The 114944-nt window shown below is 54.4% G+C and carries 109 protein-coding genes, 10 pseudogenes, 1 riboswitch and 1 other annotated feature (1 of these 121 cut by a window edge); of the genes and pseudogenes, 89 read left to right on the top strand and 30 right to left on the bottom strand.

From position 1 onward, the window contains the following. Window positions 1–72: 72 nt before the first annotated feature. Entirely contained in the window at window positions 73–669 is a 597-nt protein-coding gene (locus BA6348_RS21175) for a substrate-binding domain-containing protein (protein WP_026557721.1), read from the bottom strand. A gap of 185 nt (window positions 670–854) precedes the next feature. Beyond that, complete coding sequence (locus BA6348_RS21170; RefSeq protein WP_007786219.1) at window positions 855–1625, bottom strand: YheC/YheD family protein; 771 nt, start codon at window positions 1623–1625, stop codon at window positions 855–857. Window positions 1626–1770: 145 nt separating this feature from the next. Between BA6348_RS21170 and BA6348_RS21165 the strand changes: the two genes are divergently transcribed. The 8 genes and pseudogenes from BA6348_RS21165 (at window position 1771) to BA6348_RS21130 (ending at window position 10941) form a co-directional block, all read left to right on the top strand. Continuing rightward, the gene (locus BA6348_RS21165; RefSeq protein ID WP_242507396.1) at window positions 1771–2667 is read left to right on the top strand and encodes a helix-turn-helix transcriptional regulator; all 897 of its coding nucleotides are present in this window, start codon (window positions 1771–1773) and stop codon (window positions 2665–2667) included. Between the two features lie 150 nt (window positions 2668–2817). Next, window positions 2818–3100 (top strand): annotated as a pseudogene (gene tnpA, locus BA6348_RS21160) (IS200/IS605 family transposase). A 5-nt stretch (window positions 3101–3105) separates the two neighbouring features. Beyond that, entirely contained in the window at window positions 3106–4182 is a 1077-nt protein-coding gene (locus tag BA6348_RS21155) for an RNA-guided endonuclease InsQ/TnpB family protein (RefSeq protein ID WP_007784978.1), read from the top strand. A gap of 254 nt (window positions 4183–4436) precedes the next feature. Beyond that, window positions 4437–4814, top strand: coding sequence for a VOC family protein (locus BA6348_RS21150; protein ID WP_007783671.1), 378 nt, complete (start codon window positions 4437–4439; stop codon window positions 4812–4814). Window positions 4815–5005: 191 nt separating this feature from the next. Then, a complete protein-coding gene (locus BA6348_RS21145) occupies window positions 5006–6946 on the top strand; it encodes a transporter substrate-binding domain-containing protein (protein ID WP_242507507.1) in 1941 nt (646 codons plus the stop codon). Further along, a complete protein-coding gene (locus BA6348_RS21140; RefSeq protein ID WP_007783674.1) occupies window positions 6927–8294 on the top strand; it encodes a sigma-54-dependent transcriptional regulator in 1368 nt (455 codons plus the stop codon). The genes BA6348_RS21145 and BA6348_RS21140 overlap by 20 nt, the downstream gene beginning before the upstream one ends. Continuing rightward, window positions 8291–9295 (top strand): TAXI family TRAP transporter solute-binding subunit, encoded by a 1005-nt coding sequence (locus BA6348_RS21135; protein ID WP_026557723.1) that lies wholly within the window; start codon window positions 8291–8293, stop codon window positions 9293–9295. The genes BA6348_RS21140 and BA6348_RS21135 overlap by 4 nt, the downstream gene beginning before the upstream one ends. Window positions 9296–9621: 326 nt before the next feature. After that, window positions 9622–10941, top strand: a complete 1320-nt coding sequence (locus tag BA6348_RS21130; RefSeq protein WP_026557724.1) for an MFS transporter — start codon at window positions 9622–9624, stop codon at window positions 10939–10941. 78 nt (window positions 10942–11019) lie between these two features. On the opposite strand, the pseudogene BA6348_RS21125 reads toward BA6348_RS21130, so the two are convergent. Together BA6348_RS21125 and ytvI are read right to left on the bottom strand one after the other, a co-directional pair. Next, window positions 11020–11244: pseudogene (locus BA6348_RS21125) on the bottom strand (purine catabolism protein); the annotation flags it as partial. Window positions 11245–11454: 210 nt separating this feature from the next. Continuing rightward, window positions 11455–12486: a sporulation integral membrane protein YtvI gene (gene ytvI / locus BA6348_RS21120; RefSeq protein WP_122953259.1), complete on the bottom strand. Its 1032-nt coding sequence runs from the start codon at window positions 12484–12486 to the stop codon at window positions 11455–11457. A gap of 260 nt (window positions 12487–12746) precedes the next feature. Between ytvI and BA6348_RS21115 the strand changes: the two genes are divergently transcribed. From BA6348_RS21115 to BA6348_RS21065, 12 genes and pseudogenes are all read left to right on the top strand, one after another. Then, on the top strand, window positions 12747–14021 hold the full coding sequence (locus BA6348_RS21115) for a cation:dicarboxylate symporter family transporter (RefSeq protein WP_007783688.1): 1275 nt from the start codon (window positions 12747–12749) through the stop codon (window positions 14019–14021). Window positions 14022–14271: 250 nt separating this feature from the next. Beyond that, on the top strand, window positions 14272–15180 hold the full coding sequence (locus tag BA6348_RS21110; RefSeq protein ID WP_122953260.1) for an NUDIX hydrolase: 909 nt from the start codon (window positions 14272–14274) through the stop codon (window positions 15178–15180). A 22-nt stretch (window positions 15181–15202) separates the two neighbouring features. After that, window positions 15203–15898 (top strand): annotated as a pseudogene (locus BA6348_RS27870) (TIGR02452 family protein); the annotation flags it as partial. Further along, entirely contained in the window at window positions 15893–16696 is an 804-nt protein-coding gene (locus tag BA6348_RS27865) for an AAA family ATPase (protein ID WP_307723512.1), read from the top strand. The pseudogene BA6348_RS27870 and the gene BA6348_RS27865, both read left to right, overlap by 6 nt. 77 nt (window positions 16697–16773) lie before the next feature. Beyond that, the gene (locus tag BA6348_RS21100) at window positions 16774–17361 is read left to right on the top strand and encodes a DUF1802 family protein (protein ID WP_025844003.1); all 588 of its coding nucleotides are present in this window, start codon (window positions 16774–16776) and stop codon (window positions 17359–17361) included. A 330-nt stretch (window positions 17362–17691) separates the two neighbouring features. Then, window positions 17692–18672: a quinone oxidoreductase family protein gene (locus tag BA6348_RS21095; protein WP_025844004.1), complete on the top strand. Its 981-nt coding sequence runs from the start codon at window positions 17692–17694 to the stop codon at window positions 18670–18672. An 87-nt stretch (window positions 18673–18759) separates the two neighbouring features. Next, window positions 18760–19236, top strand: a complete 477-nt coding sequence (locus tag BA6348_RS21090) for a GNAT family N-acetyltransferase (RefSeq protein ID WP_005832297.1) — start codon at window positions 18760–18762, stop codon at window positions 19234–19236. Between the two features lie 299 nt (window positions 19237–19535). Then, window positions 19536–19982, top strand: a complete 447-nt coding sequence (locus BA6348_RS21085) for an Rrf2 family transcriptional regulator (protein ID WP_039971419.1) — start codon at window positions 19536–19538, stop codon at window positions 19980–19982. A 64-nt stretch (window positions 19983–20046) separates the two neighbouring features. Continuing rightward, a complete protein-coding gene (locus BA6348_RS21080) occupies window positions 20047–20439 on the top strand; it encodes an IDEAL domain-containing protein (protein WP_007783704.1) in 393 nt (130 codons plus the stop codon). Window positions 20440–20470: 31 nt separating this feature from the next. Continuing rightward, window positions 20471–21034, top strand: a complete 564-nt coding sequence (locus BA6348_RS21075) for a thioredoxin family protein (RefSeq protein WP_005832303.1) — start codon at window positions 20471–20473, stop codon at window positions 21032–21034. Between the two features lie 34 nt (window positions 21035–21068). Then, on the top strand, window positions 21069–22274 hold the full coding sequence (locus BA6348_RS21070) for an MFS transporter (protein ID WP_007783707.1): 1206 nt from the start codon (window positions 21069–21071) through the stop codon (window positions 22272–22274). A 221-nt stretch (window positions 22275–22495) separates the two neighbouring features. Then, on the top strand, window positions 22496–23062 hold the full coding sequence (locus BA6348_RS21065) for an SLOG family protein (protein WP_122953261.1): 567 nt from the start codon (window positions 22496–22498) through the stop codon (window positions 23060–23062). Here BA6348_RS21065 and BA6348_RS27735 read toward each other — a convergent pair. From BA6348_RS27735 to BA6348_RS21055, 3 genes are all read right to left on the bottom strand, one after another. Further along, window positions 23059–23190, bottom strand: coding sequence for a hypothetical protein (locus tag BA6348_RS27735; RefSeq protein WP_255320481.1), 132 nt, complete (start codon window positions 23188–23190; stop codon window positions 23059–23061). The two genes, BA6348_RS21065 and BA6348_RS27735, sit on opposite strands and share 4 nt — an antisense overlap. 181 nt (window positions 23191–23371) lie before the next feature. After that, window positions 23372–23752, bottom strand: coding sequence for an ArsR/SmtB family transcription factor (locus BA6348_RS21060; protein ID WP_005832308.1), 381 nt, complete (start codon window positions 23750–23752; stop codon window positions 23372–23374). Further along, the gene (locus BA6348_RS21055) at window positions 23753–24166 is read right to left on the bottom strand and encodes an SRPBCC family protein (RefSeq protein WP_007783715.1); all 414 of its coding nucleotides are present in this window, start codon (window positions 24164–24166) and stop codon (window positions 23753–23755) included. It lies immediately after the preceding gene. Between the two features lie 458 nt (window positions 24167–24624). On the opposite strand from BA6348_RS21055, the gene BA6348_RS21050 reads away from it, so the two are divergent. After that, window positions 24625–25581: a Gfo/Idh/MocA family protein gene (locus BA6348_RS21050; protein ID WP_007783718.1), complete on the top strand. Its 957-nt coding sequence runs from the start codon at window positions 24625–24627 to the stop codon at window positions 25579–25581. Between the two features lie 114 nt (window positions 25582–25695). Here the strand turns inward: BA6348_RS21050 and BA6348_RS21045 are convergent, their stop codons facing one another. Together BA6348_RS21045 and BA6348_RS21040 are read right to left on the bottom strand one after the other, a co-directional pair. After that, window positions 25696–26655: a DHH family phosphoesterase gene (locus BA6348_RS21045; protein ID WP_122953262.1), complete on the bottom strand. Its 960-nt coding sequence runs from the start codon at window positions 26653–26655 to the stop codon at window positions 25696–25698. Between the two features lie 128 nt (window positions 26656–26783). Continuing rightward, the gene (locus BA6348_RS21040) at window positions 26784–27674 is read right to left on the bottom strand and encodes a LysR family transcriptional regulator (RefSeq protein ID WP_122953263.1); all 891 of its coding nucleotides are present in this window, start codon (window positions 27672–27674) and stop codon (window positions 26784–26786) included. 116 nt (window positions 27675–27790) lie between these two features. Here BA6348_RS21040 and BA6348_RS21035 point away from each other — a divergent pair, with 116 nt between their 5' ends. Continuing rightward, window positions 27791–28978: an MFS transporter gene (locus tag BA6348_RS21035; protein WP_007783728.1), complete on the top strand. Its 1188-nt coding sequence runs from the start codon at window positions 27791–27793 to the stop codon at window positions 28976–28978. A 24-nt stretch (window positions 28979–29002) separates the two neighbouring features. Here BA6348_RS21035 and BA6348_RS21030 read toward each other — a convergent pair whose 3' ends face one another. Further along, window positions 29003–29893, bottom strand: coding sequence for a LysR family transcriptional regulator (locus BA6348_RS21030; RefSeq protein WP_005832321.1), 891 nt, complete (start codon window positions 29891–29893; stop codon window positions 29003–29005). Between the two features lie 142 nt (window positions 29894–30035). On the opposite strand from BA6348_RS21030, the gene BA6348_RS21025 reads away from it, so the two are divergent. The 3 genes from BA6348_RS21025 to BA6348_RS21015 are packed head-to-tail and all read left to right on the top strand — an operon-like array spanning window position 30036 to window position 33452. Further along, window positions 30036–30971: a dipeptidase gene (locus BA6348_RS21025; protein ID WP_122953269.1), complete on the top strand. Its 936-nt coding sequence runs from the start codon at window positions 30036–30038 to the stop codon at window positions 30969–30971. 30 nt (window positions 30972–31001) lie between these two features. Further along, window positions 31002–32075 (top strand): DmpA family aminopeptidase, encoded by a 1074-nt coding sequence (locus BA6348_RS21020; RefSeq protein ID WP_122953264.1) that lies wholly within the window; start codon window positions 31002–31004, stop codon window positions 32073–32075. 60 nt (window positions 32076–32135) lie between these two features. After that, window positions 32136–33452 (top strand): serine hydrolase domain-containing protein, encoded by a 1317-nt coding sequence (locus tag BA6348_RS21015; protein WP_007783740.1) that lies wholly within the window; start codon window positions 32136–32138, stop codon window positions 33450–33452. 139 nt (window positions 33453–33591) lie between these two features. Here the strand turns inward: BA6348_RS21015 and BA6348_RS21010 are convergent, their stop codons facing one another. Both BA6348_RS21010 and BA6348_RS21005 read right to left on the bottom strand, forming a co-directional pair. Beyond that, on the bottom strand, window positions 33592–34038 hold the full coding sequence (locus BA6348_RS21010) for a hypothetical protein (RefSeq protein ID WP_005832329.1): 447 nt from the start codon (window positions 34036–34038) through the stop codon (window positions 33592–33594). A gap of 133 nt (window positions 34039–34171) precedes the next feature. Next, the gene (locus BA6348_RS21005) at window positions 34172–34597 is read right to left on the bottom strand and encodes a DMT family transporter (RefSeq protein ID WP_005832330.1); all 426 of its coding nucleotides are present in this window, start codon (window positions 34595–34597) and stop codon (window positions 34172–34174) included. 104 nt (window positions 34598–34701) lie between these two features. On the opposite strand from BA6348_RS21005, the gene BA6348_RS21000 reads away from it, so the two are divergent. Continuing rightward, the gene (locus BA6348_RS21000; RefSeq protein ID WP_122953265.1) at window positions 34702–35493 is read left to right on the top strand and encodes an amidohydrolase family protein; all 792 of its coding nucleotides are present in this window, start codon (window positions 34702–34704) and stop codon (window positions 35491–35493) included. Between the two features lie 99 nt (window positions 35494–35592). On the opposite strand, the gene BA6348_RS20995 is transcribed toward BA6348_RS21000, so the two are convergent. The 3 genes from BA6348_RS20995 to BA6348_RS20985 all read right to left on the bottom strand — a co-directional run bounded on the left by BA6348_RS20995 (window position 35593) and on the right by BA6348_RS20985 (window position 37701). Further along, on the bottom strand, window positions 35593–36381 hold the full coding sequence (locus BA6348_RS20995) for an SDR family oxidoreductase (protein WP_122953266.1): 789 nt from the start codon (window positions 36379–36381) through the stop codon (window positions 35593–35595). A 51-nt stretch (window positions 36382–36432) separates the two neighbouring features. Continuing rightward, the gene (locus BA6348_RS20990) at window positions 36433–36636 is read right to left on the bottom strand and encodes a hypothetical protein (RefSeq protein WP_005828271.1); all 204 of its coding nucleotides are present in this window, start codon (window positions 36634–36636) and stop codon (window positions 36433–36435) included. 126 nt (window positions 36637–36762) lie between these two features. Beyond that, entirely contained in the window at window positions 36763–37701 is a 939-nt protein-coding gene (locus BA6348_RS20985) for an aminotransferase-like domain-containing protein (RefSeq protein WP_122953267.1), read from the bottom strand. Window positions 37702–37915: 214 nt separating this feature from the next. Here BA6348_RS20985 and BA6348_RS27730 point away from each other — a divergent pair, with 214 nt between their 5' ends. From BA6348_RS27730 to BA6348_RS20965, 4 genes are all read left to right on the top strand, one after another. After that, entirely contained in the window at window positions 37916–38311 is a 396-nt protein-coding gene (locus BA6348_RS27730; RefSeq protein ID WP_026557738.1) for an aminotransferase class I/II-fold pyridoxal phosphate-dependent enzyme, read from the top strand. Then, the gene (locus BA6348_RS27725) at window positions 38311–38619 is read left to right on the top strand and encodes an aminotransferase class I/II-fold pyridoxal phosphate-dependent enzyme (RefSeq protein ID WP_122953268.1); all 309 of its coding nucleotides are present in this window, start codon (window positions 38311–38313) and stop codon (window positions 38617–38619) included. The genes BA6348_RS27730 and BA6348_RS27725 overlap by 1 nt, the downstream gene beginning before the upstream one ends. A 136-nt stretch (window positions 38620–38755) precedes the next feature. Then, window positions 38756–39829, top strand: coding sequence for a branched-chain amino acid aminotransferase (locus tag BA6348_RS20970; RefSeq protein ID WP_005828278.1), 1074 nt, complete (start codon window positions 38756–38758; stop codon window positions 39827–39829). Window positions 39830–40014: 185 nt separating this feature from the next. Next, window positions 40015–40790 (top strand): IS5 family transposase gene (locus BA6348_RS20965; protein WP_170206163.1). Its coding sequence is split into 2 segments (ribosomal slippage): window positions 40015–40342 and window positions 40342–40790, totalling 777 coding nucleotides; the frame shifts between segments, so codons are not numbered across the junction. A gap of 316 nt (window positions 40791–41106) precedes the next feature. Here the strand turns inward: BA6348_RS20965 and BA6348_RS20960 are convergent. Next, complete coding sequence (locus BA6348_RS20960; RefSeq protein ID WP_129552229.1) at window positions 41107–42252, bottom strand: IS4 family transposase; 1146 nt, start codon at window positions 42250–42252, stop codon at window positions 41107–41109. 457 nt (window positions 42253–42709) lie between these two features. Here BA6348_RS20960 and BA6348_RS20955 point away from each other — a divergent pair, with 457 nt between their 5' ends. From BA6348_RS20955 to BA6348_RS20945, 3 genes are all read left to right on the top strand, one after another. Beyond that, on the top strand, window positions 42710–43960 hold the full coding sequence (locus BA6348_RS20955; protein ID WP_005836153.1) for a GNAT family N-acetyltransferase: 1251 nt from the start codon (window positions 42710–42712) through the stop codon (window positions 43958–43960). Window positions 43961–44379: 419 nt separating this feature from the next. Beyond that, window positions 44380–44865 carry a PilZ domain-containing protein gene (locus tag BA6348_RS20950; RefSeq protein ID WP_307723507.1) on the top strand — a complete coding sequence of 162 codons (486 nt, stop codon included), beginning with the start codon at window positions 44380–44382 and terminating at the stop codon, window positions 44863–44865. Window positions 44866–44994: 129 nt separating this feature from the next. Further along, window positions 44995–46143 (top strand): DUF2087 domain-containing protein, encoded by a 1149-nt coding sequence (locus BA6348_RS20945; protein ID WP_122953453.1) that lies wholly within the window; start codon window positions 44995–44997, stop codon window positions 46141–46143. 50 nt (window positions 46144–46193) lie between these two features. Here BA6348_RS20945 and BA6348_RS20940 read toward each other — a convergent pair whose 3' ends face one another. The 3 genes from BA6348_RS20940 to BA6348_RS20930 form a co-directional block, all read right to left on the bottom strand. Beyond that, entirely contained in the window at window positions 46194–46502 is a 309-nt protein-coding gene (locus BA6348_RS20940; RefSeq protein ID WP_122953454.1) for a hypothetical protein, read from the bottom strand. 133 nt (window positions 46503–46635) lie between these two features. After that, window positions 46636–47055: a spore coat protein GerQ gene (gerQ, locus tag BA6348_RS20935; RefSeq protein WP_025844166.1), complete on the bottom strand. Its 420-nt coding sequence runs from the start codon at window positions 47053–47055 to the stop codon at window positions 46636–46638. A 26-nt stretch (window positions 47056–47081) separates the two neighbouring features. Continuing rightward, entirely contained in the window at window positions 47082–47504 is a 423-nt protein-coding gene (locus BA6348_RS20930; RefSeq protein ID WP_122953455.1) for a cell wall hydrolase, read from the bottom strand. Window positions 47505–47686: 182 nt separating this feature from the next. Here BA6348_RS20930 and BA6348_RS20925 point away from each other — a divergent pair, with 182 nt between their 5' ends. Genes BA6348_RS20925 through BA6348_RS20915 form a run of 3 tightly spaced genes read left to right on the top strand, consistent with a single transcriptional unit; the run spans window position 47687 to window position 51479 of the window. Further along, window positions 47687–48103 (top strand): MerR family transcriptional regulator, encoded by a 417-nt coding sequence (locus tag BA6348_RS20925; RefSeq protein ID WP_005836143.1) that lies wholly within the window; start codon window positions 47687–47689, stop codon window positions 48101–48103. Beyond that, window positions 48100–49671 carry a class I adenylate-forming enzyme family protein gene (locus BA6348_RS20920; RefSeq protein ID WP_005836141.1) on the top strand — a complete coding sequence of 524 codons (1572 nt, stop codon included), beginning with the start codon at window positions 48100–48102 and terminating at the stop codon, window positions 49669–49671. Before BA6348_RS20925 ends, BA6348_RS20920 begins: the two co-directional genes overlap by 4 nt. After that, window positions 49668–51479: an acyl-CoA dehydrogenase family protein gene (locus tag BA6348_RS20915; protein WP_122953456.1), complete on the top strand. Its 1812-nt coding sequence runs from the start codon at window positions 49668–49670 to the stop codon at window positions 51477–51479. The genes BA6348_RS20920 and BA6348_RS20915 overlap by 4 nt, the downstream gene beginning before the upstream one ends. A gap of 74 nt (window positions 51480–51553) precedes the next feature. Here BA6348_RS20915 and BA6348_RS20910 read toward each other — a convergent pair whose 3' ends face one another. After that, on the bottom strand, window positions 51554–52120 hold the full coding sequence (locus tag BA6348_RS20910; RefSeq protein WP_005836138.1) for a YqaA family protein: 567 nt from the start codon (window positions 52118–52120) through the stop codon (window positions 51554–51556). A gap of 311 nt (window positions 52121–52431) precedes the next feature. Between BA6348_RS20910 and BA6348_RS20905 the strand changes: the two genes are divergently transcribed. From BA6348_RS20905 to thrS, 4 genes are all read left to right on the top strand, one after another. After that, window positions 52432–52650, top strand: coding sequence for a hypothetical protein (locus BA6348_RS20905; protein WP_005836136.1), 219 nt, complete (start codon window positions 52432–52434; stop codon window positions 52648–52650). Window positions 52651–52813: 163 nt separating this feature from the next. After that, window positions 52814–53920 carry a cyclic dehypoxanthinyl futalosine synthase gene (gene mqnC, locus BA6348_RS20900; RefSeq protein ID WP_005836134.1) on the top strand — a complete coding sequence of 369 codons (1107 nt, stop codon included), beginning with the start codon at window positions 52814–52816 and terminating at the stop codon, window positions 53918–53920. A gap of 182 nt (window positions 53921–54102) precedes the next feature. Next, complete coding sequence (gene ytxC, locus BA6348_RS20895; RefSeq protein ID WP_007776531.1) at window positions 54103–55023, top strand: putative sporulation protein YtxC; 921 nt, start codon at window positions 54103–54105, stop codon at window positions 55021–55023. Window positions 55024–55051: 28 nt separating this feature from the next. Further along, window positions 55052–55315, top strand: a binding site (T-box leader). 55 nt (window positions 55316–55370) lie between these two features. Further along, window positions 55371–57284, top strand: coding sequence for a threonine--tRNA ligase (gene thrS, locus BA6348_RS20890; protein WP_007776535.1), 1914 nt, complete (start codon window positions 55371–55373; stop codon window positions 57282–57284). A gap of 74 nt (window positions 57285–57358) precedes the next feature. Here the strand turns inward: thrS and BA6348_RS20885 are convergent, their stop codons facing one another. After that, window positions 57359–59089, bottom strand: a complete 1731-nt coding sequence (locus tag BA6348_RS20885) for a methyl-accepting chemotaxis protein (protein WP_122953457.1) — start codon at window positions 59087–59089, stop codon at window positions 57359–57361. A 136-nt stretch (window positions 59090–59225) separates the two neighbouring features. Next, window positions 59226–59309, bottom strand: a riboswitch (cyclic di-GMP riboswitch). 297 nt (window positions 59310–59606) lie between these two features. On the opposite strand from BA6348_RS20885, the gene moaA reads away from it, so the two are divergent. From moaA to leuB, 12 genes are all read left to right on the top strand, one after another. Then, window positions 59607–60620 (top strand): GTP 3',8-cyclase MoaA, encoded by a 1014-nt coding sequence (moaA, locus tag BA6348_RS20880; RefSeq protein ID WP_165329027.1) that lies wholly within the window; start codon window positions 59607–59609, stop codon window positions 60618–60620. 262 nt (window positions 60621–60882) lie between these two features. After that, a complete protein-coding gene (gene infC, locus BA6348_RS20875; RefSeq protein WP_005829338.1) occupies window positions 60883–61386 on the top strand; it encodes a translation initiation factor IF-3 in 504 nt (167 codons plus the stop codon). Window positions 61387–61416: 30 nt separating this feature from the next. After that, window positions 61417–61614 carry a 50S ribosomal protein L35 gene (gene rpmI, locus BA6348_RS20870; RefSeq protein WP_005829336.1) on the top strand — a complete coding sequence of 66 codons (198 nt, stop codon included), beginning with the start codon at window positions 61417–61419 and terminating at the stop codon, window positions 61612–61614. A 91-nt stretch (window positions 61615–61705) separates the two neighbouring features. Beyond that, window positions 61706–62065, top strand: coding sequence for a 50S ribosomal protein L20 (rplT, locus tag BA6348_RS20865; protein ID WP_005829335.1), 360 nt, complete (start codon window positions 61706–61708; stop codon window positions 62063–62065). Between the two features lie 272 nt (window positions 62066–62337). After that, window positions 62338–62568, top strand: a complete 231-nt coding sequence (locus BA6348_RS20860; RefSeq protein ID WP_005829333.1) for a hypothetical protein — start codon at window positions 62338–62340, stop codon at window positions 62566–62568. A 159-nt stretch (window positions 62569–62727) separates the two neighbouring features. Then, the gene (locus tag BA6348_RS20855) at window positions 62728–63429 is read left to right on the top strand and encodes a phosphoadenylyl-sulfate reductase (protein WP_005829332.1); all 702 of its coding nucleotides are present in this window, start codon (window positions 62728–62730) and stop codon (window positions 63427–63429) included. A gap of 23 nt (window positions 63430–63452) precedes the next feature. Next, a complete protein-coding gene (gene sat, locus BA6348_RS20850; protein WP_007776549.1) occupies window positions 63453–64604 on the top strand; it encodes a sulfate adenylyltransferase in 1152 nt (383 codons plus the stop codon). 605 nt (window positions 64605–65209) lie between these two features. Beyond that, entirely contained in the window at window positions 65210–66946 is a 1737-nt protein-coding gene (gene ilvB / locus BA6348_RS20845; protein WP_005829328.1) for a biosynthetic-type acetolactate synthase large subunit, read from the top strand. Window position 66947: 1 nt separating this feature from the next. Then, window positions 66948–67454, top strand: coding sequence for an acetolactate synthase small subunit (ilvN, locus tag BA6348_RS20840; RefSeq protein WP_005829326.1), 507 nt, complete (start codon window positions 66948–66950; stop codon window positions 67452–67454). Between the two features lie 57 nt (window positions 67455–67511). Beyond that, window positions 67512–68534, top strand: a complete 1023-nt coding sequence (gene ilvC, locus BA6348_RS20835) for a ketol-acid reductoisomerase (RefSeq protein ID WP_005829324.1) — start codon at window positions 67512–67514, stop codon at window positions 68532–68534. Between the two features lie 56 nt (window positions 68535–68590). Next, window positions 68591–70126: a 2-isopropylmalate synthase gene (locus BA6348_RS20830; RefSeq protein WP_005829322.1), complete on the top strand. Its 1536-nt coding sequence runs from the start codon at window positions 68591–68593 to the stop codon at window positions 70124–70126. Window positions 70127–70204: 78 nt separating this feature from the next. Then, window positions 70205–71299 (top strand): 3-isopropylmalate dehydrogenase, encoded by a 1095-nt coding sequence (gene leuB / locus BA6348_RS20825; RefSeq protein WP_122953458.1) that lies wholly within the window; start codon window positions 70205–70207, stop codon window positions 71297–71299. 155 nt (window positions 71300–71454) lie between these two features. On the opposite strand, the gene BA6348_RS20820 is transcribed toward leuB, so the two are convergent. Continuing rightward, window positions 71455–72897, bottom strand: coding sequence for an aminotransferase-like domain-containing protein (locus tag BA6348_RS20820; protein WP_005829318.1), 1443 nt, complete (start codon window positions 72895–72897; stop codon window positions 71455–71457). Window positions 72898–73075: 178 nt separating this feature from the next. On the opposite strand from BA6348_RS20820, the gene BA6348_RS20815 reads away from it, so the two are divergent. From BA6348_RS20815 to BA6348_RS20745, 14 genes and pseudogenes are all read left to right on the top strand, one after another. After that, window positions 73076–73582 carry a MogA/MoaB family molybdenum cofactor biosynthesis protein gene (locus tag BA6348_RS20815; RefSeq protein ID WP_005829317.1) on the top strand — a complete coding sequence of 169 codons (507 nt, stop codon included), beginning with the start codon at window positions 73076–73078 and terminating at the stop codon, window positions 73580–73582. Between the two features lie 140 nt (window positions 73583–73722). Beyond that, complete coding sequence (locus tag BA6348_RS20810) at window positions 73723–75501, top strand: B12-binding domain-containing radical SAM protein (RefSeq protein WP_026557748.1); 1779 nt, start codon at window positions 73723–73725, stop codon at window positions 75499–75501. Window positions 75502–75552: 51 nt separating this feature from the next. Continuing rightward, on the top strand, window positions 75553–76218 hold the full coding sequence (locus BA6348_RS20805; RefSeq protein WP_035423007.1) for a DNA alkylation repair protein: 666 nt from the start codon (window positions 75553–75555) through the stop codon (window positions 76216–76218). Between the two features lie 181 nt (window positions 76219–76399). Continuing rightward, window positions 76400–77017: a DedA family protein gene (locus BA6348_RS20800; RefSeq protein WP_025844155.1), complete on the top strand. Its 618-nt coding sequence runs from the start codon at window positions 76400–76402 to the stop codon at window positions 77015–77017. 3 nt (window positions 77018–77020) lie between these two features. Continuing rightward, a complete protein-coding gene (locus tag BA6348_RS20795; protein ID WP_026557750.1) occupies window positions 77021–77380 on the top strand; it encodes a DUF1294 domain-containing protein in 360 nt (119 codons plus the stop codon). 181 nt (window positions 77381–77561) lie between these two features. Beyond that, window positions 77562–78326 carry an IclR family transcriptional regulator gene (locus BA6348_RS20790; RefSeq protein WP_026557751.1) on the top strand — a complete coding sequence of 255 codons (765 nt, stop codon included), beginning with the start codon at window positions 77562–77564 and terminating at the stop codon, window positions 78324–78326. Window positions 78327–78559: 233 nt separating this feature from the next. Continuing rightward, a pseudogene (locus tag BA6348_RS20785) lies at window positions 78560–79098 on the top strand (3-hydroxyanthranilate 3,4-dioxygenase). A 21-nt stretch (window positions 79099–79119) separates the two neighbouring features. Continuing rightward, window positions 79120–79845: pseudogene (locus BA6348_RS20780) on the top strand (amidohydrolase family protein); the annotation flags it as partial. Continuing rightward, a pseudogene (locus BA6348_RS20775) lies at window positions 79832–80541 on the top strand (hypothetical protein). The pseudogenes BA6348_RS20780 and BA6348_RS20775, both read left to right, overlap by 14 nt. 3 nt (window positions 80542–80544) lie before the next feature. Then, a pseudogene (locus BA6348_RS20770) lies at window positions 80545–81269 on the top strand (2-keto-4-pentenoate hydratase). A gap of 56 nt (window positions 81270–81325) precedes the next feature. Continuing rightward, the gene (locus BA6348_RS20765; protein ID WP_007776590.1) at window positions 81326–81520 is read left to right on the top strand and encodes a 4-oxalocrotonate tautomerase; all 195 of its coding nucleotides are present in this window, start codon (window positions 81326–81328) and stop codon (window positions 81518–81520) included. Window positions 81521–81542: 22 nt separating this feature from the next. Next, complete coding sequence (gene kynU, locus BA6348_RS20760) at window positions 81543–82826, top strand: kynureninase (RefSeq protein ID WP_122953460.1); 1284 nt, start codon at window positions 81543–81545, stop codon at window positions 82824–82826. A gap of 812 nt (window positions 82827–83638) precedes the next feature. Then, on the top strand, window positions 83639–84034 hold the full coding sequence (locus BA6348_RS28080) for a hypothetical protein (protein WP_005829306.1): 396 nt from the start codon (window positions 83639–83641) through the stop codon (window positions 84032–84034). Then, window positions 83965–84114: pseudogene (locus BA6348_RS20745) on the top strand (transposase); the annotation flags it as partial. The gene BA6348_RS28080 and the pseudogene BA6348_RS20745, both read left to right, overlap by 70 nt. Window positions 84115–84277: 163 nt before the next feature. On the opposite strand, the pseudogene BA6348_RS20740 reads toward BA6348_RS20745, so the two are convergent. Both BA6348_RS20740 and istA read right to left on the bottom strand, forming a co-directional pair. After that, window positions 84278–84804, bottom strand: a pseudogene (locus tag BA6348_RS20740) (ATP-binding protein). Then, a complete protein-coding gene (istA, locus tag BA6348_RS20735; RefSeq protein WP_005829301.1) occupies window positions 84801–86024 on the bottom strand; it encodes an IS21 family transposase in 1224 nt (407 codons plus the stop codon). Before istA ends, BA6348_RS20740 begins: the two are co-directional and overlap by 4 nt. A 270-nt stretch (window positions 86025–86294) precedes the next feature. On the opposite strand from istA, the gene BA6348_RS20730 reads away from it, so the two are divergent. From BA6348_RS20730 to BA6348_RS20695, 8 genes are all read left to right on the top strand, one after another. Beyond that, entirely contained in the window at window positions 86295–86834 is a 540-nt protein-coding gene (locus tag BA6348_RS20730; protein WP_122953461.1) for a hypothetical protein, read from the top strand. Between the two features lie 66 nt (window positions 86835–86900). Next, window positions 86901–88091 carry an ISL3 family transposase gene (locus tag BA6348_RS20725; protein ID WP_129552197.1) on the top strand — a complete coding sequence of 397 codons (1191 nt, stop codon included), beginning with the start codon at window positions 86901–86903 and terminating at the stop codon, window positions 88089–88091. Next, window positions 88027–88710, top strand: a complete 684-nt coding sequence (locus tag BA6348_RS20720) for a hypothetical protein (RefSeq protein ID WP_129552228.1) — start codon at window positions 88027–88029, stop codon at window positions 88708–88710. Before BA6348_RS20725 ends, BA6348_RS20720 begins: the two co-directional genes overlap by 65 nt. Before the next feature lie 142 nt (window positions 88711–88852). Next, window positions 88853–89353: a hypothetical protein gene (locus BA6348_RS20715; RefSeq protein WP_005829297.1), complete on the top strand. Its 501-nt coding sequence runs from the start codon at window positions 88853–88855 to the stop codon at window positions 89351–89353. Between the two features lie 215 nt (window positions 89354–89568). Continuing rightward, a complete protein-coding gene (locus BA6348_RS20710; protein ID WP_122952557.1) occupies window positions 89569–91104 on the top strand; it encodes a spore germination protein in 1536 nt (511 codons plus the stop codon). A gap of 11 nt (window positions 91105–91115) precedes the next feature. After that, window positions 91116–92261 carry a GerAB/ArcD/ProY family transporter gene (locus BA6348_RS20705; RefSeq protein ID WP_242507395.1) on the top strand — a complete coding sequence of 382 codons (1146 nt, stop codon included), beginning with the start codon at window positions 91116–91118 and terminating at the stop codon, window positions 92259–92261. After that, a complete protein-coding gene (locus BA6348_RS20700) occupies window positions 92254–93399 on the top strand; it encodes a Ger(x)C family spore germination protein (RefSeq protein ID WP_026557756.1) in 1146 nt (381 codons plus the stop codon). Before BA6348_RS20705 ends, BA6348_RS20700 begins: the two co-directional genes overlap by 8 nt. A gap of 12 nt (window positions 93400–93411) precedes the next feature. After that, entirely contained in the window at window positions 93412–94563 is a 1152-nt protein-coding gene (locus BA6348_RS20695; protein ID WP_005829292.1) for a GerAB/ArcD/ProY family transporter, read from the top strand. 41 nt (window positions 94564–94604) lie between these two features. Here BA6348_RS20695 and sspI read toward each other — a convergent pair whose 3' ends face one another. Then, a complete protein-coding gene (gene sspI, locus BA6348_RS20690; protein WP_005829290.1) occupies window positions 94605–94841 on the bottom strand; it encodes a small acid-soluble spore protein SspI in 237 nt (78 codons plus the stop codon). Between the two features lie 191 nt (window positions 94842–95032). On the opposite strand from sspI, the gene BA6348_RS20685 reads away from it, so the two are divergent. Further along, window positions 95033–95686 (top strand): potassium channel family protein, encoded by a 654-nt coding sequence (locus BA6348_RS20685; RefSeq protein ID WP_005829288.1) that lies wholly within the window; start codon window positions 95033–95035, stop codon window positions 95684–95686. 2 nt (window positions 95687–95688) lie between these two features. Beyond that, on the top strand, window positions 95689–96504 hold the full coding sequence (gene rlmB / locus BA6348_RS20680; protein ID WP_005829286.1) for a 23S rRNA (guanosine(2251)-2'-O)-methyltransferase RlmB: 816 nt from the start codon (window positions 95689–95691) through the stop codon (window positions 96502–96504). Between the two features lie 230 nt (window positions 96505–96734). Here the strand turns inward: rlmB and BA6348_RS20675 are convergent, their stop codons facing one another. Beyond that, a complete protein-coding gene (locus BA6348_RS20675; protein ID WP_005829284.1) occupies window positions 96735–97619 on the bottom strand; it encodes a LysR family transcriptional regulator in 885 nt (294 codons plus the stop codon). Window positions 97620–98047: 428 nt separating this feature from the next. Between BA6348_RS20675 and BA6348_RS20670 the strand changes: the two genes are divergently transcribed. Beyond that, window positions 98048–98590 carry an NADPH-dependent FMN reductase gene (locus BA6348_RS20670; RefSeq protein ID WP_025844146.1) on the top strand — a complete coding sequence of 181 codons (543 nt, stop codon included), beginning with the start codon at window positions 98048–98050 and terminating at the stop codon, window positions 98588–98590. A 41-nt stretch (window positions 98591–98631) separates the two neighbouring features. After that, a pseudogene (locus BA6348_RS20665) lies at window positions 98632–98865 on the top strand (alcohol dehydrogenase catalytic domain-containing protein); the annotation flags it as partial. Window positions 98866–99079: 214 nt separating this feature from the next. Here BA6348_RS20665 and BA6348_RS20660 read toward each other — a convergent pair. Beyond that, window positions 99080–99799, bottom strand: a complete 720-nt coding sequence (locus BA6348_RS20660; protein ID WP_025844144.1) for a DUF2225 domain-containing protein — start codon at window positions 99797–99799, stop codon at window positions 99080–99082. Between the two features lie 455 nt (window positions 99800–100254). Between BA6348_RS20660 and pheS the strand changes: the two genes are divergently transcribed. From pheS to larB, 5 genes are all read left to right on the top strand, one after another. Further along, the gene (gene pheS, locus BA6348_RS20655; protein WP_007776621.1) at window positions 100255–101289 is read left to right on the top strand and encodes a phenylalanine--tRNA ligase subunit alpha; all 1035 of its coding nucleotides are present in this window, start codon (window positions 100255–100257) and stop codon (window positions 101287–101289) included. Window positions 101290–101304: 15 nt separating this feature from the next. Continuing rightward, entirely contained in the window at window positions 101305–103728 is a 2424-nt protein-coding gene (gene pheT, locus BA6348_RS20650) for a phenylalanine--tRNA ligase subunit beta (protein WP_122952555.1), read from the top strand. 81 nt (window positions 103729–103809) lie between these two features. Continuing rightward, entirely contained in the window at window positions 103810–104085 is a 276-nt protein-coding gene (zapA, locus tag BA6348_RS20645) for a cell division protein ZapA (RefSeq protein WP_005829271.1), read from the top strand. A gap of 73 nt (window positions 104086–104158) precedes the next feature. Continuing rightward, on the top strand, window positions 104159–105025 hold the full coding sequence (gene larE / locus BA6348_RS20640) for an ATP-dependent sacrificial sulfur transferase LarE (RefSeq protein WP_122952554.1): 867 nt from the start codon (window positions 104159–104161) through the stop codon (window positions 105023–105025). Next, window positions 105018–105770, top strand: coding sequence for a nickel pincer cofactor biosynthesis protein LarB (gene larB / locus BA6348_RS20635; RefSeq protein ID WP_007776633.1), 753 nt, complete (start codon window positions 105018–105020; stop codon window positions 105768–105770). Before larE ends, larB begins: the two co-directional genes overlap by 8 nt. A gap of 69 nt (window positions 105771–105839) precedes the next feature. Here larB and BA6348_RS20630 read toward each other — a convergent pair whose 3' ends face one another. Next, window positions 105840–106214 (bottom strand): phage holin family protein, encoded by a 375-nt coding sequence (locus BA6348_RS20630; protein WP_005829266.1) that lies wholly within the window; start codon window positions 106212–106214, stop codon window positions 105840–105842. A 198-nt stretch (window positions 106215–106412) separates the two neighbouring features. Between BA6348_RS20630 and BA6348_RS20625 the strand changes: the two genes are divergently transcribed. The 5 genes from BA6348_RS20625 (at window position 106413) to BA6348_RS20600 (ending at window position 111707) form a co-directional block, all read left to right on the top strand. Then, a complete protein-coding gene (locus BA6348_RS20625; protein WP_005829265.1) occupies window positions 106413–108770 on the top strand; it encodes an endonuclease MutS2 in 2358 nt (785 codons plus the stop codon). Between the two features lie 20 nt (window positions 108771–108790). Next, window positions 108791–109201 (top strand): DUF350 domain-containing protein, encoded by a 411-nt coding sequence (locus BA6348_RS20620; protein WP_005829263.1) that lies wholly within the window; start codon window positions 108791–108793, stop codon window positions 109199–109201. A 46-nt stretch (window positions 109202–109247) separates the two neighbouring features. Continuing rightward, window positions 109248–109565, top strand: a complete 318-nt coding sequence (locus BA6348_RS20615) for a 2Fe-2S iron-sulfur cluster-binding protein (protein ID WP_005829262.1) — start codon at window positions 109248–109250, stop codon at window positions 109563–109565. A 299-nt stretch (window positions 109566–109864) separates the two neighbouring features. Then, window positions 109865–111163: a nucleotide sugar dehydrogenase gene (locus BA6348_RS20605; protein ID WP_005829260.1), complete on the top strand. Its 1299-nt coding sequence runs from the start codon at window positions 109865–109867 to the stop codon at window positions 111161–111163. A gap of 343 nt (window positions 111164–111506) precedes the next feature. Continuing rightward, window positions 111507–111707: a cold-shock protein gene (locus tag BA6348_RS20600; protein ID WP_005829259.1), complete on the top strand. Its 201-nt coding sequence runs from the start codon at window positions 111507–111509 to the stop codon at window positions 111705–111707. A 268-nt stretch (window positions 111708–111975) separates the two neighbouring features. On the opposite strand, the gene BA6348_RS20590 is transcribed toward BA6348_RS20600, so the two are convergent. Then, complete coding sequence (locus tag BA6348_RS20590; protein WP_007776642.1) at window positions 111976–112803, bottom strand: M55 family metallopeptidase; 828 nt, start codon at window positions 112801–112803, stop codon at window positions 111976–111978. A gap of 167 nt (window positions 112804–112970) precedes the next feature. Beyond that, a complete protein-coding gene (locus tag BA6348_RS20585) occupies window positions 112971–114104 on the bottom strand; it encodes a glycosyltransferase (RefSeq protein WP_122952552.1) in 1134 nt (377 codons plus the stop codon). A gap of 233 nt (window positions 114105–114337) precedes the next feature. Between BA6348_RS20585 and BA6348_RS20580 the strand changes: the two genes are divergently transcribed. Next, window positions 114338–114944 carry the start of a glycosyltransferase family 4 protein gene (locus BA6348_RS20580; protein WP_122952551.1) on the top strand. The gene runs 749 nt beyond the window's last position, so 607 of the gene's 1356 nt are visible here — the first part of the coding sequence; the start codon lies at window positions 114338–114340; its stop codon lies beyond the right edge, outside the window.

The raw sequence follows: 114944 nt of genomic DNA, 5'->3' as shown, positions 1-114944 counted from the left end.
AGGGCAACCAAGGCTGAGCCAAGCCCGTGGCGCAGCCAGGTTTTCGAACGGCCGGCTATTCTTTTGAAAAAGTCAGGCGGAGTTGCGCACGACGATGAACGGCTCCAGTATGGTGACGGGTTCGAACTCTTCTTTGCGAATCTGGCTTAAAATGATCTCGGCGCTTTTGACCCCGAGCTCGCGGTTGTGCAAGTCCACGCAAGTCAGCTCGGGCGTAGAGATTTCCGACATCAAGGAGTTGCCCAGACTCAGCACCGCCATGTCTTCGGGAATCCGGATGTTTGCCTGCACCAATGCTTTTGTCAGACAGACGGCACTTAGCTCGTTCAGGACGAAGACGCCGTCAATGTTGTGTTGCAACAGGGCCGGGATGCAGTCTTTTGCCAGGTCCATGCTATCGGCCATTTCCAGCAGCAACGGTTTTTCCGCGCTTCCGGTCGCCTGGCGGTACCCGTCGAGAAAATAAGGGAGCAGATGGTCGGGCAATTGCTTGTGGACGAAGGCGAGCCGCCGCTTTCCGCTGGAGCGCAAATACTCGGTGCCTAGACGGCTGGCCTTGACCAAGTCCGGGTACAGCAGCGGAAATCCGGCGAACGGAATGCAGCGATTGGCGTAGACGACGGGAATATTCCAGTCGAGGACGCTCTGGATACTTTGCTGGAAGGACATGTCCGAAAACAGGCCGATGAAGATGATTTTGCCAACGCTTGGTTAAACGTATCAGTTAATCAATTAACTTCTGTTGAGAGAATCGTAGCATTCTGCTCATTTTTTGCCCGCAACCCGCAAAAAGAAAAGATAGAGAATCAGAGGCGATCTGAAAGCCCTATCCGCAGCGTTTTCTGCCGTATTCGTCAAACGTTTTTCTTTTTGCGCTTCCCCCGGTTTTTGTACTGAAAATGCAGCCGCTTGATGGTGCGGAAGTATGTTTTGTCCTTGAGCTTCGCAAACAGGGCGTGAGAAGGGAAGTCGTAGTTGACCTCGATGATCGAGAGCTGGCCCGCTTTGTCGATGGCGAAATCAACCCCGATTTGCGCGCTGTGGCGGTATTTGTTGAAATGGGCGCAGACGCGGTGGCTGACGCGGATCAACCGGGAGACGACCTCCTTGATTTTTTCCGGCGCGACCGCTTGCGACTTGGACAAGGCGTGAGGGACTGTGACGGCGTAGCCGCCTCCGCGGGCGACGTTCGTGATGACGCTGTCAGCTCCGGCTACTTTTGCCAGCATCCCGGCATATTGCCATTTCCCGAGGCCGTTGCGCATCATCATGACGCGAATGTCGTACGGGCGGCCGTTCAGCTCAGCCAAATCCAGCCCTTTTTGGATGATGTAGTTTTTTTCGGTACACTGGCGGGCAAGCTGCTGCTTCAGCTCCGCCAGCGAGGCAACCCGGACAGGCTCGCCACGCTCTTTTACAAACTGGTAGCCGTCCGCCGTTTGCAAGACGCGCATGATGCCTTTGCCCATGTGGGTTCGCGTCGGCTTGATGTAGACGGTCGTGTACTTCGCAAGATAAGGTTCCAACAGAGCGGGCTGGTACAAGTCTGTAGGGGGCAAATACGGACGAATGTGCGGGCTTTTGGAAAAAAACTGATGAAGGCTCCATTTGGAGGAGGAGATCAAGTTAGACACCTCGCCTTTTTGCAAAGATCAAAGTTCCATTCTTGCTAACATATACAGCAAAATGGAAAAAAGTGAGCAGGAGTTGGGCAATTGCGGGGAAAATATGTTCTAGGAAAAGCAAATGCGAACGGAAACGGAGAACGAGATGAGACGATACCAACCAGTCCAGCCGCCGATCTTGCAAGGGACGGGCTCCGACGACCAGTACAGCTATCGCGAATACTTGCCCAGCAAAAGCCTGGCGAATTACGTGGCCTGCTATTGGACTTCGCAGTTCCACGGCCACGGGCAGAGCACGCCGCTTTTGCACAGAGTCATCCCGGACGGCTGCGTCGACATCATTTTCGATCTGGGAGCGAGATCGTTCGGGCGCGGCGCGTTTGTCACCGGACTGATGACCGCCTATGAACTCATGCCGCTGGTAGAGCCGCAGGCGATGTTCGGCATCCGTTTTTTCGTGGAGGAGGCCGACCGTTTTTTCCGCTTTCCGGTGGCGGAGGTCAGCGCTGCGCACGTTTTGCTGGAGGACCTCTGGGGGAGCGAGGCGCTGTGGGCGATGGAAGGAATGCTGGACGCGGCGGACACGGCCAAGCGGATTGCCTGGGCGGAGCGGCTGCTGATGCAGAGCCTGAACCGCGACGGGATGCGGCAAAATGCGCTCTTGTTGACCAGCATGCAGCATCTGTACGAGCATCAGGGGAATCTGTCGGTTGCGGCGCTGGCGGAAAAAGTGTGCTACAGCGAACGAAATGTGCGCCGGATGTTCCAGCAGGCGCTCGGCATCGGGCCGAAGGAGCTGTCCCGCATCATCCAGTTTCAGAGCTTGCTGCAACTGCTCGCCAAAGGGCAGGCTGCTTCCTTTGCAGACGCGGCCGTACAATGCGGCTACTACGACCAGTCGCACGTCATCAAAAGCTTTCGCGCCTACTACGGCGAGACGACGGGCGGAATTTTCGCCGTGCGCGGAGCGCGGGCGCAGCCGGGTGAAGTTGTCCGTTTTTTACAGATTTTCCGAACGAGAAAGCCCGCTACGGTGCGATAGCACCCCCTTTAGGGGCGGGATGAGAGTGAGGTCAAATACGGAGTACCACGAATAAACCGAAGGTTTGTGGTACTTCAAGTATTTGAAAATTCCACTCTTTTTTGTTGTTCATTTGTTGTAGTATATAAAACAAACTGATACGATAGGTGTATGAACGAATACAGAAGAACAAGCACAACCCTTTCATTATTAAACTACCATTTTGTGTTCTGCCCTCGGTACAGAAGAAAGATTTTTCTGCAAGCAGATGTAGAACAACGCTTCAAAGAGTTGGTACATGAAGGGTGTGAGGAACTGCAAATTGTGATTGTTGCTCTTGAATGCGACAAAGACCATACGCATATGTTTCTCAACGCACTCCCATTCTACCGCAGGAAATGTATCAAGTGAAACGATAAAGCGATATGTCGAACAACAGAAAACAAGGGGGTGAAAATCATGTCGCAGACCATCACAGTCAAAGTGAAATTGCTTCCAACAAAAGAACAGGCTTCTATTTTGCGTGAGATGAGTCAAACGTACCTCTCCACTATCAATACTCTCGTTTCCGAAATGGTTGCTGAAAAGAAAAGCACAAAGAAGTCGAGTAAGGATATTTCTGCTTCTTTGCCAAGTGCCGTTAAAAATCAAGCTATCAAGGACGCGAAAAGTGTGTTTAAGAAAGCGAAGAAAAGCAAATTCACTACTGTTCCTGTTTTGAAGAAACCTGTCTGCATTTGGAACAATCAAAACTACTCGTTTGATTTCACGCACATTTCCATGCCGATTATGATTGACGGCAAGGTAACTAAAACACCTATCCGTGCTTTGTTAGTTGATAAAGACAACCGTAACTTTGCTTTGCTAAAACACAAATTAGGTACGCTTCGAATCACACAGAAAGCAAATAAATGGATTGCCCAAATTTCTGTCACCATACCTACTATGGAAGGAACAGGAGTAAAAGTCATGGGGGTTGATTTGGGGTTAAAAGTTCCTGCCGTTGCTGTAACAGATGATGAAAAGGTACGTTTCTTTGGGAATGGCAGACAAAATAAGTACATGAAGCGTAAGTTCCGTTCTGAACGCAAAGCATTAGGCAAAAAGAAAAAGGTAAATGCGATTCGTAGTTCAAAAGATAAAGAACAACGTTGGATGAAAGACCAAGACCATAAGGTTAGTCGTGCTATCGTAAATTTTGCAAAAGACAATAAAATTTCTGTCATTCGCTTGGAACAACTGGCGAATATTAGACAGACGGCAAGAACAAGCCGTAAAAACGAAAAGAATCTGCATACTTGGTCATTTTATCGCCTGTCTCAGTTCATTGAATATAAAGCGAATTTAGTTGGTATTAGAGTTGAGCATGTGAATCCTGCATACACAAGTCAGACATGCCCTAAATGCTCTGAGAAGAATAAGGCACAAGACCGTAAGTATAAATGCAAATGTGGATTCGAAAAACATCGTGATTTAGTCGGTGCTATGAACATTCGATATGCACCTGTGATTGATGGTAACAGTCAATCAGCCTAAGATGCTATATGCACTGTCTTAGGAGGGGCAATGAGATGCCCTCATCTTGAAGGCTGTTCAAAACAGAAATGGACTGCGAACGCTTAGTCATTCAAGAATCCCACCCGTACACCGCAAGGTGGAAGGCTTGCGGCTTTAGCCGTGGGAGTCTCAAAAGCAAGTGAATAGGCTTGTCTGCTATTGTTGGGAAAGAACCTCGCTCGCGCATGCAGCGGCATGGCGGGAACTACTTGGAAAACGCAGGAGGAAAGCAAATGGGAATCAAGCTGGATATGGTAGGACTGGTCGTGCAGGACATGAAAAAGGCGCTAGACTTTTACCGCGTGCTCGGGTTTGCGATCCCGGAGCAGGCGAACGAAGAGCAGCACGTGGAAGTCGCACAGGATGGCGTGCGCCTGGCTTTTGACACGGTGGAGATCGCCAAAAGCGTGTACGGCGGATGGGAGCCGGCGAGCGGACACAGAATCGAGCTGGCCTTTTTATGCGACGATGCCGCAGCCCTGGATGCGTTGTATGCCAAAATCGTCGAGCATGGCTACGAAAGCCACCGCGAGCCGTGGGATGCCGTCTGGGGCCAGCGCTATGCGATTGTCAAAGACCCGGATGGAAACCTGATTAGCCTGTTTGCCTAAAGGCACGGTGGCAAAAAAACGAATGCAAGCCGACTCTCTTCGGACAAGAGGATCGGCTTGTTTTCGTTTTCGCGGGCATGATTCTTTTCAAGCCTGGTTGGTTCGTCCATAATAAGCTTGTTAACCGATCGGCAAAACAGGACAGGCAACAGCGATAGCGCGAGGAAGGAGGCGGGCGTTTTTTGCAAAAGATGGCTGTACTTTTGGCTTTATTCACACTGATTCTTTGTTGGCCACAGGCTGCGCCCGCAGAAGCGCAGGCCCAGGAGGAGCGCATCCTGCGCGTCGGCTTCGACAAAAGGCTGCCGCCCTTGTCTTACGTGGACAAAAACGGGGAAGCGGCAGGCTTTGACATCGAGCTGATCCGCAGCATGGACTCTCTACGCGGCTATCAGATCGAGTATGTTCCGCTGGAGTGGGAGGAGACGGTCACCTGGCTTACAGAAGGCAAGCTGGACCTGGTGGTCGGGATGAAATATACGAGCACGCGCGACACGTTGTTTGACTTCAGCGATTCGTATTTGACGGCGGCGGACGCGCTGGTCGTGCCAGCAGCCATCCGGGACATTTCCGCGATTAACGATTTGCGCGGAAAAGTCGTGGCGATTCAGCGGGATGACGCGGGCATAGCGCAGTTGGAGAACATTCGCGGCGGCAAACGGCTGGTCGCCTTCAGCCAGCCGGACGCTTTGGAGATGCTCTTTTTGGGCCGGGCGGACGTGTTTTTGGGCAACCGCTGGACGGCCGAATACGTGCTTGCGGGAACGGGCAGGCAGCAAGACTACCGGATTCGCACCGGGCTGATTCCGCCGTCCGACTATGCGTTTGCCGTCCGCGAAGGCAACTACGAACTGGTCAACAAGCTCAACGAGGGCTTGGCCCAACTGCACCACAACGGGATGTACGAGCAGCTTTACTCGCGGCATCTGGAGCCGTACAGCGCGCTTGCGATCGACTGGTGGCGCAAGCTCGTGTACGGGCTCTTGATCGTGATGGGGATTGTCGTCATCGTCTTGGCCGGAAGCTTTTTCTGGAACAACCGTCTGCAAAAAGCGGTCCGGAGGCAAACAGCCGCGTTGGCGGACAGCTTCGCTTTTCAGACGACCGTGTTAAACAGCGTCGACAACGGGATCTTGTCGTTTGATCGGGAAGGCAGGATTACGCTCATCAATCACGCGGCACAAAAATTGCTTGGACAAATGGAAAAGGCTGCCCAGCCATCCGTATGGGATTGTCTGCCTCAACTGCCGATCCGCCAGGCGCTGCACATGGGGGACGGGCACATGCTCGAAGGTGAGTTGCACCTGGGCGATGGCTCGGGCCGGATTGTGCATTACTACCTCGCCGCCTTGACCAACGGAGCGGGCCAGCAGGTGGGCGGGATTCTTTGCTTGCAGGACAGGACCGAGCAAAAGCATTTGCAGGCGCGGCTGATCGCGCAGGAAAAAATGCGGGCGCTGGGCGAGCTGGTCGCAGGCATCGCCCACGAAATCCGCAATCCGCTCACGGCGATCAAGACGTTTGCCGAGCTTTTGCCGAAGAAGCTGAACGACGAGCGCTTTCGCAGAGAGCTTGTGGAGCACGTGCCGGAAGAAGTGGCGAGGATGAACCGGATCATTGAAGATTTGCTCGACTACTCGCGGGAAAAGCCGATGCAGCGAAAACGGGAAAACTTGCAGGAGCTGGTGCAGTCCGTGCTGGGGCTTTTTGCCAAACGAATCGAAAGCGAACGGATACGGGTCACAGTCGAGCCTGGCCTCGCTGTGGACGTGTTCGTCGACCGCGACCGCATCAGGCAGGTGCTGATAAACTTGCTGCTCAACGCCATTGAGGCGATGGCCTATTCGGAGCACAAGCGCCTGACTTTTTCCGTGCTGCCGACAGAAGCGCACACGGTATGCCTGGCGATTGCCGATTCCGGGCCGGGCATCGGCGAGCAGGAGCAGCTTCATCTGTTCCAGCCTTTTTACACAACGAAAAGCCAAGGGATCGGGCTTGGCCTGTACCTCAGCCAAAAAATCATGCGCGAGCACGGGGGAGAGATTGACGTGCGCAGCGCGCCTGGGACGGGCACCACGTTTTTCCTGACATTTGCCAAAGGAGGGATATGCGATGAACATTTTAATCATTGACGATGAACGGGCGATCTGTTCGTCGCTTTCCTTTGCCCTGGAAGACGAATACCGCGTGTTTACCGCTTCCGGGCCGGAGGAAAGCTTGCAAGTGCTGGATCAGGAGCCGATCGACGGCATTTTGCTCGATCTGAATTTGCGCGGAGCGAGCGGCATGGAGCTGTTGCGTCAGATCAAGGAAAAAAAGCCGGATGTGGTCATCATCATGATGACGGCCTACGGCTCCATCGAATCGTCCGTCGAGGCCATGAAGGCAGGAGCTTACCATTACTTGACGAAGCCGCTCAATCTGGAGGAAGTGAAGCTTCTGCTCGGCAAGGCGCTGGCCTTCCAGCAGCTTCATCAGCAGGTTCAGGTGCTGAGCCAGGCGGTGCGCCAGCAGGAAACGTATGCGGGCATCATCGGCAAGAGCAGTGCCATGCAAAAAGTTTTCCAATTGATCCAGAAGGTCAAGGACATCAACTCGAATGTGCTGATAACAGGCGAGAGCGGCACCGGAAAAGAGCTGGTCGCCCGCGCGATCCACTACCAGGGCGAGCGGCAAAAGGGCGCGTTTTCCGTCATCAATTGTGCGGCGATCCCGGAGCCGCTCTTGGAGAGCGAATTGTTCGGGCATGAAAAAGGGGCGTTTACTGGGGCCTACGCCAAGCAGCAAGGGCTGTTTGAGCGGTCGGACGGGGGCACGATTTTTCTCGATGAAATCGGCGAAATGCCGCTCGCCTTGCAAGCGAAAATATTGCGGGTCATCCAGGAGAAGGTGGTGACCCCGATCGGCTCGCAGCAGCCGAAGGAAGTGGATGTGCGAATCATTTCCGCCACGAACCGCAATTTGCAGGAGGAAGTCGCCAAAGGGAATTTTCGCGAGGATTTGTACTACCGCCTGAACGTCATCCCGATCCATCTGCCGCCTTTGCGTGAGCGCAGGGAGGATGTGCCGTTGCTCGTGGAGCATTTTCTGGCGCTGTATTCGGCCAACATGGGCGTGCGCAAGAAAACGTTCAGCCCGGATGCCAAGCGTATGCTGTATCACTACGCCTACCCTGGCAATGTGCGAGAGCTGTCCAACATGCTCGAATACGCAGTAGCCCTCTCGGAAAATGAGGTCATTGAACCGCGCGACCTGCCGGAAGCGGTGCGCGAAAACCGCAGCGGGGGCACAGTCAGAGAGGCGGCAGAGCGCGGCCTGTTGCTTCCGGAAGGCTTGACGCTCGCCGAAGCGGAGCGCATGTACATCCTCTATACGCTGGAGAAAAACGGCGGGCATCGGCTGAATACGGCCAGACAGCTCGCGATCAGCGAGCGGGGATTGCGCGACAAACTGAAGCAATATTTGCGGGGTGCAGAATGAGAGCAGTCAACGCATGGCTCACTGTCGCTGTCGCTGCAATCGGCCTGGCCCTTTTGGCAGCAGGCTGCACGCCAAAGCCGGAGTCAGCCCAACCCGATTCGGGCGACGAGCAGCCGTTTTTGACGATTGCGACAGGGGGAGCTTCCGGCCCCTACGACCTCATCGGGGGAGCATTGGCGAAGGTGTATCATAACCAGCTCGGCTACAAGACGGCGGTGCGCTCCTCGGACGGCTCCGTGGAAAACGTCCACCTGCTGGAGAGCGACAAGGCGGATGTGGCTTTTGCGATGTCGGACGTCGCTTCGTTTGCGCTGGGCGGCCTGGAAAGCTTTCAGGCGAGCGGGCCTGCTGTGCATGTGAAGTCGATTGCCGGGCTGTACTTGAACTATGTGCAAATCGTCACGCTCAAGGACCGGGACATTCGTTCGGTCTACGATCTAAAAGGGAAGCGGGTAGGCGTCGGCGCGCCGAACAGCGGGGTAGAAGTCAACGCGCGGATGATCTTAAACGAGCACGGCATCGCGTACAAAGATATCCGGCCCGAGTACCTTTCGTACGCAGAGGCGATTGAGCAATTGAAAAACAACGCGATTGACGCCGCCTTTGTCACCTCCGGCCTGCCCAATTCGGCGGTTTTGGACCTGCAAGCCACCCATGACGTGGCGATCGTGCCGATTTTGCCCGAAGACATCGAGAAGCTGACGAAGCGCTTTGCCTTTTTTGAAAAAGCACAGCTTCCCCCGGGCATCTACCAAAACGACAAGGCCGTCCCGACGGTCGCGATTCGCAACATCTTGCTCGTCCGCTCTGGCATGGGCGACGAGCAGGTGTACCGGCTGACGAAAACGTTTTTTGAAAACCTCGACGCCCTGCAAGCCGCGCACGAAGCCGCCAAGCAAATTGACAGGCAAACGGCGGGCAAGGAACTGGTCGTGCCGCTCCATCCGGGCGCTGCCAAATACTACGCCGAGCTGGCGCGGCCTCAGGGACAAACGCCATAGAGGAAAAAAAGTACGCGACAAACGATCGACCCGGCAATAAATTCCGCATCGAACGGAGTTTTTTGCCGGGTTTTTGCGTGGGGAAGGCTGGGCGAGCGTGCGCTTGCTTGAGAGACTTTCTTCGCAAAACATTCTGGCACGTCGAAAAATTCTACAGAAACCTGGGCGTCATCCGCATCTGCGCCGTTACGAGTGGGCCGCGCGGAAGAAGCTTGGCACGAAACTTGCTTTACTATGATTGCGATTGCGTTTTGAAACCGATTACATTCCGCTTTCGGGGAAGCAGGACGGTTTCTGGCTAGAATCAACAACAAGGAGGAAGAACAGTGAATCAAGCAAACGATCGCGCCAATTCGCGACGCATCACGGGAAACATCTTCAAAGGTTCGATCGGCAATCTGATCGAATGGTATGACTGGTATGTCTACTCTGCGTTTGCCGTGTACTTTTCATCCGAGTTTTTTCCAAAAGGAGACCCGACCAGCCAGTTGCTCAACACAGCGGCCATCTTCGCCATCGGCTTTTTGATGCGCCCGATCGGAAGCTTGCTGATGGGTCGCTACGCCGACCGTCACGGCAGACGGGCAGCGCTGACGCTTTCGATTACGGTCATGGCCAGCGGTTCCCTGATTATCGCCTTGACGCCAGGCTATAGCACTATTGGCATTTATGCGCCTATTATTCTCGTTCTCGCTCGCCTGCTGCAAGGTTTGTCCCTGGGGGGAGAATATGGCACCTCCGCGACGTATTTGTCCGAGATGGCAAGCAGCGGCCGCCGCGGCTTCTACTCCAGCTTCCAGTACGTCACTTTGATTGCCGGACAGCTTTTGGCTCTTGGGGTACAGATCGTGCTCCAGCAAATTCTCAGCGAAGCCGACATGCACGCATGGGGCTGGCGCATTCCGTTCGTCATCGGAGCATTGGGCGCTTTGGCTGTACTGTGGCTGCGCCGTTCGATGGACGAATCCGAGCAATTTTCGAAAATGGAGAAAAAGAGCCGCGAGAGCGCAGGAACCTTGCGCGCCTTGATGAAGCATCCAAAAGCGGTGCTGACGGTTGTCGGTCTTACGCTCGGTGGAACGATTGCTTTTAACACGTACACGACGTATTTGCAAAAATTCATGGTCAACACAGTGGGACTCCCGAAAGAGACCGTGAGCTGGATCAACTTTACGGCCCTGTTGGTCTTCGTAGTGCTGCAACCGATTGCGGGCATGCTGTCTGACCGGATCGGCCGCCGTCCGCTCTTGATGACCTTCGGGATTGTAGGGACGCTGTTTACCGTACCGATGTTCCTGATGATGGAGCAGACGAAAAGCCCGATGGTAGCCTTCCTGCTGATGCTGACAGGTCTTATCATCGTCACCGGCTACACCTCGATCAACGCGATTGTCAAAGCGGAGCTGTTCCCGACGGAAATTCGCGCGCTCGGCGTAGGCTTCCCGTATGCGATCACCGTTGCCGTGTTCGGGGGAACCGCAGAGTTCATCGCGCTCGGACTGAAAAACATCGGCTCCGAATCGCTGTTCTACTACTACGTCGCCGGCTGTATTGCGATCAGCCTGATTACGTACTGGCGCATGGGCGAGACGTCCAAAGAGTCTCGCATTGAAGCCGAGCTGGACACGAACAAGAACGTAAGCTAAACACGAAGCAGGAGCTTTTGAAACAGCAAAGCCGCCCGGACGATCCCGGCGGCTTTTTGCTGTTTTTCTGCTTTGTCGCTACGACAGGTAGACGTTCAGTGCCGCCTGAACGACGCGTCCCGCGTGCACTCTCGCTCCGTGGCGAATGAGCACCGCCTCCAGCGCTCCGAGCAGGTGCAGGATGTTTTGCTTGCGGCAACTGTAGCCTATCGTTTCGATGCGCCAGATTTTCCCTTTCAGCGGGCCAAAGGAGCTGGCGATCTCGATCTGAAATTCTTGCAGCAGCATCGCCCGGACCGACTCGCTGTAAAGCTGCCAGCTCATCGCCCGCAAAACGCTCGGCTCGGCTTCGACGGGGTCAGGTGTCATAATCGTCCGCTGGGAAACCGCCAATGGTTTGTTCGTGCCCAAATCCCTCTCTCCCGGTTTTCTTTTCTATAGAGAAAAACCGTTCCCCCCGAAACGTTCCGGAAGAAACGGTTGCTTGCGTTCTTGGCTGTCCAAGCGTCTTTGTCAAAAGTCGATCTTGAAGTTCAAGAAGCCTGCCTTGCGCAGCGCTTCGTAGATGATGACGAGGGCAGGGCCGAGAATCAGTCCGAAAAAGCCCATCACCTGAAAGCCGAGAAACAGGCTGACCAGCGCAGCAAGGGCGCTGATCCCCAGATTGGAGGCGAGCACTTTCGGCTCCACGATCCGCCGCACGACCGTAATCACGAGGAACAAAATAATCAGCCCGATCGCGAGGCGTGTATTGCCAGTCAAAAAGTTGTAAACCGCCCACGGCACGAGAAACGAGCCTGTGCCCAAAATCGGCAAAATATCTACGAGCACGATCAGCAGGGCGACGACTGCCGCATACTTGACCTGCAAAATCAGCAGCCCCATAAAGGAGAGCAAAAACGTCATCAGGCTGAGGATGATCTGGGCCCGCAAAAAGCCGACGGTCGCGCGGTTCAACTGGAAGAGCACCACGTTGACCTTTTCCCTGGCAGATACTGTGAACATCCGCATGAAGCCTGCGCGCAGCCGCGGCAAGTCGAGGCTGATGAGAAACAGGGCAACGAGGTAAATGATCGTGCTGATGAGAAAGCCCGGGATGATGGCCGCTACGCCCAGGATGGCTCGTGCGACACTGGAGGCGCTCGTGATCGCCCAGTTTTTCAATCCGGCAAAAACGCTCTGGATCTGGACGACAGTCTCGGCGGGCAAAGTGGCGTAGTAGCTTTCCCAGCTCAGCAAGTACGACTCCACCAGTTCAAACAGATGCTGGGAAAAGGCGGGCAGCCGCTGGGCCAGGTCGATGCCCTGGATGACGATCTGCGTAGCGATCCAGTACAGCAGGATGCCGAACGTGACGAGAAAGAGCAAAAACGAAGCGATGACGGCGCTCATCCGGTTCATTTTGACCTTGCCGATCAGGAACTGGACGAGCGGCTCCAGCAAAATCGCGGTCAAAAGCGCGAGCAAAAACGGGACGGAGTAAGGCAAGAGAAACAGGGCAATGGCGGCCAGCAAGCCCAGGAGCAGCATTTTCCGAATTGTCATGAAAGTACTCCATTCTGATTAATGAGTCCGCAAATAACGTTAGGCTTATTTTATCATTTTTCCAGAATGCAACACAATGCGCCCGCTAATTTCGGGTAAAAAGCGGTGATTGTCAAAAAATAAAGAGAACTAAAAAGAATAGAAAAAAGGGGAGTAGCCAAAAAATCATGATATGATTTTCATCTATATAGCACTTCATTTTGGTGAGTGTGTATAGTGTGTCAAAACCAGATTCCATACTTTACTAGCGAGGTGTCAGAATGAAGCGGTTTGGGTTAGCGATTCAAATTGTCATCGGACTCATTCTGGGTATCCTGGTGGGTGCTATTTTTTATGGCAATCCAGCAGTGGCTACCTATTTACAGCCTATTGGCGATGTATTTCTCCGCTTGATTAAGATGATTGTCGTTCCGATCGTAGTTGCCACCCTGATTGTCGGGGTAGCGGGCGTAGGCGACATGAAAAAGCTCGGAAAAATCGGCGGAAAAACCATCCTCTATTTTGAAATCGTTACCACGATTGCCATCGTCGTCGGTCTTTTGGCCGCGAACCTGTTCAAGCCAGGTGTGGGCGTCGACATGTCCCATCTGACGAAAACGGATATTCATACGTATGTAGAGACTGCGGAAACGACGCAAAGTCACAGTATGATTGACACATTCGTGAATATTGTTCCGAAAAACGTGTTTGATGCCATCGTCCGCGGGGACATGCTGGCGATTATTTTCTTCTCCGTCCTGTTCGGCCTCGGTGTCGCAGCCGCCGGAGAAAAAGGAAAGCCCGTCCTTGCCTTCTTCCAGGGTGTGGCAGACGCGATGTTCTGGGTCGTGAACACGATCATGCGCTTTGCGCCGTTCGGCGTTTTCGCCCTGATCGGGGTGACCGTCTCCAAGTTTGGCCTGTCCTCCCTCGTTCCGCTGGGCAAGCTGGTCATTTTGGTGCACGTGGCGATGCTGTTCTTCATTCTCGTCGTGCTGGGAACGATCGCGCGCATCAGCGGCGTCAAAATTACGGCCATTCTGCGCATTTTGAAGGACGAGCTGCTCCTGGCCTACTCCACTTCCAGCTCTGAGACGGTACTGCCGAAGATCATGGAAAAAATGGAGAAAATGGGCTGTCCAAAGGCGATTACTTCCTTTGTCATCCCGACAGGGTATTCGTTCAACCTGGATGGTTCAACGCTGTACCAGGCTCTGGCGGCCATGTTCATCGCGCAAATGTACGGGATCGACATGCCGATCAGCGCCCAGATTACCTTGATGCTCGTGCTCATGGTAACGTCCAAAGGGATCGCTGGCGTGCCGGGCGTATCGTTTGTCGTATTGCTCGCGACACTCGGCTCCGTAAATATCCCGTTGGAAGGACTCGCCTTTATCGCTGGTGTAGACCGTCTGCTCGATATGGCCCGCACGGTAGTCAACGTAGTTGGCAACGCGTTGGCAGCAATTGTCATCTCCCGCTGGGAAGGACAGTTTGACCAAAAGAAAGCCGATCAGTACGTTCGTGAAGTGAAAGCGCAAGCGAGCGCAGCTTAACTTTTCCTGTCACGATCAATAAACAGAAGAGCCTCTTGCCAGGTGTTCATCCGGCAAGAGGCTTTTTTTGCGTTGGCGTGCCCAAAAGCGATAGGTGGCTTTTGTCCGCGCGTAAAAAAACAAGCTCCGGCATTTTGTTGCTTGACACCAAAAACAAAGAAGCAGTGCTATGATATAAACAAAATGATAATAACAATTTGTTAATAACAAAACATCTGTAACATTGCGCAGACGCAAAAGAGGTGGTTCCATGACACAAAAATCGCTTGTCAATAAACAGGGGCAAACCGAAGAGGAGTTTTTGCGGACGTATGACGCGAGCCAGTTTGAGCGGCCTTCCGTGACTGTCGACATGCTCGTTTTTACCGTGATGGACGAACAGGAGGAAAATTACCGCAAGCTCTCGCCCAAGTCTTTGAAAATATTGCTCGTGAAGCGCGGCGAGCATCCGTATTTGGGTCAGTGGGCGCTGCCGGGCGGGTTTGTCTCGCCGCACGAGAGCCTGGAGGAAGCGGCCACGCGCGAGCTGTTTACGGAAACGAATCTCGACAATATTTACCTGGAACAGTTGTACACATGGGGAGATGTCGGCCGGGACCCGCGGACGCGCGTCATCAGCACCTCGTACATGGCGCTGGTGGACAGCTCGGCGCTGCGTTTGCAGGCGGGGGACGATGCGGACGAGGCCGAGTGGTTTCGTCTCGAAGACAAATGGCTCAAGGAGACGAAAACAGCGACACCGGACGGTACCGTGACCGAAAAATGGGTCGAGCTGCGCCTCGCAAACGAGCGGGAGGAGCTGTCGGCCACGATCAAGGTGACGAAAACCGTCTCGGGCCGGATCGTGCGAGAGACGCGGGAGATCGTGGAGACGAACAAGATCGCGTTCGATCATGCCAAGATGATTCAGTACGCGCTGGAGCGGCTGCGCGGCAAGATCGAATACACGGATATCGCCTTTGCGCTCATGCCGGAGCTGTTTACGCTCGGCGAGCTGCAGCAGGTGTACGAAGTCATTTTGGGCAAGGAGCTGCTCGCCGCGGCGTTTCGCCGGAAGGTGGCAGACAAGGTGCTGGAAACGAATCAATACAGAAAGCATGCAGGGCATCGGCCATCCAAATACTACCGCTTCAACCCGGCGTGGATGGATCAGACATAGTCCCTGCAAGGGGGAAAAAATCATGAATCCAGGAAACAATCGCGACCGTCGCTCCAAAACGGCGCATGAGACGCTTGGCCTATTGGATCAAGGCTTCTACGTGAATCGCAGAGGGGAAAAAGTCAGCTTCGCCGCGGAGCAATCTGCCGCCATCCGCCATTCGCGTCTGTACCGGCCGGACGATCTCGGCGCCGAGTCGCTGCCGATGCCGGCGCGTGCAGGGCGTGCCAAGATCCAGGTGACAGCCGAATCGAGCCTGGGCGCAGCCGAACGGCTCATCGTGCGCGAACAGCGCGAGAACACTGTATGCTTGAACTTCGCTTCGGCCAAACATCCCGGCGGCGGGTTTCCGGGCGGAAGCCAGGCACAGGAAGAGAGCCTGGCGCGCGCTTCCGGGCTGTTGGATCAGCCGTACCTGCTGTCGTTCGTCACCGCTCCGGCCGTGAATGCGGGAGTCGTCCGCGAGCGCGAGCCGGAAAACGCAGGGCAGATCGGACCTGTCATGAAGGAGCGCATTCGAAAGGTGCTGCGCGCCTCCGCGATCCACGGGAACCGGACGGTCATCCTGGGCGCGTACGGCTGTGGCGTTTTCCGCAACCAGGCAAAAGACGTGGCCGACTACTTTGCGCAAGTGCTGCTCGACGAAGAGTACGCGAAGCTGTTTGACGACATCGTGTTTGCCATCTACGACCATTCGGCGCGGCAGGAAAACGTGCGGGTGGTAGCGGTCGAGGATCGGGCCGACAGCGACGAGACGTACGATTGGGAGGCGGGGGCCGCCGACATCAAGCGCAAGATCGGCAGGCCGATTGATCTCGTCTTCAGCTCGGAGCCGTCGTACGACCCGATTTTTCGCCGCCTGTATCCCGGAGCCAAACATGTCGTGCTCGACGGGGCGCGCAGCCAGGTGCCGATCTCGGCGACGCAGATCAGAAGCGAAGGCGTTTTTGCCCATTGGCAGCACATCCCGGCGGTAGTCCGGCCGTCTTTTGTGAAAAAGGTCGTCGTAGTCGGGACGGAAAGCTGCGGCAAGTCGACCTTGCCCCGCTACCTGGCGAAAATGTACAACACGGTGTTTGTCGAGGAGTACGGCCGCACGATCTGCGAGGAAGTAGGCGGCTGCGACACGATCTTGACGAAGGAGTATTTCCCGCACATCGCCTACGCCCACAAAATGAAGGAGTACGAGGCGGGCAAGCAAGCCAACAAGCTGCTGTTCATTGACACGGAGGCGGTTGTCACCCAGTTTTACTCCGAGTTGTACACCGGGCACAGCTTCCCGGTGCTCGACGAGATCGCCCGCGAGCAACAGTACGATCTGTGGCTGCTCCTGGAACCGGATGTTGCCTGGGTCGATGACGGTCTGCGGGTGCACGGAGCAGAGCAGGTGCGCTGGGACAATCACGAAAAGCTGTGCCGGATGCTGGACGAACGGGGCATCTCCTACGTGACGATCACGGGAGATTACGCGCAGCGGCTGACGGCTGCCATGCAGCATGTGAATCAACTGTTGTAAATGTCTTCTCAACAGGTCGGAATTAAGCTAGACTAAAGTCACTAAACGATTCTGACAAAAGAAGGGAGCCGTACTGCATGCAGACGATCGCACAGCCGCTGTCCCCCTTGAGCCTGAAGGAATGGGCGGTCGCCGTCAAAGCGCTCGGGGAAGGCGAGCAGATCATTACGATCCGCAAGGGCGGGCTATACGAAGAAACAAGAGAATTCCGATTGGAAAATAATTTGTTTTACCTGTATCCGACTTACGAGCACCAAAAACGCGACATGGTAAAGCCAGCGTATCATCACCTGCTGGACGCGACGCTTGCAGGCTGGTCGAGCGAGCAAACGACGGTCGCCATCGAGTATTTTGCGGAAGTGACAGACGATGTGGAGCTGATGGACGAAGCCAAGCTGCGCGCGCTGTCGCCGCATCACATCTGGACGGACAATTTTGCCGACGTGCGCTTACACTGGAAGAAAAAGCAGCCGCTGCACATTTTGTTCGTGCGCACGTATCGGCTGGCGCAGCCGGCGGTCATTCCGATTGAAGCCGCGTACCAAGGCTGCAAATCGTGGCACGACCTGCTTGTGGAGCTGCCGAGAAGCGAGTTTGCGCCTGTGCTGACCGACGAGGAATACGCGCAGAAAAAAGCGGCCGTCATGGCGATTTTGCAAGCATAAGCGTTCAAGAAAAAACCGTTCATTGGATGAGCGGTTTTTTTGTACGGAGAGGATATCAGTATACGTGCAACTAAGGCTGCGTCAAGTTTTCTAATGAAGTTTTCACCACTGGCCTGGCGCCGCCAAGTTTGCTAGTGCCTGGTCCGCTGTCACAGCGGCGATGAAATAGCCGATGGGAAGGGAATCCGCAAAAGATAGGGAAATAATTGGGGTGGCCCCACGTTTCTCAAGTGGGAGGAATGGCTCGAAAACGGCCTGCGAGCAGCAAGGACGCCCGGGCAACAGAAGCCGACTGCCTCCGGTCACAAACCATGCTGGGAGGGATTTTTCATGAAAGCGGTTTTGGTAACAGAGTTGGGTGGTCCAGAAAAGATGATATATACGGATGTCGAGCTGCCAGCCATTTCGCCTACGCAGGTGCTCATTCGCGTAGACATGGCGAGCGTCAATTTTGCCGACATCAAATCGCGCTACGGCAAAAAAGGGGCAGCCAAGCTGCCGTTTATTCCCGGACTGGATGCGACAGGGGTGATTGAAGCGATCGGTTCCGAAGTAAAAGGCTTGCAAGTAGGACAGCGCGTCATCGCTTTTCCGGCGAACGGCTCGTACGCCGAATACGTGGCTGCGGAAGAGGCGCTGACATTCGCGATTCCCGAGCAGATCAGCACGGAAACAGCGGCTGCCTGCCCGGTTGTGTCGTTTACGTCCTATCAACTGCTGGCAAAAGTCGGCCGTCTCGCCAAAGGCGAAACGGTCCTGATTCACGCTGCGGCAGGAGGGATCGGGACAACTGCGATTCAACTGGCGAAGCTTTTGGGAGCGGGGCGCGTCATCGGGGCGGTCGGCAGTTCGGCCAAGGCAGAGGTCGCTTTGCAGGCGGGGGCGGATTACGTCATCTGCCACGACAAGGAAGATTTCGTGGAAAAAGTGCGGGAGCTGACGGATGGAGCGGGCGCCGACGTCATTTTGGACTCGATCTCCGGACAGGTGAGCGAACGCAGCATGGAGTGCCTCGCCTGGTACGGCCGGCTCGTGCATTTCGGCAATGCGAGCGGGGAAATCGGACAGATTCGCACGCTCGATTTGCACGCGAGTTGCCGCTCGGTGCTCGGCTTCAGCTTCGGCACGACGCGCAAGCTGCGCCCGCAGCTTTTGCAAGATACGGCCCGACAGGTCATTGGCTATTTGGCGGAAGGCAAGCTCGACATCAAGATCGGCAAACTGTTTTCACTGGAAGAGGCAGCGAGCGCCCACGCCTGGGTGGAGAGCAGGCAGAGCACGGGAAAAGTGCTGCTGAAGGTGCGCCCGTAAGCGGCAAAGCGGATGGAAGTTCTCCCTGCGGTTCAGCCAGCGGGGGGCTTTTTTCCAAACTACAGTTCAGCCCACGAGGTGACAGCGATGAAAATCGTAGCAGCAAGCGAGCTGCCGAAAAGCGTTATTGCGGATTTTTTTACAGTGAACTGGGGCAGCCCGCAAATGGTTATATCGAGCGGCGTCTTTCGCTGTGACGAGCTGGACGGGTATGCCGTCCTCGGCGAAGACGGCGCGATCCAGGGGTACGTCAGCTACGTGCTGGAGGCCAAGGAGTGCGAGATTATTTCTTTGGACAGCCTGGCGGAGAACAAAGGGATCGGCTCCAAGCTGCTGGCAAAAGCGGAGCAGACAGCGCGGGAACACGGCTGCCTGCGCATGAAGCTGGTGACGACCAACGACAACCTGCACGCGATGGGCTTTTACCAGCGCCGGGGGTATCAGTTGTCCGCGCTGTACGTGAATGCCGTACAAAAAGCGCGGGCGATCAAGCCGGAAATCCCGCTCGTCGCAGACAACGGGATTCCGATTCGCGACGAGATTTTGCTGGTGAAGCCGCTATAGAACAAAGGAAGATACCGCGAAGCTGGCACGAAAAGCAAGCAGCGCTCGTATGCGCGGGGAGACGCGATAGACAGGAGGCAATTTTTCCGCCTCCTTTTCTTTTTGGCGCTGCGCACCCCAGGCAAAGGCATGGCCAGGGATAACAGCAGCAAAAGACAGCCGAGAGTGCAGTTGCGCCTACAGCCGCGGGAGCAGTTATCCATACATTTGCGAAAACAGTTACGCCTCCAACAGTTATTGACATTCAGAACTGTAAGAATTAAGATTACAGTACTCTTGCGAAAGGGGCCGTCTCAGACGTGAATAGTGAGTTTACGATTGCTGTTCACAGCTTGGCTTTGTTGGCTCATCTACCGGGACATATGGCAAGCAGTGAGCTTATTGCACAAAATGTATGCACCAATCCCGCGAGGATTCGCAAAATCATGGGGATTCTGCGTAAAAACGGATTCGTGAAGACAAAAGAGGGCGTAGGGGGCGGCTATATGCTGGCGTGCGACCCCGGCGACGTGACCTTGGCCGCGATTTACCGTTCGATGTGGACAGGGACGCTGAAGCCGCACTGGTGCTCGGGCGACCCGAAGGAAGCGTGCCTCGTGTCTGCCAACATGCATGGCGTCATGGATCAGATTTTTACGGAAGCGGAGTTGTACTACACCAAATATTTGGAGCAGCTTACGATCCAGACGGTTCTGGATAAAGTTCGTCAGGGACAGGGCCAGTGTCAAGGGCAGAATCGCCAGTAGGCAGGCAACATTTTCAACTGGAAACTGTAACTTTTTTAACTACAATTTAAGGTGGTGCGTTCGAATGAATCGGGAAAAGATGCTGGCAAGTAGCGAGTGGGTAATGGGCAAGTCCAAGCATGGCGAGTTGGTGCAAGGCTTCGTGGAAACCGTCGATTCATCGCGGGGCATTGCGCACGTTTTTGTAGTCAAGAGTGACAACGAAGAGGCGATCGGCAGGCTCGCGGCCATTCCGCTGCAACGGCTGGAGCGCATGTCGACAGGCACCTTTGACGACCTGGAACAACTGCATGACCTGATCGAGCTGGCGCTCGTGACAAAAGACAAAGCGTGGTTCATGGAGCTGACCGCGAAGCTGCAGGAAAAACAACAAACGGCGTCAGAAAGACAAAGCCGCAAGACGAGAAGCTTTTCCGCGCGAAACCGCCTGGGAACTTCTGCAATCTGGGAGCAATAACTTTTTTTCATACAGGGGAGGAGTACCGACGATGTCTACCGTGAATCAGAGCATCTGGTTTGAAAAAGGAATGAGCTTTGCCGAGTATCGCGCGAGCATGAACGTCAACCAGCAGGAGCTGGGACGCGTCTACGAGCAGCTTGCGTTTACCGAGGAAGACCTGGCGTTTTGGAAGGAGCTGTCCGCTCGCAACTGGAAAGGCGTCGTGCTGACTGCCGACTGGTGCGGGGATGCTGCTCTGTGCGTTCCGGTCATCCAGCGCATCGCCGAGGAAAGCAATATCGAGCTGCGCTTCCTCATCCGCGACGAAAACCTGGAGCTGATGGACCAATATCTCACCAACGGCACGGCGCGGGCGATCCCGATGTTCATTTTTCTCGACCAGGACGGAAACGAAGCCTGTGTATGGGGACCTCGCTCGCCGGAGGTGCAGGAGATGATTACGACGGCTCGCGCAACGCTCCCTGCGGCCGATGCGCCTGATTTTGAAGAAAAGCAAAAGCAGTTGTACCGCACGTTCAAGGAGCAGATTACGACTGACCCGGCCGTGTGGCGCACTGTGATCGAAAGCGTGAAGGCGAAGCTTACAGCCTGAAAAAACAAAAATACAAATGGATAGGACTGGATAAATGAATACGAGTAACGCGGAGAGTAACGGGCGACCGATTCTCTTTCTCATGATAAACATGTTTATTGCCATGCTGGGAATTGGCTTGATTATTCCGATCTTGCCCGAGTTTTTGAAGGAATTTGGGGCAGGCGGGAAGACCGCTGGTTACCTGGTGGCGGCATTTGGTTTGACGCAGTTTCTGTTCTCGCCGATCGCGGGAGAATGGTCGGATAAATACGGCCGCAAAATCATGATCGTATCCGGCCTGGTGCTGTTTACGATCTCCAACCTTGTGTTTGCCCTCGCCGAGCATACGTGGGTGCTCTACCTCTCCCGCCTGATCGGGGGAATCGGGGCAGCTTCGATGATTCCTTCCATGCTCGCCTACGTGGCGGACATCACGACGGAAGACAAGCGGGGAAAAGGGCTGGGCCTGCTCGGCGCCGCGATGTCGCTCGGATTCGTGATCGGGCCGGGCATCGGCGGTTTTCTCGCCGAGCTTGGACTGCGGATGCCGTTTTATATTTCGGCGGCGGTCGGTGCCGTGGCGACGATCGGCTCCTTGCTGTTTCTGTCTGAGTCGTTGCCAAAAGAAAAGCAACTGGCAGCTCGCCAGTCGGAGGCGAAGAAAGAAAACATTTTCCTGCAGCTCGGCAAGTCGTTTCAGTCGTCGTATTTCATCATGCTGGTGCTGATTTTTACGATGACCTTTGGACTGGCGAACTTTGAAGTGATCTTCCCGCTCTTCGTAGACGCGAAGTTCGGCTACACGCCGCGCGACATCTCCATCATCATCACCGTGGGCGCCCTGGCTGGAACGATTGTGCAGGCGATGCTGATCGGGAAGCTGATTACCCGCTTCGGGGAAAAGAAGCTTATCAACTGGACGTTTTTCAGCTCGGCCGTGACGATGGTGCTGATGTTGTTATCAGGAAATTTCTGGTATATGCTCGTCCTGACGGTGCTGTTCTTCACGCTGACGTCGATCATGCGCCCGGCGATCAATACGCTGATCTCCAAGCGGGCCGGGGATGAACAAGGGTTTGTGGCAGGGATGAACAACGCCTACATGAGCCTGGGCAACATTTTCGGCCCGGCAGTGGCGGGTACGCTGTACGGCATGCATGTGAACGCGCCGTATTTGTTCGGGGCAATCGTTCTCGTGCTCAGCCTGTTCCTGTCGCGCATGGAGAGCCGACGCAGCATGAAGCGGGTGGCGGCGTAAAAAAGGTTGTTCCGTCTTCTCGTGGCGATGGTTTTCCGCACAAGGATGGCAACGCGAGATGAAATCTCGTCCCTGCGGGGGCGGGATTTTTGCGTTTTTCAGACGGGGGATCTCCCGATAAAAGACGAGCAGAAACGCAAATGCATCAGCTATAATCTAACTATCGTCGAGTGAAAAAAACTATTTTCTGCTAGAGCTTCTTTGAAACCAGAGGTGGCATGATGTTAAAACGTTTATTGGTTTCCGGATACAAGGCTCACGAGCTTGGCATATTCCATGAAAAAAATCCGGGGCTGGCGATTATCAAGACAGCACTGAGGCGGGAACTCGCAAGACTCCTGGAGGAAGAGCTGGAATGGGTCATCATATCCGGCCAACTCGGGGTAGAAATGTGGGCAGCCGAAACGGTTCTCGAATTAAAAAAGGAGTATCCCCAGCTAAAGCTGGCGGTCATTACTCCGTTTTTGAACCAAGAGGAAAAGTGGAAAGAAGAAACACAGGATTACTACCGAAATATTGTAAGGCAAGCCGACTATATCAACAGCGTCTATCAAACGCCTTACCAGGGTGTTTGGCAACTTCAGGAGAAAGACAAATTTTTGCTCTCCCATTCAGACGGTCTTTTGTTAGTTTACGATGAAGAAAACGAAGGCTCCCCGAAGTTTTTAAGCAAGCTCGCCGCGAAAAAAGCGGATCAAGGCGACTATCAGTTTTTTCGCATTAACGCCTACGACTTGCAGAGCATCGCAGAGGAACAGCAGCGACAATTATACAATGACTATTTCTAAGCGGCCGCGTGCTGGGGCGGGGCATCCACGACTGCCGCAAGCGGCTGGAGCTGCCGATTGACAAACGGGTTGTCGTCACGCTCGATCTTGGCGGCGAACTGCGGGCGGCGCCAAGCCGTTTGGCGCATTTGTTGCGAGAGAGCGTGCTGCTGTCGGTTGTGCTGTACACGTCAGGGCCGACGCTTGCGATCGTTTCGTTTGGAGAAAAAGCGTTCGGCTTGCAAGCTCGAATCAGCAAAAAGGATAGGGAGGCGCGGCACGAATGCTACGCTCCCTATCCTTTTTTTCGCTTCCAGAAGGGCAGGTTTTCTACTGCTCGTCCTGCTTTCGTTCAACCAGCCGCGGCCCGGAAGGCTGAAGCTCCTCGGAATGCTCCGCTTCTACCAACCGCTTCAAGGCGTTCAGCTTGTTGTCCCAGAAGCGCTCGTAGTAGGACAGCCAGCTTTTCAGCTCTTCCAGCGGCTCGGGCTGCATCCGATACCTCGTCTCGCGACCTACGCGCTGTTCCTTGACCAGTCCGGCCTCGGACAATATGCGCAAATGCTTGGAAACGGCTGTGCGGCTGATCGGAAAGTGCCGGCTGATGGCCGTCACGGGCATCTCCTGATCGGTCAGCAATTGCAGCAGCTTGCGGCGCGTCGGATCGGCGATGGCTTGAAAAACGTCGTGCTTGGCAGTAGAGCTGCTCATTTACGCTTCCACATACTCTTTCAGTTTAGGCAGCACGGAAGAATCCCAGCCCTGGTTCATTCGGTCGCGCACGACTGCATGGCTTTCGCCGAACTCGGTCACAGTATCTGGCGACCAACCGGAATGGATCAGCGTAAATTCAGTCGTTTCGCCCAAATCTTTCAAGGCGAAAGTGATGACCCAGTCTTTTCCCCACTTGAACACCAGGCGGTTTGGCGGATCAATCTCCTGCACGACGCAAGGCGAATCGCCATAAGGGGAATGGATGGTAAAGGCATGTCCGGCTACAGGCTGAAAATCGTTGGGCATGAACCAAGCGGCAATCCCGTCTGCTGTAGCGACCGCGTCCCAAACTTTTTGCAAGGGAGCGTTGAAAACTTGTGTCTGAACGATATCAGGAATAGTGTTGGACATGAATACGCCTCCGTATCAGTAAAGTAGTTTCCTAGTTTGCGCATGGAAATGAAACCAAAACGTTTCGCTTTTTGTAGTATAGGAAACCGAATGGTTGCATGTCAATGGATAATTAGGGAAAGAAAGATTTGACAGCCTGCAGCCGACCTACCGGAAGAGGCGGAGCAGCCGATTTTCAACGATGACAAGAGTCGCACTTTCATCCAGTCGTTTCAAATTACAGCAGAAATCAGCGTACAGGCGCAAAAGTTCCAGCATTGCGGCATTTCCTGGGCACAACAAGCCATGAACGCGATTCAAAGAAAACGAGACGGTTCCACTCGGGTATCGCTTCCGTGTAGCGATTTTCGCAAACATTTTTTCGCAATCTAGTTTTTTTACAAGGAATTTTCAGATAAATAGAGAAAAGGGGGAGGTGCAAAAAAGACGAGCATTCATCAGGAAGCGAGGAAAGACAGATGAACGAGAGCAAACGGAAGGTGGGCGTCATCGGCGCAGGCGTCATGGGCGAGCGGATGATGAACGCCCTTCGCACCCACGAAAAATTCAGCGTCGCGGCAGTGAGCGACGTGTCTGCCGAACGGGCGCAGGAGGCCGCGCAAAAATCCGGCAATGTGCCGTGGTACACCGATTACAAGGAGCTGTTGGCAAAAGAAGAGCTGGACGCCGTCTACCTGGCCGTCCCGCCGAAGTTCCATCATGCGATCGCTCTGGACGTATTGGCGCACAAAAAGCATTTGCTGTGCGAAAAGCCGCTCGCTAATTCGCTCGCAGAAGCCGAGGACATGCTGGCGGCAGCCAAAGACGCAGGCGTCGTGCACGCGATGAACTTTCCGCTCTACTATCAGGGCATTTTCCCCGCGCTGCGCAGCAGGCTGGAGGAGATCGGCGAGATTCGCCGGATTGATATTTTGACCCATTTCCATACGTGGCCGCGCCCGTGGCAGCAGACGCCGTGGCTGTCCGGCCGGGAGCAGGGCGGCTTCATCCGCGAGGTTTTGCCGCATTTTACCCATTTGACCTACGCCTTGTTCGGAGATTTGCAGGTCATCCGCTCGGACGTAGACTATCCGCAAGACCCGGAAGCGTGTGAAACGGGCGTCTCGGCCTTCCTGCGCCTTGCTTGCGGCACTCCGGTCACGATCAACGGACTGGCGGGCATCGCGCACCAGGAGCATCTGGACTACCGTATTTACGGCACCAAAGGCACCTTGAGCGTAGTCAACTGGAGCAAGCTGTTTGTCGGGGGAGAGGGAGAAGCGCCTGTGGCCGCAGACGTGCCAGAACTGGACCGCCTCTCGCTGTTGCTCGACGAGCTGGCGCTTGCCATCGACGGGCAGGAAGCCAGACTGGTGACGTTTGAGACAGGGGTAAAAGTCCAGAAAGTGTTGGAAGGTTTGCTCGGTCACGCGTAACCACGCGTAACGGATACACATGAGAATCCCCTCGCGAAAAAAGCAGCGCCCATCGGCTCATCTCATCATCGGATGAGCCGATGGGGACGCCTGCTTGCGGCCGGAGGGGATTTTTCAATGCACACGCAGGGCAGGGTACACAAAAGTTTTTAGGGTCACGCCTGTAAACGAGCAGCCCGCCGCCTTGGGATGCCCGCCACCTCCGTAGTGGGCCGCGATCACCGACAGGTCCACGTCGTCGCGAATCGTGCGAAAGCTGATTCTGCCTTTTCCGGGATCGAGCATCGCGACAAAATCGAGCGTCTCATCGCTTTTGCACAAAAAGTTTCCCGTCGTCGATTGGTACTGCTCCAAAAAGACGACGCCGACGTTGTACGTTCTCGGCTCGTCCAGATCAATTTCGACGTTCAGGCGCTTCATCTGCTTTGCCTTTTTCTGCTCAAACTCCGCGATTCTTCTCTCCTCTGTGTAGATCAGGAGAGCTTCCCAGTCCTCGAACGCGAACTGCTCCACGTCCTCGCTGCGCAGCCGCCCGATCACCTGGTCGGCAAAAGTGCCGCGCTCCGCCAAATAAAACAAGAGGTTCAACTGGTTCGCCTGCACATTTCCGGTCGCTTCCCAGTCCCACGTATCAAACGCCCGCACCAGCTCCACGTAGTCGGTAAGCACGTCTGTGGGCGCCAAAAGCCCTTTGCTTCGCAAGTAATCGTAATAAAGGCTGGTCGCCGCAGTCTTCTGTCCCACTGCTTCGACGATGACGTTCGCCCAGTCGTACTTCGCGGACAGGGGTAGCGACGTCGGGTGATGGTCGATCAGGACAAACGAATGCCCTTGCTCGACTTTTTTCTGAATCAAGGACGCCACTTCTTCGTTGACGCCCACATCTGTAATGACGACGGACATCTCCGGCGAAAACTCTTCGGCAAGAAACGTCTGGACTTCCTGGTTGACGGTATAGGGCGATACGCCGCGGGTGAAGACTTCCCGGTCGCCATAGGCGATCCGGCTCAAGATCGCACACGATTCGCCGTCCAGGTCCTGATCGGTGAAATGTACCAGTTTGCGCTGCGTCATAAATGCCTCCTTGCCATGACAGGATGACAGCCATACGGATTAGGATTTCCCTCCAGTGGATACTTTTAGTTGCAAGAGCGAGGTTTTTTCCCGCGGGAAAAACGGCAAGCAGCAAGCTGCGCGGCACGCTAGCACGAGGTTTGAAACGACGTCTCCAGCTTGTTGATGAACGCTTTGGCAGCGACGCTGATGTATTTGTCATTGCGGTACATGATGACCATTTCCCGGATCGGCGAGTCGTCGATGGCAACGGCGCGAATCCCCAGCGACTGAAAGCTTTCGATCAGGCGGCTCGGCTGAATCGTGGCGCCGATGCCTGCGCCAACGAGCTGGAGCAGGGACGTGGCTGAGCCTGTTTCCATGATCGTTTCGATGACGAGCCCGCGCTCTTTGCTCAACCTGTCGATCAAATCGCGGCCGTAGAAGCCTTGCGGATACATGACGAACGCAAGCCCGCGCAGATCGTCGCAAGAGACGCTTTCCCGCCCGGACAGAGGATGATCTCGATGGACGTACAAACTGTACGTTTCCGTGTAAAACGAAATCCGCGTCAAACGCTCATCGGCGGGCATGGCAGGCATCGCCAGGCCGACACCGAGGTCGACCTCGATGTTCAGCACCTGGTTCACGATGTCAATGGAAGGAAACACTTGCACTTTTGTTTGCGGAAACTGCTTGTGGAAGTCGATCAAAAGCGAAGTGAGGCGGTAGTCGAGGTCGGACGGCAGCACCGCTACGCGCAAATGCCCCGCGTGCATATGGGTCAGGTCGGCAATCGCTGTCCGGGCATTTTCCAGATGCTGAACGATTTGCAAGGCGTGGTGCTCCAGGATCGCGCCAGCCTCGGTCTTCACCGTTTTTTTTTCGATCCGGTCGAACAGCGGCACGCCGACTTCATCCTCCAGCACGCGGATTTGCTGGCTCAACGTCGGTTGGCTAATGCCCAGCTTATAGGCGGCCTCGGAAAAATGCAGCTCGTTGCACAGCATGAGAAAATATTGCAACTGACGAAATTCCATGGCGCCTCCCTTCTTTACCATAGTCTGTAACTATTATTTGTATAGAAAAAATAGAATTGATCTATTGTACGCACGGCTTTACACTTCATTCAAGGATAGAGGAAGGAAGTGTTTGCGTGCGGTTATTTTATTTGATTGCCGTTATTTTTTTGCTCTCATTGAACTTGCGGCCGTCCATTACGTCTGTCGGGCCGCTGCTCGATATCATCCAAACCGATTTGGGGATGAGCGGAGTAACGGCAAGCCTGATTACGACGCTCCCGGTATTTTGCATGGGGCTGTTTGCGCTTTTCTCCATCACGCTCAGCCAGCGCTTTGGCCTGGAGCGCTCGCTGCTTGTGGCGATCGTGATGATTTTTGCGGCGACAGCGTACCGGGTGCTCGTCTTGGACAGCGTGAGCCTGCTTGTGACCGCCCTGATTTCCGGGATTGGCATTGGCATCGCCGGGCCGCTTTTGTCCGGCTTTATCAAAAAGTACTTTCCTGGAAAGCCGGGTGCCGCCAGCATTTATTCCGTGTCGCTCGTCATCGGGGCTGCGATTGCGTCCAGCTTGTCGATCCCGCTGTTTACGGCGCTGGGCCAGTCGTGGCAGTACTCGCTGTGCGTCTGGGCGCTCTTGGCCGTGCTCGCCGCAGCCGCGCTGCTCCCGTTGGCAAAACAAAAAGCGGGTAAGTCCGCCGCCCCCGTGCCCAAGCTGCGCATCAAAAGCGGGCGGATGATCGCAAGCATGCTGTTTTTCGGGTGCATGTCCTCGATGTTTTACATGATAACCGCCTGGCTGGCTCCGCTCGTGCAAGCGGCAGGGATGAGCCATGCGCAGTCGGGATTGGTGCTGACGCTGTTTACGATCATTCAAATCCCGGTCAGCTTTCTCATCCCGGTGATTGTCAGCCGCACTGGCAACCGCAATCGCTGGCTGTTCACCTGTGCCCTGGCTGAGCTGGTCGGCATCGCCCTGTTGCTCGTTCACGCTTCGCCGTGGCTTGCGACCGTGTTTCTCGGGATCGGGGCAGGCGGCTTGTTCCCTTTGGCGCTGTTGATCCCGATTGAAGAGGCGGACAGCGCGCAGGAAGCTACGTCGTGGTCGGCCGTCATGCAGTTTGGCGGGTACATGCTCGGCTCGCTCGGGCCTGTGCTGATCGGGCTGGCTGTCGATCTGTTCGGCGACTTTACGTTTGCCCTGGTCGCGATGCTCGTTATCATCGGCTGTCTGCTGCTTGCAATCAGCAAGCTGGGTCCGCGCCAAAAGGAAAAGCACCAGGCAGCGCCACACGCCGCCGGAAGAGAAGAGGCCGTCCGCTAGAGGCGGTCTTTTTCTTGCGGCCGCTCACTGCAACGCCTTGTTTTGCATCAAAAAGTCGATAAACGTGCGCATGATCCCGTTCACGGGTGTATCCTTCAAGTAAATCAGCTCGAAGTTGCGGTTGATTTGCGGCAGGTTGAGGACGTCTACCTCTTTCAGCTCGCCGTCGCTCAAATCTTTGCTGATCGCAAAGCGGGGCAAAAAGGCGATGCCGAGCTTCTGCTTGACCATCCGTTTGACGACCTCGATGTTGTCCGCCTCCATGACGACGTTGTTTTGCAGTTGAAAATGACTGAACGCGTTGTTAATCAGCTTCCAGTCCAGCGAGCCGCGGTTGAACAAGATGAGCCGTTCGCGGGCGACTTCCTCGATCGACACCTGATGGCGATAGGCAAACGGATGCTCGGGATAAATCGCCAGCACCATATCGTCGGACATGAGCTGAATCCGGTTGATCTGCGGATGGTTGACCGCCCTCGCGATACCGAACGACACCTCGTGGTTGAGCACCATATCGAGCACCTGATGCGAATGTCCGGTGAGGATCGTCAGCTTGATTTTCGGATAAAGCTGCTGAAACTGCTCCACGAGATCCGGCAAGATGTAAAAGGCCGAAACGAATACGGTCGAAATGGTCAGCTCGCCTTCCACGTCGCCCTGTGAGCGCTGGATCGCCTGCTGGCCCTCCTGCAGCATGTTCATGATGTTTTTCGCGTAGGGCAAAAACAGGTCGCCCTCCTTGGTCAGCGAAATCGTATGGCCTGTGCGCTGAAACAGCTTGCAGCCCATCGAGGTTTCCAGCGCCTTGATCCGCATGCTGACGGTTGGCTGGGAGAGGTACAAGAGATCGGCTGTCTTGCTAAAGCTCCCTGTCAAAGCTACAAAAATAAACGCTTCCAGTTGTTCCATATTCATAGGGGTGGGCTCCATTATGCAAATTTTTGAAGATGCCTATTGCAAAAATTAATTGGAATCGCTTTTAAAAATACATTACCGTAAAGTGAGGGAATTAGGTAGAGTTCGTCAAGAGAAAAAAGAGCGAGGACTGATGAAGCAAATGGCGGGAATGCCGATTATTGATTTGCATTGCGATGCGCTTTTGAAAATATGGGAGCAAAAGGGGAATCTCTCCTTTGCCGATTCGGAAAAGCTCGACGTGAACCGGAATCGGCTGCACGACGGGGGAGTGAAGGTGCAATGCTACGCGATTTACACGCCGGTCGACCTGCCTTCGGAAAGCCGGTTTCAATGCGCGCTGGATCAGATTCACTACTTTTATACAGAGGTGCTCGGCAAGCATCCGGAGATGAAGCAGATTCGCGACTGGAGCGACCTGGACAGGCTGCAGGACGGCGAGATCGGGGCGCTTTTGACGCTCGAAGGGGTAGAGCCGATCGGCAACGACCTGAAAAAGCTGCACATTCTCTATCAGCTCGGCGTGCGCTCTGTCGGCCTGACCTGGAATTTGGCGAATCTGGCGGCAGACGGGGCGCTGGAAGAAAGAAACGGCGGGCTGACCGCGTTTGGCAAAGAGATTATTCAGTTCCATAATGAACGAAAAATTTTGACAGATGTCTCCCACCTGTGCGAGCGCAGCTTCTGGGAGACGCTGGAGCTGGCGAAGTACCCGATCGCGAGCCATTCCAACGCCCGCGCTGTTTGCGACAATCCCCGCAACCTGACGGACGAGCAGGCGAAGGCGATGTTCGCCAAAGGGGCCAATGTCCACGTCGTGTACTGCACGATGTTTATTAACGACTCGGCGCCGACGACGATTGACGACCTGATCCGGCATATCGATCACTTCTGCTCGCTCGGCGGCGTACGCCATATCGGGCTTGGCTCGGATTTTGACGGGATCACGAAAAAAGTCGTGGGGCTTGAGCATGCAGGGATGAGCCAAAACCTGATAAACGAGCTGCTCAAGCGCTACACGGAAGACGAGGTGCGCGGATTTGCCTACGAAAACTTTTTGCGCAATCGCCCGGTGTAGGCGAGCCGAACGGGAAAGGAGGAAGCTGTCATGAAGCGTGCCGGAAAAGGGAAAATCCGCGAGCTGGGAGTAGTGGTCGGCAAGCTGCCCACAGGAGCGAAAAACGATCTGACCGATGTGCCTGGGGTGCGCGTCGGCCATGTGACGATTCAGCATGAGCTGGAAGACGGGGAGTGTGCGTGTACGGGCGTGACCGCCATTTTGCCGCACGGAGGCAGCCTGTTTCGCGAAAAGGTGACGGCAGCCAGCTACGTCATCAACGGCTTCGGCAAGACGACAGGACTCGTCCAGGTAAACGAGCTGGGCGTGCTGGAGTCGCCGATCATGCTGACGAATACGTTTTCCGTCCCGGCGGTGACACAGGGCGCGCTGCAATACATGCTGGCGACGAATGAAGAGATTGGCGATACGACAGGGACGGTCAACATCGTGGTCGGGGAGTGTAACGACGGCCACCTCAATTCGATCCGCCGCTGCGTCGTGCGGCCGGAAGACGCGGTGGCGGCGATTGAAAACGCAACGGAGCACGGCGTAGAAGAAGGCGCGGTCGGAGCGGGGACAGGGATGGTCGCATTCGGCTACAAGGGCGGAATCGGCTCGTCCTCGCGCGTCGTGTCCGCCTCCGGGCATACGTACACGCTCGGCGCATTGGTGTTGTCCAACTTTGGCAGCAAGGACGACTTTTTGGGCGACAGGTTGTTTGCCTGTGCCCCTCGCGAGCCGGCGGCCGCAGAGGCAGTCGAGAAGGAAGAGGACGGCTCGATTATGATCGTGCTTGCGACAGACGCGCCGCTTTCCGACCGCCAGCTTCTGCGTGTCGCCAAGCGCGCAGGAATCGGCCTCGGCCGCACCGGGAGCCACTTCGGGCACGGCAGCGGCGACATCGCGATCGCCTTTTCCACCGCGCACAAGATCCCGCACCGGACGGAGTCGGTTACGGAGACGCGCGTGCAGCTTCGCGAGGACCATCCGGTGATGAACGAGCTGTTTGCCGCAGCCGCAGAGGCGACCGAGGAAGCGATCTACAACTCTCTCTCCCAGGCGGTGACGACGACAGGCCGAAAAGGGCGGACGGTTCACGCCATGCCGCTTCCGCTGCGATAAGCGGGCAGCAAGTCTGGTTTTTCATCCATTCGCTAGGCGAAAAAAAGGACGGAGGCGACTATGGATCGGCTGCAAATGACAGAGCTGGAGACGTACATTCAACGCTTCATGGAGGAACAGGGCGTGCCAGGGCTTGCGGTCGCCCTGTCGCACCGCGGGGAAACGATTTACGCAAAAGGGTTCGGCGTGCGCAACCTGGTGACGAAAGAGCCAGCCACGCCATCTACGGTGTTTGGCATCGCTTCCGTCACAAAATCGTTTACGGCAGCGGCGATCATGCAACTGGCGCACGAAGGAAAGCTGTCGCTGGACGATCCGGTCGGCAAATACATCCCGGCGTTTCGGCTGAGAGGCTGCGATGCCAGCAAGGTGCAAATTCGCCATCTCCTGTCGCATACGTCGGGCGTGCCGCCGCTTTTGCGCAGGGAAGAGCTGGTCCGGTTTTCCGAGCATCTGGACTACCTGGCTGAAGTCGAGTTCGCGGCCCTCGGGGAGCCGGGGCAGTATTTCAGCTATGCCAACGACATGTTCCTGCTGCTTGGCGCGATCATCGAGCAGGTCAGCGGACGGCTGTACCGCCGCTATATGACGGAGCGGCTGCTTGCGCCGCTGCGGATGCATCGCTCTACGTTCAGCCTGGAGGAGCTTGCCCGCCTGGACAATGTCTCCACCCCGTATGCGAAGCGGGGGGAACAGCAGCAAGTCACCGCGGTCCCTTGGCCGACGCTTGGCAACTACGAGGTGGGCGGAGGGATTCGTTCAAGCGTGGACGATTTGCTTGTGTACGGTAGCCTGTATGTGGCAAAAGGCCGCTACCAGGGACAGGAGATCGTGCCTGCCGCCTGGCTGGAAACGATGTGGCAGCCCGTCCATCGGCTGACGAAGGACGCCTGGTACGGCTACGCGCTCAAGACGACGAGGGACTACGCGGGAGTCACGCTGGTCGAGCACGGGGGCGGGCAGCCGGGCGTATCGTCCAACTTCGGCTTTGTCCCGGAAAAAGAACTCGTCTGCGTCGTCCTGTCCAATCTCGAAAACGTGCCGATCCGCAACGTCTGGCTGGCAGCGGTCAACGCCGCGCTGGGACTGCCGCTTGCGTACAAGGAGAGCGCAGCCCCGACGTATCAGCTCGACCGCGAGGAGCTGGAAAAGCTCGTCGGGACATATACTTCCGCAGAAGGAGGCAACGTGCGCCTGTTCATCCGCGACGGAGCGCCTGTAGCGGAAGTCGCCGGCAGCGAATTTTCGCTCCGCGCTGCCGCAAGCGACACGCTGATCTTTGTGGACAGCGACATGCCGCTGCGCTTTTTCTTCAAGGCGGACAGCCGCGCCTGGGCGGTTTTGCTCGGGATGAGGATGCTTTGCCGGAGCGAATAGGCTCGGTAGCGGCAGAGCCGCACGCTTTTGCTCACGTTTTGCCCAGGTCCCGCATGCCAGGCATGCTTTTTTCACGAAATCGCGAAATCACGTATAAAGAAAGAGCACTCTCCCGTGCGGAAAAGTGCTCTTTTTGCATTCAAGAGGCAGCCAGTTCGAAGCGGACGACCGTTTCCTTGCTGTCGGCGAGCTTTGCCTGCTCCACGATCCGCCAGTTTTTCGAGACCGTCTGGCGCATCCATTGCAGCGCCTCGTCTGACAGCCGAACCTGGTCCAGCGCCGTCTCCTCTACCTGGTAGTCCTGCTCGGCGAGAAGGCGGTAGCGTTTGTTCAATAAAAATTTGATCCCGTTCATCGTCGTGAACTTGATTTGGTAGCCGTCGCGAATCGCCTGCTCAAGCGCGGCGGAATCGCTCTGGTACAGCTCAAAGAGGGGAGTGTAATCGTACTTCCCGCCTTCCACATCGGCAAAAGGCCCTCGGTCGCCCGTTCTCAGCTTATGGATGATTTCTTCATCGACGAGCCCGTGGGCGCGTGCCGCCTCAAGCAGCATCGTTTCCCATTGGGACAGCTTAACCGTAGACATGAACAGCCCTCCTTGGTCTTTTTCGGGTGGTTTCACGCAAAAAGTCGTGATGGCACGTTACCGTCTAGTATAATCATTGCGGCTGTAAATCTCAACCACAATTCCGACTGTTTTTGTATGAAATAAACCCCGACTATTTGACCCCCGTAGGAAACGAAGACAGCTCGTGCTGATCGCGCGGCTCCTTGGAGGTCGTGGTCAAGGTGACTCCCGCGATAATCAGGACCGCTCCGAACAACTGGACGGCGGTGATGGGCTTCGCCAGCAAAAAGAAGCCGAACAGCATGGCGATAAACGGCTCCAGGTTGGAAAACATCGCCGCCTTGGCCGCCCCGACCTTTTGCAGTTGGCTGTTCCAGATCAGCGTGACGATGCCGTGCATGACCACAGCCGTGACGAACAGCAGCAGCCACGAAGCAAGACGAGGGCTGTACGCGACTTGCGGCAGGCTGGCAACGAGGAACGGCAGGAGCGCCCCGAAGCCGATCAGGTTGGAGAAAAGCGTCGTGACGAGCGGGGGCAGCCGGCAAAGGAGTAAAGATTGTGCAAATAGATGCAAAGCAATTGCAACAAACTTGACAGAATATTTCTTATACTGACAAAGGACACGCAGATAGACAGTGGAGAGAAAGAGTATGGATGCGAAGGCGAGGGAGAAGCAGTATGAAAACGAAAATAACAGCCAAATACGTGATCGGCTTTGACGGGGAAGACCACGTCATCATCAGGGACGGGGAGGTTGTCTACGAAAACGACACGATTTTGTTTGTGGGCCATGATTATGCCGGGGAAGTCGACGAAGTGATCGACGCCGGAAACGCTGTCATAAGCCCTGGCTTTATCGACTTGAACGCGCTGGGCGATATCGACCACGACATCGTGCATCTGGAAGTATCGGCGGAAAAAAACAAAAACTTGCTCTGGTCGGAAGCGTACTACCGCAAAGGCTACCGCGAAGTCATGACGCCGGAAGAAGAGTCGTTCAAGTCGCTCTACGCCTACAGCCAACTGATCCTGAACGGGGTGACGACCGCGATGCCGATCACCTCTGTGTTTTACAAGCGCTGGTCGGAGACGTACGAGGAGCTGGCAGCAGCGGCCGAGCATGCAAGACGTCTTGGACTGCGCATGTACATGGGGCCGAGCTACCAGTCCGGCATGCGCGTGGTCAAGGCAAACGGCGAGATCGAAGTCGTGTGGAACGAAGCGGAAGGGCGGGCAGGGCTTGAGCGGGCCGTCCAGTTTGTCAAAGATTTTGACGGCGCGCACAACGGGCTGATTCGCGGGATGCTCGCGCCTGAGCGGATCGAGACGCAGACGGTCGAGAATTTGGTCGTCACGAAGCGCTACAGCGACGAGCTGGGTTGTCCCGTTCGCCTGCACGCGGCACAGGGCAGCTACGAGTACATGGAAATCCACCGCCGTCACGGCAAGTCGCCGATCAAGTCGCAATAGCCTCGCTGCCAAATGAAAAAGCACAATCTGCCAGACTTGAGCGGATTGTGCTTTTTCTATAGGTTTCTGTACTCGGCCAGGCTGGCAACCTTTGGCGGTTCAACGCAGAAAGCCTCCCTCCGAATGGATGACTTGCCCCGTGATCCAGCCCGCTTCCTCGCTCGCCAAAAACGCAACCAAACGGGCGGCATCCTCCGGTTGGCCGATTCTGCCCAGCGGACTGCGCGCAAGAATGTGTTGCGCAAGCTCCGCCGACATCCAGCCGGTGTCAGTCGGCCCCGGATTGACGGCATTGACGGTAATCCCAAGCGGGGCCACTTCCGCAGCGAACGTCACCGTGAATGCATCCAAGGCTCCTTTTGTGGCGGTGTAGGCAATTTCGCCCGGCATCGGGCCTTTGGACTGTCCAGAAGTCATATGAATAATCCGGCCGTGGGCGCCTTGCGAGAATCGGCGGGCAAATTCCACACTGAGCATGATCGGCGCCCGGACATTGAGGGCGTAATGGGCGTCCAGGCTGGCCGCATCGAGCGCCTGGTAACCATCTGTAGTCGAATGACAGGCGTTGTTGACGAGAATACAGGGCGCACCGAGCTGTGCGTTCGCTTCGTCGAGGACACGCAGCCAGGAATCCGGCTGGGACAGGTCAATCTCCATGCTCGCACATCTCACCCCGGAGCGTGAAAGCTCCTCGCGCAACTGGTGCGGCTCATGGTCTTCCACTCCCCAGTTCATCGTTTTGTCGTACGCCGTCCAGTAGGTGAAAAACAGATCGACCCCCTGGGAAGCCAATTTTCGGCAAATGGCAGCGCCGATGCCGCGCAATCGACTTGCCCCCGTTACGATGGCGATTTTTTTTGGCAACGCTTTTTCAGCGCGAATGTTCATGGGCGTAAAACCTCCTTGTGACAATGCTGGAACGTGCATCGGCAGGCAACTTCAAAGCAAAAACGCGGAAGCAGCCTGATTCGTGTAAAAATAACCGATGATAAGATACGCGAACAACAGGAAAAAGCAGATGCCGGAAATGGTGAGATTGATGCGAATCCGTTTCGGGTGGTATCCAAACAAGCCAAGGAGCAGACAAACAAAACCGACAATTCCTAACAACAGTGGAATCGCGATGACCAAAAACTCACTCATGACAATTCACTCCGCTCTGTTTCATCATATACGCTTCCCGCGCAGATCAGGACTAATCGAAGTGATCCGGGCATAGTAGCTGTTTTTGCAAAAGAGGGGGCGCTCCTTTTGCCTTTTGCCGCCTGCTCACCCGTAAACCGCTTGGGCAAAGCGTCTGACCCCCTCCTGGATTTCCGCCTCGGACAATCCGCCGAAGCCGAACAGGATCGTGGGCGGCCACGAGCGCGCGGGCACAAGCGAGTAGGCGAAGGTAGGATATACTTTCACGCCGTTGCCGAGCGCCTGCTCCACGATTTCCGCTTCGCTTCTCTCCGCGGAAAGCTGCAGCAGCATGTGCAGGCCGGCCCCTGTCCCGATGATGTTGCCCGCAGGAAAATGCTCCTCGAGCGAATGAAGCAGCACATCGTGCTTGCGCTTGTAGAGCGCGCGCATGTTTCGCACGTGCCGATGAAAGTCTCCGGATTGCATGAACAACTCCAATGTGTGCTGGAAAATCGGCGAGGCGTACTGGTCGTAGCTGTTGCGCTTTGTCCGGAAGCGGGCGAGCAGCGAGCGGGGCAAGAGTAAATAGCTGAGCCGAAAAGAGGGACACAGCACTCGGGAAAGCGTGCCCACATAGATGACGCGTTCGCTGTCGTCCTGGCTTTGCAGCGAGGGAATGGGCCTTGCCCCGTAGCGAAATTCTCCGTCGTAGTCGTTTTCGATCAGGTAGCCGCCCGTCTTTTTGGCCCAATCCAACAGCCATGCTCGTTTGCGGTCAGAGACCGTCGTCCCGTACGGAAACTGGTGGGAAGGCGTCAAATAGATCGCCTGGGCACGACTGGCCGCAACATCTTCGAGACAAATACCGTCTTCTTCCAGGCGCAGCGGCCGACAGGAAAACGGGTATTGGCCCAGTAGCGCTTTCACCCCATCGTTGACGGCTTCCTCCAAGGCGAGGGTCTTCACGTCTTCTTTTAGCAATTGAAACAGCAGGTCGAGCGAGTGATACGTACCCGCGCCGACGACGATCTGATCGGGTGAGCAGCGGATTTGATGCAAATAGCTGGCGATCCGGGAGCGCAAGCCGGGTCCATCTCCATTCCTTTCGTACCTGGCACTTGAAAAAGCGGGAAACTGGATCTTTCTTCTTTGTAAAATTAAGGATATGGTAGGTACATCATACCATCTTTGCAGAGAGAACCGGAAGCAGGGATGAGAAAGTATGTACGAGGAGGAGACAGGAAAATGACCATCGTTTTGCCGCATATCGAGCAGATGCCGGGCTACGCAGAAGGGGGTGCAGCCGCTTCCCGAAGCGGGAGCGATTCGCCTGAATCTGAACGAAAGCCCGCATCCCCCTTCGCCACAGGTGCTAAAAGCTTTGCGCGAGATCACAGAAGAGCAACTGCGCCGCTACCCGGATTCCAGGTGCGAGGAATTGCGTGCCGAGCTGGCCGCCCAGTATGGCGTCAAGGTAGAGCAAACGTTTTGCTCCAACGGTTCCAGCGAGCTGATTTCGCTGCTGATGAAGGTGTTCGTCGGTCCCGAAGGAAAAGTCGCGATCCCCGCCCCTTCCTTTCCGCTCTATCATTCGGTGGCGGCTGGCTACCAGGCCACATGCATCAAAGTTGCGACCAGGGACGATTTTTCCATTGATGGGGAGGCGCTGCGTAAAAGCGGGCGCAAGCCGTAGTGCTAGTCAACCCGAACGCGCCGACGGGACTGCTGCTTTCGCAAGCCGAGGTGATCCACTTGGTGGAAGGCATGGACGGGTTGGTTGTCGTCGACGAAGCCTACATGGATTTTGCCGACTCGGATGAGAGTGTCATCTCGCTTATAGACCGCTATCCGAATTTGCTCGTTTTGCGCACGTTTTCCAAATCGTACGGGCTGTGCGGCGTTCGGGCAAGGTATGGCTTTGGCCATGAACGGCTGATTGCGGCTTTGGAAAAAGGCAAGGACGTGTACAATGTCGACGCCATCGCGCGCTTTGCCAGTTGACAGGGCAAGCAATCGGGTAGCCGCTTCCTGGCAAACAGAAAGTTACGCTGGCAATCGTTCGAAATAGTTGCTATTTTAAATATATAAGCTCAGTTTCAAAAAGGTAGAATTTCATAAACTAAGGGAGATGTAGAGGATGGAGTGTCAGTTAACCATTACCCGGACAGCACACAAAAAAGAGAAGCCAGCGCTCGATAAGCTGGGGTTCGGCGTACATTTTACCGATCACATGTTCACCATGGATTACACGGAAGGCAAAGGATGGCACGATCCACAAATCGTTCCGTATGCTCCCTTGTCACTCGATCCGGCGGCAATGGTCTTCCACTATGGACAAGCGATTTTTGAAGGACTGAAGGCATACCGCAACAAAGAAGGCAAAGTGCTTCTGTTCCGCCCGGATCAAAACTTCAAACGGATGAATCGCTCCCTGGAGCGGATGAGCATGCCACAAGTCGATGAGGAGTTCATGGTCGCCGCCCTGAAGCAGTTGGTGGCGCTGGAAAAAGAGTGGATTCCGGCAGAAAGCGGCATGTCGCTCTATATTCGTCCGTTCGTGATTGCGACAGAGCCATGTTTCGGCGTGCGTGCCTCGCACACGTACAAGCTGATTATCGTCCTGTCTCCCGTCGGTGCTTACTATGCCAATGGCATGGAGCCGGTCAAAATTTACGTGGAAAACAAATACGTCCGCGCAGTCAGAGGCGGTACGGGCAACGCAAAAGTAGCAGGGAACTACGCAGGCGCCTTGAAAGCACAGGCAGAAGCCAAGGAAAAAGGCTACGAGCAAGTGCTTTGGCTGGATGGCGTTGAAAATAAATACATCGAAGAAGTCGGCAGCATGAACGTGTTTTTCAAAGTAGGGGACGAAGTGTGGACCCCGGCGTTGAACGGCAGCATTTTGGAGGGGATCACCCGCGATTCGACCATCCAGTTGCTCCAAGACTGGGGCATTCCGGTTGTAGAAAAGCGCATTTCCGTCGAAGACTTGTATGAGGCGCACAAGAACGGACAACTGGAAGAAGCGTTCGGCACAGGGACGGCGGCGGTCATCTCTCCGGTTGGCGATCTGAACTGGAACGGCCATCAAATGATTATCAACGGGGAGAAAACAGGTCCGTTGACGACCAGACTGTACGAAACGATGACTGGCATCCAGTACGGAGAGCGGGAAGACAAGTTTGGCTGGTCTGTAGAAGTAACGGAATAACAACAGGCAACACACGAAGAGGCACGGCTCTCTCGCTTGGGCGAAGAGGGGCGATGCCTCTTTTGCTTTGTGTTGAAAGTACTTCTCAATTCAGCGATTAAAAAATTGTGAATGAATAACTAGGACGTGTCTGAAAACTAAAGAAAATGTGGTATGATTTAGGAAAAACGAATGGAGCAACGAGCATGATTCAAAGACGGTACGAAATAAACGATGAACAGTGGGAACAAATTCAGGACATGTTCCCCCCCTATCGAACAGGACGTCCGTCCAAATTAAGTAATCGTACCATGTTTAATGCCATTCTTTGGATTGCCCGAAGTGGTGCGGCTTGGCGAGATTTGCCGGAAGAACGTTATGGTTCATGGAAAACGGTCTACAGTCGCTTCTGCAAGTGGAGAGATACCGGATTACTTGTCGCCATCTTCCAAGCTCTTCACGTAGAACCTGACTTTGAAAACTTGAGCATCGATTCTACATCGGTCAAAGCTCATCAACACAGTGCGGGTGCTAAAAAAACGCAGAAGGACACGAAGTAAATCAGCACATAGGCGTCAGCCGTGGCGGAAAGACAACCAAACTTCATACCGTCGTCGATGGATTAGGGAATCCCCTCGCTTTTCTTCTCACGGGGGGGCACGTCTATGATTCCGTTCCAGCGATCAATTTGCTTCAAGGGTTTGATCTTACGGGAAGCCATATTGTTGGTGACAAAGCCTACGGCTCAGAAGGCATTCGGCATTGGATTACGGCTAAGCAGGCAGCGTACACCATCCCGCCTAAAGCGAATAATAAAAATCCTTGGAAAGTGGATTGGTACCGCTATAAAGAACGGCACTTGGTGGAGTGCTTCTTCAATAAAATCAAACATTTTCGACGAATCGCTACTCGTTACGACAAGCTGGCCAAATCATTCCTAGCGTTTGTATATGTCGCGTCCATCTTTAAACTAACTCAATAATGAGTTTTCAGACACATCCTAGATTTGGTTGAACTATTTTCTTTCCTTCGTCAGCGGCAAATGTCGGAGAAATTGAAGTAGCTAAAGACAGCGTAAGAGAAAGTGCAGCAACAAACCCCTCCTGCATATTTTTGGATGATATAGAATATATTTTATCACTAGCGTTGCATAAAAAATGCGTTCGTAATTTGTCGAAGTATTCTGAATGACATTTTCAGCTACACAACCAAAAACGGCAGCAACCAAGCAAAAGGTAGCCACTGTCCATTTGGTAGTTTTATACATTTATTACAATCGTGATAACAGCAACCAATACCTAATTCCTTTTCTGTCGCCCTCTGGATGTTCGTTTGGACTGGTAATTCATTCTACCTATCCATTGTTCGAACGTTTGCCAAAGAAACACTTTTAGCCATCTCCTGATCTGCAACAAGCTGTGCTGACTGTTTTGTTCCAGTTTGACAAGGAGCAACAGGCAGTAGGCAATGAGTGCGAGTAATACTTGGTTTCGTACCGCATTTTCACTCGTTCCATAGAAGTTCTTGATCTTTACATGCTGCTTTATCCACTTGAAAAACAGCTCAATTTGCCAACGCCAACGATAGATGTCGCTGAGTTCTTCTGCTTCCAGGTCGAACCGATTCGTAATGATTCGAATGAGATTTCCCTTCGAATCAAGCGTTTCAATGAGTCGCAGCACGTTATCTACCCGCTTTTGAGGCGTTCCAAGAAGGATCATGGAATCCGATAAAACGGAGCTTTCCAAGGGGATTTTGAATTCATAAAGATGACGGATTTCGGCGTTATCTTTTAGACGAGAAGCGAAAAAGATGCCTTTGTCCGTGTATTCATCAAATTTTTCATAATCCACATACCCTCGATCAAAGACGTACATCATACCGATCTCATCAATCAACGATTCCATTTGAGTGCGGTCATTGGACTTGGCACCCGTGATGGTTATTTTTTCAGGATACACATCCCCCTGGTCGGCAAAGACGAGACGAAGATGAAGTTTGATGCCAGCCTTGGTTTTACGGAAAGTTGCCCATTTGTACTTCTGCAAACACAGCCCAATCGTTGTAGAATCAATGATTTTCATGTCTTTTCGAAGGGAATACGTGTTGCCCGAGTGTCTCTGAATTTGCCCTACAAGGTCAACAAATATTTCTTCAAGCAAAGCTGGATCTACTCGATTGTTTTTGCGACTAAGCTGAGCGGGACTAATCGACGACAGTCCTAACTCTTGCTGGAATTTCTTTGATAAAACATCATCTGCAATGGCTCGGAGTCCTTCTCGTTGCTGAAGTTGAGCATGCAAAAACAGGAGTAGATATGCTTTGGTCGTTAACTTTTTCACGTACTTGTCCTGATCCGTTTCGTCTATCCGTTGTTGAAATTTCACAATATTAATGGGTGAAATGTATTTACCAAATGAAGAAAATAGGGTATTCTTGTCCATGGTCTATCCTTTGCGTTGGATTTGGACAGGAACTACCTGACCTTTCCAGTGTAAAGGATTTTTTTATGCCTGAGAACACTTGAACGCTGAAAGTTATGATGATTTTGAATGGTATGAAAAGATTAATGCAACGCTAGTGATATTTTATATATTAAAGGAGATTTGATGGAAAAAACGTAGAAATATGTAAAATTATGAAGTTTTTATATTCTGAACATTATTTCTTTAATTGATTTAATGGATGAATTCATTTAATTAATGAATGCGTTACTCTCTTTAGCTGCATAATCTAGGCGTCGGCCGCCCGGTCGGCGCTTTTTGCGGTAGACAGACAAAGGTGGCTGAATAGGGAGTTTTCCAAAATATCCAAAAATATGTTGCCATGCCCCACTATGATTCTATAAAATTTTTTTAGACGGAAGTTCATTCGAGCGTGTACAGACAGGAGTGTGTGACGATGGACGAGATTCGCCCTGTTTCTCGAAACGATATTGACGAGGTAGTCAGAATAGCCGCCATGGCCTATCCGGGAAGCAACCTCCTGGGGACGGAAAGCAGACAGCAGTTCGCAGAACGCGTCAAAAGCACGCTGGAAAATGACCCGAATGTCAGCTATCACGGGTGCTATCGGGATGGTCGGCTCGTAGGGATCATGAAGTGGTACGACCTTTCCATGTATGTGTACGGCATCCCGCTGCTGACGGGGGGAATCGGTACGGTGGCCGTGGACCTGCTGCACAAAAAGGAAAAGGTCGCAAAAGCGATGCTGCATGGATTCCTCTCGGCTTATCGGGAGCGGGGGATTCCGCTCGTCTCGCTCTATCCGTTTCGTGTCGATTTTTACAAGCAGATGGGCTTTGGCGCAGGCAGCAAAATCTATCAATACAAATTCAAGCCGGCGAGCCTGCCCTATACAGGCAAGGAACAGATCGTGTACTTAAAAAAAGAAGACAAGGAGCAGGTGCTGGCCTGCTACCAGCGCGTTGCCCGGCAGACGCACGGGATGATCCGGCGGACGGAGCGGGATATCGACAGCCTCTTGAACGTGCCGGAAAAAGTCGTGGTCGGCGTCCAGAAAGAAGGCAAGCTGACAGGCTATATCGCCTTCCAATTTGAAAGCGCTCACGCGGAAAACAAGATTTACAACAACCTCGTGGTCAAGGAGCTTTTGTACGAGTCGCGCGAATCGCTGGCCCAGCTCCTTTCGTTCCTGCACAGTCAGGCAGACCAAATCCAGCGGATCGTCTTGACGACGCCTGACGAAGATTTTCACCTGCTCTTGTCTGACCCGGGAAATGGCACCGACAGGCTTTTGCCCGGCGTCTACCATGAGAGCCATGTCTCGGGAGTCGGGCTGATGTACCGGGTGATTGACGTGCCGGGCTTTTTCCGCCAGCTCGCCGAGCATCGCTTTGGCGCAGAGACAATAAGCTTGCGCCTGACCGTGCGCGATTCGTTCCTGCCGGAAAACGAAGGGACGTGGCTGGTGCAGTTCCAGCACGGACAGGCTCATGTCGCCCGCGATGGACAAGCCGACGTGTCGGTCGAACTGGACATTTCCGATTTCTCCTCGCTCGTGATGGGGGTTGTCCGTTTCAGCAAGTTGTACGAGTACGGAATGGTCGAGCTGGACGATACAGCTTTCTTGCCGCAGTTGGATCGGCTCTTTTCCTCCGCGCAGAAGCCGCAGAGTATGACCGCTTTTTAATTTTGGAATTGTCATTATTTTGCCACGAATGGTAATCTTATTTTGCTCCTCCCCATATCTTGGTAACAAATGGGGAGGGGGCGGAACTTATGATTTATTTTACCATGGTCATCTTTTTTGCTTTTTTGCTGGTTGTCTGGTTTGTGATAAAGCTCCTCTTTCGATTGGAAAAGCGCGACTCGATCGAGTATGACCAAAGAGAGCTGTGGGAACAATTTGGCACAAAGTTGCAGGAAATACGGCACAAGAAGCAGAAAAAATAAGCGAGGCGTCAGCTATAACGACGCTTGTTTTTCTTTTGCGGCATAAGCGCTTCCAGTCGATGGCGACGCTTGCGAATAAGCGGCAGAGGCAAGCTGGTGCCGGACGCGTAAAAGCGCTTCACTTGACTGTTTGGCCGAAGTACAATGTAAAGGAAGATGGGGACAATGGCAGGTAGACCAGAGGGCAATCGACGCGAACATTTCAGACTGAAGCTGGAGTATCCCCTCTGTGCGGACATGACTATTGTCCTGGTAAAAGGAAGAACCATGGAAATTGGTAGTTCGAAGGTATTGGTTCAGGATATCGGGGCAAGAGGATTGTGTTTTTTGTCTCACCTCAAAATGCCTGCCAGCGATCAGCTCGTCCTGCAGTTTGAGATGAAGCTGTGCGCAGTCCCGCTGAAAATATACGGACATGTGGTGCGCTCCCGCTTGTGGGAGCAGGCGTTTTATGAATATGGGGTTTTTTTCACGATGGACGAAATCCGGCATCTGGAGGTCAGTCGATTGGTGAACCGGCTGGCGATTCGCTATCGGCAAAATCGGGGAATAACAGAGGGAAACTATTGGAAGGGTGATCGGCAAGCCTTCCTGCGAGAGCTTGCCCTCGTCAGCCAGACTTTGGAGACGATAAAAGCATAGCGGAGGCGATAGACAAAAAGCTCCCTTGTTTGCGCAGTTGCGCGGCATGGAGCTTTTTTCTTTTGACATAAAACAAACATAGTGTTAAATTGCCTATAATAAAACAAACGAATTGAGGATGTGTTTGATTTGAACGTGATGGAACAGTTTTGGAACGCATCTTTGCAGGAAGCCAAGCAAGGGTTTGTGGAGCGGACGCACGATTACTTGTGCCTGCTGTGTGGGGAGCAAGTGGAAAAAGGCATCATTTACCCGGTCGACGGCGCCCTGTTCGAAGCGTCTCGCTATATGCGCCACCATATCGAGCAAGAGCATGAATCGGTGTTTGCCCATCTGAGCGGGCTGGACAAACGGCTGAGCGGGCTTTCCGACCATCAGGCAAGCCTGCTGCGTCTGTTTTTTGCCGGCAAGTCAGACGCCGAGGTGCAGGCGGAGCTGGGCATTGGCAGCGCTTCTACGATCCGCAACCATCGCTTTGCGCTAAAGGAAAAGGAGCGGCAGGCAAAAGTGTTTTTGACGCTGATGGAGCTGCTGCGCGAAGCGGATCAGGACGGCCCGCCTGCTGCCGCGAAAAAGGGGAAGCCGCAAAAGCAGGAGGAAGTCCAGGTGGAGTCCGGCTCTGCCGAGTATGAAGCGATTTTGCAAAAATATTTTCCGCAGGGGCGAAGCCATGCTCTGGACCGGATTCCGCGCAAGCACAAGCACAGGCTCGTCGTTTGCCGCGAAGTCGCCAAGCACTTTGCGCCGGACAAAATTTACAGCGAGCAGGAAGTCAATGACATTTTGCAAGCTGTCTGCGCCGATTACGTCACGCTGCGGCGGTATTTGATCGATTACGGCTTTTTGACCAGAGAGGCAGATGGCAGTGCCTACTGGCGCACGGATCAGGACAGCGGCGAAGAGGCGCAGGAGGAGAAGTCTGCGAATCGCAAGCAAGCGCTCAAGCAGATGTACAAAGAAGTCAAAAGCGAAGCGGGAGTCTACCAGATTCGCAACAAGGTGAACGGCAAAATTTTGGTGGCGAGCAGCGCGAACTTAAAAACGATCAACGGGAAAAAATTCATGCTGCAGCACGGCTCGCATCCGAACCGCGAACTGCAAAAGGAATGGAACGAGCTGGGGGCGGACGCGTTCGAGTTCGAGGTGCTGGAAGTGCTGAAGCAACAGGACGACCCGAATGTAGATGTCAAGGATGCTTTGGAAAAACTGGAAGAAAAATGGGTGGAGAAGCTCGCTCCGTACAACGAGCGCGGCTACCATCAGGAAAAGCGGATGTAGTGGGGCCGATCAGCAGCAGGCTGCCTTTTTGCGGGCGGCCTGTTTGCCGTTTAGTCGTCCAGCAGGCGAAAGCGCTCCAGATGGTCGCCAAGCCCTGTCCGCTGCAAAATCTCTTTTTGTCTGGGCCCGATCAGGTCAAAGTGGGGAAACGGCTGGCGATGGTGGATATAGGCGGGGTTCAGCCCGTTCGCTGTGCACCAGTCCGCCAGCTTTTGCGTGTCGGCACAGCCTACCTTCGTCACCGTCTTTATCCCGGGAAAACGCGGGTCCAGCCAGTAATGGGTCAAAAAAGCGATTTCCCCGCGCTGTACGGCCTGTTTCCACTGGTTCAGCTCTAATCGCGAAATGCCAAATGCCACGAAGTCTCATCCTCTTCCTTTTCAAGCTGGCTCGCATCGCTTGCGAGCTTGGTCGTTCTCCTTATTATAACAAAAAGACAGCCTCCGTCCGGCGTGCAGACGGAAGCTATCCTTTTGGGCTTGAGGCCAAAGCTTAGCGAACCCCTTGAGGAAGAGAAGGAGGAATGTAGTTCAGTTCTTCATCTGCCGTGATGTAGTCAGTATTGACCATGAGCAGCAAGTAGCGCTTGCCTGTTTGCGGGTCGCTGAGGATGATGTGGTCGCGCCCGGCTGTCTCCAGCACGCCGCGGAAAATTTTGGCGTTCCATTGGCTGTTGTTTTCAAACGTTTGGTAAACCGTAATCACTTTGCCGCGATTCATGCGCAAAATGTTTTCGATGTACGATTCTTCCATGACTTGCCCAGGCGTGTAAGGCGTGCCGGGGATCAGCGCGCCGCTTGGCTGCATAGGAACCAATTGCGGCTGCTGTTGCTGCATCCCGTAGGGAAACTGGGTGGAAGGATACATGTCATACCCGTATGGATAAGGTTGGTAGGGGATTTGCTGACTCATGATGAACTCGCTCCTTTATCTATCTGCTAGTAAACGCGCGGACAATCCTCTCGTGAGGGAACGTAGAAGCAGTGCGCCTTGTAACGCCCGGAATTCGCCTGATTCCACCAGGTAGGGGGGCAGTTTCCGGTCGGGCGGTAAAACCAAAGCGCATTGGTGGCGGGACGGGTTCGCTCCCCGTTAATTGTGCGCTTGGCCAACCGTCTTTCCCGATCGCGGGCGCGCTGGTAAAAGTACGGCTTTTGGACGGCTTCATACCCGCCCGGAGATTGGTACACCATATCCCGCATCGTCCGAATGTTTTTAAAATCGAGGCAGTTGGCGAGAATGCGGTTCACGCCGACGTTGCCGACCATGAGCATGCCCAGCTCGCCTTCTCCTTCCGCTTCAGCGCGGATCAATCGGGCAAGCATATCGACGTCATTACTGTTCGCTTTGATGACGGCCATTGCTTCACCTCCTCCTAAAACTCACAATGACAATATATGGGCGTATAACAGATCGGTGAATGCTCCTGCGAATTTTTTCGCAGCAAGGAAGCTTCCGTTGACGTTAACGTAAACGGGAGGTAAAATATGGTTAGTCAATCATTTCTGAATATTTAAAAAGTGTCGTGAAGGAGCAGGCGTACATGAACAGAGAAGCCGACGAAAAGCGAACATCATGGTCGATCTCTGATCTTGCCCAAGAATTGGATGTCAGCACGAGAACGATCCGCTACTACGAGGAAGTCGGCTTGATTTTGCCGGCGCGAACGGAGCGGGGAATCAGGTACTACAGCCGCCAGGACCGGGCCAGGCTGCGCTTGATTTTGCGGGGAAAGCGCTTCGGGTTCTCCCTGGAGCAAATTCGCGAGATGATCGAGCTGTTTGGCGAGGACCGCAGCGGACGCGCCCAGCTTTTGCGCGCGATTGAGTACGGCAACCAGAAGCTCGCGGAGATTGATGAAAAAATCAGGGAGCTGGGTCAACTTAGGGAAGACATTCTCGCCTACAAGCAAGGATTCGAACAAAAACTGCTGGAAGAACATGGGGAGGGAAAACGATGAACGTATCAGCTTTGCTTGCTGCCAACGGACGCAAATATCCCGACAAGCCTGCGCTTGTTGCGGGAGAGGTGGAAGTTACTTTTTCCGAGTGGAACGAGATCGCAAGCAGGTGGGCTTACCGCTTGAGACAGCAAGGGGTCGAGCCGGGCGATCGCGTCGTGCTGATGCTGCCGAACTGCCCGGAGTTTGCTTTCTTTTACATAGCCGTCATTCGCTGCCACGCGCTTGTCGTGCCGATCAATGCGCGGTCGACGAAGGAAGAGGTGCGCTATATTTGCGAGCACGCACAGGCAAAAGCGCTGATCGTTCACGAAGCTCTCGTCCATGCCGTCAATGAGTGGATCGAAGAGGAGCCAGGGCTGATCGCGATCAAGACGGGGAACAGCCAGGGAGCGTGGGTAGGGACCGCGGCCTGGGAGACGGAAGAAGACGTCCTGACGCGGCTGGATGAATTTGCGATCAACCCGGACGCTCCCGACCTGACGGAAGACAGCGAAGTCAGCATTTTGTACACGTCAGGCACGACCGGGCGGCCAAAAGGTGTGCTCTATACGCACAGAAGCTTGCTGACCGTCGCCAAGATGATGGCGATCGAGCTGTCGATCCAGCATCGTTCGCGGATTCTCCAGCTCATGCCGCTCAGCCATTCCGCACCGCTGCATCTGTTCTTCATCTCGGGGCTGATGGTGGGAGCGACGCAGGTGATGGCGCTCACCTTTTCTCCGGAGCTGCTTTTGTCGCTCGTGCAAAAACACCGGATTACGCATTTCTTCGGGGCGCCAGTTGCGTACTTGCTGACGATGAAGCATCCCGAGTTTGCCAAGTACGATTTGTCGTCGATCGAATATTGGATGTACGGCGGCGCTCCTTTGTCCAAGGAAATGGCTACGCAGATGGAGCAGGCATACGGGCGGGACAAACTGGCGTGCGTCTACGGCCTGACCGAAGCCGGGCCTACTGGCACGCGCTTGCTGCATCGCGAGCACCCGGACAAGGTGGGCAGTGTCGGGAACCGCGGCGTTTTGTTTGCCGAAGTGGAAGTCGTGGATGAAAACGGCCTTCCCGTCCCGGCGGGTACCCCCGGCGAAGTGCGCGTGCGCGGCGAAGGCTCGATGAAGGGCTACTATAACACCCCCGAAGCGACCATAGAGACGCTGCGCGACGGCTGGATTTACACGGGGGACATCGGGCGCTTCGACGAGGACGGCTTCCTGTGGATCATCGACCGGAAAAAAGACGTCATGATTACGGGCGGGATCAATGTTTACCCGAAGGAAATTGAACAACTGCTGGAGCGCCATCCGGCGATTGCCGAAGTGGCCGTCGTAGGCTTGCCGCATCCGGAGTGGGGCGAGACGGTGACCGCCTATCTGGTGCTGCGCCCGGACGTGGACGCGAACCGCGATTGGCTGGCGGAGGTGCGCGGCTTTTTGAGCGGCCATCTCGCCGATTACAAGCTGCCGCGGCAGGTGGCAGTCATTCCTCAGTTGCCGAGAAATACGAGCGGAAAAGTGCTCAAGCACGTCTTGCGCGATTCGACCTCGGAAAAGGAAGTGGAGCTGACATGAGCGAGCTGCAAGCGAAAATCGACCAGCGCCGGTACAGTGACAACATCCCTCATCCGCGCCCGGGCAGCGAGCAAAACTTTTTCGCCGCCGATCCAAATCTTCATTATTTGCTCCAACGCTATTTGCCTGCCGCCATGCACGAGTGGGCGACACAGCAACTGCATTGGCTGGGAGCACAAGCGGCGGGGCCATTGGAAGAGCGGGCCGCCTATACGGATCGGGAAGGCAAGCCGCGCCTGCGCAAATACAACCGGCTGGGCGAGGACGTCTCGGAGATCATCACGAACGAAGGCTACAAGGAAACGGTGGCGGACGTGTACGGAGCGGGGATTGTCAGCTATTTGTACCACGACATTCCGGAGCTTGGACGCAAGGCGCCCTACAGCTATTCGTTCTTGATGGGCTATCTCGTCAGCCAGACCGAGCCGGGCTTTTATTGCCCTGTCACGCTCACGATGTCGGCGGCGTACTTGATCGACCGCTACGGAAGCGACGCGCAGAAAAAGCAGTATCTCAGCGGACTGACCTCGCGGGATCGCACCCGGTTGTACGAGGGCGCGACCTGGCTGACGGAGCGCCAGGGCGGCTCGGATGTGGGAGCGAATCTCACGGTGGCGAAGCCCGTGGAGGGGCAGTCTGGCGTCTATCGGCTGACAGGCGAAAAGTTTTTCGCGAGCAATGCAGGGGCGATGGTCGCCACCGTGCTGGCGCGAATCGACGAGAGCAAGCCGGGCACAAAAGGGCTGGGACTGTTTCTCGTCCCGTGGCTCAAGCCGGATGGGACGCGCAATCAGATCGAGGTGCGGCGCCTGAAGGATAAGCTCGGCGTGAACGCGGTGCCGTCTGCCGAGATCCTGCTCCATGGAGCGGAAGGCTACTTGATCGGCCAGCCGGAAAACGGCTTCAAATACATGGCGGAGGCGCTTAACCTGTCGCGCATTTGCAACGCGGTGGCATCCATCGGCATTATGCGCCGGGCGCTGTACGAAGCGAAATATTACGCGAGCCAGCGCCGGGCATTCCAAAACCCGATCGACCAATATCCGATGGTCAGAGAGATGCTGGTCAGCCTGCTGCTCGATACGGAAGTGAGCACTGGCGCGGTGTTTGACATGATTGCCGTGTACGACCGCCTGCAGGATGGCTCGGGAAGCCGCGAAGACATGGCGCTCGCCCGGCTGCTGATTCCGCTGCTGAAATACCGGACCGGAGAGGAAGCTGTCGAGGCCGCCCATGCGGCGATCGAGATTCACGGCGGCAACGGTTTTATCGAAGAGTACGTTACGCCGCGCCTGCTGCGTGACGCCCAGGTTTTGACGGTCTGGGAGGGCACGTCCAACATCCTCGCCCTGGACATTTTGCGCGTCATGCAAAAAGAAAACAGCCATGTCGTGTTCGCCCGGCTGCTGCGCTCCCGTATCGAAGGCTGGCGTCACGCCTTTTCACAGCCGTTTGCCGAGCTATTGCAAGCAGAGCTTGCGGTTTTGGAGGAAAATATCGCCTATCTTTTCCGGCAGTCGCCTGATTATGTGACATATAAATTGAAGGCGCTCGCCGACCACATGATCGACCTGTACGCGCTCTCCTGCATCGTCAGCGAGGCCGAGGACCAGGTGGCCAAAGACAACAACGCGCGCAAATACGTGCTGGCAAAGCTGTATGCGCAAAAGCATTTGACGCCAAAAGCAAAGCGCGGCATTCAAGGCGACGAACTGCTGGACGTCCAGTTTTTCCGCGAACTGCTGGACTGCGAGCCGATCCCGGTGGAAGCGCTCCAGCAGCAGACGGCCTTTGCTTCCGCTACCTGAAAAAAACAAGCGAAAAAACGCCCGGGCAGTTGCACATGGCACGCCCGGGCGTTTTTGGTTGTCACGACAGCTTTTCAGGCATAGCGTTTTCGGCGCTTGTTCCAGATGAACCAGCCGATCGCCACAAGCGCGGCGGCGCCCAGCAGAGTGACCTCCAAGTATTCATCCAGCAGCACTTTGGCATGCTTGCCGTACAGGTGAAACAAGGTTCCGATCAGAAAAAATTTCAAGCCCCGGCCGACGATGGCAAAGAGCATGAGCTTTGTCAGCGAGTAGTTGAACACGCCGCTCAGCACGGTAAACACCTTGAACGGAATCGGAGTAAAAGCGCCGATCAGCACGGCAGCGTCCCCGTTTTTGGCGAATTTCTCGGTGGCGACCACGACCCATTTTTCCGGAAGCAGCTTTTGCAAAATCGGTTTGCCGAGCCATTTGCCGAGCAAAAAGCCGATCGGCGCGCCGAGAATCGAGGCGGTAAAGGCCACGGTCGCAAAGCGGAGCGCTGAACCGGGGTCGAGCAGACTCATCGCAATTTGCATAAAAAAGGGAGGAATCGGACTGATGAACGAATCCAAAAATGCCATGCCAAAGAGTCCCCATATTCCATATTGCATGAACAGTTGTGTGATTTGATCGAGCATGAGCATCTCCTTAGGACGTTTCCTCTCGGGTTTCCATTATACAGGAAAAAATCGCATTTCAGTAGTTAGGATATGCCGCTTTGTCCAAACACAGACCGCCAATTGGCTGATCCAACAGTAGGGAATACGTTTTTCTACGCCGGGGGGTTACGTTTTCCTGGCGTCTTCTCGCTTTGGGGAGATTCGTCCTGCGCGATTCGGCCCGGAAGAAGAGGAGGCGGGTGGTAAAGAAGTCCCTCGCTTTTTCATTGACGATAGGAAATAATATCCATTAGTATAGAAAAGAAGGACATACAGTATTGGAGGAACCCATGAAGACATTGGGATCGGGGAAAGTCGTTTTTTATGCGCCGGATGGAACCAGCTTGCAGTTGACGGGAGAAATTGACGTGCGCGGAGATCGGGTAGCCGTGACGGAAATCATTTACTTTAACGGCCAGCCGAATGGCGCGCGCGAAACCAATCTGCCGCTTTCGCAAACCGTCATTTATTGGGAACCGGAAGTGTATGAGCAGATCGGATATGAATGATACCTATAGCAACAGAAACGGACAGCCCTGCTTTTGGCGGGGCTGTTTTTCGTCGTACCATCGTCGCGCCCTGTTTGTGCCAGCACCCCGAACTATAGCCGTTATGTCCCGATTGTGATATCATGTGGAATGGAATTTACGTAAGGTACGAGGAGTGATCCTTATGATCGATGCTATATTGGAACGTGCCCTTGCCGGAGAACGACTTGGCCTGGAAGACGGCCTCGCGCTGTTTGCCAGCAATGAAATTGAGAAGATCGGACACTACGCCAATCTGGTGATGCAAAAGCACCACCCAGAGCCCATTGCCACGTTTGTCATCAGCCGAAATGTGAACTACACGAACATTTGCGATACGTATTGCCGCTTTTGCGCCTTTTACCGTCGTCCCGGTTCAAGCGAAGGCTATGTATTGCCCAGAGAGACTATTTTCCAAAAGATTCAGGAGACAATTGACGTCGGCGGCACGGAAATCTTGATGCAGGGCGGGACCAACCCGGATCTGAAGATCGACTATTTCACCGACCTGCTGCGCGCGATCAAGCAGCGCTTCCCGCAAATTACGATGCACTCCTTGTCGGTAGCGGAAGTGATTAAAATCGCGGAAGTTTCCAACATGACGGTCGAAGACGTGCTCAAGGAACTGAAGGCCGCAGGGCTGGATTCGTTGCCGGGAGCGGGCGGCGAAATTCTCGACGACCGTACCCGCCGCAAAATTTCCCGCCTGAAAGGCTCGTGGAAAGAGTGGATCGACACGCAAAAAGCTGCTCACCGCATCGGCTTGCCAGGTACGGCGACGATGGTTATCGGCTTCGGCGAGGAAATGGAGGAGCGCGTGCTGTCCCTGATGCGCATTCGCGAAGCACAGGACGAGACGCACGGCTTCAAGGCGTTTATCGTCTGGACGTTCCAGCCGGACAACACGAACATGAAAGCCGTGAACAATACGCCGGAGGAATACCTCAAGACGCTGGCGATCAGCCGACTGATGCTGGACAACTTCGAAAATCTCCAGGCTTCCTGGGTGACGATGGGTCCAGAGTACGGCCAGCTTTCCCTTTCCTACGGGGCAAACGATTTCGGTCAGACGATGATGGAAGAAAACGTCGTCTCGGCAGCCGCATGTACCTACAAGGTGAACACCAACCAGATTCTCGAACTGATCCGCGGTGCAGGCAAAATCCCGGCGCAGCGCAACACCCAGTACGACATCTTGCGCGTGTTCAAGGACGGCGAGATGGCGGAAAGAGATTTTGTGATGCAAAACTAAATGAAAAAACGTTCAGCAACACGCTGCCAGATCGTCTTTTCGCAAGAGCGGAACAGACGATCTGGCAGCGTGTTTTTCTATCCCCACGGACAACTTCCAATCCCCGGTTTCCAATCGTTTAAAAGTATATCGCCCATAAAGGGACATATACTGTAACTACAATTGCGGTTGGGGGGATGAAAATGCAAACGTTTCGCGTCTTGCTGGAGAATGTCCCTGAGCATAGTGGCACGTATCGCGTTATCGTAAATGAGATGATGGAGCGGGTCAATACTGCCCCGGTGCGCATTACATACAAGGAGCAGGAACAGGACGACTACTGCACGTTCCTTTTTCAAAGCTGGTGCGAAGAGGAATACGATGCGCAGACGATAGAGTGGGCGAGAGCTTTTGTGGCATTGACATTGGCGGAGTGGGTGACGCAGGTCAAAGAGCCGGCGATCATGCAGGAAATGGCTGCCGATCTGTTGGCGGCGGAGCAGATGGAAGAAGAATGGCCGGAAATTTTTCCCTACATTGAGCGCATGTGCCGAGAGATCGAGCTGGACGGACGCGAACTGCTGGCCGCCACGACTCGAAAGGCAAACGTCTACCGCAAAGCCTTTTTATACTTGGAGCAGGAGCGAACTATCAACGTATTGGGGTTCGTCAGGTTCCGGCTGCAGGAGCATTGGAATGAACTGTTCGAGCTGGTCGAATCGGGAATCGACGAATATTTGGAAGACAAGCAATACCAGGAATTTGTCGAGCTTCTGCGCTATTTTATCGCCGTACAGGAAGTGAAACAGGAAGTGGTCCATGTTGTTCCTAGTGTGGACAAACCTTTCCATCTTTATGACAAAAAGGGAGACCGCCTTTGGCTGGAACAGCTCGATTCCGTGCTGAGCATGGACGAACAAAAATGCCGCGATGAAGATTACTTGGTCAGCGCGCTGGTTACACTGGCACCGGAGAGCATCGTTCTGCACATGGCCGGGGAGAAGCCGGGGCTTGTGCAAACGATCCGCAGCATTTTTGACAGCAGGCTCATCACCTGCCATTCCTGTTCGTTATGCCTTGGGCAAAGACGTGTACTTGACGGGAACAATCCGACTAAACTATAATTAGCAGCAACAAGAGTGAATATCGCTTACAAATACGATGAGAAGGACATGGACGATATCGAGATCGCTCTAGAGAGGCGGGCCTTGGCTGGAAGCTTGCTGCGAGACGATATGGATCTACCCCCTTCGAGTAGCAGCCGGGAACGAAGCGTACGCTTTTACTAACGGCTTGCCGGTTCCATACCGTTACCATGTCAATGAGGAGTTTGTTTGGGCATCCGTTTTGCACGGCCCGTTTTGTAAAAACAGACTTGAATTAGGGTGGTACCGCGAGAATACACTCGTCCCTTCTGGGATGGGTGTTTTTTATTTTCTCAAAAACAACAAACAGGAAGGAAGAATCCAAGGTGGCACAAATTAACGTAACGTTCCCGGATGGAGCAGTCCGTCAGTACGAAGCTGGGATCACCATCGAAGAGATCGCAGGCTCCATCAGCGCGAGCCTGAAGAAAAAAGCAGTAGCCGGCAAAAAAGACGGCAAAGTCGTGGATCTGTACACGCCGCTTGAGGATGACGCAGCAATTGAAATCGTGACCCTCGATTCGCCGGAAGGCTTGGAAGTTTACCGTCACAGTACCGCTCACTTGCTCGCCCAGGCAGTAAGACGCCTGTACGGCAGCGAAGTCAAATTCGGGATCGGTCCTGTGATCGAAGACGGCTTCTACTACGACATGGACATTCCGGTCTCGCTCTCGCCAGAAGACTTGGGCAAGATTGAGGCGGAAATGGAAAAAATCGTGAAGGAAGACTTGCCGATCCGCCGCAGAGTCGTCAGCCGCGACGAGGCGACAAGAATTTTCCAAAACCTCAACGACCATCTGAAGCTGGAACTCATCCGCGACTTGCCGGCGGATGCGACGATCACCCTGTACGAGCAGGGCGAATTTTTCGACCTCTGTCGCGGCCCGCACTTGCCGTCCACTGGCTACATCAAAGCGTTCAAGCTGATGAGCGTGGCAGGTGCATACTGGCGCGGAAAAGCGGAAAACCAGGTGCTGCAGCGCGTCTACGGTACCGCTTGGCCGAAAAAAGCGGATATGGACGAATATCTGCACTTCATCGAAGAGGCGAAAAAGCGCGACCACCGCAAACTGGGCAAAGAGCTGGAGCTGTTCATGTTCTCCGAGGAAGCGCCTGGCATGCCGTTCTACCTGCCAAACGGCTTCACTGTCCGCAACGAGCTGGAGCAGTTCTCCCGCCGCCTGCAACAGCTTGCCCAATACACAGAGGTGCGCTCGCCGTTCCTCATGAACGAGCGCCTCTGGAAAGAATCCGGTCACTGGGATCACTACAAGGAAAACATGTACTTCTCTGAAGTCGACAACGCGACTTACGCCTTGAAGCCGATGAACTGCCCAGGACACATGCTCATTTACAAAAACGCAATGCATTCCTACCGCGACTTGCCGATTCGCTATGCCGAGTTCGGCCAGGTTCACCGCCACGAATATTCCGGCGCGCTGAACGGCATGCTGCGGGTTCGCACCTTCTGCCAGGATGACGCACACGTATTCGTCCGCCCTGACCAGATCGAGAGCGAAATCAAAAACATGATTAAGCTGATCGACAAAATCTACAAAGTGTTCGGCTTTGAATACAGCGTAGCACTTTCGACTCGCCCGGAAGATTCCATGGGCTCCGACGAGCTGTGGGAAACAGCGGAAAGCTCCTTGAAAAAGGTGCTGGAGCAACTGGAAATGCCGTATGAAATCAAGGAAGGCGACGGTGCGTTCTACGGACCGAAGATCGACTTCCAAATTACCGACGCGCTGAAACGCCGTCACCAATGTGGAACCATCCAGCTCGACTTCCAAATGCCGGAGAAGTTCGACCTGACTTACGTGGGCCAAGACAACGAAAAGCATCGTCCGGTTGTCTTGCACCGTGCGATGTACGGCTCCATGGAGCGTTTCATCGGCATCCTGATCGAGCACTACGCAGGCGCATTCCCTGTCTGGCTGACTCCAATCCAGGCGCGCTTGATGAACATCAGCGAGGTGCACATTCCGTACGCCGAGCAAGTCAAAGAAAAGCTGCAACAAGCTGGCATCCGCGTAGAGCTGGATGCGCGCAACGAAAAAATCGGCTACAAAATCCGTGAAGCGCAAGTGCAAAAAATCCCGTACATGCTGGTTATCGGGGAAAAAGAAGTGACAGACGGCACTCTGTCTGTACGCAGACGGGGAGTAGGCGATGAAGGCGCCATGACCGTTGATGAGTTCGTGGAAAAAATCCGCGCCGAAATCAACGAAATGAAGTAAAGCAAAAAGGGCAGTTCTCACCCGAACGGTGGGAACGGCCCTTTTGTTTTTGGCGAAAACGGTGGCGACAACTGCTACAGCTCATTTTCCAGACGGGTAAGCAGTGTTACGACTTCATGGGACGCCCGTTGAAGCTGCTCGTACGCTTCCTGGGCGCCGGCGAGATCCTCGGCCTGGTATTTTTCCACTGCCTGCTTGGCGTAAAAATGTACTAATTTGTGCGGCTCCTCCAGCTTTTTGAAGGTCGGGTTGTTGCGCACAAGCGGCGGCAAGTCGCTGTAGTACCACGTCCCCAGTCGGCAGTGATGGTGCGAGGCCATTTCTGCGGCGACCAGGTTTTCCAAACCAAGGAACATGTTGTAAATTTTCCATTTCCACAGCAAATGATCCGTTTTGGCCACGCGCACGATGTCTTTGTAGCTCAATTTGACATTGATCGTAAAGAACGTCTTGCGGTACTCATCCATTTTCCGGCTCAGTTCGAGAATGATTTGCGCGGTGTCTTTGGCGATTTGCTGCGAATGTGTGCTCAGGTCAAAAATCGTGGAGTTGCGGTGGGCGATATCCGTGACAGAAGAAGCCTGTTCCTCGGTCATGGCGGCAATTTGCGAGGTGGATTGGCTGATTTCCTGCATGGTGGACACAATCTTGTTCAGGGCGACATCGGCGAACTGGGCTTCCCCGACGCTGCGCTCCACCAGCTTGCTCGTGCTGTCCATCTGCTCCGTCACTCGCTTCGAAACTTGTTGCAGCGACTCCATGTTGTCTGTGATCCGGCTGATCTGTTCTTTTGTATGCTCGGCCAGCTTGCGCACCTCAGTGGCTACGACTGCAAAGCCGCGCCCTTGCTCTCCGGCCCGGGCGGCCTCGATACTGGCGTTCAGCGCGAGCAGGTTGGTCTGCTCGGCGATTTCCCGAATGATGCGGATGACGTCCTGTGTCTGATGAATCTCCTGATTGAGCTGGTTTACCCTGCTCATGACCTCGACAAAGACGTGGCCCACCTGGCGGATGTCGCCGAGAGCGGCATTGATGATCTGTTTGCTCTGTTCAGCGGATTGCACCGCTTCGTCTGTCCCTTCCGCGACTTTGAGCGCGTGGTTGGCGACTTCCTGAATCGAGGCGCTCATTTCTTCCGTTGCGGCGGTGACGCTGTGGCTTTCCTCGATCTGCTCGTCCATTCCCGAGATAAGCTGCTTCGTCGTGTCGAGCTGGGTCATATGGTTGAGCATGCCGGAGATGCCGAACAAAAACGATTTGAACGTCTCTTCCATATACACTTCCACAATCAGTTGCTGATCGAATGCTGCCAATTTTTGCACAGCGGTGACCATTTTCATCATCTGATGCGGCTGATTGCTCCATTTTTCCATCAAAATCGTGGTCATGATCTGAATCAGCAGATGGTGTGCAGAAATAAAATGATCGGCTGTCAGATGAATGCGGCTGTGAACTTGCCCGATGACAATTCTCGTTTTCACGTACTCATGGTTGACTTCTGCTGTGAGAAACTGCTCCAGGTGGACCTCCAAAGTTTTTTTCAACCGCTCCAGGCTGGAGTTGTCGAGGATGATCTTCTGGAGGTGGGGAACGTTAGTGATCGACTGGTAAAACTTGGATACGATCTCTGCTTTAAAGGGGTAAAGCGTGGTAGCAGCCTCTTTGACGTGCGCCAATGTATCCTGATCCACGCCCAAAAAAGACAGGCGCTCTTTCACGCGTTCGCCCACTTCGGTAATGTCAGTTGCGTGGGAAGCTTTCACATACTCATTCCATGGCTTTGCTTTCTTTGCAAAAAATTGCATGCAGACCTCCGAATTTTACATTTTATTGATTTACTCAAAAATTGAGAAAGAGGGGGCGATTGCCATTGCTGCAGCTTGCCGTTTCTGAGCAGTGGACAAGGCCTTTGTTCTGGGATAAAATAAACCGACTCTACAACGAAAATAGGGTCGGTTGCACTACTCGCTCCCAGCCATTCAAGTGCCCACATACAAACGGCTGATCTTCGCTTTCCTTATTGAAGAGGAATATATAGAGCATAATATATAGTCATATTATCCTATGTTTATACAAAAGGGAATAGTCAAAAAAACGGTTTGCACATTGGCGTGCACCGGGTCATTTTTCCGATTTTCATCGGCTTGCGACCGCTTTTGCAACAGCGAAAAGTGCAGGAACAGGAGCCGTTCGCAGGCGGAATATGGTACGCTAATAAAAAGCCGGAATCGCATGTTGGACATCAATACGAGACAAACTGGAGATAGAGTGGCATGCCAGGCTCAGCCAGGAAAAGGAGGGTGACCACCAGTGCTAGAGCAGATGCAAGTACGTGACACACGAAAGCGTCCTCTCCGTGATCTGCGCATTTCCGTGACAGACAAATGCAATTTTCGTTGCCGGTACTGTATGCCGGCTGAAATTTTCGGGCCGGAGTTTGAATTTTTGCCGCAGCACAAGCTGCTGTCGTTTGAAGAAATTACCCGCTTGACCCAAATATTCACAGCGCTCGGCGTGCGGAAAATCCGGATTACGGGCGGAGAACCGCTCGTGCGCAGGGATTTGCCTGAATTAATACGAATGATTCGAAAAATAGAGGACGTTCACGATATCGCCATGACGACCAATGGCTCGCTGCTCGCCCGCCATGCCCAGGCTTTGAAGGAAGCCGGGCTTGATCGCGTCACCGTCAGCCTCGACAGCCTGGACAACGAGCGGTTTGGCATGTTAAACGGCAGAGGCTATCCGGTGGATGCTGTGCTCGACGGGATTCGCGCGGCGGCGGAAGCGGGACTCGGGGTGAAAATCAACATGGTCGTCCAGCGCGGTGTCAACGACCAGGACATTTTGCCGATGGCCCGTTATTTCCGCGAGCAAGGCCATACGCTGCGCTTCATTGAGTTCATGGACGTAGGCAACAGCAACGGCTGGAAGCTCGATCAGGTCGTGCCTTCCAGCGAAATCGTCCGGATGATCGGCGCAGAAATGCCGCTCGTCCCGGTCGAGGCGAACTACTTCGGCGAGGTCGCTTCGCGCTACCGCTACGAGGGGAGCGATCAGGAGATTGGGCTGATCTCGTCGGTGACACAAGCCTTTTGCTCTACCTGTACGCGGGCGCGGCTGTCGGCAGAGGGGAAAATGTACAACTGCCTGTTCGCCTCCGCCGGCTATGACTTGCGCGAGCCGCTGCGCAGCGGGCGAAGCGACGAAGAAATCCAGGAGCAGATTCGCGCGATCTGGGAAAAGCGCGACGAGCGCTATTCGGAAGAACGGCTGGACGAAACGCCGGGGCTGCAAAAGCGTCCGAAGGTGGAAATGTCCCACATCGGAGGATAAAAAGCGATAAGCCTTGACAAAGACAACTCTACCTTGTATTATAAGTTGCGTGTATAAACACTTCATACTTCGAGAACAAGCAGAGGCGCCCAGCTTCTCACCTGGGTCGACGTCCGACACGACTGTTGACAGGTAACTCTTATGCAAAGATCCTTGGATCTGATGAAATTGCTTAGGTGAGATATGTGCGGGCGCAGATGCGTTCGCACATTTTTGTTCCTTCTCGAAATTGACGGAGGTGGCAAGTATTAGCAAGGATCAAATGTTAATCAACGAAGCGATCCGTGCCCGTGAAGTCCGTTTGATCGGCGCTGACGGGAGCCAATTGGGAGTCGTACCCTTCAGGGAAGCGTTGCGCATTGCCCAGGAAGCCGAACTGGATCTGGTAAACGTTGCTCCGACAGCCAAACCGCCTGTATGCCGTATCATGGACTACGGAAAGTTCAAGTACGAGCAGGCGAAAAAGGAGAAAGAAGCACGGAAAAACCAGAAGATCATCGAGCTGAAAGAAGTGCGTTTTTCTTCTAACATCGAAGAACACGATTTTCAAACCAAGCTTCGCAACGTCCGCAAGTTCTTGGAGGATCACCACAAGGTGAAGTGTACGATCCGTTTCCGTGGACGTGAAATCACCCACTCCGAAATCGGGCTTGGCGTTATGGAGCGTGTAGCTGCTCAGTGTGAAGATCTCGCTACGCCTGAGCGTAAACCGAAGATCGAGGGCCGCAGCATGATTATGATTCTGGCTCCGAAAGCGGAAAAGTAAGATAGTAGTTTAGACAGGAGGACTTTTCAGATGCCTAAAATGAAAACCAACAAGGCTGCTGCAAAACGTTTCAAAAAGACTGGAAGCGGCCAATTGAAGCGCGACCGCGCATTTGGTAACCACATGTTCGCCAACAAAACGACTAAGCAAAAGCGCCACCTGCGCAAAGCTGCACTCGTTTCCAAAGGCGATCAAAAACGCATGGAGCAAATGCTCACTTACCTGTAAGTTTTCGCATCATTACACACATTACGCAGCATGAGCTCCCTAAGCGCCTAGCAGTAGGCCGCCATGCTGGAAAGACCAGGAGGAGTTTAGTATGCCAAGAGTAAAAGGTGGCATTGTTACACGCCGTCGTCATAAGAAAATCCTGAAGCTGGCGAAAGGATACTTCGGTTCCAAACATCGCCTGTTTAAATCCGCTAATGCGCAAGTAATGAAATCCCTGCTTTATGCATACCGCGACCGTCGTCAAAAGAAACGCGACTTCCGCAAACTGTGGATCACCCGTATCAACGCGCAAGCTCGCCTGAACGGTCTGTCCTACAGCCGTCTGATGCACGGCCTGAAAGTGGCTGGCATCGAAGTGAACCGCAAAATGCTGGCTGACCTGGCTGTGAACGACAAAGCTGCGTTCAACGAACTGGCAGCAGTTGCAAAAGGCAAACTGAACGCGTAAGCACATACGCAAAAAGCAAAGCCGATCTTTCCTGGTGGGGAAGGTCGGCTTTTTTTGCTTGTCGGAGAGGCTCTCCCCTATGAATGAACATCCGAAAAGCGCAAGGGCAGCAACGAAACGCCATCGTTTTTTTAAGAAAATGGACAACGGGCGTAGAGGCGGCTCCGTCTCAGGTTGGAGCAAAAAACAATCTCCCGTCCGTGTCGAGAGGATGGCTCCCTGCCGTACAATAAAAAGCGTCAAAGGAAAACATTGGATAGGAGAGAGTAGAGATGAAAAAACAAAAGTGGATGGTAATGATGGGTGCAACTGCGGTGGTCTGTTCGGCGCTGTTCGTTCCGGGAGCGTTCGCCAAAGAAAAGGATGATGCCTACGTAGCACCCGTCGTCTTCATCACAGGAGCACCGGCGACACAAAATGTAGACCAGGCGAATCTCAACACGATTCCGACAGGCAGTTCGTTTATTTTCCCGGCAGCAAACAGTGACTCTGACAAAAAATAAGAGGGAGCAATCCGCGAGGAGCGATCGGGCTACAGGTCTGGTCGCTCTTTTCGTTTCTTTCGGTGCCGTCGCGGCAGTTTTGTCAGCAGGACGAATCGCCACTTCCTGCCTCCCGACATATGATGGTGGGGGAATCCTAGCAGGAAAGGAGTTTCGCTGATGAGCAATCGCCAGAGGATGGCGGACGAAGAGCTGCAAGTGTGGGCGTACCGGATGGAAGCCAAATCCCCGCAGGATGTGCTTGTTCTGGCGGTGGAACACTTCGCAGGCAACCTCGTCCTCGCCTCAAGCTTCGGTGCCGAGGATGTCGTGCTGATCGACATGCTGCACAAACTGGCCCCGACGATACCTGTTTTTTATCTCGATACGAACAAACATTTTCCCGAGACGTACGAGACGCGCGACAAGCTGGAGGAGCGGTACCAGACGAAATTTATCCAGGTGCTGCCCCAGATGACTCTGGCTGAGCAGGAGAAGAGCCACGGAGACAAATTGTGGGAGACAGACCCGAATCTGTGCTGCCAAATCCGCAAAGTAGAGCCTTTGACACGGGTGCTGTCCGGCTACGACGCCTGGATTACCGGCATTCGCCGCGATCAGGCGCCTACCCGCGCCAATGCGAAAAAAGTGGAATGGGACGATAAATTCAAGCTGGTGAAGTTCAACCCGCTCGCGGACTGGACGATGGACCAGGTGTGGGCATATATACACGCGAACGATGTCCCCTACAACCCTTTGCATGACCGCAATTATCCAAGTATTGGCTGCAGTGTTTGCACCCGGCCTGTCCAGTCAGGGCAGGACCCGCGCGCGGGCCGCTGGGCCGGCTTTGACAAGACCGAATGCGGCCTGCACAAGTAAGGGAACAAAAGGGAGGACACGCTATGCATACGATCTCGCCACACGGTGGGACGCTGATTGAACGGCTGGAAAGTCAGCCGGAAGCGATAACCAGAGCCGCTGGCAAAAAAGCAATCGTGGTCGATCAATGGACGTTGTCTGACATAGACTGCCTCGCCATTGGCGCCTTTTCCCCGCTGACAGGCTTTCTTTGCGAGGACGACTACCATTCCGTCGTGGAGCGGATGCGGCTCGCAGACGGGACGGTTTGGCCGCTGCCCGTGACGCTGGCAGTCGATGCGGCCGAGCACGCGGACATCGAGCCGGGGGATGCGGTATGGCTGCGCGGCGAAGATGGCGAAGACTACGCCATACTCCAGGTGCAAAGCCTCTACCAGCCCGATAAAGCCCGGGAGGCAAGACAAGTGTTTCGGACAGCGGACCGGGCGCATCCGGGAGTGAAAAAGCTGATGGAAAAACCGGGGCTGTACGTGGGCGGTCCGGTGCATGTGCTCAAGCGGCCGCAGCCCGAGCGGTTTGCCGAATATTATTTGACGCCGCGCGAGACGAGAGAGCTTTTTTCCCAAAACGGCTGGAAGAGCGTCGTCGGCTTCCAGACGCGCAATCCCGTCCACCGGGCGCACGAATACATTCAAAAGGCGGCAATGGAAATCGTCGACGGGCTTTTTCTCAACCCGCTGATGGGGGAAACCAAGTCAGATGACATCCCCGCGCAAGTGCGGATGAAAAGCTACCTCGCCCTGCTGGAAAACTACTACCCGAAAGAGCGCGTGCTGCTCGCGGCCTTCCCGGCGGCGATGCGCTACGCAGGTCCGAGAGAAGCGGTATTCCACGCGCTCGTCCGCAAAAACTACGGCTGCACGCACTTCATCGTAGGCCGCGATCACGCGGGCGTGGGCGATTACTACGGGACATACGACGCGCAGCACATCTTCTCTGCATTTGCGCCAGAGGAGCTGGGCATCCAGTTGCTGTTTTATGAGCACAGCTTTTATTGCACAGCCTGCCAAGGAATGGCGACGGCCAAGACGTGCCCACACGCTGCAAGCGAGCATCTGACGCTGTCCGGGACAAAAGTGCGCGCGCTTTTGCGCAGCGGCCAGACCCCGCCGCCGGAATTTACCCGTCCCGAGGTGGCGCAAATTTTGATCGAGGGACTTCGCGACAATCTGTAAAACAAGTTTGCGAACAAAAGGGAAGGGCGGGCATTGCCGGTCCGTTTCCTTGCCCGAGAAAGGGGACAAGCCGAAAGAAAATGTATCCGCTTTCACGCAAAAACCGCGCCGTTCCGGCATTTTCTACTGAGCATCCGTTCGGACGAAAGTATAGTAAAATCTTTTTGTTTTCGTTGACACCCCCAAAGTGCCTAGCTATAATCAGACGTAACACTTTATTTTCTGACAACAACAATATTAGAAATATTGTTATAATAGCAGGCTATGACGAGGATGGTGCGCGTCTCCCCTTTTACAGAGAGCCCTGGTTGCTGAGAACGGGCATAGGGTACGCTGCATTGCTCACCTCTGAGCTGTTTTGCTGAAATTTGCCTCGTGCAAAAAGTAGGGAAAACCGATTGACACCCGTTAGCGTGTTACAGTCCGCATTTGCTGTGACTGGCTGAGATCGGCTGACCGCGAGGCGCCGATAAAGTTGGGTGGTACCGCGAACCCTTTCGCCCCAAAAGACATGGAAACCGAACCGTGTCGGGGCGAAAGGGTTTTTCTATGTGTCCATAGGTATTTTTTATAGCTGCTTTAAGAAGTGGGAGGAGGAGAGGAAAATGAGTGTTGAAATGGCCGAATTGCAGAAAAAGAACGGCATTCCACCGATTCAGTTCGGGGAGGAAGTGACAGGAGCAGAAACGCTTCTGCGCTGTCTGATCCTGGAGGAAGTCGAATACATTTTCGGCTACCCAGGCGGAGCGGTGCTCCCGATCTACGATTCCTTGTACGGGAGCTACTTCAAGCACATCCTGACTCGCCATGAGCAGGGCGCGATCCACGCAGCAGACGGATACGCCCGCGCTACTGGCAAACCGGGCGTATGCATCGCCACTTCCGGTCCGGGGGCGACCAACCTCGTAACCGGAATTGCGACAGCCCAGATGGACTCGGTTCCGCTGGTGTGCATCACCGGAAACGTAGCCCAGTCGCTGATCGGAACCGACGCGTTCCAGGAAGCGAACATTACCGGAATCACCATCCCGATTACGAAGCACAGCTACTTCGTCCGCGATGTCCGCGAGCTTCCGCGCATCGTGAAGGAAGCGTTCCACATCGCTTCTACAGGTCGTCCGGGCCCGGTCCTCATCGACATTCCAAAAGATGTGGCCAACGCGAAGGCGCCGTTCACTTATCCCGACAAGGTCGAGATTCGCGGCTACCGCGACACGCTCGTGCCGACAGACGAAGAGGTGCAGACATTTGTTGACGCGATTGGCGAAGCGAAGCGCCCGGTCATTTTGGCAGGCGGCGGCATCATCGCCGCAAAAGCCGAAGCAGAGCTGCTCGCTTTTGCGGAGAAGACGCGCATCCCGGTTATCAACACGTTCATGGGGCTGGGCGGTTTCCCGGGCACGCACGAATTGGCGCTCGCCATGCCGGGCATGCACGGCAGCTACACAGCCAACCAGGCGCTGCTCAATGCGGACTGTGTCATCGGCCTCGGCGCTCGCTTCGATGACCGGATCACGATGGGACGCACCAAGGAGTTTGCTCCGAAAGCCCGCATCGTCCACGTCGACATCGACCCTGCCGAGCTGGGGAAAAACGTCGAGACAGCCGTCACTGTGGCAGGCGATGTGAAAAGCACCCTGGCCAAAGCGATTCCGGTTGCCCGCAAATGCGATTCCGAGGCGTGGATCAGCCAGTTGAGGGAATGGCAGGCACAGTATCCGTACAAGTACAAAAAAGACGGCGACGTACTGAAGCCGCAAGCGGTCATTGAGCTTCTGTACAGCTCCACAGATGGGGAAGCGATCGTCACGACAGACGTTGGACAGCACCAGATGTGGACAGCACAATACTACAAGTTCAAGCACCCGCGCTCCTTTATCTCTTCCGGCGGCCTCGGCACGATGGGCTTTGGCTTCCCGGCAGCGATTGGCGCACAGATCGCGCACCCGGATCGCACGGTAATCGCCGTAGTGGGCGACGGCGGCTTCCAGATGACCAACCAGGAGCTGGCGATCGTCTCCCAGTACAACATTCCGGTGAAGGTCGCGATTGTGAACAACCAGTGCCTGGGGATGGTTCGCCAATGGCAGGAGCTGTTCTACGACAATCGCTACAGCCAGATCGACCTGACGTGCAGCCCGGATTTCGTCAAGCTGGCGGAAGCGTACGGCGTCAAAGGCTTGCGGGCCACCACTCCGCAAGAGGCAGAAGCCGTTTGGGCCGAAGCGCTGCGCCATGATGGGCCAGTCGTCGTGGACTTCCGCGTCGCGCAGGAAGAAAACGTGTATCCGATGGTAGCGTCGGGCGACACATTAGATCAGATGGAATTGGGGGACGACTAGGATGCAAACACATACGATCGCCGTACTCGTCAACGATCACCCCGGCGTATTGACCCGAGTCGCGACCTTGTTCGGGCAACGCGGCTTCAACATCGACAGCATCACGGTGGGAGGAACAGAGGAGCAAGGGCTGTCCCGGATGATTATTACCACCGGAGCGGATGACCGCCAGATTCAACAACTGATGAAGCAATTGCAAAAGCTGATCGACGTCATCTCGGTGACGAACCTCAGCGAAAACCCGTACGTTTCCCGGGAGCTGGCGCTTATCAAGGTGAGCGCATCACCGAGCCAGTTGGCCGAGTTGAACGGGATTGTCGAGCCGTTCCGCGCCGCGATCGTCGATGTGGGACCTACCTCGCTGATCGTGCAAGTAACGGGTGACACCGAAAAAATCGACGCGCTGCTTGTGCTTTTGCAAAGCTACGGGGTGCTCGAACTGACGAGAACAGGATCAGTAGCGATGGCGCGCAGTATTGTTCCAGCAACAGCCGCAGCAACGGTTTAAATTGCAAAATTCAGAATAGAAATTCAAACTAAACATAATTTTAGGGAGGCTACACAAATGGTAAAAATGTATTATGAAGCAGACGTAAACAAAGAGGTACTGCGCGGCAAAACAATCGCCATCATCGGCTACGGCAGCCAGGGCCATGCGCAAGCGCAAAACCTGCGCGACAGCGGCTATAAAGTAGTAGTAGGTCTGCGCCCAGGGAAGTCTTGGGACGTTGCGGCAAAAGACGGCTTCGAAGTGTTGACAGTGGCCGAAGCAACCAAACGCGCTGACGTGGTGCAAATCCTCATGCCAGACGAGCGCCAGGCGCAAGTGTACCGCGACGAGATCGCGCCAAACCTGAAATCCGGCGCAGCACTCTGCTTCTCCCACGGCTTCAACATCCACTACGCGCAAATCGTGCCGCCTGCTGACGTAGACGTTATCATGTCTGCGCCAAAAAGCCCGGGTCACCTCGTGCGCCGCGTGTACCAAGAAGGCTTTGGCGTACCTGGCCTGATCGCGATCTACCAGGATGCGACTGGCAATGCAAAAGACCTCGCACTCGCATACTCCAGCGGAATCGGCTGCACAAAAGCAGGCGTGATCGAAACGACTTTCCGCGAAGAGACAGAAACAGACCTGTTCGGGGAGCAAGCAGTATTGTGTGGCGGAGCAAGCGAGCTGGTAAAAGCAGGCTTCGATACGCTGGTAGAAGCAGGATACGCGCCAGAGATCGCCTACTTCGAGTGCCTGCACGAGCTGAAGCTGATCGTCGACCTGATGTACGAAGGCGGTCTGGCTCGCATGCGCTACTCCATCAGTGACACGGCTGAGTACGGTGACTACAGCACAGGCCGCCGCATCATCACAGAAGAAACGCGCAAAGAAATGAAAAAAGTGCTGGCTGAAATCCAAGACGGTACATTCGCTCGCAACTGGATCCTGGAAAACCAGGCAAACCGTCCTGGCTTCACTTCCCGCCGCCGTCTGGAAGCAGAGCACGGCATCGAGGTAGTCGGACAACAACTGCGCGGCATGATGTCCTGGCTGAACAAAGAAACGAAAAAAGAAGAAGCGAAAATCGGGCAATAAGGACCCGTATAGAGAGACATATATAATGTAGGAAAAAAAGTGGAGGTGAAAAGTTCATGCGGACCATTGAGATTTTTGATACGACATTACGCGATGGGGAGCAGTCTCCGGGCGTCAACATCAGCACGAACGAAAAGGTGGAGATCGCCCTTCAACTGGAAAAGCTGGGCGTAAACAGAATTGAGGCTGGCTTTGCGGCTGCTTCCCCAGGCGACCAAAAGTCTGTGGCCGAAGTGGCGAAGCGGGTGAAAAACTCCACCGTCGTAAGTCTCGCACGTGCCGTCAAAGACGACATGGATAAGGCGTACGAAGCGCTGCGCAACGCGCAAAACGCATCCCTCCACGTCTTTCTTGCAACGTCTCCGATCCATCGCCAGTACAAACTGAACATGAGCAAGGAGCAGGTCCTTGCTCGTGCGGTGGAGGCGGTCACCTATGCGAAAAAATACTTCACAGAAGTACAGTTTTCCGCAGAGGATGCGGCGCGGACAGAGATCGACTTTTTGGCCGAGGTAGTGGAAGCGGTCATCAAGGCAGGCGCGACAACCGTGAACATTCCGGACACCGTCGGCTACATGACGCCGTACCAGTACGGCAACATTTTCCGCGAACTGAAAAAGCGCGTGCCAGAGACAGAAGGAATCCGCCTGAGCTGTCATTGCCACGATGACCTGGGCATGGCTGTCGCAAACAGCTTGGCTGCCGTGGAAGGCGGAGCTACACAGGTAGAAGGTACGATCAACGGGATCGGCGAACGCGCAGGCAACGCGGCGCTGGAAGAAGTGGCGCTCGCACTGGAGACACGCAAGGACTATTACCAGGCGACAACCAAACTTCATCTGAAGGAAATCGCGCGGACCAGCCAGCTCGTAAGCCGTTTGACAGGAATGATCGTGCCGGGCAACAAAGCCGTCGTAGGCGCGAACGCTTTTGCCCACGAGTCCGGCATTCACCAGGACGGCGTCTTGAAGGAAGTCACCACCTACGAAATCATTCGTCCGGAGTCGGTCGGCTTCAAGTCGAACAAACTGGTGCTCGGCAAGCACTCTGGCCGTCACGCGTTCAAGGAAAAGCTGGTGGAACTGGGCTACCACCTCGACCAAGAGGAAGTCAATGCCGCCTTTGCCGCCTTCAAGGCATTGTGCGACAAGAAAAAAGAAATTACGGACGACGACATTCTTGCCCTGATCGATACAAAAATGGTTCGCGGTGCCGAAGCGTTTCAGCTCGAATCGGTGCAGCTCGCCTACGGCAACATTTCCGTGCCGACGGCAAGCGTCCGCCTGAAGCGGGCTGACGACTCGGTCGTCGAGGAAGCGGCGATTGGCAACGGCTCCGTCGATGCGATCTACAAGGCGATTGACCGCGCCACAGGCGAAGAAGTCACCTTGATCGACTACAAAATTCTCTCGGTCACGCACGGACAGGACGCGCTCGGCGAAGTGTTCGTCCGCCTCCAGCAAGGCGAGCTGACCGTCACTGGCCGCGGAGTCAGCACAGACGTGCTGGAAGCGAGCGCGATCGCCTACGTGCGCGCGATCAACAAAATTTTGGAGCGCCGCGGGGAATCCGTGCCAGTCGCTGCAAACTAGAACAAAACGGATTGGATAGGAAAAAAGAAACCAGCAAGGAACGAAAAACCATTACAGAAAAGAAAAGCGGGATAAACGATGAAGAAAAATTATCGCATCGCCGTTCTTCCTGGTGACGGTATCGGACCAGAGATCATGCAGGAAGCAGTCAAAGTCCTTCAGCTTGTAGGAGAGCGCGAAGGCGTCACATTTACGTGCGAGGAAGGCCGGATCGGCGGAATCGCCATCGACACCGACGGAACTCCGCTGCCGGAAGCGACCGTCAAGCTGGCGAAGCAGGCCGACGCGGTGCTGCTCGGTGCAGTAGGCGGCCCGAAGTGGGATCAAAATCCGGGGCACCTTCGCCCGGAGACAGGACTTTTGGGGATTCGCAAGGAGCTTGGGCTGTTTGCCAACATTCGCCCGGCGACGATGCACAGCTCGCTCGTCGAAGCTTCTACGCTCAAGCCGGAAGTGGTGTCCGGCGTAGATTTGATCGTGGTGCGCGAGCTGACCGGAGGCATTTACTTCGGGGAGAAAAAGCGCTACGACGGTCCGAACGGCGAAGTAGCCGAAGACCAATGCATTTACACCGAAGCGGAAGTCGAGCGGATTATCCGTGTAGGCTTTGAGATCGCTCGCAAACGCCAAAAGCGTCTCGTGTCTGTCGACAAGGCGAACGTGCTGGAAAGCTCCCGCCTCTGGCGCAAGGTAGCAGAGCGGGTAGCGGCCGACTACCCGGATGTCGAGCTGTCCCACCAACTGGTCGACTCGTGCGCGATGCAGCTCGTGCGCGCTCCGAAGCAGTTTGACGTCATCGTGACGGAAAACATGTTCGGCGACATTTTGAGCGACCAGGCCGCGATGCTGACAGGCTCGATCGGCATGCTGGCCTCGGCAAGTCTGGCAGCGGGAAGCTTCGGGCTGTACGAACCGGTGCACGGCTCCGCTCCTGACATCGCCGGAAAAGGCATTGCCAATCCGCTGGCAACGATCCTCTCTGTCGCGATGATGCTCCGCCTCTCGCTCGGCATGGATGAGGCTGCGGCGGCAGTAGAAAACGCCGTCTGGTCCGTCCTCGAAGCGGGACACCGCACAGGCGATATCGCGGCAGATCCGAGCAAGGCGATTGGCACAGTAGCAATGGGCCAACTCGTGCGCGACGAGCTGTCCAAACAATGGCAGCCTAAGTAAAAAAAGCAAAAAAGAACCCTGCCACGGCGTCCAGATGGACAGCGGCAGGGTTTTTGCGCGTTCAGCCGATGGTGATTGAGCCATTTTGGCGAGCGAAAATACGCCCTCTGCTCTCGCCGGCATACGGGCGTATCGTTGTCTGGCCCCCGATAATATTACCGCAGCAGCGCAGCTCCCAAGCGATGCAGCCAATGCTTCAGCTCCCGTTCCTCCATCGGAGCGAGCGGGAAGCGCACAGCCGGGCGGCGCTTCGTGTCAGCAGGCTCGTCGGCTACGCGGAACGCATGGCCGCAGGTCAGCTCCAGACCTTCTTCGCGCAGGATGGCGACGACTCTTTCTTCCAGCTCGGTCGCGTTTGCGGTCGGCGTGCCCCACTCGATCCACGTGTTGAGCCCGCCCGTGATCGGGTACATGCGCGCGTGGGCCGGGAGAGCGTGGTTCTTTTCCTTCCACAGCCGCAAAAAGCGGGATTGGAACAGTGCGCGGCGGTCCGCCAAATACACCTCGGAAAACCACGGATCGTCGAGCAGCCGGACCGCTGCCTCGACGACGAGCAAGGACGGCTCTGCTCCGGTCATGGACACGATCTGCCTGTAGCGTTCCAGTTCCTCTTCGCTAAAATCGGCAGGCAGCATCAGGACTCCTAGCTGCAGGTCGCGCGCCAATGTTTTCGACAGAGAGTGCAGGTAGTACACCTCGACAGGGCTTTTTTGCTGAAAAGCCATCTCGTAGATCGGCTTGCTCGGCTCCTCGAACCAGAGGTCGCCGTAGTGGTCGTTTTCCACGATGCGCACGCTGTGCCGTTCAGCCCAGGCGAGCAACTCTTCCTTGCGCTTCAACGAGTAGCTGATGCCTGTCGGGAAGTGGTAGTGCGGGTTGATTAACAGCCAGTTGGCCGGGTAGTGCTCCTGTTCGGCATCGAGCGCTTCGATGCTGACTCCTTCTTCGTCCAGGCGGATCGGGCGGACGGTGATCCCGCACTGGCTGAGCAGGCGCAAAAAGACCGGGTAGCTGTATTCCTCTACGTAGACGACATCGCGCGGATTCATGACACGCTGCGCGAGAAAGGCGAAGCCGCTGGTGCTGCGGTTGAACAGCAGCACGCGCTCGGGCGAGTGCGGCAAGCCGCGTCTCTTCAGGTGATCGGCGAATACTTTGGCCGCCTGTGTCCGTCTGATTTTCTTTTGCGCGGAAGGCTCGTCCAGCACGGTCAAACTGTCGTAAAAAGCGCCGCGCAGCCGCTTGACCAGCTCTTCGCCAGGGCGGGGCGAGGAGTCAGCCAGCGAGGCAATCGGGATGTCGGTCAACGGCAAGCGGCTTTCCAGACGAGCTTCCTTTGCGAGCGTCGTCAGGTAGTAGCCTTTGCCGTGCACGGCTTCCAGCCAGCCTTCCAGCGCGAGATGGTCGTACGCCTTTTTCACGGTTTCCAGCGAGCAGCCGCTGACGGTTTTCATGTCCCGCAGCGAGATCAATTGTTGTCCGTCTACAAGAAAGGCCCCGCGCAGAATAGCCGTTTTCAGTTGGTCGGCTAGCTGCACATAAATCGGCGTATGGGATTGCTTGTGAAAATGAAACGAAAAAAATGGCCGTTCTGCCATCCGGGTACGCCTCCTTGTCTGTCAAAAATAACTGTCACCAGCATTATATCGAAAACAGCGTCCTCTAGGGTAGAAGAAGTGAAGAAATCGTTGCAAAAGGACGGTTGGCAAGACCCGTGCCGAGAGAAAATGGTAGAATAAGAGAAACAAGCCAGCAGAAAATGAGGGAGATCACGATATGAGCACACAGGAGCACAAGGCGCTGTCACCAAAACAGGTGACGTGCATGGTCATTACCGTTTCCGATACGCGAACCGAAGAGACGGACAAGAGCGGACAATTAATGAGGCAACTATTAACCGAGGCAGGGCATCACGTCGCCCTCTACCAGATCGTCAAGGACGAGCCTGCCGAGGTGACTGCCGCGATTGAAGCGGGAATCGCGCATCCCGAGGTGCAAGTCATCCTGCTCAACGGCGGGACAGGCATCTCGCCGCGAGACAACACGTTCGAAGCCGTCTCCGGTTTGCTGGAAAAGGAAATGCCCGGCTTCGGCGAGCTGTTTCGGATGCTGAGCTATACGGAGGACATCGGGTCGGCGGCCATGCTCAGCCGCGCTGTGGCGGGCACCAGAGGGGGAAAAATGATCTTTTCCACGCCTGGCTCGACTGGGGCAGTCAAGCTCGCGATGAATCGGCTGATTGTGCCTGAGCTGGGGCATGTCGTGCGCGAACTGAATCGCTGAGCGGGGCCGGGCCGGATTTGCCGTGCTCTGGCCTCGTATGGTACTGTTACGAAAGGAATCGCCCGGTTGGACGCCAGACCATCGTTTGCCTGATGGTTTTTTTCGTCGCCGGATTTTGTGCAAGGAGAGTAGACCCATCCATGAAGATTGTACTATCGACCTTAAATGCCAAGTTCATCCACTCCTCGCTGGCCTTGCGCTATTTGCGCAGCTACGCCCAGAAAGCTTTTCCGGGCATCGAGCTGGTGGAGTACACGATTAACGATGTGACGCTCAACATCGTCGCAGACATCTACAAGCGACAGCCCGATATCGTCGCTTTTTCCTGTTATATCTGGAACATTCGCGAGACGCTCGATGTGATCCGCAATCTGAAAAAAGTATGCCCCGACGTCGCTGTCATTCTCGGCGGGCCGGAAGTGACCTACGACGCGGACGAGTGGATGAAAAAGCATCCGGAGATTGACGTGATCGCCATCGGAGAAGGGGAGCAGACTTTTTTGGAGCTGCTGCAAGCCTATCAGGAGGCGAAAGCCGAGGGCAAGCCTCCTCGCCTGCGGGATGTAGCGGGAATCGCCTATCGCGACGACGAGTACGTTCGTTTTTCGGCACCGAGAGCCCAGATTGAAGAGATGGATACGATTCCGTCGCCCTATGCGGATCATCTCGACGAGCTGAACAACCGCGTCGTCTATTTCGAGGCATCCCGGGGGTGTCCGTTCAAATGCCAGTACTGTCTGTCTTCCATTGAAGACGGGGTGCGCTACTTCAGCCTGGAGCGGGTCAAGGAAGACTTGCTGCGGCTGATTCGCCACGGTGTGAAGACGATTAAATTCGTGGACCGCACGTTTAACATCAATAAAAAGTATGCAATGGAGATTTTCCAGTTCCTCATCGACAACCACAATGGAACGGTGTTTCAATTTGAGATTACGGCCGATATTTTGCGGGCGGACGTGCTCGACTTTTTGACTGAAAACGCACCGCCGGGCATTTTCCGCTTCGAAATCGGCGTCCAATCCACCAACGACGAGACAAACCGCCTCGTACAGCGGATTCAACGCTTCGACCGTCTGGCCAGAACCGTGACGCAGATCAAGGAGTCGGGCAAAATCGACCAGCACCTGGACTTGATCGCAGGCTTGCCGGAGGAAGACTACCAGTCGTTCCGCAAGACGTTCAACGATGTGTTCGCCCTGCGCCCGGAGGAGTTGCAGCTCGGCTTTTTGAAAATGCTGCGCGGGACCGGAGTGCGAGCGCGTGCCGCCAACCACGGCTACGTGTTCATGGATGAAGCGCCGTACGAGATTTTGGGCAACAACGTCCTCTCGTTTGCGGACATGCAAAAGATCAAGCGGGTGGAAGACGTCCTGGAAAAATACTGGAACGCACACCGGATGGACCTCACGCTGGAGTGGCTGTTGGCGAATCAGTTCGAGACGCCGTTTGACTTCTTCCAGACGTTTGGCGACTATTGGGAGCAGCAGGGCTGGAGCCGCATCGGCCATCAGCTTGAAGATTTGTTTTTGCGACTGCAAGCTTTTTTGCAGCACGAGAACGTGGAGGGGCTTCGGCATGTGCAGAGCTTGATGAAGTTCGATTACTTGCGCAACCAGAAGCATCGTCCGCGCAAGCTGTGGTGGGAGGACGTCCTGGACAAAGAGGCGATGCAAAAGACGTACGCCGCCATCTACGAGCAGCGCGACCGGCTGCGCGAAGACTTTGCCGCGCATGCCGCTCTGGAAAAAGACTATTTCAAGCACACGGTAACGGCGAAGGTGACGTTTGACATTGAGACGTGGCTGAGAACCGGGGAAGTTATCGAGGGCGATTTTACGCTGGTCGTGTACTATCCGTATAAAAAGGAAGATAAGAACGATTTTGCAGTCGTGAATCAGGAGGTACATGCTGCCGGCTGATCGCAGGGAAAGCGAAGCAGCACGAGCTTTCACGGGGAAGGAGGGAGCGCGATGACGTGTGCCTTTACGACAGCGGCTATCCGCTTGCTCGCGAGCCATGCGGATGCCAAGAACGCCGGGCCGATGGAGCGGTACATGAAAAATCAGTTTCCTTTTTTGGGGATCAAGGCTCCGCTGCGCCGCGAGCTGTCCAGACAGTTGTTTCGCGAGCACGGCATCCCGCAAGACTGGGAGCAGGTCGTGGCGCGCTTGTGGGCATTGCCTGAGCGCGAGTACCAATACGTGGCAATGGATCTGTTGGCAAAGACGAAAAAGCAACTGACACCCGAGCACCTGCCGCTTGTAGTCAAGTGGATTACAACGAAGTCGTGGTGGGATACGGTCGACTATCTCGCCGCACATACAACAGGCACGCTTTTTTCCCGCTACCCCGAGCTGATCCGCCCGAACACGACTGACTGGGTCAAAGGCGATAATATGTGGCTCGCGCGGACGGCGCTCCTGTTTCAGCTTTCTTACAAGGCCAAGACGGATCGGGAGCTGCTTTTCGCCTTGATTGAGTCCTGTGCGGCTTCCAAGGAGTTTTTTATCCAAAAAGCAATCGGCTGGGCTTTGCGGGAGTATGCCAAGACAGAACCGGAAGCAGTGCGTGGCTTTGTGGAAAGGACTGTGCTGTCGAACCTGAGCAGGCGGGAGGCGCTCAAGCATCTTGGCTGATGGACGGGCTGTTTTTGTCCGTGATTTCTTCGCTTGATAAAAATGGTTCATCTATTGCAAAATAGACAAGTACCTTTTTACGTGTTTGTACGTAATTACTAAGAGTCACATACTGCACGAGAGCCGCTGCCAGCCTGCGCAAGATTTTGCCGCCAGTGGCGAAGATAGGGGATTTTGCCTCATGGAAATCAACCTGCTGATGTCAATCATAGAGCAATACGGCTACGTCGCGATTTTTTTCCTGCTCTGGCTGGGAATCGTCGGCTTGCCCATTCCGGATGAGCTGGTCGTGGCGACCGGAGGCTTTCTCGCCTCGATCGGCCTTCTGGACCCGTTTTACTCGTTTTTGGCCGGGTACATGGGCGTTGCCTCCGGATTGACCATCGGTTTTTTGTTGGGAAAATACTTCGGAAAGCCGATCCTGCAATGGCTGTCCAAAAGCGAAAAGATGCGGCACGCCGTCGAGCGGTCCACGGGCCTTTTGGAGAAATACGGGACGACGGCTTTGTGCATCAGCTACCTGTTCCCGGTTGTTCGCCACGTCGTTCCGTATTTGGTGGCGCTGGGCGGCATGACGTATCGCCGCTACGCGCTGCTTTCGTATCCGATCGGGCTTGTCTGGACCATCGCGTTTTACTTCCTCGGCTACGTGTTCGGAAACAACGTGGAGGCGATTATCGGGATGATTCGCCAGTACGGCTTCTACGCCTTGCTGGTCATCGTAGTCGCGCTGGCCGCCTGGCTGATCGTGCGCAAGGTCATCGTCAGCAACCGGGCGTTTCGGGCAAAAGGAGAGTAGGCGATGAGACATGAGCAGGTGGCAATCCACAGGCGCAATCGCAATCTGGTGCTTGCGGCCGGATGGCTCCTCGTCCTTGCGGGGTATTTCAGCTACGAGGCGATCGTCGTGGCTGCGGGCGCCCTCGTTTTGAACGGCTATGCCTGGTTTTTGATGCGTGCGGACAAGCGTCTGGCGAAAAAGAAAAGCTGGCGGATTCCCGAGGCCAGTCTCCTTTTGGCCGCTTTTCTCGGCGGAGGGCCAGGCGCATTGGCGGGGATGCTGATTCATCGCCACAAGACCCGGCACGCCTCCTTTTTGTTTTTGGTCCCACTGTTTTGTATGTTGCAAATTGCGCTGGTCGTCTGGATCGGCCGACAATAAAGCAAGAATCTCGTGAGCAACGATGGCGCGAGGTTCTTTTTTTGTTTGGCTGCTTGCAAAAAAGATTACTGTCAGAAAACTCTGAATTGTATATTGCGCATTTCGGGAATCAAGCCTATAATAAGAAGTGTAGTCAACATTATCGAATATTGTTCGATAATATCGAACGAAAAGGAGGAACATGAGCGAGAAGTTTATCCAATCGGTAGATCGAGCCATCGACATCCTGGAGTTGTTTTCTCTCACCGAGCCAGAGCTGAGCGTCAAGGAGATCAGTGATCGCCTGAAGCTGTCGAAAAGCACGGTTCATGGCTTGATGAAAACATTGGAGCACAGGGGGTACCTGGAACAAAAGCCGACCGATCAAAAGTACAAGCTGGGGCTGCGCCTGTTCGAGCTGGGAAATCTGGTCGGCAGTGGAATGGAGCTGCGCAATCTCGCCTATCCGATCATTCAGAGCCTCGTGGCGACGCTGCAAGAGACGGTTCACCTGGTCGTGCTCGACAAAGACGAAGTGGTGTACGTGGAAAAAGTCGAGGCGCCTGCTTCTCTGCGGATGTACTCCATGCTCGGAAAGCGCGCTCCCTTGTACTGTACGGGGGGAGGGAAGGCGTTGTTCGCCTATTTGGACGAGGCGACTGTCGATCGCATCTTGCAACAAGCAGATTTGAAAGCGCTTACCCCGTTTACGCTGACCGACCCGGAGGCGATCAAGCGGGAGCTGCAAAAAATTCGCGAGCAAGGGTACGCGATTGACGACGAAGAGATCGAAATCGGCTTGAAATGCGTAGCCGCACCGATTTTCAACCACGAGGGGAAGGTGATCGCCTCCATCAGTTGTGCCGGGCCCAAGCACCGTTTCTCCGACGACAAAATGACGACGTTCATTCAGCAAGTCAAGCATGCCGCACTGGCGCTTTCCAGGCGGTTTGGGTATCGAGGCTGATGGGCAAAAAAAGAGACTTCCCTCTTGTTGGAGCAGTTTTCAAGCGGCCACCCGAAAACACCACAGGGAGAAGTCTGTACAGAACCATTCGTCAACCATACCCAAACCCCTGCCGCCTGTTCGAAGAAATGTGCCGTTTTGCCAGGGAGAGCTGCTGCTTTTGCCGCCCCGGCCGACGATGACGTTGTTTGCAGCAAACCAATCCAAACCAGCCAAAGGGAGCGTGTCGTATCATGAGCACCATCACCAAACCGGTCAACATCTGGAAGTTTATCGAGGAAAACAAGGACAGTTTGAAACCGCCAGTGAACAACAAGGTCGTCTGAAAAATGCCGAGCTGATGATGATGGTGCTGGGCGGCCCGAACAAGCGCCGCGACTTCCACGTCGACCCGTCCGAAGAAATTTTTTACCAGCTCAAGGGCGATTGCTACGTGGAAATCATCAACGCCGAAGGCAAGCGGGAGGTAGTGACGGTGCGCGAGGGGGAAATGTTTCTCTTTCCAGCGAATGTCCCGCATTCCCCGCATCGCGTGGCAGATACGATCAGCCTGGTCATCGAGCGCAACCGCGATCACGGCGAGCTGGAAGACCTCGTCTGGTTCTGCGAAAAATGCGACCACGAGATGCATCGGACACGCGTGCAGTTGACAGATATCGAAAAGCAAGTAAAAGAAGCGATTCATGCGTTCAATGGCAGTGAAGATTTGCGGACATGCAAAAACTGCGGGCATGTAGCATCCGAGGAAGTGAACGAATGGCAGCCAGAATAGACTTCCTCTGCAGAGGCGGCGGAAGCGATGGCCCGGCTGCAAAACGATTTCATCGCCGACACGGTGCGCCAATATCCCGATCGGTTCATCGGACTCGGAACGGTTCCGCTGCAGGACGTGGACCGCTCGATCCGCGAGCTGGATCGCTGCATTCATCAGTTAGGGCTGAAAGGAATCGAGATCGGCACGAACATCAACGGGCAAAACCTCGACGATCCGGCCTTCCTGCCGTTTTTTGAAAGCTGCGCGAAGTGGGACGTGCCGCTGTTTGTCCATCCGTGGGAGACGCTGGGCCGGGAGCGGATGCCGCGCCTGGACCAAGGCTGGAACGTCTGGCCGCATCTGCGCGTGACAGAGCAGCCGCCAAGCTTCTATACGAAAAACTTTTACTTCGACTCGCTGAGTTACGAGCCGCTGAACATCCGGCTGTTGCTCGAACGGTTCGGCCACGAAATGCGCGACACCGTTTATTGCGAAGTAAAGCAGATGGACGAGGCGGCGATTCGCCAGTCTGTTTTGGAGATCGTCGAGCAGGTGCAAGCGTACGTTCCCGGCTATCGGCTGAAGCAGGAGCCGCTGTTCGAAGAAAATCGCGTGACCGTATTTCTGGAGGTCGAAGGTGCGGGAGACTACTTCCCGCCCTACGCTGGCAATTTGGACATCATGACGGCTGCAGCTGTGCGGGTGGGAGAAGAGGTCGCCCGTCATCTTTTGGATGGGAGAGGGGTAAGCCTTGGAACAAAATAGCGATCGACCAATCAAAATGACAGAAGTTTGCTTGCGCGACGGCAGCCACGTCGTCGCCCACCAGTTCACGCGCGAGCAGGTGCAGGCCGTCGCCCGAGGGCTGGATGAGGCAGGCGTTCCTTACATCGAGGTGAGCCACGGAGACGGTCTGGGCGGCTCGACGATCCAGTACGGTCGCTCGCTCGTAGACGAAATGGAGCTGATCGAAGCGGCGGTCGCTTCGTGCAGGCAAGCAAAAGTCGCGGTGCTGCTCATACCGGGCATCGGCACGGTGCATGAGCTGAAAGAAGCGCAAAAGCGCGGGGCGGGACTTGTCCGGGTAGCCACGCATGTGACCGAAGCGGACGTCTCGGCGCAGGAGCGGGCAACGCGCAGACAGAGGTGTTGATCGCGGTGCTCGATCGCATGGGCGTCGATCTCGGCATCGACCTGTACAAACTGATGGATGTCGCCGAAGACATCGTCGGTCCAATCATGCCGCATTCGCAGGAAATCCGCAAAGGCAGTCTCGTCATGGGCTATGCGGGAGTGTACTCCAGCTTTTTGTTGCATGCAGAGCGGGCGGGCAAACGCTTCGGCGTCGATCCGCGGGATATTTTGCTCGAAGTCGGCAGACGCAAAGCCGTCGGCGGGCAGGAAGACATGATTATTGATGTGGCGGCTGAGCTGGCGAAGCTGCAAAGGGCGGGGAGATGACAAATGGCAGTGACGCAGGAAGTACAGAGAGAGATGGTCGAATAATTACTTGCGGCATACCGCGAGTGGCGCGAGGTGGAGAAGCTGACAGCCCGCTGCCCCGATTTGCCCATTGCGACGGCCTATGAGCTTCAGCAGCAACTGATTGCGCGCATGGAAGCGGATGGCGAGCGCTGCATCGGCTTGAAGCTGGGCTTGACCAGCCGGGCCAAGCAGCAGGTGATGGGCGTGCACGAAGCGATTTACGGCTACTTGACGGACGGGATGCTCGCGCTGGAGTGGGAGCCGCTTTCCTACCGACGCTTCATCCATCCGAAGGCCGAGCCGGAAATCGCGTTTTTGCTCGGGGACGATCTGGCGGGCACAGCCGTTACGAAAACTTCCGCTTCACCCTCCCGGACGTCGTGGCGGACAATTGCTCCTCTTCGGCTTTTCTCGTCGGCAGCAAATGGGTAGCGCCCGACGAATACGATCTCGCCCTGGCTGGTGTGGTCATGAGCAAAAATGGCGTCATACAAACTACAGGCTCTGGAGCGGCCGTGCTCGGTTCGCCCGCAGCGGCGATGGCCTGGGCTGTCAACAAGCTGGGCGAGCGCGGCCTGGGCTTGAAAAAAGGCCAGATCGTCCTGTCCGGCGCGATCACGGAAGCGATTCCGTTCGAGCCGGGGGATGTCATTACGGTCACTGTCGACGGCCTCGGCAGCGTCTCCTTTGGCTGTCAGGCATAGACAGCCAACACGGGCAGCGACTTTTCGGACTGTCGAAAAAGACAGAGGTGGTTTTGATGCCGATTGTACAGGTGTCCATACTGGAAGGGCGAGACAAGGAACAGATCAGGCAAATGATCGAGGGAATTACCCAGGCTGTCACTGCCAGCTTGCAAGTAAAGCCGGACCAGGTCCGCGTGCTGGTAACAGAGCTTCCCCCTTCCCACTGGGGCGTGGGGGGAGTCACAAAAGAACAAACCCGTTTTCTGTAACGGAAATTTCAAGGAGGTTACGATGGCTCAATCATCCATTCCACTCAGCAAAAACTACGCGCAGCAACTGGATGCCCAGGACGAGTTGGCGAAATACCGCGAAGAGTTTTACTTGCTGCCTTCGATGTACCTGGATGGCAATTCCTTGGGACTGATGTCCAAACGAGCGGAGAAAAGCTTGCAGGACATTTTGCAGTCGTGGAAAGAGCTCGGCATTGACGGGTGGACAACCGGCGAGCATCCGTGGTTTTTCCTGCCAGAAAAACTGGGCGAAATGAGCGCATCTCTCGTCGGCGCGGAGCCGGAGGAAGTAATCGTCACAGGCTCGACCACGGTCAACTTGCACCAGCTCGCCGCCACCTTTTATCACCCGGAAGGTAAAAGAACGAAAATCATCGCGACCGAGCTTGATTTTCCGACAGACATTTACGCCTTGCAAAGCCAAATCAAGCTGCACGGCTTGGACCCAGAGAAAGAGCTGATTCGCATCGCTTCGCGGGATGGCCATCTGATCGAGGAGGACGACATCATCGCCGCCATGACCGAGGAAGTCGCGCTCGTCATCTTGCCGACCGTGCTCTATCGCAGCGGACAGTTGCTTGATATGGAGCGGTTGACCAAAGCGGCGCATGAAAAAGGCATTCTCATCGGCTTTGACGGCTGCCACTCTGTAGGAGCGATTCCGCACGAATTCAGCAAATGGGGAGTGGATTTCGCCTACTGGTGCAACTACAAGTACGTAAACGGCGGACCAGGCTGCGTAGGAAGTCTCTATGTCAACCGCAAGCATTTTGGCAGGGTGCCCGGCCTGACTGGCTGGTTCAGCTCCAAAAAAGACAAACAGTTCGCCATGGAGCACACCCTGGATGTATGTGAGACGGCAGGCGCCTATCAATTGGGCACACCGCACTTGCTGAGCGTTGCCCCATTGATCGGCTCGCTAGCCATGTTCCAGGAAGTGCCGATCGAAAAGCTGCGGGAAAAGTCGTTGAAGCTGACCCGTTACATGATGGATCTGATCGAAGTGGAACTGGCAGGCATGGGCTTTTCCGTCGCCAATCCGCAAGAAGACGAGCGCCGCGGCGGCCATGTCAGCCTGGAGCACGCCGAAGCCGTCCGGATTTGCAAGGCGTTGAAGGAGAGCGGAGTCATCCCTGACTTCCGGGCGCCGAATATTATCCGCCTGGCTCCGGTCGCTTTTTACAATACGTACACCGACGTATGGGAATGCGTGCAGGTGCTCAAAGCGATCATGCAGGAAAAACGATACGAGAAATTCGAAAACAGGCCAGGGGTTGTCGCCTAGCCTTGACCGTGAAGGTGTACGCGTATTGCAGCACGGGACAGGTGTTTGATCTGAAAAAACCGAACAAGCCGAAAATTAGTTTTACCTTTGTGCAGTAAATGTCCGGCGAGTATTTGCGTAATGACTGCAGCCAGCTTTGAGCAGAGCAAGCATTCCGACCTGATGCACAGTATGAGGGGTCCGCAACCTGATTTGGAACTCATCGCGCGTATACGTCCACTCCACTTATGGGCAAGCTTGTCAATAGATTGACGAAAAAGCAGACAATGAAAGTCATATATAAAATGAAGTTGGGGGATTTTCAAAAAGTCCAAATAGGAAAAAATTCCAAAAATGGCAACGTTGATTTATCGAGGTTTTTGAAATTCAAAAGGGGCATCTCTAAGTCGAAAAATCGACTTTTGAGATAGACCCTTCGTATTATTAGGTCAACCAGAGTTTACTGGTTGGCCTTTTTTGATGTGCCACGCATGGCGACTAACTAGGCGGTGAAAGTCCGCTGTGGGGGCTGGTAGTGGCCAACCACTAGCCAAGAGCAAGGGTGTCCATCGCGAGATGGAATCTGAAGGAAGCTGGAGGCAAAATCCTGGCCCGAGGAACACGAACATCATCAGGCATAGGGGATGGGACGAGTTTGCCAAACAAAGCAAAGTCCAATTCACTACACGGACATCCCGGTGTAAATGATGCGGGTATATGGGAGGAAAGTGAGTCGTCTTACCGTGGGAGGTCTCATGAACGTGAGGAGATGAATTCAAATCACGGTTGAAACAAGATTTATCATGAGAAGTCAGCAGACGCCATAGTACCTCATGCAGTCGACGGCAAGAGGGAAGGGTAGCCAACTTCCAACGGAAGGCTCACCGCAGAAGAATAGTGCGGAACACGAAGGATATGCGGGTGTGCACATTCCTGCGAGGATAGCTGAAACCGACGACACCAACGCAAACGAGTCGAAGGAAGGGCTACTTGAGAAAATCATCAGCAGAGACAACTTGAACGAAGCGTTCAAAAGAGACAAAGCAAACAAAGGTTCACACGGAATCGATGGGATGGGTGGGGATGAACTTCTGCAATATCTCAAAGAAAACGGTGAAACCATCAAGGAGCAAATCCTGGCGGGTAAATTACTGCCACAATTCCGTTCGCAGGGCTTGATCCGAGTGTATATAGTTCAGGTGAATTCACGGCAAGTGATAACAGAATGACGAAGCGAGGTTCCAAAAGATTGAGGCGCGCCACTTATTTGGCAGTAGTCTGTGGTTTGAGAGGAGGGATTAACCGTCGAACATAAGAGTATTACGGCAATTATTGGACAACCAATAGCATCATTAACAACCATTAACTGGTTTTTGCTGTAGATTACTTTTGGGAGCAGTACATGTCAACGCCGACTTTATTTTGACCCACCCTCGCCGGTTTAGAACTGACCCACCCGGCGATTTTGTTGGTTAGGTGGTAGAGGGAGAGCCGTAGGCTCCAGTCCTCATTTTTTCACGAAGTCGGTAACTATTCCCTCTAATGTTGACGATGTGGGAATGGTGTAAGAGTCGATCCAGAATAGCTGTAGCAAGTATCGGATCGCCCATCAATTCCCCCCATTCACCGAAACTCTTGTTACTGGTTAACAGAATACTCCCTCTCTCGTATCTGGCACTTACTACCTGGAAAAAGAGGTTAGCTGCCAAACTGTCAAACGGTAAGTAGCCAATCTCGTCAATCGTTCGTCAATACTGGGTTGGAAAGCAAAATCGAACTCCTCTAGTGTTTTTCGGTAAGGCAAATGGGCAAGTTTGGTGCGTACCTCCATATTCCGCTTTTGACGTTCCGCTATCTCGGCATCAAGGAGCGTGTTGAGAAAGGACAGATAAGTGGGCTGTCCATGACTTGCCGCTTCCAAGTGAGCATCCAAGAGGAGAGCCGCTTGCTGAAGCCCAAGTTCCTCGAGGCGTAGCCGTGCTTGTTCCAGTTCAATCATGCTCCCACCTCCTTCAACTGCTCATAGACATCCAGTGAACGTACTTCCACTTGCTGCGGTGAAATCTGGCGGGCTTGCGGACGTGGATAGGCATATCCTTGAGTGGTCGAAAGACCTGCGTACTGGTTTTCGCAAAAAACAGTGGTGCGGGATCGATAGACCTTTTGGTGTCGAGCAATACATGTGCCGTCAGCCCAGATTTCTACCCACCCATTCACTTCGCGAACGGTACTCTCACGTCCACTGTACCTCCATGGAACGCCATATCGTACACCATCGTAGCTAACAAATCCGTCTCGACTGATCTGTCTTGGTTCATGCAAGTATTTTTCCCACCGTTCAGTTGAAGGGATGGGCGACAGGTTTTCCTCACGGAGTCGGTCAAAGGGACGTTCGCCGGTTGTTCCATGAATACGGCGGTTAATTCGCTCGCACCAGTGTAGGGCTTGTTGATTGAGATCCTGTAAATCAACGAAGCGTTTGCCAGGAAGAAAGTTGTTTTTTACGTATTGAACGCCTCGTTCCACTTTTCCCTTTGTTTCGGGGCGACGAACTTTGCATACTTTTGGAACAAGCCCAATCGCTGCGGCAAAGTCAGCAAAAAGCGGGTGCCAGCGAGGTTTTCGATCATCTCCCATGCCCAGTACGACGGTTTTCATCTGGTCGGTCAGCATGACTTTTGGGATACCTCCAAAATATTCAAAAGCATGAATCAAGCAACGAAGAAAGCTGTGAATGTCACAACGCTTCGTAAACTCGATATAGGTGGAACGAGAGTACCCCAGTACCATGACAAATACCGGCACTTTTCGGACGGTACCGTCCAAATCTACGTAATCACACAGTCCCCAGTCGACTTGTGCGTATTCACCAGGTTTTGTCTCGTAACGAAGAACAGCGAGAAGCTGTTTGGGAGGACGGATACCCTTCACATAGTCTTTCAAGATGGTACGTCCCCCGGTATAGCCCTTTTCTCGTAGAAGATCGAATAAAACCTCGCAGTTGTAGATGCCTTCTTGAAGCCGTTCCTGCAGGAACGGTTTGAATGGATCAAGCTTGGAACCACGAGATTTACGGATTTCCTTTTCGGGAAAGTATTCACCCCGGAGATATCGGCGAACTGTATTTCGAGAATGCCCCGTTAGACGGGCAATTTCACGAATACTCTTGCCTTCTGCCCTCATGGTATGTAACGATATCACTATCCCACTCCTTAGCATGTGTCTCCCTCCGAAAATTAACTTGCCGTTAATACCGAAGGGGATATATTCGCTAAGGGTGGGTCATTTTCTTTCCGGCGAACCTGGAGCAATTATATCCCGGCGGTGACAGTACAAGAAAAATTCGCAATTGCAAAGCGATTTGTGGCATGGTATTATGCTAGAGGTAGTTAAAAAATGTAAATAAAGGGATGTGATGGTATAGTTAGCGCATTATTACTTTCCTATCCGAAATATCAATAATACAATAATTGCTTAGGAGGTCTATTAATGAAAGTCAAGAAGTTACTAATGTGTTTACTTTTCTCTCTACTTTTATTTTCCAGTTCAATTACGACAACTACATTTGCTGAAGGTACAGCAATTGATCTGGAAGATCAGTATTCCTTGGAAACCATATATTTGAAAGATATTGATAAGTATGAGGATGTACAAGAGTTTATTAAAGAGAACGGTTTTGAGAACCAAATAGCCGAATTGTATAGCCAAGAAGAGCAGCCGGGCTTGAGAAGTTTACGGATGTCGCCTTCAAAGCATAGTGTTGATGAAGAAACAGAAAGAAAACTAATTGAAAAATATGGCCTAGAGAAGCCAGAGCCAGAACAAATACAGTCAAGCCCAAAAGTGATTGTTCAAAGAAATTTAGCTTCAAAGGTTATTGATGGTATCATTGCAATTAGACTAGATGTTGATGACAAATGGGTAGACTTAGATTTAATACATTTACAAACAGGAGTTCGCCCAATTCAAAGAATCACAGGGTTGGTTACACAATACGGATTCATCACCATAACCCGTGCTAGACATTGAAAAAACGTAGATGTTCCTCTATCGTGAAAGTTGTCCTGACCATCACAAGATAGGAGGAAATCTACGTTGTCTAACCAGTTTACCACAGACTTAATCGGCCTTCCATCGTTTCAACTTTCCCATTGGGACAAAACGACTGAAACCGATTGGGTAGTGACTCTCACTCCCAATCCAGCCTCTCATCTGTGTCCTCTCTGCCTGAAAGAGAGCACCAATCATGCTCGCCCAGGGTACCGTCTTCTTCGTCACCGCTTTATTCCTTCATGGGGTACTGTCTGGGTACGTGTTCCTGTATATCGACAACGTTGCCACGATTGCCAGATCACCTGGACTCTCGAATGGGATGGAATTCCCTATCGAGGAACGGCTACTTTTGCGTTTCGTCAAATGGCCGTTGAGTTGTGTCAGAAGAGGGATTTGCTTAGCGTTTCCAAACAACTCGGAATCTGCTATACGACATTGGAACGGTGGTATTACCAACTGGCTCCTCAGCTTCTCGCTAAGCCCCAAGATCATCTTACGCCTACTATGGTCTGTCTGGACGAGTTTGCTCTCCAAAAAGGACACAAGTACGGTGTCAACCTCATGGATGCACAAAGCGGGCATATCTGGCAGGTTACAGAAGGGCGTTCACGTGAGCAGGTTCGTCAGGCTCTCATGAACTGGCCCTTTGCTACGCCTCCACAGGTTGTTGTGACAGACTTGGCTCCTGGAATGGCTGAGACGGTTCACGGTGTTTGGAAGGATGCCACGGTAGTAGCGGACAAGTTCCACGTCATTCAGCTCTTCTCCAAATCGTTAGAAGCTGCTCGTAAACGTACCCGTTCGCGGGGAACTCATCGCCGGGGTAGACATGAACAACGTCTGCTCCACACACCTCCTGATAAACTGAAACCTGAGGAACAGGAGGAATTGAAAGCCTGGTTCGCTCAAGATCCCCATTTGGAACGCCTTTACAACGCTCTTCAGCACATGAGAACGGTATATGCAGCTCAGACAGAAGAGTCGGGAAAAGAAGCACTCCAACAATGGATAACCGAGCACCTCACATCTCCCACCTCTGCCGTCCGTTCGATTGCAAAAACAATCGTTCAATGGCGACAGTCGGTTCAGAATTATTTTTCGTTTCGAGTTACAAATGCTCCGATTGAAGGGACACACAACAAAGTGAAAGTCATCAAGCGACGAGCCTATGGGTATCGCAACATCGAGCGGTTCAAGATTCGAATTCGGCTGGAGTGTAAACCAGCCATATAAAAAAGTGAAAAACTACGCTAGAGGAAGATCAAGCACGTTTAATGGTGAAGAGCTACAATACGAAAAGAATGGTAGAAACTGGGAGATAGGAGAAACTAAGTCTGTCGATAGGTCATCTGTTAAAAACGGTAATTTTTTTTCATGGAAAATACCGAAGGAAGCTGTCTCAGATTATTTTGAATACGATCTTCGAGTTACTGAAAGCAATGTAACTACTAGATTTGATAATAAGGGCGATAGAGATCCGATACACCAAAGGTATAATTTTGAAGTTGATACTTACAAGAGATTAAAGGCAAATGGGGGTCAAAGGCATCATCTTGTTTCAGCTAAAGCACTGAATGACGCAGGGTTTAGCTCTGGGGATGCTCCTTGCATTAGGATGATAACAGAAGATCACTATAACACGCCGAATTATGGAGGGGCAACAAGTTTCCGTAACAAGGAAATGAGGTATTTGCAGAACCAAGAGTATGAAAAACTATTGCAATTTGAAGTTGATGCTCTTAAAGAGGCTGAGGATTCCGAAGGGCGATATAGGAATCTACAAGTTAAATACTATGATGCTATTATAGAAGCATTAAGGGATTACCATGATTATTTTGGAATTGAAATCTAACGTCTTCATTTTAGGTAAAAGGATCAAGCAATAAGATGGAGCCGCAAAATCCATAGTGAACTTGTATATGGGTTTTGTGGTTCTTTTGTACTTCTTTATATAATTATTGCATATACTTATGTCAATGAAGGTGAAGAGAACAATGGATAAACTCACAATCGAGCCTGGTGTCGGGATTGGGACAATAAAACTCGGAATGAGCAAAGAGGAAGTAGCTAAATGTATTAAAGAATATAATCAAAAATACAATGAAGAACATTTTGTTAACAACTATTTTCAGGCTGTTTTTCGTGTGAAATATGATTCAAATGGCAAAGTCAATTGGATAGAGATTCCATCAAGTGTACAAGAAGTTTTTGACTGTGTGTTCATGGATATAGATGTATTTAGAACAAAGGCTATAGATTTGGTGGAAGAAATTGACAAAATAACTAAGTATGATCGAAATTATATTGAACTAGGCTATGCTTATCATTTCCCAGAGATAGGTTTGCTTTTTTGGAGGCCTATTGTGCTCACTGAGGAGGACTTGGAAAAGGAATGGTTTAAAGAGTTAGACCCAGAGATCCAACAGGATGAGATGAGGAATTTGTTTTTTGAAACGGTAACCGTATTCAAGGGGGATATAAATTCTTTTATGTGAATGGGTAGCAGGCTACAGACTATAAGATAGAGAAAATTACGTTTGCTTGTGAAGGATCAGCAGAGGTTCTCAGTACCCCAAGTTCGCTGTTTATATGAGCTTGGGGTGTTTTCTTTTTGGTCTAGTTTCTTCGCCTAAGCTGGGTTTTCATTTCCTTTCTTGGGCACACTAACCTTGCTTGATCTCACATGTCCACGGTCTAGGAGGGGATAGCGTTGAGCCAGTTTTGGAAAGCGTGGCAAAAGCGGAAGAAAACCCTTCAAGAGAAGGCGTTACACCATCATGCCGACAGAAGCATGGAAAGTGTTGCGGATAAAGAGCTTTCGCTGGAAGTGGACGAAAACATCATCATGATCGAACAAGAGCTGGGCAGGTGCGACGATCTGGTCGTCCGCCGCTTCCGCGACAAGCGGGGGACAGAGTGCGCGATTGTGTTTCTCGACGGGATGGTTGATCGCAACGTCATCAGCGAATACATCATCTCGTACTTGAGCAACCCGCAAATCCCCGATATTCTTCCTGCCTCCAATGAGCTGGAGTCGACGGACGGGCTGAGACAGGTCATTCGCAACATCTTGTCAGGAAGCGCCGTGCTCATGCGCAATGGCGACAACAAAGCGTATTTGAACAACACGCGGGGCTGGGACCGCCGAAGCGTCGACGAGCCGCAGACCGAGTCTGTCGTGCGCGGGCCGCGGGACGGCTTTTGCGAGACGCTCTGCGTCAATTCCGCCTTGATCCGGTTTCGCCTGAAAGACCCGAACCTGAGAGTGCACCATATGGTGATCGGCCAACGGACGCAGACAGATGTTTACGTCATGTACATTGATGGCCTGGCCCATCCGCCGATGGTGCAAGAAATGCTGGCGAGATTGGAGAAAATCAACGTCGATTCGATTTTGGAGAGCGGCTACATCGAGCAACTGATTCAGGACCGCCGCTGGTCGCCCTTTCCGCAGATTCAAAATACGGAGAGGCCGGACAAGGTCGTGGCAAACTTGCTGGAAGGCAAGGTGAGCATTCTGGTGGACGGAACGCCTTTTGCCTTGATTGCCCCGGCTGTTTTTTCCCAGTTTTACCAAAGTCCAGAGGATTATTACGAGCGGTTTTACATCGCGACGTTGCTGCGATTTATCCGCATTATCAGTATTACAATTGCGCTGCTGTTGCCTTCGCTCTACATCGCCTTTAGCTCGTTTCATCCTGAGATGATTCCTTCCCGGCTCGTCATCGCGATGGCGGCAGGGAGATCGACGGTGCCGTTTCCTTCGCTGGTAGAGGCGCTGTTCATGGAGCTGGCGATTGAGATTTTGCGGGAGGCGAGCGTCCGGCTGCCAGGGCCGATCGGACCTACGATCGGGATCGTCGGGGCGCTGGTGGTCGGGGAGGCAGCCGTATCCGCGGGTCTGGTCAGCCCTGTCATGGTTATCATCGTGGCGGTGACGACCATCGGTTCCTTTGCTTCGCCCAGCTACAGTGCGGCGATTGCCATTCGGATGCTGCGCTTCCCGGTCATGCTGCTCGCAGGAATGTTCGGCCTGTACGGAATCATGCTGTTTTTGATCGTCATCCTGATTCATTTGTCATCGCTCAAGTCGTTCGGCGTGCCCTACATGTCGCCGCTTAGCCCGTTGAATCTGAAGGGGATGAAGGATTTGTTCATCCGTGCGCCCCATCACTTGTTGAGAACTCGCCCGACGATGTTTCACATCCAGGATGAAATCCGCATGAGAGAGGATGAAAAACCGTGAGCAGGCAGGACGTGAGCAGCCGACAACAAACGTTTTCCTTGTGGCAGCAGACGTCCTTGATTACCAGTACGCTGATCGGCGTAGGCATTTTGACATTGCCGCGTTCCACCTCAGCCATCTTGTATGAAGCGGGCTGGATGTCGCCTGTATTCGGTTCCGTCATTGCCTTTGTGTCTGTCTGGATGATCGCAAAGCTCAGCCAGCGTTTTCCGGGAATGACCTTCGTCGAGTACAGCACGATCGTCTGGGGGGCCAAAAAAAATTCGCGGCTGGGCAAGTGGCTCAGCTTCCCCTGGATTCTCGCCTATCTCGGCTTCATGTACCTTGCGACCGGGCTTGTCTCCCGCATCTTTGGCGAAGTCGTAGTGACTTCCGTTTTGCTCGACACACCGCTGGAAGTCATCATTATTACCATGTTTGCGCTGGCATTCATCCTCACGTTGCACGATCTGGATGTCGTGGCCCGGATCAATGAGCTGTTGCTGCCGCTCGTTTTGCTCCCTGTGCTGTTCATTGCGCTCGCCTCGTTTCAAAAAGCGGAGTGGAACAATCTGCTGCCGCTTTTTCGAGCGACCGGCCCGTCGCTGCTCAAGGGAGCTTACGAAGCGGTCTACTCTTTTTCCGGCTACGAAATCATGCTCATTTTTTTCGCCTACGCGCACGAAAACAAGAGCAAAGTAAAAGCTGGTTTTTACGGCATCGCGATCACGCTGGTCGTCTACACCTTGATCGTAGTGGCGGGCATCGTCGTCTTCGGCTACGAGGAGCTGCAGCGTGTAGCCTGGCCAACCTTGGAGCTGGTGAAGACCACACAGGTGCCGGGACTGATTTTGGAAAGGCTGGAATCCGCCTTTCTGGCCGTGTGGGTAACGGCTGTTTTTACTACCGTGGCCAACGCCTACTACGCTTTCATTTACGGCTTGCGCCAGTTGTTCAACAGAGGGATGGGTTTTCAGCGAATCCTCTCGGCAGTCATGTTCATCCCCCTTTACTTTATCGCGCTGTGGCCGCAAAACATCGTAGAACTGTTTTGGATCAGCTCCTATTTGGGCGTTTACAGCCTCATCCTCAATTTGGGGATCCCTATTCTCTATTTGACAATGCTTTTCATCCGGGACCTGGGGCGAAAACAAAAGGAGAGGAATGCAGATGGCTAAAGGATGGCTTGGGCTGGCAGTTCTGTGCGTGTGCGTCTCTCTTTTGACGGGCTGCTGGGACAGAAGGGAGCTGGAGGAGCGCACTTCCGTACTTGCCATTGCGGTAGATATGGTAGAGGGACAAGAAGAGTTGTACAGATTGACTGTGCAAATTCCGATCCCGATCAAGATCGCCGGAAGCAGTGGACAAGGCGGCGGCGGAAATGCCGATGCGGTCAAGATCATGAGCGTGACGGGCCGGACGATTCTCGATGCCAACAACAATCTGCAAATTCGGCTGAACCAGAAGCTGTTTTTGGGCCATACCCGCGTGCTTGCCGTCAGTGAAGAAGTAGCGAGAAAAGGCATCGGCGACATTATGGACAGCTTTCGCCGGGAGCCGCAAATCCGCCGCCTGATGTGGCCGATCGTCGTCAAGGGGGAAGCGGCCACCTTGCTCAAAATCAAGCCGCAGCTCGCGCAAGTCCCCGTCGTGTTTCTGATGGACCTGATCGAAAACGGAGCGAAGATGGGCACGATTCCCGATCAGACGCTGGGAGACTACTTCAACCAGACCTCGAACAAGACGATGGAGCCTTTTCTCAACTACGTTCAGGCGAGCGCGACCGAGGTACGCTGGAGAGGCGTGGCCGTCTTTCGCGGGCACAAAATGGTAGGGACGCTCAACGAAGTGCAGTCGTGGTCGTTTTTGCAACTGCGAAACGAAGAGCGCGGGGGCGATGTCGTCATCCCGCTGCCCGGTACGGACAACGGCTATGTGACATTCCGGCCTCACTTTGTCAAAACGAGACTGGATTTGAAAGGAAGGAACAACAAAGGGGCGCTTGCCGCGATGTTTTCCTGCGAGCTGCAGGGAGATATCGTGGAAGTGACCGCCAATACGAACATGTCCCCGGAAGTTTTCATCCAGAAAATGCAGAGCTTGATTAAAAAGGAGATGGAGGAACGGGCGAAAAAGCTGTTTCACCAGTTGCAAAAGGAGTACAACAGCGACATTTTGAGGCTCGGGCTGGCGCTTCGAGCGCACCACTACCGGGATTACTGGGAGAAGCACGACTGGAAGAAGGATTTTAAAAATTTTCCAATTGGCGTTGACTATACGATCAAAATTCGCCGTTTAGGTATGGAAATGCAATAGGAGCCGATAAAGATGGGAAATCAAAGGGGCAACATCAGTACATGGCAACTAATCGCAATCCTGATTAGCTCGATGATCGGGGTGGGAATCCTTACCTTACCGCGTACCGCCAGCACGGAACTGCAGGAAGTGGGCTGGCTGGGGCCTCTCGTTGGCGGGTTGATTGTGGTTATCCCTCTTATGGCGATCATCTATTTGAGCAGGCAGTATCCAGGACTGACCTTTGTAGAGTACGGCCCGCTCGTCTTTGGCGGCCATCGGCACCCGTGGTTGGGAAAAATTCTCAACATCCCGTGGGTGCTTTTGTACCTCCTGTTTCAATTTTTGAATACGGCGATGGTCGCCCGCGGGTTTGGCGAGGTCATTGTCACGTCTGTCCTGCTGGACACGCCCCTTGAAGTGATTTTGCTGACTTTGCTTTTGATCGTCTTGTACTTGTGCATGCACGAGTTCGAGGTGCTGGTCAGGGTCAACGAGCTGTTGTTTCCGATCATGTTTGTGCCGATCCTCATCATCCCGTACGTGACGATCAACAGTGCGAACTGGTACAATCTGCTGCCGCTGCACATTGATTCATGGCAGGGAGTGGCCAGCACCGCGATTGGAACGTTTACGATGTACACGGGATTTGAGCTGATGATGATCTACTTCGGGCTGGCGATGCCGGGAGCGCGGATTTCGCTGGCGGCCTGGAGCGGGTTTGCCTTCACGATCGTGTCGTATGTGCTGACCGCTGCGGCGGGCATCGTGGTGTTTGGCTACGAGGAGTTGCAGCATCTGATCTGGCCGACGCTGGATATGGTCAAAACCGCGCAACAAACCGGCTGGTTTCTGGAACGGATAGAGTCGGCTTTTCTCACGATCTGGATGGCGTCCGTGTTTACGACGTTCGGCAACATGTACTACTCGATGATTTTCGCCACGCGGCTGTGGTTGAAAAAAGGGATCCGCTTTCAGCGAATCATCGCGCTGATCTTCTTCTTCCCGCTTTTTTACGTCGCGCTGTGGCCGCAAAACATCGTCGAATTTTTTGCCTACGCCCAAAAGCTGACGTATTTCAGCTACTTGCCAACGGTGCTCTTTCCGATTTTGCTGGCTGTGCTTCAGTTGATTCGTTCGCGCTCCTCGCAGCAGGTGGCAGAAGACAAAAAGGGAGAGACGTAGTGGCGTCTCTCCCTTTTGCTCGTGTTCGGTTGGCTTTCCAATTAAATCGGCTTTTCCGCTTGAGCGGGCAGATGGGAAGCGATAGTTTCGACCATCTCCTGGCGGGAGGAAGCATCGCTGTTTTGCCACAGCACTTCAAACAGGACGCCGAGACCAGGCAAGGTTTTTTCCTGGCCGCTTGCGATCGCATCGCTGATCGTTTCTTCTACCGCTCCGGAATCCGAGCCTTGCATTTTGTACATGATCGCTTGACGCAAATTGAGCGAGGCAATGTTCATACCTTAGCCAGCACCTCTCTTGTGAGAATAAATTCATGAGTTAGTATTTGTCTTCGCCGGATTGCTCATACCCCTTTGTCGCGAAGCGATTTCATTGGACACGGGCATCTTTTGGTTTCGCCTGTGCAAAGCTACGCTGTCTAATGCTATAATGCAAGTTATTGGATATAGGATCGAAGGAGAAGATCAGCATGTCAAAACAGTTTGCCATCATCGGAATGGGCCGTTTTGGTTCCAGTGTTGCCAGGACGCTGTACGAGATGGATTACGAAGTCATGGGCATTGATGAAAACGAAGAGCGCATCAATGAAAATATTCAGTATGTCACCCACGCTGTCGCGGCTGATTCGACAGATGAACGCGCCTTGAAGGAAATCGGCATTCGCAACTTCGACGTAGTGGTCGTGGCGATCGGGGTCGACATTCAGGCGAGCATCCTCACTGTCTTGACGCTGAAGGAGCTGGGCGTGAAAAAAATCGTCGCCAAAGCGCAAAATGAGCGGCACGGACAAGTGTTGTACAAAGTAGGGGCCGACCGCGTCGTTTTCCCGGAGCGGGACATGGGCGTGCGTGTGGCGCACAATCTCATCTCCGCAAACGTCCTCGACTTTATCGAGCTGGCGGAGGACTACAGCGTGGCAGAGGTCGTCGTATCGTCCAAGCTGGTCGGGCAAAACTTGAGACAGCTCGACATCCGCAGAAAGTACGAGGTCAACGTCATCGCGATCAAAAGCGGGGACAAATTCAACATCGCTCCAAGCCCGGATGAAGTGATCCAGTACGGAGACGTTCTTGTTGTAATCGGAAACAACAAAGACTTGAAAGCATTTGAGGAGCGGGCATAACGATGGCACATGAAATCATTACTTCAGTTCAAAATCCGCTGGTGAAAAGACTGCACCAGTTGCTCGATAAAAAAGGCCGGGAGGAGCAGGGACGCTACCTCGTCGAAGGCGCGCATCTGGTGGAGGAGGCGCTGAACAGCGGGGCGGAAGTGACGACCATCCTGTACGATCAGGAGCGCAGCCTCGATCCCGCCTGCCAGCGGGCATTGGCGAACCATCCCCAGGCTACGCAAGTAATCGCGGCGTCCGCTGCGGTTTTGGCCAAGCTGTCGGAAACGAAATCGCCGCAAGGAATCGTCGCGGCAGTGAAGAAGACGGCGAGTCAGTGGGACGAATGGGTTGACAAGCTGTCAGCCAAGGAAAATGCCCTGCTTTTGTTCCTCGATGAAATCCAGGACCCGGGCAATTTGGGCACGATTTTGCGAACGGCAGAGGCCGCCGGTGTGGATGGAGTCGTGCTGGGCAAGGGCAGCGTCGACATTTACAACGGAAAAGTCGTGCGGGCCACGATGGGCGCCATGTTCCGCCTGCCTGTCTTTTCGCGGGAGCTCGCTGCCACGGCAAACGAGTGGAAGCAGCAAGGCGGGCGTGTCCTCGTCTCGTCCTTGGCACAAGACAGCGTGTCCTACGATCAGGCGAATTATTGCGGCAAGATCGCGCTCGTCATCGGCAACGAAGGCCGAGGCGTGTCCAAAGAGATGCTGGCCTGCGCCGACCAGCTCGTGCACATTCCGCTGTACGGCAAAGCGGAATCGCTGAATGCCGCCGTCGCGGCGGGCATTTTTGTGTATGAAGCGCAGCGCAACAGAAGACAGTGACAGCAAAGCAGGGATACTGGGGAAAAGAGTCCAGTGTCCCTGTTTTTTTTCGTGTGAATTTTGGGAGGGCGATCAGCAGGGCAAGGTGAAAGGGGGCGTGCTGTAGTTTCTGGATGGTGCGATTTAGCTCGCGTGGCATTACAGTTTGCGCCGTATCACAGCCCGCGCCGCCTCACGCCGCATCAAAGTCCGCACCTCACCACCACCGACACCCTACCTCACCGCGCTTCTCATTCCCCGGTTTCCCCCACTTCCGCAAAGTACCCGATGAGAAAGTTGCGAAACTTACGCGCAGCAAGCGATAAGTACCGCTTCTCGTTCCAGGCAATCTGGAAATTGCGCTGGCACACGGGAAACTCAATCCGCAGCAGGTTCAGCGGGGAGCCCGGGCCTCCGCAGTTGCCTACGAGCGCGACGCCTAGCCCCGCCCGGACGAGGCTGGCAATGGCGGCAGGCTCGTCGACCCGGCAGACGAAGTTAGGCGTGATCCCGGCTTCTCGGAAAAACAAATCGTTCATTTTTTGAAAAGGAAACCCTTCCTTGTACCCGATAAACGGGTCCTCCGCCAGTTCGCTCAAGCGAACGCTTTTCCTCCCCGCAAACCGATGTCCGTGGGGAACGGCCAGGTACACTTCTTCTTTCAGGAGGGACACCGCGCTAATGTCGGGCCGATTGATTGGCAGCGCTGTAAAGCACATGTCGACTTCGCCAGCCTCCACCAACTGCGTCATTTCTTCCATCGAAGCTTGCGTAATCCGAAAGCTGACTTCCGGATACAGCGCGAGAAACTCGCCCAGCGCATCCGTCAACCGATCCAGCGTCGACGTGGCGAGGTGAATGCTCCCTTGTTCAAGTCCGGCCAGCTCGGACACTTCTTTTCTGCCTTCTTCCAGCAGGGTGAGCGCCTTTTCGACTTTGTCCAGAAAAGCTTTGCCGAACGCATTCAGACGAATCCGGCCTCTGTGTCGGTCGAACAAGGGAACTCCCAAGTCTTCCTCCAGCCTCGAAATCGTCTTGCTCAGCGCAGGCTGCGCGATGCACAGCTCCTGGGCTGCCTTCGTCATGTGCTCCGTCCGGGCTACCGTGCGAAAATAGTGCAACTGCAACAACTCCATGCGCATGCTCTCCTTTCCTATATACCTGAGTATATGATCTGTATGATTTAAGATATATTTTTGTTTATATGTAAGTGATTGTAAAATAAAGCATGCAAGGAGCACAACACACTTTGGCTCAACGTCTCCCAAGTGACTCGCTGGGCAGTGTCAGAGTGGAAGAGTGGACAGAGGGGAGGCTGAGCGTCCAGAAAGGTGCCGCCCACCAGCAAACAGCCTAGCGAAAATTCGCCTCACACCTGCCTCGCGCGCCCGTTTCCATCCAGCTTTCCTGGTTCTTGGGGCGCTCTGCACGAGCATAGTATGGTTTTGTTATATGCCTATGTGCCGTAGCCGTATGGTGATAGGCAACGCGGAAGGAACAGGAAAGCCGCTCAAAAGGTGGAGGACACGAAGCGAACAAACATCGAATGATGGGAGGATTCTTCATGAAACAATTGCAAATTGGCATTATTTTGGGAAGCACGCGCCAAGGGCGGGTAAGCCCGCAAGTCGCAAACTGGGTGAAAGGCATTGCCGATGACCGCGGAGATGCGACGTATGAAATTGTAGATATCGCCGAGTTTCAATTGCCTTTTTTCGGGGAAGGCACAGGCAATGAGCCTGGCCTGGTCGCTTGGTCCAAAAAGCTTTCCAGCTTGGATGGATTCGTGTTCATCGTCCAGGAGTACAATCACAGCATCACGGGAGCATTGAAAAACGCGCTGGATTCGGCACGCACGGAATGGAACAACAAGGCTGCGGGCATCGTCAGCTACGGATCGACGGGCGGGGCGCGTGCAGCCGAGCATTTGCGCGGAATTTTGGGAGAGCTGCTCGTGGCAGACGTCCGCGCGCACCCGACATTTTCGATCTTTGCCGATTTCGAAAATTTCCAAACATTCAACCCCGCCGAACTGCACGTAGGTAAAGTAAACGCCATGCTAGACGAACTGATTGCCTGGAGCGGCGCATTAAAAACATTGCGTTAAACGTTGTTACCCAATCCGGAAAAATATAGGAGAGTTGCACAATGAGAGCAGCAGCATTTCGTTCAATAGGCGGACCAGAGGTCATGGAGGTCATGACGTTTCCCGATCCGCAGGCGGGTCCGGGGCAAGTTAGGGTCCGCGTGAAAACGGCCGGGGTACAGCATTACGATTGCGCGATCCGAAGCGGCTGGACACCCCAAGGCATTTCCGTAAAGCTTCCGCAAATTCCCGGCAACGAGTTCGCTGGCATCGTGGACCAGGTAGGCGAAGGCGTTAAAAAGTCCGCCTCCCCTTGCTTGGCGAGCTCAGCGCTGACAGCCGCGAACTGATCTGCCGCCCGCTCGCACAAAACAAAAGGCAAAAAGGCGAGAGCCGTTCAGAGAAAACCATTCTCCGGCGCTACCTCTTTCGCTTCTCCCTGCGCCATGCAAAAGAAAAACAAAAAGGCATTCCAACAACAAAGTTGAAATACCTGCATTCATGCCGCTATCAGCCGATCTTTTGCTCGCTTTTTTTCTCTTTAAATTCCTCGCGCGCCAGTTGCCACTGATCCTGCGCCATGCGGATGATACCGCTCTCAATCGTATGGTTGCGAAAAGCGAGCGCCTTGCCGAAATATTTGATCGCCAGTTCGAATTTTTCCAGACGGCGGTACAGCTCGCCGATCAGGTACAGCAGTCTGACCTCGGACATTTCCTTGTCACCGCGGGCATAGTCGGAGTGAATGTACGATTCCTCGTACTCGTCGACCGCCATCGCGATGAAGCGCAGCTCTTCCGGGAGATTGTCCATGTAGCGGTACAGCCAGGCGAGCCGCAAGTACAGGCCCGCTTTGACCGAGTGCGGCTGATCGGTCAGCTCGGCGGCGTAAATCGCCAGCTTGTAGCTGACAATCGCTTCCTGCACCTTGCGAATGGAGCCGAAATCTTTTGGCTGCCACTTCATGGAGATGTGCTCCTCGACGGCCTGTTTTTGCCACGGAGCGAGCTTGCTTGTGAACTGATCGGTGAAGGCGAAGCCGCATACCGGGCAGACGTTGACGGTATATAAAATCGGATTCAGCGACTGCTCCTTGAACGTGGTATAGAAGTCGCTGTCGCGGTGAATCATGGTAAGAGCGCCGGTTCTGATCCGTTTGGTGGAAAAAGTCGCTTGGCAATGCCGACAGACGCATGTCTTATCATAAAGGGCCGTAACCTTCTCGATCATGTCAAAAGTCCCCTTTCGGATTCGCGAAAATCGAACTAGGGAGAACAAGTGATATGTAACATTTGTATAATTGAAAGTTCTCTCTTGTTGCGCTATAATTTTCCTACATCTCGATTATAACGCAAAGCGATGACGGAGACTAGTACGCAGGTCCTATCTGTTTTTCAGGGAGAAGGTGCCACAGACTGCGAGCATCTTTAGCACGATAGCTGCCGAATTCACTCCGAAGCCGCACTCTGAACCGCTTTCGCGCAGTAGGAGCAGCCGGGTCATTCCCGTTACCAATGAGCTGAAGTGAGACAGAAGTCTCGTTCGCTGTTAGTGATATTGTCACAGCTTTGTCACGAAAGCGAGCCGTCTGTCTAACAAGGGTGGTACCGCGAGAAAAAAGTAACTCGTCCCTTTTTGGGGCGGGTTTTTCTTTTTTTATCTACAGAAAAAAGGAGCGATACGAAGTGCAAACTCGGTTGCAAGAAATGAAGGAGTCCGGGCTGGGGCAAATCAGCCAGGTGACGGAAGCTGCACAACTTCAGGAGTTGCGCGTCAAATATTTGGGGAAAAAGGGCGAGCTGACAGAACTGCTGCGCGGGATGGGCAGCCTGTCTCCCGAAGAGCGTCCGGTAGTCGGGCAACTGGTCAACGAAGTGCGGGAAGCGCTGGAGACAGCTTTTTCCAGAAAGCAGCAGGCGATTGAAGAAGCGGCGCTGAACGCGAAGCTGTCGTCCCAGACGGTAGACGTAACCTTGCCAGGGCGTCCGGTGCCTGCCGGAACGATGCACCCGCTCTCCCGCATCATCGAGGAGATCGAAGACATTTTCATCGGTCTGGGCTTCGAGGTGGCAGAAGGACCAGAAGTGGAGATGGACCACTTCAACTTCGAAATGCTCAACCTGCCAAAAGACCATCCGGCGCGCGACATGCAGGATACGTTTTACGTGACGGACGAAATTTTGATGCGCACCCATACGTCTCCGGTGCAGGCGCGGACGATGCTGAAAAAAGAAGGCAAGACGCCTGTGAAGATCATCTGTCCCGGAAAAGTGTATCGCCGCGACGATGACGATGCGACCCACTCCCACCAGTTCACGCAGATCGAGGGCCTCGTGGTTGACAAAGGCATCGGCATGAGCGATCTGAAAGGGATTCTGCTGACGTTTGCCCGCCAAATGTTCGGGGAAAACCAGCAAATTCGCCTGCGTCCGAGCTTCTTCCCGTTCACCGAGCCTAGCGCAGAGGTCGACCTGCAATGCTTCAACTGCGGCGGTCACGGCTGCCGCGTGTGCAAGCAAACGGGCTGGATCGAGATTTTGGGCTCCGGCATGGTGCACCCGCGCGTGCTGGAAATGGCCGGCTACAATCCGCAGGAAGTCAGCGGCTTTGCTTTCGGAATGGGGGTAGAGCGTATCGCGATGCTCAAATACGGCGTGGAGGACATCCGCCATTTTTATACCAACGACGTTCGTTTCCTGCGTCAGTTCAACCGAGGCTAGAGAGGAGAGGCAAAGATGAAGGTATCGTATCAATGGTTATCCGAATACGTCGATCTGAGTGGAACGACGCCCCAGGAGCTGGCTGAGAAGCTGACTCGCAGCGGGATTGAGGTAGACGCAGTAGAATCGCGCAACGCAGGTGTTTCCGGTGTAGTGATCGGGTATGTCAAAGAACGCAGCAAGCACCCGGACGCTGACCGTCTGAGCGTATGCGTGGTCGATGCGGGGCAAGGCGAAGACCTGCAAATCGTCTGCGGAGCGCCAAACGTAGACAAAGGGCAAAAAGTACCCGTCGCGCTGATCGGCGCAAAACTGCCCGGGGGCCTGAACATCAAGCGCTCCAAGTTGCGCGGCGTGGAATCCCAGGGCATGATTTGCTCGGCAAAAGAGTTGGGGCTAAACGACAAGCTGCTGGCAAAAGACCAGCAGGAAGGCATCATGGTGTTGCCGGAGGATGCGGAAATCGGTATGGACGCAGTCTCCTACCTCGGGCTGGACGACTACGTGCTGGAGCTTGGCCTGACGCCAAACCGCTCTGACTGCCTGAGCATGCTCGGCGTTGCCTACGAGGTGGCCGCTATCTTGGGCAAAGAAGTGGTGCTGCCGCAAATCGAGCTGACCGAAGACGGCGGGGAGAACCCGCTGGAAGTTACGATCGCAGCCGAAAACGAATGCTACCAATACCACGGCCGCCACTTCACGAATGCCAAAATTGCGTCTTCCCCGCAATGGATGAAAAATCGCCTGATGGCAGCAGGCATTCGCCCGATCAACAACGTGGTAGACGTCACCAACTACGTTTTGCTGGAGTACGGGCAGCCGCTGCACGCGTTTGACGCGGCGCAGGTTCAGGACCGCAAAATTGTCGTCCGCCTGGCAAACGCAGGGGAAAAGCTCGTTACTTTGGATGACCAGGAGCGCGAACTGGATGAGCAGACTCTCTTGATCGCCGACCCGGCAAAAGGCTTGGCCATCGCAGGCGTGATGGGCGGAGCCAACTCCGAGATTACGAACGAGACGAAGGAAATCATTCTCGAAGCCGCCTGGTTTACGCCAAAAACAGTCCGCCGCACCGCCCGCACACTCGGCATGCGCACAGAAGGCTGCGTCCGTTGGGAAAAAGGCGTCGATCAGGCGCGCGTGCAGGAAGCGGGAGAGCGTGCCGCTGCTTTGATCCAGCAACTGTCCGGGGCCAGCGTGTCCAAAGGCATCCGCTCCGCAGTCGTAAACGAAGCGAAGCCGGCCGTTGTCACGGTGACTTTGGACAAAATCAATCAACATCTGGGAACGAGCCTGTCTGCCGCAGACGTTTCCCCGATTTTTACGCGTTTGCAATTTCCGTTCACAACCGAAGGCGAAAGCTGGACCGTTACCGTGCCGACGAGACGCGGCGACATTACGCTGCCGGAAGATTTGGTGGAGGAAGTGGCGCGTCTGTACGGCTACGATAACATCCCGACCAGCCTGCCGACTGGCTCGACCACGCAAGGCCAACTGACGCACGAGCAAAAGCTGCGCCGCACGATCCGTCACCATCTGATCGGCACGGGCTTGAGCGAGGCGATTTCCTACGCACTGGTGCACCCGGACCGCGTGGAGGCAGTTGCGGGTCTGCATCAGGAAAAAGTAAACCCGGTGTCCCTCTTGATGCCGATGAGCGAGGAGCATAGCACGCTGCGCACCAGCCTCGTTCCAAGTCTGTTGGAAACCGTCGCGTACAACAAAAATCGGCAAAATCACGACGTCGCCATTTTTGAGCTGGGCCGCGTGTTTTTGACGCGCGAAGAGTCGCTGACGCAGCTTCCGGAAGAGCGTCTGTACGTGGCAGGTGCGCTGACAGGGCAGCTTTTGCCGCAAAACTGGATGGGCGCGAAACAGCCTGTAGACTTTTATCAGGTCAAAGGGATTGTCGATTCGCTCCTGGCGCGCCTGGGCATCCGCACAGCCCAGTACAAAGCGGCAGCGGACATTGCCGGCATGCACCCAGGCCGTACAGCGGAAGTATGGGCAGGCGACAAACGGTTGGGCTATCTGGGGCAAGTACACCCAGGTACGGAAAAAGCGTACGATCTGTCTGAGACGTACGTGTTCCAGTTCGATGTGGCTGTGCTGATCGAGGCGGCTGCCGAGGTTGGACACTACAGCCAGTTGCCTAAGTTCCCGGCTGTAACGCGCGACCTGGCGCTGGTCGTAGACCGCAGCGTGCCTGCGGGTGCGTTGGAAGCGACTATTCGCGAAGCGGCGGGCGAGCTGCTGGAGTCGTTGACCTTGTTCGATGTGTACACAGGCGAGCGGATTGCACAGGACAAGAAGAGCATGGCGTTTGCTCTCGTGTTCCGTCACGCGGAGCGCACCTTGCAGGATGAAGAAATCCAGCAGGTGACAACCGCTGTCGTCGAAGCGTTGAAAAACCGGACGGGTGCCGAACTGCGGATGTAAGATGGCTTGACGAACTCTGACATTTTCAGTAACCTAAAAAGGATACAGTAGAGCAAAGGTCGCAGTAGGGAGGAACCCCTCGTGCAAGGTGATGGGAAAAATCGTTTGACGGTGGATATCTTCGGCCAACAATACCGGCTCAGTGGCAAGGCAAGTGTCAATCACATACGCATGGTGGCCGGTTTCGTTGATGACAAGATGAACGAAATCGCGAACGGCAACCATCGACTGGACACCGCTAAAATTGCCGTACTCTCTGCGGTAAACATCGCGGATGAATACTTCCGCTTGCGGCAGGAGTACGAAGAACTGCTGAAGATCCTTCAGGAAGATGCAAATGATAAGCCGATAGATTAAGGAGAAAAGAGGGGCGCTGGCCTCTCTTTTCGCGTTGTGCGGCAAAAGCTTGGACAAAAAGGAGGGGCAACTCATGGAAGTGGGCAACCAACTGACTACAGATAGCGAAGACTGGACGCTGGCAGAAAAAAACGAGAAACTGGGAGCGGTCTTGCGCGAAATGGGGACAGTGCTGGTGGCGTTTTCAGGCGGCGTGGACAGCACGTTTTTGCTGGCGAGGGCGGTTGAGGAACTGGGCGAGGCAGCGATTGCCGTGACTGCCGCTTCGGAAACGTTTCCCACCCGCGAGTTTGAGGCGGCGAAGCGGCTTGCCGCCCAGCTTGGCGCACGGTTTGTCACAACGGAAATTCGCGAGATGGAAAATCCGAATTTTGTGTCCAATCCGGTGAACCGCTGCTTTTATTGCAAAGACGGCCTGTACGAGCATTTGGGCCGGATGGCCGAAGAAAACAAATGGAAGGCAGTCATTTGCGACGGAGCGAACATGGACGATCGCGGCGACTACCGTCCCGGTCGGATGGCTGCCGCCCAGCGCGGTGTGCGCAGCCCGCTGCAAGAGGCCGGGTTTTACAAAGACGAGATCAGGGCGCTGTCCAAGGAAATGGGGCTGCCTACGTGGAACAAACCGTCCTTTGCTTGTCTTTCCTCCAGGATTCCCTACGGCTCGGAGATTACGCTGGAAAAAATCGACCAGATCGACCGGGCGGAAGGCTATCTGCTCAGCCTTGGCTTTCACCAGGTCAGGGTGCGCCACCACGACACGATTGCGCGCATTGAGGTCAGCCCGGCGGATTTCAGCCGCCTGCTCGCACACCACGTCGAGATCAACAGGACGCTGCAGGAGATCGGCTTTTCCTACGTGACGCTCGATTTGTTCGGCTATCAGACGGGCAGCATGAACGCCGTGCTGGGAACGGAAGTGAAAAAACAGCATGGATGACGTCAAACGCATTTTGCAGCAAGTCGCTTCCGGACGGTTGAGCGTGGAGCAGGCCGAGGAGCAGCTTTCCGGGATCAGCCGCCTGGACTACGCCACTCTCGATCTGGCGCGTTCAGCGCGGACGGGATTTCCCGAAGTCGTCTACGGAGAGGGCAAAAGCGCCAGTCAGCTCGTCGGGATTATGGAACGGCTGCGCGAGCATCAAAAGCTCGTTTTGGTCACCAGGGCAAGCGAGCAGCAAGCAGACAAAGTCCGGAAGCGGTGGCCAGACGTCCAGTACATAGCAGAGGCGCGCTTGCTTTTGTCCACAAAAGAGCTGCTCGTGCCGGAGCGTGACGGCTACGTCGCGGTCGTGGCAGCGGGCACGTCAGACTGGCAGGTGGCGCAGGAAGCGGCCTGGACGGCGCGCTGCTTTGGCAGTGAGGTCAAGGTGATTGTCGATGTGGGGGTCGCCGGAATCCATCGGCTGTTCCAGCGCCTGGAGGAGATCAGGGGTGCCAGCGTCATCGTCTGTGTGGCCGGCATGGAGGGGGCGCTCGCCAGCGTACTGGCTGGACTCGTCGACAAGCCGGTTATCGCGGTGCCTACGAGCGTCGGCTACGGCGCCAGCTTTGGCGGCGTTTCGGCGCTGTTGACCATGCTCAACTCGTGTGCTAACGGAGTCGCGGTAGTCAATATCGACAATGGCTTTGGCGCAGGCTACCTGGCTGGGATGATTCATCGCCAGTCTGCACAACCGCAATAGAAGGCCGATCAAACTGAAAAAGAGCCAGCCCGCATGTGACGGGTTGGCTCTTTTCGCGTAAAGCGGATCTTACGTTTCCTGGCGGTTTCCGGCATCCCCATTGCGCATGTCCATATGGGTCTTGATCGGAATGAACAGGTCGATGATCCCGATTACCAAAGACGCCAGAAGCGCTCCGATGACAGTCACATGGAAACCGGAGACGATAAACTGTGTCAGGTAGATCACGACAGCGCTGACGAGGAAGCCGATGATTCCGCGATTGTAGGGGGAAATGCGATCTCCGAACATGGCTTCCACGACCCAGCCCAAGAGGGCGATTACGACAGCGGCAAGAAAAGCAGTCCAGAAGCTGCTTACAGAAAACCCGGGTACCAGAAAGCCGACGAACATCAGGACGACGGAAGCGACGACGAAGCGGACGAGATGACGCATGATCGTCATGTAAACTCCTCCTTTTGGATTGGTTCATTTTCATTCTGGCTATTTCCGAGCCGAACTATGCCAAAGCGGGTGCGTGTAAAATTATCCTTGGAACGGCTGACATGATATAATGAGGAAATCGCAGTGATTGAAGGTTCAGACCGTTGTACTTATCCGCTTAAGTCCGACGGTCGCCGGTGAGGAAATAAGGAGGATACAGTGGAACAACGGGTATTAAAAACTTTGGAATACGATAAAATTATCGCCCTGTTAGTCGACAAGGCATCTTGCACATATGGAAAAGAAAAAGCAGCGGAACTGACCCCCTTCGTGCGGCTGGACGAAGTGAAAATCGCCCAGCAGGGCACCGAAGAGGCTGCCACTGTCCTGCGCCTGAAAGGCAGCGCTCCGCTCGGCGGCATTCGCGATATCCGCGGTTCTGTGCAGCGCGCCAGGCTGAATGCGATGCTCGCGCCGATGGAGCTATTGGACATCGCCAGCACGGTCATGGCGGGGCGCCGTTTGAAGACGTTTTTGCTGGACATGTGCGAGGACCACGAAATGCCGCTCATAAAGCAGCAAGCCGAGCGCATCGAAGGCTTGCGCGAGCTGGAAATGGAAATTCGCCGCTGTATTGACGAAAACGGAGACGTCATGGACAGCGCCAGCATGGAGCTGCGCCAAGTGCGCCAGGAGATCAGGCAGGTGGAGTCGCGCATCCGGGAAAAGCTGGACCAGATGACGCGCTCCTCTTCTTATCAAAAAATGCTGATGGAAAACATCGTCACGATTCGCGGCGATCGCTTTGTCATTCCCGTGAAGCAGGAATACCGCCACGTGTTCGGCGGGATTGTCCACGACCAGTCCGCTTCCGGAGCTACGCTGTTCATCGAGCCGGAAGTGATCGTGTCGATGAACAACAAGCTGCGTGAACTGCGACTGCGGGAAGAGCGCGAGGTAGAGCGGATTTTGTACCTGCTCACCGAGCAAGTCGCTTTTGCCGTGGATGCGCTCGTCGAGAATGTCGATGCGCTGACCGAGCTTGACTTCATGTTCGCCAAAGCCCAGCTTGCCTGGAGCATGAAAGCCGTCTGTCCCAAGCTGAACGACCGCGGCTATTTGAACATGAAAAAAGCGCGCCATCCGCTGATCCCGCGCGAGGTCGTCGTTCCTGTCGACGTCGAGCTGGGCGGCGAGTACCAGGCGATCGTCGTGACGGGTCCGAACACGGGCGGGAAAACCGTCTCGCTTAAAACGATCGGGCTTTTGTCGCTGATGGCGATGGCGGGACTGCACATTCCGGCAGAAGAAGAGAGCGAGATGACGGTGTTTTCTTCCGTGTTTGCCGACATTGGGGATGAACAGTCTATCGAGCAAAGCCTTTCCACCTTTTCCAGCCATATGAAAAACATCATTTCCATTCTGGAAAAGATGGACGCGAAAAGCCTCGTGCTGTTCGACGAGCTGGGAGCGGGTACGGACCCGACAGAAGGGGCGGCGCTCGCCATGTCGATCATCGACCACGTGATTGACTCTGGAGCCAGACTGGTCGCCACTACGCACTACAGCGAGCTGAAGGCGTATGCGTACGACAGGCCCGAGGTCATCAACGCCAGCGTGGAATTTGACGTGCAAACCTTGCGCCCGACGTACCGTTTGCTCGTCGGCGTGCCGGGACGCTCCAACGCTTTTGCCATCGCCAGACGTCTCGGACTGCCCGAGGCGATCATCGAGGTGGCCCGCGGCTCCATCAGTGAGGAAGACAACCAGGTGGAGAGCATGATCGCTTCTCTGGAGCGCAACCGCAAATCCGCCGAGGCTGACCGACTGGCGGCAGCGGCGGCGAGAAAAGAAGCGGAGGAATTGCGCCGTCAGCTCGAGGAAGAACGCGCCCGGTTTGCCGAGGAGAAAAACAAGCTGATGGAACGGGCGGAAGACGAAGCGCGGATCGCCGTTCAATTGGCAAAAGAAGAGGCGGAGACGATCATTCGCGAGCTGCGCGAGATGAGAGACGAAGGCGTGGAGATCAAGGAGCACCGGCTGATCGATGCGAAAAAACGACTCGGCAATGCCGTGCTTGAGCTGGAGAAGGAAAAAGTGAAAAAGCCGGCCAAGGCCGTTCGCGCCACCCAGATCAAGGTGGGCGATGAAGTCATGGTCACCAGCTTCGGCCAAAAAGGAACCGTGCTGGAAAAGGTGAACAACGACGAGTTTCTCGTCCAGATCGGCATTATGAAAATGAAGGTCAGACGCGAAGACATGAACGTGCAAAACTCGATTACGCAAAAGCCGCAAGCCGCGCCGTACACATCCGTCAAGCGCAGAACGGCCAGCATTAAAATGGACCTCGACTTGCGCGGATACAACGTCGAGGACGCCATCCGGGAAATGGACCAGTTTCTCGACGATGCGCTTTTGGCTGGACTGCACTCGGTTTCCATCATTCACGGACACGGTACGGGCGTTTTGCGCAAAGGTGTGCATGAATATTTAAGAAGCCACCGCAACGTCAAATCTTTCCGCCTGGGCGGACAGGGGGAAGGCGGCGTTGGCGCGACCATTGCCGAACTGAAATAGAGATGTCGGGAGGAGATTCCATGGCAGGCCTTCTGCACAATCCATATTTTGCAACTGCTGCTTACTTTACCGTTACCGGACTCGCGATGATTTTGTTTTTGGCGATTTTCGAGCTGGTGACGCGCTATCGTGTATGGGCAGAGCTGAAACGTGGGAACATGGCCGTCGCGATGGCAACGGGCGGAAAAATTTTTGGCATCGCCAATGTTTTCCGCTATTCGATTCAGGCGAATCTTTCTTTAGGGCAGGCTTTGATCTGGGGTTCATTCGGTTTTTGCTTGCTTCTGATCGCTTACTTTATTTTTGAATTTATGACCCCCTCGTTCAAGGTGGATGAGGAAATAGCCAATGACAACAGGGCGATCGGCTTCATCGCGATGGTCCTGTCCATCGGCTTTTCTTATATTATCGGAGCGAGCCTGTCCAAGTAGGGCGCACTGTTTTTCGATCAGAAGCGGGGAGGGAAAGCGTGTGGGGATGGGAAGCAACCGTCCGGAGCAGTTCGCAGCAACCGTATGGGAAGGCGGCAAGGAGCGCAGCATCTCGCTTGCGCGGGGGGAAAACTTGCTGATGGCGCTGGTGCGCGCGCAGCTTCCGATCGATTTTTTCTGCACGACGGGAAAGTGTCGAACTTGTATGGTCAGGATGAATATTCCAGCAGGCTCGGCTCCTCCGCCGTCCGAGACCGAGCAATACCGTCTGGGAGAAGCCGTGCAGCAAGGGTATCGGCTTGCCTGCCAAGTTTATGTGACCGGGCCGCTGACCGTATTTTTGGACACTTCCGGTTCGGCATGAAAACAAACCCTTGTTGAACGATATTTCAATCGAGAGTATAATTAGGATTTGGCAGAGAGTTCCGCACTTTTTTTCCCAGACGGGTGCGGTCCCATGCCCTTTTGGACAGGGCCAAAGCCGACAATATGAATCATGGGGAGGAGCAGCCTTGGAGACGTTGTACAAGGTCCTCATAGGATTGTGCGTGGTTTTTATCGCTGCGGGCATTTACTATCTGTCATAAGCAATTTGCAAGTTGGCCGCGCGACTGTACGGTTGCACGGACCTTACCTTAGAGAACGTGAAAGAGGAGATACGCAATGACTCAGCCTGTGCGCGTAGCTGTAGTGGGATTAGGGTTTGTTGGCTTGCCGCTTGCTCTTACCTATGCCATGAAGGGAGCAAACGTCGTCGGCGTTGACGCCTTGCCTCACGTCGTGGATGAAATTAATGCGGCGCATTCCCACCATTTGGAGTCCTATCAGGGGAAAACCTTGCCGGAGATTCTCAAGGAACAAATTGAAGCAAAGCGTTTCCGCGCTACCACTTCCTACGAGGAAGCGGCTGCGGAAGTCGATCATTATATTGTGACCGTCGGTTTGCCGGTGCATAACGGCGACCCGGATCTCGGACCGTTGAAAAGCTGTGCCCAATCGCTCGGCAGCGTGCTGAAAAAGGGCGATACGATCATGATTCGCAGCACGGTCGTTCCAGGGACCACGGAAGAAGTGCTGAAGCCGATTCTCGAAGAAGTGAGCGGCCTCGTCGCAGGCGTCGACTTTTATTTGACGTACTGCTCCGAGCGGATTGCCGAAGGACGAGCTTTTGAAGAGTTCATCCACATGCCGCTCGTGCTTGGCGGCATCAACGAGCAGAGCGCCAAGAAAGGAAAAGAGCTGCTTTCCTTCATCAGCGAAACAGACATTACGATCTCGGACATCCGCGTGGTCGAAACCGCCAAAGTCATCGAAAACATCCAGCGCGACGTCAATATCGCGATGGTTCAAGAGTTCGCCCGCTTTTCCGAGGCGTTCGGGATCGACACGTTCGAGCTGATTAAGGTTGCCAACACGCACAAGCGCGTGAACCTATTGACGCCTGGTCCTGGCGTTGGCGGCTTCTGCCTGCCGAACGCCCTGTATTACTTGCAGCCAAAAGCTCGCGAGCTGGGCGTGTCGCTGCCGATCTTGCAGCAGGCGCGCATGACTAACGATGCTGTGCCGGAAGTGCTGATCGGCATGCTGGAAAAAGCGTTGCAGCAAAAAGGCAAGACGCTTGCAGGCAGCCGTGTAGCTGTACTGGGGCTTGCGATGAAGGACTTCTCCAACGACGACCGCGTCAGCCCTGTGCACGACATCATCAAGCTGTTGCTCGCCAAAAGAGTCGAGGTGCGCTCGTATGACCCGGCGGTACCGACTGCGTACGAGCACAAGCAAGACAGTCTGGAGGCAGCCGTTCGCGGTGCCGACGCCTTGATTTTGACGGCTGTGCAAAAACAGTTCGCGGACGTAAACTGGGATGAAGTAGCGGCGCAAATGGCCGACTCCGCGATTTTGTTCGATACGAAAAACCGCATTCCGCTCAACTCGGTCAGCAAGGCTACTGTTGTGCGCATTTAATCAAGCGCAAATGACAGCAAGTGGTCGACCGACCGCTCTCCGACAGCGAAATACCGCGTGCTGGGGAGTTGCGCGAGGGTACGGGTGCAACCAAACCGGAAAAAAGAGCCTCTGTAAACGCCCAGCGAAAGCGTTTATGGAGGCTCTTTCGTCTCGCAGTCAGGCAAGTTAGAGAGCTTTTCGACTGTCTTGAACCGGAGTGCTTTTTCGCAGCAAGGAGGGCTGGCAGAGCCGTTTTCGCCGCGCTCTCTTTTTTGGATGTATAACTCGTTTCGTTTATGGCAATAGTAACCAGGTAAGATCATATTTCAATCATGTAAGGGATACATGCTAGGAGGCAAAAATGGAACGTGGTAGAGTAAAATGGTTCAACAGCGAAAAAGGTTTCGGTTTTATCGAACGGGATGGTGCGGATGATGTGTTCGTCCACTTCTCCGCGATTCAGGGAGAAGGCTACAAATCCCTGGATGAAGGGCAAGAGGTCGAGTTTGACGTGGAAAACGGTCAACGCGGCCCACAGGCGACGAACGTTCGCAAACTGTAAAAGCCAAAAACGACAAACAGGCCCACTTGCTGGGCCTGTTTTTTTGCATTCCGGCGCAATCGCCTTTTTTTCCCACACCCTTTGTCCGGCGGCTGCATTCCTGGCGCCACGCGGACGCATCGGCCACACAGGTTGCGGGCGGAGGCGGAACCTACAGCACAGGAGGCACCCATGCTGCGCAAAGGAAGGCAGAAAAGCAGCTCATAACGGAGCGCGAAAAAGGCACGGCGCTATGCCCTGCCTTTTTCCTTTTGCCACGAGTAAAGTCCTAGAAAAACTCTGCCTCGGAAGCGAGGTTCAGCATCGCCCGCATCGTTTTGTACAAGTCCTGCGGATCGTCCGTGCTGTAATAAACGGTGTTTGTCGCCGTCTCATAGCGGGTGTGAGGGACGATTGCCGCCATTTCGGCTTGGCCGGCATGGGAAAACTCCATGGCCAGCGTAAGCGGACTGTCGTTCGTAAACGGAGCGATGGCGGATACATTGCCAAGCGCAAGCGCCGCCTGCTCCTTCAGTGCGGCGGTCGCGTCCTCGCGCGACAGACAGATAGCGGCTGTGCGCGACACCGCTTCCTTGACGATCGCTGTACGGATGCCAGGAATCAGCTCCCGCGCTTCTTCGGCGATGAGGTTGTCGCCGGACACCATGATGACCGGAACGTTGTACAAGCCCGCGATTGCCGCGTTAAAGCCAAATTCGCCTACGACCCGTCCGTTGATGTACATGTTGCGGACGACGCCGGACATGGTGTGGCTGAGCACGCCAGGGACCCCTTGGCGGGTATGGTAGCCGATAAACATAGCGGCATCGAAGCTCTCATCCAGCCCCTGCATCATCGAGCAATCGCGGGGCGAGCCAGCGAGCAGCCGCGCTTTCGGGTGCAGCTTTTCCCACAAAATGTTGTTCATCGTATTGTGGCTGTCCGCCACGACGATTTCCGTCGCGCCGCTGGCAAGCGCCGCTTCGATCACCGCGTTGGCGTCATCGGTCATGAACTGGCGGCCGCGCTGGTAGTTTACGCCCGAATCAGGATTGATGTAGCTGGTGTCGACGATGCCGGAGATGCCTTCCATGTCTACCGAGAGAAAAAGTTTCATGCTTCGTGTCATCCTTTCACGTGCGATTCATAATTGTTCCAGTTCTATGTAACCAGATTGTCCCTGCGGAGGCAACCATGAATCCAGATTGTTCAAACAGTTTTTACCCGCCAGCGGCAGCGCAAAAAGCACGAGCAGCGTCCATCAGACGGCCAGTCGTGCTTCGCTTATGACAACAGCTTTCGGTACAGAGACAAAATTTGAGCGGTCATCTGCTGAATCGTGAAAGTGGCTTCGACCTTTTCCAAGGCGTTTTGCGCCAGCGTCTCGCGCAGTTGTGGCGAAGTCCAGAGCTGTTCCATTGCTCGCGCCAATGCTGCGGAATCGTTCGGCTCGACAACCAGTCCCGTGCGCTCGTGGAAGACGAATTCCTTCACGCCGCCCACGTTGCTTGCGACGACAGGCACTTTGGCGGCCATCGCCTCGATAATCGTGTAGCCGAGCCCTTCGTACAGGGAGGAGTGAACAAAGCCGTCGATGGCATGCAGGCAAGCCGGAATGTCCTGCCGAAACCCGGCAAAGCGGACGCGCTCCGCAAGGCACAGCTCCTGCACCTTCGCTTCCAGCGCCGGACGTTCCGAGCCGTCGCCGATCAGCACGAGATAAGGCGACGCTGCTTTGTCCTGCACAAGCGCGTGAAAGGCGTCGAGCAGAATCGGCAAGCCTTTGACTGGAACGAATCGCGCTACGGTTCCGAACAAAAAGGCGTCCTGCGGCACGTTCCACTCCGCGCGAAAACGGCTGCGGTCGCTCTCGCGAAGCTGATCCTGCTGGTAAGGAGACAAATCCATCCCGTTGTAGATCACGCTGATCGCGGAACTTTTCACGCCCTGCTCGCGCAAGACGTCGGCAATGGCGCCGCTGATGGCGATGTAGTGCCGATTCCAGTGGCGGGTGCTCCGTTCCATCATGCTGACGATCGCGTAGGCCAACGCGCCTGCGTAATCGTAGCGCAGCGAGCTGTGTACGGTCGTCAAGAGAGGCACCTTCATGCCGAGCGCGGCCAGCCGGGAAAAAAAGTTGGCCTTGATCCCGTGCGTATGGATGATCGCTGGCCCAAAAGCGAGGAACGTGCGCCGCAAAGCTTGCAGCAGACGAATGTCAAATCGGCCGAACTGGTTCAACGCAATCACCTTGATGCCAGCAGCCCGCAGCTTCTCGGCAAAGAGCGAATCGTAGAAGCAGACGACGGCGACGTCTACTTCCTCCGCAGGAAAAGTCGTAACCAGATTGAGAATATGTTGTTCCGCACCGCCAAATTCCCCCCCGCCAATCACGTGGAGGACGCGTAGTTTGCTCATGTAAATTCACCCGAATCTTATTCAAGAAAACCTCTGTCGAGGCTTGTTCATGGAGGAGCGATTGTTTTTTTAAAAAGAAAAAAAGCTGGCACAGCGCCGCGAAGGGCTGCGAGCCTTCCATGCGTAAACAAAGCCATTCTCACTATAGCAGATGGCTGATAGATTCGCAATAAGACAGCACTTGTGGTATCGTTTAGGATGGAAAACGTAAAAACGAGAAGGACGGTTACAAGATGAAAGCGCACAACGTGTTAATCATATGCTACATATTTCCTCCCATCGGCGGCGGCGGTGTTCCACGGCCGTTGAAAATGGCCAAATATTTGGGGGAGTTCGGCTGGAACGTCCACGTGCTTACCGTCGATCCAGTCTACCACGCCACGCTTGATCCTTCACTTCTGGCGCAGCTTCCAGGCGAGGTGAACATTCATCGGGCAAAAGAGTGGCAACTGCTGCCGGGGAGAGGACAAGCCGCTGCCGTTGCCGCAGGTAGCTCGACTGACGACGCCCCGCGTGTATCGTTGAAGCAGCGGGTGAAAAAGCAGGTCGTGAACGTCTTGAAAAAGCTCAAGCCGTACTTGTTGATCCCGGACGACCAAATTCTCTGGCTGCCCAATGCGCTCAAGCTCGGGCGGGAAATCATGCGCCAGGAAAAAATCGACGTGATTTTTTCCACCTCTGGCCCTGTTACCAACCACTTGATTGCCGAGAAGCTCGCGGATGAGTTCGGCTGCAAATGGGTAGCGGATTTCCGCGATCCGTGGACGCAAAACATGCACACCTCTGGCATTGCCTGGCGCGAACGGTTGGAGGAGCGGATGGAAGCGAGAGTGATGGCAA

It is taken from the genome of Brevibacillus agri (genome assembly GCF_004117055.1).
In the GTDB taxonomy this organism is placed as follows: domain Bacteria; phylum Bacillota; class Bacilli; order Brevibacillales; family Brevibacillaceae; genus Brevibacillus; species Brevibacillus agri.
This window is presented reverse-complemented; position numbering and strand designations above follow the sequence as displayed.

Bases quoted from the DNA above. Each gene is read 5' to 3' on its own strand.
- BA6348_RS21175 (WP_026557721.1), bottom strand. From the start codon at position 669: ATGTCCTTCCAGCAAAGTATCCAGAGCGTCCTCGACTGGAATATTCCC.
- BA6348_RS21165 (WP_242507396.1), top strand. From the start codon at position 1,771: ATGAGACGATACCAACCAGTCCAGCCGCCGATCTTGCAAGGGACGGGC.
- BA6348_RS21155 (WP_007784978.1), top strand. From the start codon at position 3,106: ATGTCGCAGACCATCACAGTCAAAGTGAAATTGCTTCCAACAAAAGAA.
- BA6348_RS21150 (WP_007783671.1), top strand. From the start codon at position 4,437: ATGGGAATCAAGCTGGATATGGTAGGACTGGTCGTGCAGGACATGAAA.
- BA6348_RS21145 (WP_242507507.1), top strand. From the start codon at position 5,006: ATGGCTGTACTTTTGGCTTTATTCACACTGATTCTTTGTTGGCCACAG.
- BA6348_RS21140 (WP_007783674.1), top strand. From the start codon at position 6,927: ATGAACATTTTAATCATTGACGATGAACGGGCGATCTGTTCGTCGCTT.
- BA6348_RS21135 (WP_026557723.1), top strand. From the start codon at position 8,291: ATGAGAGCAGTCAACGCATGGCTCACTGTCGCTGTCGCTGCAATCGGC.
- ytvI (WP_122953259.1), bottom strand. From the start codon at position 12,486: ATGACAATTCGGAAAATGCTGCTCCTGGGCTTGCTGGCCGCCATTGCC.
- BA6348_RS21115 (WP_007783688.1), top strand. From the start codon at position 12,747: ATGAAGCGGTTTGGGTTAGCGATTCAAATTGTCATCGGACTCATTCTG.
- BA6348_RS21110 (WP_122953260.1), top strand. From the start codon at position 14,272: ATGACACAAAAATCGCTTGTCAATAAACAGGGGCAAACCGAAGAGGAG.
- BA6348_RS21100 (WP_025844003.1), top strand. From the start codon at position 16,774: ATGCAGACGATCGCACAGCCGCTGTCCCCCTTGAGCCTGAAGGAATGG.
- BA6348_RS21095 (WP_025844004.1), top strand. From the start codon at position 17,692: ATGAAAGCGGTTTTGGTAACAGAGTTGGGTGGTCCAGAAAAGATGATA.
- BA6348_RS21090 (WP_005832297.1), top strand. From the start codon at position 18,760: ATGAAAATCGTAGCAGCAAGCGAGCTGCCGAAAAGCGTTATTGCGGAT.
- BA6348_RS21080 (WP_007783704.1), top strand. From the start codon at position 20,047: ATGAATCGGGAAAAGATGCTGGCAAGTAGCGAGTGGGTAATGGGCAAG.
- BA6348_RS21075 (WP_005832303.1), top strand. From the start codon at position 20,471: ATGTCTACCGTGAATCAGAGCATCTGGTTTGAAAAAGGAATGAGCTTT.
- BA6348_RS21070 (WP_007783707.1), top strand. From the start codon at position 21,069: ATGAATACGAGTAACGCGGAGAGTAACGGGCGACCGATTCTCTTTCTC.
- BA6348_RS21065 (WP_122953261.1), top strand. From the start codon at position 22,496: ATGTTAAAACGTTTATTGGTTTCCGGATACAAGGCTCACGAGCTTGGC.
- BA6348_RS27735 (WP_255320481.1), bottom strand. From the start codon at position 23,190: ATGCGCCAAACGGCTTGGCGCCGCCCGCAGTTCGCCGCCAAGATCGAG.
- BA6348_RS21060 (WP_005832308.1), bottom strand. From the start codon at position 23,752: ATGAGCAGCTCTACTGCCAAGCACGACGTTTTTCAAGCCATCGCCGAT.
- BA6348_RS21055 (WP_007783715.1), bottom strand. From the start codon at position 24,166: ATGTCCAACACTATTCCTGATATCGTTCAGACACAAGTTTTCAACGCT.
- BA6348_RS21050 (WP_007783718.1), top strand. From the start codon at position 24,625: ATGAACGAGAGCAAACGGAAGGTGGGCGTCATCGGCGCAGGCGTCATG.
- BA6348_RS21045 (WP_122953262.1), bottom strand. From the start codon at position 26,655: ATGACGCAGCGCAAACTGGTACATTTCACCGATCAGGACCTGGACGGC.
- BA6348_RS21040 (WP_122953263.1), bottom strand. From the start codon at position 27,674: ATGGAATTTCGTCAGTTGCAATATTTTCTCATGCTGTGCAACGAGCTG.
- BA6348_RS21030 (WP_005832321.1), bottom strand. From the start codon at position 29,893: ATGAATATGGAACAACTGGAAGCGTTTATTTTTGTAGCTTTGACAGGG.
- BA6348_RS21025 (WP_122953269.1), top strand. From the start codon at position 30,036: ATGGCGGGAATGCCGATTATTGATTTGCATTGCGATGCGCTTTTGAAA.
- BA6348_RS21020 (WP_122953264.1), top strand. From the start codon at position 31,002: ATGAAGCGTGCCGGAAAAGGGAAAATCCGCGAGCTGGGAGTAGTGGTC.
- BA6348_RS21015 (WP_007783740.1), top strand. From the start codon at position 32,136: ATGGATCGGCTGCAAATGACAGAGCTGGAGACGTACATTCAACGCTTC.
- BA6348_RS21010 (WP_005832329.1), bottom strand. From the start codon at position 34,038: ATGTCTACGGTTAAGCTGTCCCAATGGGAAACGATGCTGCTTGAGGCG.
- BA6348_RS21000 (WP_122953265.1), top strand. From the start codon at position 34,702: ATGAAAACGAAAATAACAGCCAAATACGTGATCGGCTTTGACGGGGAA.
- BA6348_RS20995 (WP_122953266.1), bottom strand. From the start codon at position 36,381: ATGAACATTCGCGCTGAAAAAGCGTTGCCAAAAAAAATCGCCATCGTA.
- BA6348_RS20990 (WP_005828271.1), bottom strand. From the start codon at position 36,636: ATGAGTGAGTTTTTGGTCATCGCGATTCCACTGTTGTTAGGAATTGTC.
- BA6348_RS20970 (WP_005828278.1), top strand. From the start codon at position 38,756: ATGGAGTGTCAGTTAACCATTACCCGGACAGCACACAAAAAAGAGAAG.
- BA6348_RS20960 (WP_129552229.1), bottom strand. From the start codon at position 42,252: ATGGACAAGAATACCCTATTTTCTTCATTTGGTAAATACATTTCACCC.
- BA6348_RS20955 (WP_005836153.1), top strand. From the start codon at position 42,710: ATGGACGAGATTCGCCCTGTTTCTCGAAACGATATTGACGAGGTAGTC.
- BA6348_RS20950 (WP_307723507.1), top strand. From the start codon at position 44,380: ATGGGGACAATGGCAGGTAGACCAGAGGGCAATCGACGCGAACATTTC.
- gerQ (WP_025844166.1), bottom strand. From the start codon at position 47,055: ATGAGTCAGCAAATCCCCTACCAACCTTATCCATACGGGTATGACATG.
- BA6348_RS20930 (WP_122953455.1), bottom strand. From the start codon at position 47,504: ATGGCCGTCATCAAAGCGAACAGTAATGACGTCGATATGCTTGCCCGA.
- BA6348_RS20925 (WP_005836143.1), top strand. From the start codon at position 47,687: ATGAACAGAGAAGCCGACGAAAAGCGAACATCATGGTCGATCTCTGAT.
- BA6348_RS20920 (WP_005836141.1), top strand. From the start codon at position 48,100: ATGAACGTATCAGCTTTGCTTGCTGCCAACGGACGCAAATATCCCGAC.
- BA6348_RS20915 (WP_122953456.1), top strand. From the start codon at position 49,668: ATGAGCGAGCTGCAAGCGAAAATCGACCAGCGCCGGTACAGTGACAAC.
- BA6348_RS20910 (WP_005836138.1), bottom strand. From the start codon at position 52,120: ATGCTCGATCAAATCACACAACTGTTCATGCAATATGGAATATGGGGA.
- BA6348_RS20905 (WP_005836136.1), top strand. From the start codon at position 52,432: ATGAAGACATTGGGATCGGGGAAAGTCGTTTTTTATGCGCCGGATGGA.
- mqnC (WP_005836134.1), top strand. From the start codon at position 52,814: ATGATCGATGCTATATTGGAACGTGCCCTTGCCGGAGAACGACTTGGC.
- ytxC (WP_007776531.1), top strand. From the start codon at position 54,103: ATGCAAACGTTTCGCGTCTTGCTGGAGAATGTCCCTGAGCATAGTGGC.
- BA6348_RS20885 (WP_122953457.1), bottom strand. From the start codon at position 59,089: ATGCAATTTTTTGCAAAGAAAGCAAAGCCATGGAATGAGTATGTGAAA.
- moaA (WP_165329027.1), top strand. From the start codon at position 59,607: ATGCAAGTACGTGACACACGAAAGCGTCCTCTCCGTGATCTGCGCATT.
- infC (WP_005829338.1), top strand. From the start codon at position 60,883: ATGTTAATCAACGAAGCGATCCGTGCCCGTGAAGTCCGTTTGATCGGC.
- rpmI (WP_005829336.1), top strand. From the start codon at position 61,417: ATGCCTAAAATGAAAACCAACAAGGCTGCTGCAAAACGTTTCAAAAAG.
- rplT (WP_005829335.1), top strand. From the start codon at position 61,706: ATGCCAAGAGTAAAAGGTGGCATTGTTACACGCCGTCGTCATAAGAAA.
- BA6348_RS20860 (WP_005829333.1), top strand. From the start codon at position 62,338: ATGAAAAAACAAAAGTGGATGGTAATGATGGGTGCAACTGCGGTGGTC.
- BA6348_RS20855 (WP_005829332.1), top strand. From the start codon at position 62,728: ATGAGCAATCGCCAGAGGATGGCGGACGAAGAGCTGCAAGTGTGGGCG.
- sat (WP_007776549.1), top strand. From the start codon at position 63,453: ATGCATACGATCTCGCCACACGGTGGGACGCTGATTGAACGGCTGGAA.
- ilvB (WP_005829328.1), top strand. From the start codon at position 65,210: ATGAGTGTTGAAATGGCCGAATTGCAGAAAAAGAACGGCATTCCACCG.
- ilvN (WP_005829326.1), top strand. From the start codon at position 66,948: ATGCAAACACATACGATCGCCGTACTCGTCAACGATCACCCCGGCGTA.
- ilvC (WP_005829324.1), top strand. From the start codon at position 67,512: ATGGTAAAAATGTATTATGAAGCAGACGTAAACAAAGAGGTACTGCGC.
- BA6348_RS20830 (WP_005829322.1), top strand. From the start codon at position 68,591: ATGCGGACCATTGAGATTTTTGATACGACATTACGCGATGGGGAGCAG.
- leuB (WP_122953458.1), top strand. From the start codon at position 70,205: ATGAAGAAAAATTATCGCATCGCCGTTCTTCCTGGTGACGGTATCGGA.
- BA6348_RS20820 (WP_005829318.1), bottom strand. From the start codon at position 72,897: ATGGCAGAACGGCCATTTTTTTCGTTTCATTTTCACAAGCAATCCCAT.
- BA6348_RS20815 (WP_005829317.1), top strand. From the start codon at position 73,076: ATGAGCACACAGGAGCACAAGGCGCTGTCACCAAAACAGGTGACGTGC.
- BA6348_RS20810 (WP_026557748.1), top strand. From the start codon at position 73,723: ATGAAGATTGTACTATCGACCTTAAATGCCAAGTTCATCCACTCCTCG.
- BA6348_RS20805 (WP_035423007.1), top strand. From the start codon at position 75,553: ATGACGTGTGCCTTTACGACAGCGGCTATCCGCTTGCTCGCGAGCCAT.
- BA6348_RS20800 (WP_025844155.1), top strand. From the start codon at position 76,400: ATGGAAATCAACCTGCTGATGTCAATCATAGAGCAATACGGCTACGTC.
- BA6348_RS20795 (WP_026557750.1), top strand. From the start codon at position 77,021: ATGAGACATGAGCAGGTGGCAATCCACAGGCGCAATCGCAATCTGGTG.
- BA6348_RS20790 (WP_026557751.1), top strand. From the start codon at position 77,562: ATGAGCGAGAAGTTTATCCAATCGGTAGATCGAGCCATCGACATCCTG.
- BA6348_RS20765 (WP_007776590.1), top strand. From the start codon at position 81,326: ATGCCGATTGTACAGGTGTCCATACTGGAAGGGCGAGACAAGGAACAG.
- kynU (WP_122953460.1), top strand. From the start codon at position 81,543: ATGGCTCAATCATCCATTCCACTCAGCAAAAACTACGCGCAGCAACTG.
- BA6348_RS28080 (WP_005829306.1), top strand. From the start codon at position 83,639: ATGCAGTCGACGGCAAGAGGGAAGGGTAGCCAACTTCCAACGGAAGGC.
- istA (WP_005829301.1), bottom strand. From the start codon at position 86,024: ATGCTAAGGAGTGGGATAGTGATATCGTTACATACCATGAGGGCAGAA.
- BA6348_RS20730 (WP_122953461.1), top strand. From the start codon at position 86,295: ATGAAAGTCAAGAAGTTACTAATGTGTTTACTTTTCTCTCTACTTTTA.
- BA6348_RS20720 (WP_129552228.1), top strand. From the start codon at position 88,027: ATGGGTATCGCAACATCGAGCGGTTCAAGATTCGAATTCGGCTGGAGT.
- BA6348_RS20715 (WP_005829297.1), top strand. From the start codon at position 88,853: ATGGATAAACTCACAATCGAGCCTGGTGTCGGGATTGGGACAATAAAA.
- BA6348_RS20700 (WP_026557756.1), top strand. From the start codon at position 92,254: ATGGCTAAAGGATGGCTTGGGCTGGCAGTTCTGTGCGTGTGCGTCTCT.
- BA6348_RS20695 (WP_005829292.1), top strand. From the start codon at position 93,412: ATGGGAAATCAAAGGGGCAACATCAGTACATGGCAACTAATCGCAATC.
- sspI (WP_005829290.1), bottom strand. From the start codon at position 94,841: ATGAACATTGCCTCGCTCAATTTGCGTCAAGCGATCATGTACAAAATG.
- BA6348_RS20685 (WP_005829288.1), top strand. From the start codon at position 95,033: ATGTCAAAACAGTTTGCCATCATCGGAATGGGCCGTTTTGGTTCCAGT.
- rlmB (WP_005829286.1), top strand. From the start codon at position 95,689: ATGGCACATGAAATCATTACTTCAGTTCAAAATCCGCTGGTGAAAAGA.
- BA6348_RS20675 (WP_005829284.1), bottom strand. From the start codon at position 97,619: ATGGAGTTGTTGCAGTTGCACTATTTTCGCACGGTAGCCCGGACGGAG.
- BA6348_RS20670 (WP_025844146.1), top strand. From the start codon at position 98,048: ATGAAACAATTGCAAATTGGCATTATTTTGGGAAGCACGCGCCAAGGG.
- BA6348_RS20660 (WP_025844144.1), bottom strand. From the start codon at position 99,799: ATGATCGAGAAGGTTACGGCCCTTTATGATAAGACATGCGTCTGTCGG.
- pheT (WP_122952555.1), top strand. From the start codon at position 101,305: ATGAAGGTATCGTATCAATGGTTATCCGAATACGTCGATCTGAGTGGA.
- larE (WP_122952554.1), top strand. From the start codon at position 104,159: ATGGAAGTGGGCAACCAACTGACTACAGATAGCGAAGACTGGACGCTG.
- larB (WP_007776633.1), top strand. From the start codon at position 105,018: ATGGATGACGTCAAACGCATTTTGCAGCAAGTCGCTTCCGGACGGTTG.
- BA6348_RS20630 (WP_005829266.1), bottom strand. From the start codon at position 106,214: ATGACGATCATGCGTCATCTCGTCCGCTTCGTCGTCGCTTCCGTCGTC.
- BA6348_RS20620 (WP_005829263.1), top strand. From the start codon at position 108,791: ATGGCAGGCCTTCTGCACAATCCATATTTTGCAACTGCTGCTTACTTT.
- BA6348_RS20615 (WP_005829262.1), top strand. From the start codon at position 109,248: ATGGGAAGCAACCGTCCGGAGCAGTTCGCAGCAACCGTATGGGAAGGC.
- BA6348_RS20605 (WP_005829260.1), top strand. From the start codon at position 109,865: ATGACTCAGCCTGTGCGCGTAGCTGTAGTGGGATTAGGGTTTGTTGGC.
- BA6348_RS20600 (WP_005829259.1), top strand. From the start codon at position 111,507: ATGGAACGTGGTAGAGTAAAATGGTTCAACAGCGAAAAAGGTTTCGGT.
- BA6348_RS20590 (WP_007776642.1), bottom strand. From the start codon at position 112,803: ATGAAACTTTTTCTCTCGGTAGACATGGAAGGCATCTCCGGCATCGTC.
- BA6348_RS20585 (WP_122952552.1), bottom strand. From the start codon at position 114,104: ATGAGCAAACTACGCGTCCTCCACGTGATTGGCGGGGGGGAATTTGGC.